This is a genomic window from Cupriavidus basilensis (genome assembly GCF_000876015.1).
Lineage (GTDB): Bacteria > Pseudomonadota > Gammaproteobacteria > Burkholderiales > Burkholderiaceae > Cupriavidus > Cupriavidus basilensis_B.
The window spans coordinates 281,034-364,390 of sequence record NZ_BBQM01000019.1; the positions used below are offsets into that span (position 1 = coordinate 281,034).

The following is an 83,357-nucleotide window of genomic DNA, read 5'->3' on the forward strand; positions in this document are numbered from 1 at the left end:
GATGCACCGCGCCCCGAGGTATCCGCAAGCAGTTTCGTGCGGTCCCCGGGGCGCCCGATTCACGCCGGCCGGGCGCATAGCAGGCGCGTTACGGCAATCCGCTACCGACCATGCCGCTCGCCCGCATCCCCTCGCGCCACGTGTTGCCGCTCGCCACCGCGCTGCTGTTGAGCGCCGCCATGCCCGCGGCGCAGGCCGCCGCCCGCCAGGTCACGCTGGACTTCGACAACGCGGACATCTCGCAGGTGGTGCAGGCCATCGCCAGCGCGGACGGCAAGACCGTGTTCGTCGATCCGCGCGTCAAGGGCACCGTCAGCCTGTCCTCGGACCAGCCGCTCGGCACCGCGGACGCCATGCGCATGCTGCAGTCGGCATTGCGGCTGCAGGGCTATGCGATGGTGGCGGACGGCAGGACCGTCAAGGTCCTGCCGGAGGCGGACGCGAAGCTGCAGGGCATGCCCATCGTCACCGGCGCCGGCGGCGGCGACGCGGAGGCGAGCGGCGGCCAGGTCATCACGCGCGTGTTCCGCCTGTCCCGCGAATCGGCCACCAGCCTCGTGCCCGTGCTGCGGCCGCTGATCTCCGCCAACAACACCATCAACGCCTACGCCAACAACAACACCATCGTCGTGACCGACTACGCCGACAACGTCAGGCGCATCGGCGGCATCATCGCGGCGGTGGACCGCGGCACGCCCGCCGGCGAGGTGGAGGTGGTGGCGCTGGAAAACGCCGTGGCCAGCGACGTGGCCGTGCTGCTGCAGCGCATGCTCGACGGCGGCAGCGGCGGCGGCACCGGTGGCAGCGCCGGGTCGGCAAGCAACTCGGGCGGCTCCGGCGGCGAAGGCGGCGCGCCACGCATTGCCGTGGTGGCGGAGCCGCGCAGCAACACGCTGCTGATCCGCGCGCCCAGCCCCGAGCGCATGCGGCAGGCGAAGGCGCTGGTGGAACGGCTGGACCGCCGCTCCACGCGGCCCGGCAACATGTACATGGTGCCGCTGAAGAACGCCAGCGCGGTCACGCTGGCGCAAACGCTGCGCGCGCTGGTGGCGGCGGACGCCACGCTCTCCATGCAGTCGTCCGGGGCCGGCGGCGGCCAGGGCGCGGCCGCGCCCGCCACGGCCCTGCAGGCGTCGTATCCGTCGATGCCGCCCCTGCCCTCCGGCACGAGCAGCTCGTCGTCCGGCCTGGGCTCGTCGGGTGGCCTCGGCACATCGGGCACATCGGGAGGATCGGGCAGCGCCAGCGGGCTCGGCAGCGGCAGCTTCAACAGCGGCGGCAACGCCAGCCAGTCCACCACGGGCGGCACCATCCAGGCCGACCCGGCCACCAACTCGCTGCTGATCACCGCGTCCGAGCCGGTGTACCGCAACCTGCGCGCGCTGATCGACGAGCTCGACACCCGCCGCGCGCAGGTCTACGTGGAATCGATGATCGTGGAGATCACCTCCGACAACGCCGCCGAGCTGGGCATCCAGTGGCAGGCGCAGAACGGCCGCGCGTTCGGCGGCACGAACTTCGGCAGCGGCGGCCAGAACATCGTCAACGTGGGCGCCGACACGGCCGCGGGCGGCGGCATCCTGGCCGGCCTGGCGTCGAGCCTGCCGGGCGCGGGCGGCCTCAACATCGGCGTGCTCAGCAGCAAGCTGGGCCTGAACGTGCTGCTGCGCGCGCTCTCGAAGCAGAGCGGCGTCAATATCCTGTCCACGCCCAACCTGATGGTGATGGACAACGAGGAGGCCCACATCATCGTCGGCCAGAACCTGCCCTTCGTCACCGGGTCCTACGCGCAGACCGGCTCGTCCGCCTCCGTCACGCCGTTCCAGACCATCGAGCGGCAGGACGTGGGCCTGACGCTGCGCGTGCGCCCGCAGATCACCGACGGCGACAGCGTCAGGATGCAGATCTACCAGGAGACCTCGGACGTGATCGATCCGGGCGGCGTCAACGGCCCCACCACCAACAAGCGCGCGCTGGAAACGGCGGTGATGGTCGATGCCGGGGACGTCATCGTGCTCGGCGGCCTGATGCAGGACAGCTACAACGAAGGCGTGCAGAAGGTGCCCGGGCTGGGCGACATCCCGCTGATCGGCGGCCTGTTCCGCTACGAGAACAAGCAGCGCAGGAAGACCAACCTGATGGTGTTCCTGCGGCCCGTGATCATGCGCTCGCCGCAGGCCGCGCGCGACGTGGTGATGACCCGCTACGACTACATGCGCGGCGAAGGCGCGCGCGCGCCCACCGACAACTGGTTCGTGCGCGACGACGACACGCCGCGGCTGCCGCAGGCCGACGGCATGCCGCCGACCTCGCCGCTGGAGCTCGGCAATAGGCGCACGCCGGTGCCCGCGCGGCCGCAGGCCACCGATTCGTCGCTGATGCTGCCGCCGCCGCGCGAGCATGAGGCACCGGCCGCGCCATCCCCGGCCGCGCCGGATGCCGCGCGCCCCGGAGACAACGGATGAACGCCACCGCCGTCGAGCCCGACCTCACCCCGCCCACCCTGCCCGCCGGCGTGTCGGCGCGCCTGGTGCCCTATGGCTGGGCGCGCGCCGCGCGGCTGCTGCTGATCGCGCGCGCGGAAGGCCCGCCCACCGCGTGGGTGTGCGAGGAAACGCCGCCCGAGGCGATCGCCGAGGCGGCCCGCACCTTCGGCGTCGAAGACTGGGTCACGGTCGCGGCCGAGCACCTGCGCCAGGCGCTGTCGCAGGCGTATGCCGGCAACGAAGGCTCCGCCGCGCAGGTGGTCGGCGAGGTCGAGGGCGAAGTGGATCTGTCGCGCCTGATGCAGGAACTGCCGGCCGTGGAAGACCTGCTGGAAGCGGAGGACGACGCGCCGGTGATCCGCATGATCAACGCGCTGCTGACCCAGGCCGCGCGCGAAGGCGCGTCGGACATCCATATCGAGGCCTTCGAGCAAAGCTCCGTCGTGCGGCTGCGCGTGGACGGCGCCATGCGCGACATCGTCAAGCCCAAGAAGGCGCTGCACGGCGCGCTGATCTCGCGCATCAAGATCATGGCGCAGCTGGACATCGCCGAAAAACGCCTGCCGCAGGATGGCCGCATCACGCTGCGCGTGGCGGGCCGCCCGGTGGACGTGCGGGTCTCCACGCTGCCCACCACGCACGGCGAGCGCGCCGTGCTGCGCCTGCTGGACAAGGAAGCGGGCCGGCTCGACCTGGCGCGCCTGGGCATGGGCGCCGCCACGCTGCAGCGCTTCGACCGCCTGATCGGCCAGCCGCACGGCATCGTGCTGGTGACGGGCCCGACCGGCTCCGGCAAGACCACCACGCTCTACGCCGCGCTGTCGCGGCTGGACGCCGGCACCACCAACATCATGACGGTGGAAGACCCGGTCGAATACGACCTCGACGGCATTGGCCAGACCCAGGTCGGCGAGCGCATCGGCATGACCTTCGGCAAGGCCTTGCGCGCGATCCTGCGCCAGGACCCGGACGTCATCATGATCGGCGAGATCCGCGACCTGGAGACCGCGCAGATCGCGGTGCAGGCGTCGCTGACCGGCCACCTGGTGCTGGCCACGCTGCACACCAACGACGCGGCGTCCGCGGTCACGCGGCTGACGGACATGGGCGTGGAGCCCTACCTGCTGTCGTCGTCATTGCTGGGCGTGCTGGCGCAGCGTCTGGTGCGGCGGCTGTGCCCGGCGTGCCGGCGGCTGGAAGACGGACGCTGGCGGCCGGTGGGCTGCGACCGCTGCGGCCCCACCGGCTTCCAGGGGCGCTCGGGCGTCTACGAATTGCTGGTGGTGGACGACGCGGTGCGCCGCCAGGTTCACCAGCAGGCCGCGGACGCCGACATCCGCGCCGCGGCCGTGGCCGGCGGCATGCTGACCATGCGCGAGGACGGCCAGCGCTGGATCGACGCCGGCGACACCACGCTCGAGGAAGTGCTGCGCGTGACCAAGGACTGACAAGGAGGGCGCCATGCCCGCTTTTCGTTACGAAGCCGTGGACTTTGGCGGCAAGCTCCATCGCGGCGTGCTGGAGGCCGAGGGATCCAAGGCCGCGCGCGGCCAGCTGCGCACGCGCGGCCTGACGCCGCTGAAAGTGCTGCCGGTGACGGCCGCGGCCAACGGGGGCGGCGTCACGCTGTTCGGCGGCAGGCTGGGCGCGCAGGAACAGGCCCTGTTCACGCGCCAGCTGTCCAGCCTGCTGAGCGCCGGCCTGCCGCTGAACGAAGCGCTGTCCGCGCTCGCGGACCAGGCCGAGCGCGCCTACGTGCGCCACCTGGTCAGCGCCATCCGCGCCGACGTGGTGTCCGGCCAGTCGCTCTCCGGCGCGCTCTCGCAGCATCCGCGCGATTTTCCCGACATCTACCGCGCGCTGGTGTCCGCCGGCGAGCACAGCGGCAAGCTGCACCTGGTGCTGACGCGGCTGGCGGACTACGTCGAGAGCCGCAACGCGCTCACGCAGAAGATCAAGCTGGCGTTCACCTACCCCGCCGTCGTCACCGTGGTGGCCTTCGGCATCGTGGTGTTCCTGCTGACCTACGTGGTGCCGCAGGTGGTGGGCGTGTTCACCACCACCAAACAGAAGCTGCCGATGATCACCGAGGTCATGCTCGCGTGCAGCGACTTCGCGCGCGCGTGGGGATGGCTGGCCGCCATCGGCCTGGTGCTGCTGGGCTGGCTGATACGGCGCATCCTGGCGCAGCCCGGTCCGCGCCATCACTGGCACAGCTGGCTGCTGACCGCGCCGCTGCTGGGCAAGCTGGTCAGCGGCTACAACACCGCGCGCTTCGCCAGCACGCTGGCCATCCTGACCAGCGCCGGGGTGCCCATCCTGCGCGCGCTGCAGGCCGCCGGCGAGACGCTCAACAACGTCGCGCTGCGCGCCACCGTGGAAGACGCCATCTCGCGCGTGCGCGAGGGCACGTCGCTGGCGCGCTCGCTGGCCTCGGCCAACCAGTTCCCGCCGGTGCTGATCCATTTGATCCGCTCGGGCGAGGCCACCGGCAGCCTGCCCGAGATGCTCGAGCGCGCGGCGCAGGGAGAGGCCAGCCAGCTGGAACGCCGGACCATGTTCATCACCGGCCTGCTGGAACCGGCGCTGATCCTGGGCATGGGGCTGATGGTGCTGATGATCGTGCTGGCGGTGCTGATGCCGATCCTGGAGATCAACCAGATGGTGCGGTAGTTGCCGCTGGCGACGCGGCAGGACACGGCCCTGCACGCGCCGCCGGCAGGTCATCGGCCGGCGCGGGGGATATTGCTCACCAATGCCGGGCCGGGCGGGACGTCGCCGCTCGTCGCCGCCGCCAGCACCGGCAGCACGCGCTGCGGCGCCATCGCCACCTCCTGCGCGACGCCGCCCCGCTTCAGCACCACCGAGCGCGCGCGCACCTCGGACAGCACCAGCCCGGGCGCCGCTTCCCGGCCCGCGTGCACGAGCCGTGGCGCGGCGCCGGCGATGGAGAGCACCGCCGCCCCGTCGTCCCGCCCGAGCGGCCGGATCACGCCACCGACCGTCACCTTCAGTCCCTGCGCCTGCGCCGGCCCGGCGCCGAACAGCTCGCCGCCCGCGCCGGCGCGCGCCGGGGCCGCGGCGACCTTTTCCGCCCCCGGCGTCATCTCCGGCGTCGCGGCGATCTGCAGTCCCCAATAGACCACGACCGCCACGCAAGCCACGCCGCCGGCCACCGTGGCCGCGGGCACGGCCAGTTCCCCCGGCGAACGCCGGCACCACTCGCCCCATCGCGCCAACCTCTGCAACGTCAGCAGCCTCGTCATCGCAACGGCCCTCCTGGCATGAACTTTCGGTGTCGGAAACCGCGCAGAAAGTGTCACCACTTTGCCCCTCGCGCTGGCCAGAATCATTTGGCCCGCCCTGGTAGCGCGACCCCGGCGACTGTGTTGTATCGCGCGATCATGACAACCCTCTTGCGGAACCTGCGATGACCCCGACACGACACCGACGCAAACGGCCGGCCAGCGGCTTCACCCTGATCGAGATCATGGTGGTCATCGTGATCCTCGGGGTGCTGGCCGCGCTGGTGGTGCCCAAGATCATGAGCCGCCCCGACGAGGCCCGCATCGTGGCCGCGCGCCAGGACATCGCCTCGATCATGCAGGCGCTCAAGCTCTACCGCCTGGACAACAGCCGCTATCCGTCGACCGACCAGGGGCTCGTCGCGCTGGTGTCCAGGCCGACCACCGAGCCGGTGCCCAACAACTGGAAAGGCGGCGGCTACCTGGAAAAACTCCCCAAGGATCCCTGGGGCCACCCGTACCAGTACCTGAACCCGGGCGTGCACGGCGAGATCGACATCTTCAGCCTGGGCGTGGACGGGCAGGCCGGCGGGAGCGGCAATGATGCCGACATCGGTTCCTGGGAATAGCGGCCCGCGCGCCGCGGCCGGCGCCGGCTTCACGCTGCTGGAGATGCTGGTGGTCATCGTGATCATCGGCATCGTCAGCGGCCTGGTCGCGGTCAACGCCCAGCCCAGCCCGCGCCAGTTGCTGGCGCAGCAGGCGCAGCGGCTGGTGTGGCTGCTGCAGGGCGCGCACGACGAGGCCCGGCTGCGCGGCGAGCTGATTGCGTGGGAGGCCACGCCGCAGGCGTTCCGCTTCGTGATCCGCGAGGGCGGCCGCTGGCTGCCGCTGCGCGACGACGTGCTGCGCCCGGGCAACTGGGGCGGCCCGCTGGCCGCGCTGAGCGTGGCCCAGCCGGACCAGCCCGCGCAGGCCGGCAATGCGCGCGTGCTGTTCGGGCGCGAGGCGGTGGAGCCCACGCTGGAAATCGTGCTGCAGCGAGACGGCGCCGCCGTGCGCATCGTCACGCTGGCACCCGGCCGCTATGTCGTGCAATAGCGCCACGCGCCGCCGCGCGGCCGGCTGCACGCACGGCTTCACGCGCGACCGCAAGCACGGCTTCACCATGATCGAGGTGCTGGTGGCGCTGGTCATCGTGGCCGTCGCGCTGGGCGCCTGCCTGCGCGCGTCCGGCATGATGGCCGACAGCAGCGACAGCCTGCGCGCGCGCACGGTGGCCGGCTGGAGCGCCGCCAACCGGCTGGCCGAGCTGCGGCTGGCCGGGCGCTGGCCCGAGCCCGGCACGCGCCGCTTTGGCTGTGACCAGGGACCGGTGGCGCTGCTGTGCGAGGAAGTGGTGTCGCAGACCGGCGACGCGCGCCTGCGGCTGGTCACGGTATCGGTCTATCGCCCCACGGACCCCGGCGCGCGCCTGGCGCAACTGGCGCAGGTGATGGCGCAATGACACGCGCGCAGCGCCGCCGCGGCGGCTTCACGCTGATCGAGATGGTGATCGCCATCGCGCTGCTGGCCATCGTCGCGCTGATGTCGTGGCGGTCCCTGACCGGCATCATCCGCGGCCAGCAGGGCGTCATCGAGACCATGACGGACCTGCGCGAGGTGGACCGGATGTTCGACCAGATGTCGATCGACCTGGCCGACGCGGTGCCCGACAACGACCTTGGCGACGGCGCCATCGCGTTCGATGGCAGCCGGCTGCGCATCGTGCGCACCGTGCTGGCGCCGGGCCAGCCGACGCGCTGGCAGGTGGTGCGCTATCGCAGCGCCGACGGCGTGCTGTGGCGCGAGCTGTCGGCCCCCCTGGCCACGCGCGCGGCCGCGCTGGCGGCGCGGACCGCCCCGCCGGCGCAGCGCCAGGCATTGATCGGGCGCGCCGGCGCGATCCGGCTGCGCGGCTGGCTCAACGCCACCGGAGCGGGCGCCATGCCCGGCGGCACCCCGGAAGGCTGGGCCCAGACCGATGGCGGCCGAAAACCGCCGCCGCTGCCGCCCGGCACGCCCCCGCCGCTGCCGCAGCACGCGGTCGGCGGCATCGAGGTCGTCGTCCTGGCCGGCTCGCCGCCTTCCGCCTACCGGCGCGTGCTGACCAGCGGCCCGTAGCACGCGGCGACTGCGCGGCGATCGCGCCCCACCTCCAGCAACGCACTCTTGCACTCTTGCCCACTTGCTCCCATGCCCACGCCAGAACTCTTTGCCAGCTGTTTCGTCCGCCTGCCGGCGCGTCCCGTGCGGCTGCCCAGGGACCGCTGGGACGCCGCGCTGCTCCAGGCATTGCCGTTTGCGCTGACCGACGGCGAGGGCGGCATCCTGCGCAGCGGCCATGCCGATGCCGGCGCGCTGCCGGCCGCGCGCGACACGGTGCTGATCGTGGATGCCCGCGACGTGCTGCTGCTGCGCGTGCCACTGCCGGCCGTCAACGGCGCGCGCCTGCGCGAGGCGCTGCCGGGCCTGCTGGAAGAGCGCCTGCTGGGGGACCCCGAACACAGCCATATCGCCGTGCTGGCCCGCCACGACGGCGGCGACGCCACGCTCGCCGCCGTGGACCGCGAATGGCTGCGCTTCGTGCTCGACGCCTTCGGCCGCCGGCGCGCGCGGCTGCTGCCCGCGGCACTGTGCGTGCCCCTGGCCAAGGACCGCGCGACCGTGGTGGTGGACGTCCTGTCCGACGGCGCGGACGCCGGCTGCTGGCGCCTGACCGTGCGCACCTCGGTCGACGTGGGCTATGGCATCGCCATCAACGCCGCGCTGGCACCGGGCTGGCTCGCCACGCGCCTGCCCGTGGCCGCCTGCCACGCGGACGACGCCGCGCGGCCGCTGCTGGGCGACGCCGCGGCGCCGGCGGGCTGGCCACTGTGGATCCGCGGCGCCCGCGCGCTTGGCGGCATGGACCTGTGTCAATTCGAACTGGCGCACGCGCGCCGCCGCGCCGCCCGCCAGGACGGCGCGGCGCGCTGGCGCTGGCCCGCCCTGCTCAGCGTCGCCGCGGCGCTGCTCGGCATGGCCGGCATCAACGCGCAATGGTGGTGGCTGGCACGCCAGCAGGCCGAGGTGCGGGCCGGCTCGGAAGCCCTGGTGCGCCGGCACTTTCCGCGCGTCGGCCCGATCGTCGATGCGCCGGTGCAGATGCGCCAGCAACTGGACGCGCTGGCGCGCGCCAAGGGGCAGCCGGCCACCGGAGACATCGCCGACCTGTCCGAGCGCCTGGCCCAGGCGCTCGGGCCCGTGGCGCCGGATGCGCTGACCGAGCTCTCTTACCGCGACCAGACGCTGCGCGCCCGCCTGGCGGATTCGGCCAAAGTGGACGCCGACGCCTTTCGCCAGCGGCTGGAGGCCGCCGGCCTCTCCGCGCGGATCGAGGATGGCCGGTGGCTGATCAGGATCCGCTCATGAACGCGCCGCTCGACGAAGCCTTGCTGGTGCCCGCGGCACCAGCCGCCGCGCCGCGCCGGAGATGGCCGCTGCCACCCGCCGTCACGCGCGGCCTGCATGCCTGGCGGGCCATGCCGCCGCGCGACCGCCGCGCGGTGAGCGCCTGCGTCGCGGCGATTGCCGTCGCCTGCGGCTGGCTGGTTGGCTGGGAACCCGCCGCCAGCGCGATACCGCGCCTGCAACGCGAGATCCCGCGCGACCGCGCGCAGTGGCTGCAATTGCAGTCGCTGGCGAAACAGGCGCAGACACTGCGGGCGCTGCCCGACATCCCCCGGCGCGCCGGCGCCGCGCTGCGCGACGAAGTGGCCAGGTCGCTGGACGCGGCCGGTATCACCGGCACAGTGGTCGAAGCCACGGACGACGGCGTGCGCGTGCGGATCGACAAGGTGTCGTTCTACACGTGGATGCAGTGGCTGGCCGGCGCGCGGCAGGCGTTCGGGCTGGGCGTGCTGGACATGGAGGCGAAGAAGGCCGAGGGCGGCGAGCGCGGCACGGTGACGGTCGGCGCGGCGCTGGGGTTGCCGGTGCCGTAGCGCCAGCGTCGAGGCGGGAGCCCGATCGCCGGGACGGCGATGACGTCCCGGCGCATCAGTCCGTGCCGCCGCGGGGCCGCTGCCAGTCGCGCAGGATTGCCGCGATGTCCTTCGCATAGCGGTCCCGCAGCACGGGTGTCTCCGAGTGATACGCGCCGACCGCTTCCCAGGTATTGCCGTACTTGTTCATCTTGCGCCGAAGATGCCAGGCGCCGACGTAGACGCTGACGCAGCCCGACTGCAGCGCCTTGCCGTCGACGCCATAGCGCTTCAGCTCCGCCAGGTGAATCGAGTTGATCTGCATGAGGCCCATGTCGACCGTGCGATTGTCGTTCCGGTGCAGCGCATCGACCCGGAAGCGCGACTCCTGCCACGCGATGGCGCGCAGGATCATCGGATGCACGGCGTGGTAGCGGCCGGCATCGTCGAAACAGTCGGCATGCGCCTGCGCGGCGACCGCCACTGTGGCGAGCCCGGCCATCACGCGCCACCTCTCCCGCCTGCGTGTCATGGCAGGTCCTCCGGGTCCTGCTCCCGCACCCAGACCACGCGCGTGCGCAGGCTTGCGCCGATGCCCTCACGGTAGATCAGCGCGCTGGTCCGGCGCAGCGAACGGCCACCGCGCACCTCACCGTGCACGATGAAGTACCGGCTGCGCGCATCGATCATCAGTCCCTGCGGCTCCGGGGCCGCCGGGGCCAGTGCCTTGAGCCGCAGGGACAGGTCCCCGAGGTCCCGCCAGTACGCCCGGTCGCGGTCGGCGATCATGGTCCTGGCCTGCGACACGGTAACGCCCGGAATGAATGCCGCCAGGACCTCGGGCCCCACTGTGTTCATGTTGACCGTGGTCGGCATCGGCAGCACCACCACGAATGGCGCCAGTTTTTCCACCGCTTCGCGCGTATAGCCGGGAACGGCCAGCAGGTCGAGCACGCGCGTGAGCGGCAGCGGGCCATTCGGCCGCAAGCTGCGCAGGACATAGGCGGCGGTAGGCGCCGCCAGCGCGCTGTCCAGCGACAGCGTGGACAACAGCCTCCTGTAGGCGGACACGCCGACATCGCTGACACCGGGCGGCTGGGTACGGTCGCCAGTGCTGACAAGGGTCATCAGGTTCAGGCGCGCCTGCGCATCCTCGATGGCGCCGCCAAGCGTCACCACATCGCCGCCCTGCGCGAATGTCGCGCCAGACGCCGCGTCCGCACCGATCCAGGCCGACAGCGGCGCCAGCTGGCGCGGCTGCGCCCAGGGCTGGCGCAGATGATCGATCGACGACCGCGCGCCGTTGTCCTGGAGCATGACGACGGCCCACGCGGTGATGACCCCCTGCAGGGATTCACCCTGCGCGCGCAGGCGCCGTGACTCCACCGCGCGCGTGGACGCCTGCTGCTGGACGAACATCGTCGTCACCAGCGTCACGCACAGCGCCACCACCAGCAACGCCGTCACCACGGCCGCGCCCCGCTGCCGGCGCCTCATGATCGCTGCACCGGCAGCCACGCCCAGCACGCCTGCACCTCGGCCGCGTCCACCCGGGGCGGCGGGCCGGACAGGAACGCCGCGTCCAGCTTCACCTCGTCCAGGTGATACAGGTGCTGCTGCTGCGGTGCGCGCGCGTCGCGCGGCCGCACGTAGTGCGCCTTGTAGAAGCGTGGCGCCGGGTCGCGCGCCGCGTGCAGGTCCGCGACGCCGCGCACCGGCGCATCGAACCAGAAGCGGATCCAGCTCCCGCCGCTGCGATACCCGCGTTCCCCCGGCAGGAAGCCGGCCAGCGCCAGCTGGATATACGGCACCAGGGCCGGGTTCAGGCCGGCATAGCCCCACAGGCCGCGCCGCGCCGCGAGCTCCGCCAGGCCCAGGAAGCGGCCTATGGTCATCGACGGCACCAGCTCTGGCCGGCGCATCAAGGTCAGGTGCCATTGCCAGCGGGCCAGGTAGGCGTCGCGCTGCGCGAGCGCCAGGCGGACATCCGTCATTTCGCCCATGACAAGCTCCTCGGGCAGGTCCCCGTGGCGCATCAACGGACAGCGCGCGCGGGCGCGCGAGCCGTGGCTGAAGCGAGGCCGTATCTGCGTGCTGCGCGCGCCGATCAGCAACAACGCGCGATGGCACAACGGACAGCGCGGTGGCGGCGCGCCGCCGTGCAACGCCGCCGCGCCAAACTCGGCCAGGTAAGCCTGGACCGTGATCAGACGAGCGTCGACCGGATGCAATGCAAGTCTCATGGCGTGGACAGGTTGAATGTTGAATGCCCACAGCCGCTCCCCAACAAGCCTTTCTCTGCGTCGACGCTCCACGCGGATGCCCGCGATGGGTGAACCACACGGCGTGAACTTTCGCGCCATCACCCGCGTCTATGTCGTCGATCGTTGCGTTCGCGACAAATTGCTCGCGACGTCCCTCAAGTTACAAAGCGGCATTTGCACGGCAGTGACCAAATCTGCGAATATCGTGCAATCAGACAGACCCGGCTTGGTCATATCGCGCGACGCTTCTCGCGCTGCAAGCCACCCTGCGGTCTTCCTCTCTGCCACATGCTCAACGCCGCGTCTTGCCGCGGCACGTCATAACAAAAGAGCATGAGCCAGATTCGCCATCTCTTCACGATTCCATCCGCTCGTTTTCACGCGCGCCGCCAAGAATCCTTTCTGCGGGCAACGACAGCACACACGCTTTCCACACGGTGCCCGCAGGAAGTGAAGTCATGCATCAAACCACATCAATGCTTTCCACCCAATCAACGGGAGTTGCACTGTGAAACTGAAGCACGCACTGATCCAGGCGGCCTGCGCGGCCGTCGCCTTCTCGGCCACCGCGGCCATGGCCCAGAACGTCGTTGGCGGCGGCGCCTCGCTGCCCGAGTTCCTGTACAAGGCCGAAATCACCGCCTTCGCACCGAACTACGCCCCCTATGCCTCCACGGGCAGCGGCGCCGGCAAGACGGCCCTGCTCACCAACGCCCCCGCCGCCTTCAACGCGGTGACCGGCCGCACCGACACCGTGGTGCACTATGCCGGCAGCGACTCGATCCTGTCGCCGTCGGAAATCTCGACGTACAACGCCAACCGTGCCGCCACGGAAGGCGCCGCGATCCAGATGCCGTCGGTCGCCACTGCCGTCGGTATCGCCTTCAAGGCCGCCCCGGCGAACATCACGCTGACCACCGACCAGCTCTGCGGCGTGTTCTCGGGCAAGATCACCGACTGGAGCGCCATCTCCGGCATCTCGGGCCCGATCCGCGTGGTCTATCGCAGCGACAGCAGCGGCACGACGGAAATCTTCACCCGTCACCTGAGCGCGGTCTGCTCGGTCGCCAGCGGCAACTCGAACGTGAACTTCACCACCACGACCACGTTCGCCAACAACTTCCCGAGCGGCGTGCCGTCGAACTTCGTGGGCGCGGCACTGAGCGCCGGCGTTCGCGACAGCATCGACGTGGGCAATTCCATCGGCTACCTGAGCCCGGACTACATCAACACGACCCTGGCTCCCGCTTCGACGGCAGCCACCAAGAGCCTGAAGGCCGCGTTCCTGCGCAACAAGAACATCACGACCGGGACGGCCACCTTCCAGCCGACCGCGGCCGCGACGACTACCGCGCTTGCCAACCTCACCATCAGCGGCACGCTGTCCGACCAGAACAGCTGGGCGCCGCTGGCGGCTGACCCGGCTGCCGGCTATCCCATCTCCGGCTTCACGTATCTCGACCATGTCCAGTGCTACAGCAACGCCACCGTCAAGACCGACGTGCTGGCATTCCTGAACAAGCACTACGACTACGCGGATACCGCTCAAGTGAACCGCATCCAGGGTAATGGCTTTGCCCTGCTGCCGAGCGCGATCGTCACGAAGATCAAGGACGAATTCCTGACCGGCACGGCAAACAACCTGAACATCGGCAACGCCGTCGCCTGCAGCGGCAAGGCCGGCCGTTAATTCGACGGCAAGGCGGTAGCGGCCAGGGAGGGCAACCATCCTGGCCGGCGGGAAGGCCCACTTTGCGTGGGCCTTCTTTTTTCCCCGGCCGGTCCGCTAGAGATCGGCGCTTTTGCGCGGGGCCATATGCACGGGGAGAGCGGCTGCGCCCCTGGCAAGACGGCGCTCGCGGCCGACTCGCCCGAAAGAACCGGGGGCCCCGCACGGGGCCCCCGGTCTTGCAGCATCGAATCAGACGCGGATGCTCAGGCGGCCAGTTCCATCGGCAGCGCCGGCGCCTGCCACGACACCATCTGCATCACCGTGGTCACCTCCACCATCACCGGCGCGGCGCCGGTCTCGATGCGCAGCATTGCCTGCCCGTCGGTCCAGCGCCACGGCGTCGCACCCTGCGTCTCCAGCGGATGGAAACCAGCCGCCAGCGCATCGCCGTCGAGCGCGAGCGGCTGGCCGTCCACCCGGATGTCGCTGACACAGACGCCCAGCAGCCGGCCGTCCTGCTGGTCCGCGTACAGGTGCGCCAGCACGCCGCTACGCGAGACCAGGCCGATCTCGGCCGCGCCGGCCGGCACCATGAACCAGCGGCGCTGGCCTTGCGCGTGCACCGCGTCGATACGCTTGCCGTTCACGACCAGGTGCGCGTCCGCGTCTTCCACGCGCCGATACCCGAGCGCCAGCGCGCGGTCGAGCAGTTGCTGACGAACCTCCAGCAACTGCGGGCCCGCCATCACGCACGGCGCGCAGGCGTTTTCCCAGCTCTGCGGGTCCAGGCGGCCATGCAGCGCCACATGCTCGCCGGCATTGGAAAAACCCTGGCGATTGCCATCGTCCAGATAGCTCTCGCACGGCAGCCCCTCGGCCAGCAGCACGTCATGGCTGTCGAGTTCGATGTGGAAGTACTGCACCGCGATCACCGGTTCCTGCACGATCGTCGCGCCGTTGAGCAGGCAGCCAGCGGGAATCAGCACGCCGGCGACAAAGACCGCATGCCCGGGGGAAACCAGCAGGTCGCGCAGCGGCAGCCCGCGGCCGAACGCATCCGCCCGGATGCGAACGGGCATGACTTCCCACGGGCGGGGATGGCTCGCGCCATGCACGCGGCTATGGCCGATCCAGCGAACGGCGCGCTGCGCGCCGGACGCCGTGACGACGAGATCGCCTTCGCGCAGGGCTTCCACGGCGACGTAGCCCGAAGACGTGGCGATCCTGGTGCCGGCGGCAAAACAGGGCGCCTGCGGGAAGGTCGGTGCCGCCGCGTTGTCTAGCAGCGGGTTGTTGAGCTGTATGCCGTCGTCGGTGGCCCCAGTGGCATCGCGATAGTTGGCGTACATGTCCTCCTTCGTGATCACGAGGTAGTCGCCCCAGGGGTCTTTCAGCACGATCGTTTCGCTATTGGTTCCCACCACGGTCCAGGGCGTCGCGGCGTCCGGCTCCAGTGTCCAGTTGGTGGTGGGGCGAGGCTCGCCCAGGTAATAGTTGCTGCCGACCCCGACGGTATAGGTACCGTTGCCGTTGTCCGTCACGAACAACTGGAACGGCTCGCTGTCTGCCCGCGCGGAGGGAATCAGCGACTGATAGCCGCTGTAGTCGCCGGGAAGCGACACCGTGCCATCCCCGTTATCGGTCACCGACCCGAAAACCCAGCCAACATTGCCGGCCCCCAGGGCGATACCGTTGTAATCATTCAGATCAATAGCCACCACCTACTCCTCGATTGGGTATGTAAGACAGGGAGCGCCCTGCCAGCGAACCATCACTGCCCGGCGTCGCCAAAGCCGAGTACCTGCACCGACACCACCGACGGCATGCGGTCCCGGGCGTTGGTCGCCTGCTGGCGCGCCAGGTCCTCCGCCGCCTGGGTGACCGCGCTGGCCGCGGCGCTGGCCGAGGTCAACGCCCCCACATTGACGCTTGCCAGCGCGGGCAGCCCGGTCGCCTTGCCCTGTACCTGGACATTGGCGGCGTTGACCACCTGCAGCGCGGCAAGGTTGACGTTGCCGGAAACGCGAATGCCCGCCTCGCCCGCGTCGATGGTCCCGAGCGGCGCGATCAGGTCGATGTCGCCGGGCGGAATCTCCGGAATCGGGTTGAGCGTTGCAATGCCCGCGCCGGTGCTGGGTACGGTGGGGGAAAGCGTGACATTGCCCACGTCGTCATAGAGCCGGCGCGGCGGCGAGAACAGCACGGTGGTCTTGGCGCCGCGGCCCGCGTTGATATCGCCGGTGGCCGACCACGCGGTGATGCCGCCGCCAAACGTGGTGAAGATCCGCGACAGCCCCAGCAGGATGCTGTCACGCGCGTACATGTTGATGTCGCCCGAGCCCTGCGTGAGCAGCCCCGACGACGGCGGCGGCACCTTCCCTTCCACGCCGATCAGCGTGCGCCCGCCCGGCGTCAGCGTCTCGATGCTGCCGCCGAAATCCGTCCTGATGCCGGAGGGCCCGAACAGCGTGATGTCGCCGCCGTAGGCAATGGCGTTGTCCTGCGCGTCGTGGTCCGGAAACAGCGTGGCGATGGCCGCGCGTCCGCGCGCATAGCTTCCGGCGCGACGGCTGCCGGGGTCGTTGAACTCCCGCCCGCTCGTGCGCAGTTCCGCAAAATAGACCTCGCGCGCAAAGATGCCCTGCTCGGCGGGGCTGAGCGCCAGGAACGCCGCCAGCGCATCGGCCGGCCCGCCGGCATAACCGTAGCGCGCGGCAAGCCATGCGACCAGCTCGTTCTCATAGGTCCTGGCGACCTTCCCCGCGTTGGCCGCGTCGTCAAGGCCCGCCGCGGGATTGGCGGCGTTGCCCGCCGAGAAATAGCGCCTGGCGAACGCGGCGTAATCCGGACCGCTGGCGCCAACGCCGGCCAGGGCCACGATCGATGCGCCGCCGGACCGATTACCCGGGTCCACATTGACAATGGCGCCCAGGCTCTCCAGCGATCCCTTGTCGCCCTGGTAAAGATTGCGTCCGGCGCTGACCTCGAGCAGGCCCGGGCCCGCCACATCGAAGCTGGACTGCAGGATGTCCCGGCCGGCGGCGACCACGGAGATGTCGCGCGGGTCGTTGTGGACGAAGAGGTTGCCGCTGGACTGCCCCTGGGCGCCGCCTCGCGCCGATGCCGTGGCGACACCCGGTGCCGTGCCCGCGCCGACGATGTCCCGCCCGGCCTGGACCCACACGGGACGGGAGCCGACATACCATGTCTGGCCCCTCAACGCGGGGGGCGCGGTCACTGCGTTGAAGTTCAGGATTTCTCCGGTGCGCAGTCCGACAATGTCGCCCTCCACGGCATAGAAGCGCGCGGGCGGCGTGGGGCCGTCGAACAAGCCGCCGGCCGCGGTATCCGCCTGATAGGTAAAGAGCCAGTTGCGTCGCTCCCCCCCCTGGGTCGCGCCGCCTTCGCCCGTGACATTGCTCAGCGATGTGTCGCCGGCCGCGGCCTCGTAGGCGGGATGGCGCGGCGTTGGCAGCGCGGCGGGATCCGCGCCGGAGATGTCGACGGGATAGCCCTGGCCGCGGATGCTGTCGGCGGCCAGGAACTCGAGCTTGCCCAGCGGCGATGGCGCCAGCACCAGGGACCTGCTGGCGGTGCCGCCGCCGTAGAAAATGCTGCCGCTTGCCGCCGTGACGGAGAGACCCGGCGGATAGACATAGCTGCCGTCGGTCGACAGGCTGTTTGTCAACAGGCCGGTAGCAGGATGGCTGCTCTGCTGCGACGGCGTCACGTTGCCGCCACTGGAGAACAGCGCGATCGCGCTGCGGTCCGTCCACAACGTGAACCAGCTATACGCGTTGCCGGCATAGTCCAGGCCCTGGTAGCGGAACGGCATGGGGCTTGCCAGGTAGGAGCGCCCCGGATCCGCCGCCGCGTCGAGCACGAGGTCCCCGCGCGTCGACAGGCTTACGCCGCCATCGCCGGGCGCGACCAGCAGGCCACCCCCGATCTGCGGCCTGCGCAGGCTGTTGTCGGCGGCACCTTGCCAGCGCGGGTCATTCGGGTCGGCCGGCTGGCTCAGCGAGGGCGCGCCCGCGAGGTAGCCGATGGCGCCCGCGGTCAACGCCGTGTCGCCGCGCAGGTTGACCAGGGATCCGAACATGTCCGGCGTGGAGGCTCCCGGACTGAGGACACCCGCGGGATTGAACGCGCCGCCCACGCGGATGTCGAGATTGCCGCCGCCGGTCTGCGCGATGGTGCCGTCGGACGATACCCGCCCGCTGCCGCCGATCGCGATGTTCAGCCCGCTGCTGCGCGGCAGCGCGCTGTTGCCGCGGTCCGAGATCACGCCCGCGTTGCCGCCCACGTCCACGGCAACATTGCCGCCCCCGAGCGCGCCGATGCCGGTGAAGCCGATGACCTGCGCGCTCGCGCCCGCCAGCACATCGCGGTAGGGCACCGCGTAGGTGCCGAAGTTGATCCACCACGCGGCCGGCTGGCCAATGCCGTCGCCGCCCTGGCGCCACAGCCAGTTGCCGATCAGGTTGCTGCCCGCCAGGCCCGCCAGCGGACTGGCGGGCGACTGGCTGCCAAAGATGTCGCCGCTGAGGTTTCCCTGCGCGGCGATGACCACGTCTCCGCCCCGTTCCGGATACCACGCCTGGTAGTTGCCGTTCCCTGTCAACGCCTCGTAGGCCGCGCCGGCACCGCTGCCCAGCACCATGCCGCTGCCGTCGTTGATGCCACGCCGCAGGTTGTACGGGTCGGCGCCATTCGGGCCGATGCCCGCGGCCTGCGTGCCGGCCGTATAGATGCCGAATGGCGTGGCTTGCGACAAGTCCCCACCCGCGAGCATGTCCAGATCGCCGGTGCCAGTCCGGATCACGCTGAAAACAGGCTGCCTGGTCGCGGCCTTGACCAGCGTGAAATGCGGGTCCGACAGGCGGATATCGCCGGCGCCGCCAAGCACGCCGGCGGCCTGCAGCGTGCGGGTATCGGCCGACTGCGTGTCGGCGCCGCCCGCCAGCCGCATGGACCACGAGTCCGAGCCGGCCGCCAGCATGGGCGCAATGGCCCAGAGACTACCCTGCCTGCCGCCGGCAACGGGGCGCAGGTCGATGCCGGCTACCGTGCCGGTGCCCGCGGCGTCGGCAAACTGCAGATTGACGCCGGGCGGCAAGCGGGTGCCCGAGGGCACGCGCACATTGGCGGCCAGCGTTGCCACGCCCGAGAAGATCGACAGGGACACGCCAGCCGGTACCGTGAATGCCGCCACCTGGAGCGTCACCGGCACGATGGAGCCGGCGTCGAATTGCGCATTGCGCGGAATGCTGGCGGCTTGCGTCAGGACCGTGCCCGCCGGATACAGGACGTTGCCCGTGGCGTCGCGCACGGCGGCGCGCAGCACCGTGCCGGCCGGCAGCGTGGCGGCGGCGTTCAACGTGATCCGCGTGGGGATCGTGACATTGGCCTTCAGCGACGTGGCCCGGACCGAAATCGGAAAGTCCAGCGCGGACGCGATGCCGCTGAAGGACGTCGCGGTACCCGTGGCCCCGCCCTTGAGCGTGATGGCGACGGGCAACACCAGTTCCCCGCGCATGGGATCGATGCCCGAGGCCAGTTTCCAGTTGGCGTCGTCCGGCGTGGCCGGCGGCGGCGCAAAGCCGTCCGAGATGCTGCCGAAGATGTCGAGGTCGCCGCCGGCGCGGATGACCAGCGCGCCGGGCTCACCGCTGCCGCGCACCGCCGTGGCATTGGGTCCGTAGCGATAGCCGGACAGGTCGATGTCTCCCTGCACGGTCAGGTTGCCGTTGGCCGTGCTGCTGACGATCTCCACGCCCGGCCGCAGGTGATAGGCATCGCCGTAGGCGCGCAGGCCCGCCAGCCTGGCCTGCAGGCTGGCATTGCCCGCCGCGCCCTGCATGAAGGCCTGGCTGTCCTGGTTCAGCGTGTCGAGCCAGGCCTGGGTAATGATCTGGTTGGTCCTGCCGTCCAGGGTCGGCTCGGGATCCGCCGGCGCGTTGTCGTAACGCCAGAAGCCCTGCACCGCGATGCTGGCGGCACCGTCGATCCGGACGGGACCCGAGACGTCGACGCGGACGTCGTTGGCCGTGGCCGAGCCGGCTCGGCCCGCGTCGAGGACCAGCCGCCCGCGCGCCACCGCGTCGGCGGAACGCATGTCGACGGCGGCCCCCGGCGCCAGCGTCAGCATGCCATTGGCGGCTGACAGCTCCACCGTGGCCCGGTTGGCCGCGTCGATCGGCTGGCCGTAGCTGTCCACCGCCAGCCGCGTACTGTGCGCGTCCAGCAGCGCCGCGCCGGCGAGTGTCAGGTTGTCGCGCGCGGCCAGGCGAATGCTGCCCGGCGCCAGCCCGCTGGCGTCCACCTTGCCGGTCACGGTGAGGCTGCCGCCGTCCACCGAGATCGTCACTGCGTGCGCGCGTACCTCGTCGCCCACCACCATGTCGCCCTGCTTGAGCACGAAACTGCGCGACCCGACCACGCCGCCCTCATTGAGCCGCTGGTTGAGCCCTGTGAAGTCATCCAGCACCCGCGCGCGGATGTCGATGCCGCCGGCCTGCGCCGGATCATCCGCGCCGCCGCCGTCGATGCGGCCCGCCAGGGCCACGCGCCCGCCGGCATCGCCGGTGGCGGTGGCCTGGACGGTGCCGCCGGCCGCGTGCGGCGCCGAGACGTCGATGCGCGAGCCGGCCGCCTGCGTGATATTGCCCGTGGTGCTTTCCAGCACGACATCGCCGCCGGGGGTGCTGCGCGTCTGTTCGAAGAACGCCTTGCCGCGACCGGCCAGGTCGAGTTGGGCCGCATCCGTGAGCGTGATGTCGCGCTGCGCATTGACCACCAGCCTGCCGCTGGGCAGCGCGACGCGCGTGGCCAGCACCACACTGTCGCCCTTGAGGTCGATCTCCGCGCCCAGCGCGCCGCTGCCCTCCGCTGGCGCCGCCTGCCCGGGCAATGGCGCGGCAACTATCGCGCCGCCCGCGACGAACTTCGTCACGGAACCGGCCTCGCCAGTCAGCAGCGGCGTATTGAGGCTCAGGTCGCCGCCGCCGTACGTGTAGCCCTGACCGGCGACGTAGGCGCCCTGGGACTGGTAAGCGGACAGCGTGCCGTGATAATTGCCCACGATACTGCCCGCCGCGGTCAGGTTGACCGTGGAGAACCCCAGCGCAAGCCGGTCCAGCACCAGGCGCGTATCGGGCGCGGCGTTGCTGGCATAGCCGAGAACGATGTCGTCCGCGACGAGGCTCAGCGTGCCACGGCCGGTTCCCGCCCCGCCCGGCAGGACCACGCCCGGCAAGGCACTCGATGCTTGCGAGCTGATGGTGTAGGCCACGCCGTCGCTAAGTCCGGTCCATACCAGCCGGCCAGCCGTCAACGTGGCTTTGTCATCGGCGCCGCCAAGCCCGTAGATCGCGGGCGTGCTGAGCACCAGTTCCCGCAGGCGGGACTTGCCCGTGGCCGGGTCCAGCGTGCTGAGGTCGACCGTGCCGAAGAAGTTGATGGAATCGCTGGCGCCGAGACGCAAGGACTCGAGAGCCGGCACGCCGGGCTCGTCGTTGCCTGTCAGCAGCCGGTTCATCAGCGCCTGGTCGAACTGCAGGCCGTCCGGCAATACGCGGTCGCGCGCCGCGGCGGCCAGCGCCGCGCCGCCGCCGATATTGATGCTCGATACCGCCAGGCTCAGTTCGCGCGCGCCGAAGCGCATGCCATCGTCCATCGTCAGGGCACCGGCGCCCTTGAGCGCGAGCACCAGCGAGCCTTCCGTGTAGAGCCGCGCGTCGCCAAGGTGGATGCCGCCGTTCGTCAGGCTGCCGCTGTTCGGCACGGTGACATCCAGCCAGTTGTTGGACACCGCCAGCAGGCTCATGCCCTGCGAACCGCCGTAGTTGCCGAGGCTGTAGAGGTAGCCGTCCGCCGAGCGATACGGTGTGGCGCTGCCTTGCCCGACGGTATCCAGGCGCGAGCCCGATTCCAGCGTGATGCCGCCTGGCCCGGCGGCAAGGAATACTTCCGGCGCCTGCAGCACCGCCCCGCCGCGGAGCACCGCGGCCGAGGTGTTCGAATTGATGACGAAGAGCCCGCCGGCCTGGCGCACCATGGTGCCGCCGATGGACAGCCGCGGCGCGTCCAGCGCGTTCAGGTCGCCGTCGCGGAACGACGCGTACCCGGCCGACGGTGCGGCGCCCGCGGCCAGAATCTCGATCGGGATGCCCGTCTGCGTGGCCCCATCGATCGACACGCTGCCAGGATTGCCGCCCTCGGCCGCGCCAAATCGCGCGTTGCCGGCGAATCCGAACGCCAGGCCCGCGCCGTCCGGCCTGGACAGCCGCAGGGTCAGCGTCTTGCCGTCCTCGGGCAACGGCGGGGCCGGGTTGCCGAACGTCGCGGCATTCTGGCGTGCGAAGTCGGCGTAGCTGGTCTCGCCATATTGCGCGTAGCGGCGCACGACGTCGCCCGACGTCAGGATTGCGCGAGTCGCCTGCGCATCGCGCGCGCCGGTGTTGGCCACGCCCTGCACCGCGGCCACGGCGAAGGAGCCGTTCTTCATCGCCACCACGCCCTGCTGCCGCAGGTCTGCCATGCCGCCCAGCTCGACCCGGAACGCACCCGGCATCAGCGCATAACGGGCCGGCATCAGCGTGTAGGTGCCGGCGGGCAGCCCTGGAACACCCGCGGGAATGGTGATCTGGCGGCCCATGCCGGGCGCCGTGCCGGCGCCCGCGTCCACCGGCGCGTAGGCCGGCTGGATGCCCGGCACGATCGCATAGACCGCGTTGCCGGCACTGCTGAACGTATTGGCCGGGCTGGCGTTGGCCAGCGCCGTCTGCAGGACGTCGACCGAACCGCCCCGGCCGCTGACGAATGCCGCGCCCAGCAGTTCGCCGCCACCGGACAGGTCCAGCGTGGCGCCGGCCTGCACGGCGCTGTGGCGGCCGTTGACGGTCACGCCGCTGGCGGCCAGGCGCTGCGCGAGGCCATTGGCGTCGGTCCCGGATACGTCAACGCCGTTGTAGCCGTAGGTGATGCCGTCCGCCGTGCCGCCGAACGGCACGCTCAGCCCGTCCGCGCTGACCGACGTCAGGCTGCCCGGCAGGAACGCCACGGTATCCGTGACGAAGGAAGTCGGCGTGGTCGGCGCATCGTCGCCCACGCCGATCGACAGCTTGCCCAGCGGCGCGCGCAGCACGGCGCCTTGCTCGATCTCGGGCGCGGCGATGGACAGACTGCCAAACACCGATTGCGGCTGCCCCGGCATGTCGGCCGTGGTACGGTGCAGCGCGATGCGCTCGCTGGCGAACAGCGATGCCACGGCCAGCGTGACCGGGTAGATCTGGGCTGCGCCCAGGGTCAGTTCACGGTGGCCGCGCAGCGCGCCCTGCAGGCGGATGTCGCCGCGGCTCTCCAGGTCGGCGGTGCCAAAACCCGCGTGGGCAACGGTGTGCGTGCCGCCGCCGTTGAAGTCGATGATGCCCGCGGCGCCGGTGAGGTCGAGCGTGCCGACATCGATCAGGTCCGCCTCGATGCGCAGGCCGGCGTCGCTGGCCAGCGGCGGCTGGACCGCGGTCTGGGGCCGCACGACAGGATAGGTCTGGAACGCGCTGGTGACAGTGGCGAGGGGCGCCGCGCCGAGCGACACGTACGGCGCGGCAAGGCGGACGTGGCTGGACGGCACGCCGTCACCGCCCGCGGCCAGATTGGCCGCGTCAAGCCAGCCCGCATTGATGCGCAGGCTTTGCCCTGTAGACAGGTCCACGTCCCCACGGAACCCGACCGCACCGACAGACACCAGCGACAGGTCGTCAAACCCGCCGGCCCGGATACGGTCCACACTGACCGCACCCGTCCCGAACGTGTAAGGGACGATGTCCAGGTCATGCTGGCTGACCCAGAGTTCGCGCGGGATGCGGATGGCATCGGGCACAGTGAACGGCCTGCCGGCCTGCGGATAGAGCGGCGCCTGCAGCTCCAGCGCCAGCAGGCCGCCACGCGCGCCGGGACCGCCGCCCGCCGCGCGCATCTCGCCTTCCAGCGTGAAACCGCTGTACGAGCGCACCGCGATGGAGCCGCCGGCGCTGGCCGCGTCATAGGTGGCACGGAACAGCGGGTCGAGCGGGCTGACCGCCGCGCCGGTCGACAGCGCCGCCGAGGCACCCGACACATCCAGCACTGCGCCGGGACGGACGATGACAAACGCGTCGGTGGAAATCGGTGAGTGCGTATCGTCGGACGTGGTCCCTCCCTCGCTGCCCAGCACGATGCTGCCGCCATCGGGCACGACCCCATAGGCGCGGCCGTACTGGTCCAGCGCAGTCACCGCGCGCGCCGCGGCGTCCAGCCGCGCGTTGCCGCCGATCAGCACGGCCAGGTCGCCCGGCGTGGCATCCGCCTTGCCCCCGCCTGGCGCGCGCGAATTGACGACGATGATCCTGCCGCCCGGCGCGGTCAGCGTGCCGTCCACCACCACCTGTTCTTTGCCATCCACCCGGATCGTCTGGCCCGGGTCGACCGTGATCGAACTGCCGCTCCCGACAGTCACGTTGCCGCCGCCGAGATACGCGCCGTTGCTGTCGTAGATCGCGGCGGAGCGCAGCGTCAGGCTGGCGCCCTCGCGTTGGCCCAGCACGGCCGTGACGGGGTTTTCCTGGTAGAGCGGCGGCAGCCAGGCCGGCATGGCGACAGCCGGGTCGGTGCCGGTAGGCACGTAGCGAGCATTGCCGTCCAACCGATAAACCGCCGGCACCACGTCGATATGCGTGCCGTCGGCTACGGTCATCGAGCGCAAGCCGTTGATGTCGTAGTTCGAGAAGCCGCTCGCGAACAGCGATTCCGGCAGCACCAGCTCGCCCGCGCCGGCCTGCCCGCCACCGATGCGCACCGTGCCGGCGGAGATGGACAGCGTGCCGCCCTGTCCGGCCCCATAGGCACGCACCTCGCCATCGAGACGCAACGTGGCGGCGGGATCGGCCACCATGCCCGGCGCGTTGGCGCCGGGGCCGTTGGCGGTCAGCGAAATCGCGCCGCCACGGCCACCGCGCAGCGAGCGGTCGGTCAACACGGCGCCGCCCGACGAGGCGTCGATGCGCGAACCCGCGGCGATCGTCACGTCATGCGTGGACTCGATGTCCACCGAGCCGCCGTCGACATAGGCCAGCGCACCCGCTTCGCTGCCGTCCAGGAAGGCATTGACCCATTTGCCGCGCACATCGAACACGGCGCCCGCGCCGATGTCGATGCGGGCCTTGCCGTCGATGCCCAGCACGGTATCGTTGAAGGTGCCGCTGGCGGCGATCGTGTTGCCAAGGCGGATGCCTCCGGCGCGTGCCGTGAGGTTCGCGTTGACAGTGATATCGGGCGCCACGAAGCGCAGACGGCCGCCATCGGCCAGCGTCAGGGCGCCGTCGACCAGGATCGACGAACCGGAATACACCTCGATGCCGCCGAACCCGAAGCCCGAGAACTTCGCGGCGTCGAACCATGCGGTGCCCGCGCGCGCGTCCGGCAGCGCGCCGTCGGCCGTCATGCCGCCGGTCACGGACGGCTGGCCGTTGCCGAAGCGCACGTCCACCGGCGGCTGCGTCGGCAGCGCGGCATCGTTCTGGTAGTGGCCGAAGGCGAACTGCGCGGCGCGCGCCACGGTGTTCTGCGTGGCCTTGTAGCCATCCGTGGCCGCGGGGTCGCGCGGCCGTCCCTGGCGCTCGCCCTGCAGCACGCCGGCGTTGACGTCGCCTTCCAGGATCGCGGTGGGTGCGTCCACGATCAGGGCGCCGCCGTCGCGGCCGGTCACGAAACCCTTCTGCCAGCGGTAGACCGGCGCCAGCGCGACGTTGTAGAAGCGGTCGGTCACGCCCCAGCGCGCGTAGTCGTTCTCGTAGCCGTTGTACACGCCGTCGTACAGCTGGTCCCCCGGCGCATTGCCGGCGGTGTAGAGCAGCCCGTCGCTGCCGCGCAGCCAGCTCGTGCGCACAAAGCCGTCGGCGGTCACGATCGAGCCGCCGGCCAGGTTGATGCTCGATCCCTTCTGCGTGACCACCTCCTTGCCGGCCAGCCGCACCGAGCCGCCCACGGCGGCCCATTCGCCGATGGTGTGTCCCGTGGTGCCCAGGTAGCCCGAGACTTCCAGCAGGCCGCCGGGCGTGTAGTAGCGGTCCGTGGCGTAGCCGCCGGTGCCGGCCGGCATCAGCACCAGGTCGCGCACGTCCACCCAGACGTCGTTGCTGTTGAGGCTGCCGCGGTCGCGGCTGCCCGGCGCGTCGCGCTGCTCGTTGCCCTGCACGCTGATCTTGAGGCTGTTGCTCTCCATCGCCACCTTGACCGCGGGCGCGCCCGCGGCGTCAAGGCGCGCGCCGTCCGCGACGAACGCGCGGCCCGCGGCGCTGACCGCGATCTGGCCGCCGGTGGCCAGCGTCAGCGACTGGTTCTCGAAGTTGACGGTGCCGCCGCTGGTGATCTCCACGCGCGACTGGTCGCGGCGGTCCGGCAGGCGGGACAGGTTGTCGAACGCGGCGGGAATGGCGTTGGCGTCCGCGCGCGCCTTGTCCTGGTCCGCGGAATCCTTCAGCAGCGCGTCGCGCTGGCTGTCCAGCGCGGTCTCGGTGCTGTCCTCGATCAGCACCGAGGTCACGCTGCCGGCGGCCAGCGTGACCTTGCCGTCCGCGTCGGTTGCCGAGTTCAGCAGGTGGATGGTGCCGCGCTGGCTGACGGACGTGGTGGCCAGCGCCACGCCTTCCTGGCGCACGTCGTGGCCGGCCAGCGTGATGTCGCCGCGCCCGGCCGTGATCACGCCGCTGTTGGAGACCAGCCCGGCGGCGCTGGCCGCCGCGCGCTGCACCGCGACCTCGTTGCCGCGCGTGGTGGAGACCTGGTTGCCGTCCGAGCTGTAGCCGGGCCGCAGGATGAAGCTGTCGCCGGCGGCCAGTTCCGCCTGGCCGCGCGGCGTGTTGATCGTGCCGCCGTTCCTCACCTCGCTGCCCAGCAGCAGCGCGTAGCCGCCGCCTTCGGTCACGGACTGCGGCGCGCGCGTGTTGATGATGGCGCCGCCCTCCACGATCAGCTTGCCGCCGGCATCCGTGAAGCTGGGCGTGAAGCCGCTGGCGCCGGCCGCGGCGCTGTAGATGCCGTTGTCGCGGAACTGCGCATCGCTCATCCGCGCCGCCGCCGCCACCAGATTGCCGGTGTCGACCTGGCTCGAGCCCGAGAACAGGACGCCGTTGCGGTTGAGCACCATGATCGTGCCCGCGCCGCTCATCCGGCCCAGGATCTGGCTCGGGCGCGAGGACGGATCGTTGACGCGGTTGAGCACGGCCCAGGTGCTTTGCTGATCGAACTGCAGCGACGTGTTGCGGCCGATGTTGAAGGTTTCCCAGTTCAGGATGGCGCGGTCCGCGGTCTGGCGGATGCCGACCAGGATCCGCCCGGTGGCGGGGTCGATGGCCTGCGTGGGCTTGTCCGCGCCGCTCCAGCCCGCCGTGGCGGGATTGGTGTCGACGCTCAGGCCGCCGGTGCCGAGGCCGTCCGGCACGCCGCCGCTGGCGAGCAGCGCGGCCTCGCGCGCCTTGCGCTGGGCTTCCATTGCCGCCGCGGCGGCCTGGGCCGCCTGGCCCAGGTTGGCGATGGACAGGCGGGTCTGCTCATTGAGCTGCTGCACCTGCTGCGCGGTCAGCGTGGCGCCGTAGGGCGTCATCGCGCCGATGCGCGCGGCGTTGGCCGTCGCCTGCTTGCCCGCCTGCTGCGCGATCCAGGCGGCGTTGGTCGCCGGCCCCGCCGCGCTCGCGGCGGCGGACCATGCGGCCAGCGCCACGGCCACCGCGCTGGCAAGCGGATGCGGCGCCAGCTTCCGCGTTGCCGCGCGCATGCGAAACCGGACCGGCGGGTTGGCCTTGGGCAGCGCGCCCGGGTGCACCTGATTCATGCTGGATCCTGTCGGCACATCACCAGTGCCGTTGCGATGGGTCATGGGAGCGCCCGTGGCCGCGCATCGGATGCGCAACGTGTTCCGGATGACGCGTGCCCTGAAGTCGCAGCAGATTGCAGACCAGAGGTGACGCGTTCGTGACCGGAACTGCGCAGATTTCCGCAAACCGTTGCCTGGCGCGGCGCGGCGGGCAACGCCCGGGTCCGCGCGGCGGCGCCAGGCGGCGGCGGGCCGCGACCGGATCTACGCAGATTTCGCCATATCCGAGACGCGAAGCGTGCCTAGCATCCGTCTTCGCCCGATCGATGACGTGCCGCGGCATCGCGTCGCCGGCACCGCATCGAGAACAACCACGCCCTGTGCCCAACCATGTCACCACGCCCATCGCCCGCGCAGGACACGCCTCCCCCGACCGCCGCCGCGCCGTCCGTGGCCGCGCCGGATGCCGGCGCCGCGCCCGACGCCGCGCCGCCGCGCCGTGGCCTGCGGCGCGTGCCCGGCGTGCTGGAGGCGCCGGACTTCGAATGGAAGGGGCCGCCACTCAGCGAGACCTGGCTAAGCCGGCCAGGCGAGCCCGCCAGCGGCTGGATCGACCGCGCGCTCGACGCCATGCCCGCACTGTCGGACGCCGACGCGTCCACCGACCCGCGCACCGGGCCGCATGCGCGCGCGCACGCGCTGGGCGAGGCCGTCGTGGCCGCGCGCATCGGCGGCGCGTTCTGGGGCAGCGACCCGGCGCTGGCGCTGGACGCGCTGGGCAGCCGCCCGTTCGCGCTGCTGCGCCCCCGCAACGCGCGGCAGGCCGGGCAGATGCTGGCGCTGGCGCGCGCGTGGCGACTGGCGCCGTGCATGGTCATGCCGGGCACCGCCCACTGGAAGACCACGCTGCGCGGCGTCGTGGAGTCCAGCGAGGGCCTGCTGTTCCACGATCCCGTCGACCCGTGGCCGCTGCTCGACCGCTGCCAGCGCGTGGCGGTGGATGGCAACGACACCGTCGGTTTCCTGGCGCTGCTGCGCGGCACGCCCGTCACGTGCGTGGCCGACGGCTACCTGTCGGGGCGCGGGCTCACGCACGACGTGGGCACGGTGGACGCCGACGCGAGCATCAAGCCCGCGCGCACGCTGGCCCAGCTGGCCGATGCCGTGCTGCTGCGGGGCGCCCGCTACGTCGACCCGTTCTCGGGCCAGGCCGCCGCATGCGAGGCCGTGGTGGAACTGCTGGTGTTCTGGCGCGAGCTCTGCCACCAGAACCGCGACGTGGCCTGCTGCACCGGCATGGCGTTGTGGAAGCGCCGGGACATCGCGCGCTTCTTCCACAGCGGCGCGCGGCAGGTCCCTTTCTTCGCCGGCGCGCGCCGGCCCGTGGCCTACGCCGCATCCCGCGGCGGCGCGGTGGCCGTGTGGGCATCGCGCGAGACCGACGAGCTGGCCGGTTATGCCAACACCGCCGGCGTGCCGCTGTACCGCGTGGAGGACGGTTTCATCCGCTCGCGCGGGCTTGGCAGCGATCTCTATCCGCCGATGTCCATCGTGGTGGACCGGCGCGGCATCTACTACGATCCGGCCAGCGGCAGCGACCTGGAGACCCTGCTGGCGAACACCGTGTTCCCGGACGCGCTCCTGCGCCGCGCGCGCAACCTGCGGGCAATGCTGGTCACGCACGGCATCACCAAGTACGGCAGCGATGCCGGCCCCGCCATTGCGCCGCTGCCGGCGGGGCGCCGCTGCGTGCTGGTGCCGGGCCAGGTCACGGACGACGCTTCGCTGCGGCTCGGCGGCGCCGGCATCGACAGCAACCTGGAGCTGCTGCGGCGCGCGCGCGCCGCGGAGCCGGACGCCTACATCGTCTTCAAGCCGCACCCCGATGTGGAAGCCGGGCACCGCCCCGGCGCGCTGGCCGACGACCTGATCCTGCGCCATGCCGACGCCATCGTGCGCGGCACGCCGCTGCCGCCCCTGCTGGACGCGGTGGACGCCGTGCACACGCTGACCTCGCTGGCCGGGTTCGAAGCGCTGCTGCGCGGGCGCGAGGTGGTGGTGCATGGCCAGCCGTTCTACGCGGGCTGGGGACTGACGCGGGATCTCGCGCCGATGGCCTGGCGCCGCCGGCAGCTCGCGCTCGACGAACTGGTGGCGGGCGTGCTGCTGCTGTATCCGCGCTACCTCGATCCGCAGACCGGCCTGCCCTGCCCACCCGAAGTGCTGGTGCGGCGCTTCACGCAGCGCCTGCGCGGGTCCGCGTCGCCGCTGACGCGCGTGCGCCGCCTGCAGGGCCAGTTCATGTGGGCATGGCACGCGCTGCGCGCCTGGCTCGGCCGCGGCCACGCGTGGTCGCGCGGCGCCCGGCCATGAGGCGCGGCACCGGCATGCCCGGCCCCGGCCCGTGCGCGCGGCGCGCCTTCCTGTTCCTGCAGGGGCCGCCGGGGCTGTTCTTCAGCCGCCTGGGCGCGGCCCTGCGCGATGCCGGCCACGCGGTGCACCGCGTCAACTTCCACGGCGGCGACGTCATGGACTGGCGCGCCGGCGGCGCGCTGGCGTTCCGCGGGCGCCCGGGACGCTGGCCCGCGTGGCTGGAGACGCGCCTGCTCGCGCTGGGCATCACCGACCTCGTGGTGTTCGGCGACTGCAGGCCAAGGCACCTGGCAGCAGCCGGCGTGGCGCGGCGCCACGGGATCCGGCTGCATGTGTTCGAGGAAGGCTACCTGCGGCCGGACTGGGTCACGCTCGAGCGCGACGGCGTCAACGGCCACTCCACGCTGCCGCGCGCGCCGCAGTGGTACCGCGAGCAGGCCGCGGCCCTGCCCGACCCGGCCCCGCACCGCGCCACACCGGGCCGCTTCGGCGAGCGCGCCCGCGCGGCGGTGCGCTACTACCTGGCCGGCAGCCTCTCATGGCCGCTGTTTCCGCACTATTGCACGCACCGGCGCTGGCATCCCGCGCGCGAAAGCGCGGGATGGATGATGCGCCTGCTGCGCCGGCGGGCCGCCGCGCGCGCCACGGCCGCCGCGGTGCGGCGGCTGGCGGCGCGCCCGTACTTCCTGTTTCCGCTGCAGCTGGATTCCGATTTCCAGCTGCGCGTGCATTCGCGCTTCGGCGGCCTCGGCCGCGCGCTGCTGCACGTGCTCGATAGCTTCGCCGCGCACGCGCCGCCCGACTGCCTGCTGGCCCTCAAGGCGCATCCGCTCGACAACGGGCTGACCGACTGGCGGCACATCGCGCTGCGCGCGGCGACGCGCCTGGCCGTGGCGGACCGCATCGTGTGGATCGACGGCGGCGACATCGCGGCGCTGTCGCGCGGCGCGCGCGGCATGGTCACGGTCAACAGCACGAGCGGCACGCTGGCGCTGGCGGCCGGCGTGCCCGTGCTGACGCTGGGCACCGCGGTCTACGACCTGCCGGGCCTGACCGACCAGCAGGGCCTGGCCGGCTTCTGGCGCGCGCCTCGCGCGCCGGACGCCACGCTGTTCGATGCCTTCCGGCGCGTGCTGGCCGACCGCTGCCTGCTGCACGGCGGCTTCCACGACGCGGCGGGCATCGACCTGCTGGTGCCGCAGGCCTGCCGGCGGCTGCTCCAGGACGAAGCGCCGGAGCGCGCCGCCGCGCCAGCCGCAACGCCGGCCGCAACGCCGGCCGCCGCGCCGCCGGTCATGGTGAGCCCATGAGCCCGCGCCTGCTGCTCGACATCACGCGGCTGATGCGCCGCAGCGGCCATGCCACGCCCACCGGCATCGACCGCGTGGAGATGGCCTACGCCCATTACCTCGCCCGCCATGCGGGCGAGCGGCTGACCTACACCGCGCTGCATCCGGGCGGCTGGCACGTGCGCCTGCCGCGCGCGGCGGCCGAATCGTTCCTGCGGGAGACCGCGCTGCAGTGGCGGGGCGAGCCCGCGCACGCGCTGCGCGCCGCCGGCCGGCTGTGGCTGCGCTTGTGCCTGTCGGCGCCGCGCCGCGCGATGGCGGCGGACCCCGCCGCCTACCTGCTGCTGTCCCACACCAACCTGGAGCGGCCCGCCGCGGTGGCGCGCGCGCTGGCCAACGAACACGCGCGGCTGGTCTGCCTGGTGCACGACCTGATTCCGCTCACCCACCCGGAATTCGCGCGCGCGGGCACCAGCCTGGCGCACCGGCAGCGGCTGCAGACGGTGGAGGCGCTGGCCGATCTCGTCGTCACCAACTCCGGCGCCACGCTGCGGTCGCTGATCGCGCTGCTGGGTCCGGGCCAGCGTCCCGCGCACATGCTGGCGGTGCCGCTGGGCGTGTCCCTGCCCGCGGCCTGCAGCGACGCGCGCGCGGCGCGCCCGCCCTACTTCGTCATGCTGGGCACCATCGAGCCGCGCAAGAACCACGTGCTGCTGCTGCAGGTCTGGCAGCGCATGCTGTCGATGGCCGGCGCCACGCCCACGCCGCAACTGGTCATCGTCGGCCGCAACGGCTGGGAGAACACGCACGTGATGACCATCCTGGAGCGCGCGCCGGGCCTGAACGGCGTGGTCTCGCTGGCAAGCGGCCGCTCCGACCGCGAGGTCGCCGCGCTGCTGCGCGGCGCGCGCGCGCTGCTGATGCCGTCGTTCGCCGAGGGCTTCGGCCTGCCCGTCGCCGAGGCGCTGGCGCTGGGCGTGCCCGTGATCGCAAGCGACCTGCCCGCGCTGCGCGAGACCGGCGGCGGCACGCCCGACTACCTCGACCCGATGGACGGACCCGCCTGGCTGCGGGCGATACGCGACTACACCCCGCCCGACTCGCCGCGCCGCGCCGCGCAGCTGGGCCGGCTGGCCGCCTGGACCGCGCCGACATGGGACGCCCATTGCGGCGGCGTGCTGGACGCCATCGACACGCTGCTCCAGGGCGGCGCGCCGCGGGCCGCGCAGGAGCCTCACCTTGCAGCCTGAATCCACTTTCCGGCGCGGCCTGCGCGCGCAGCTCCGCGTCATCGGCGCGCTGATCCTGCGCGAACTCCATACCCGCTACGGCCGGGAGAACATCGGCTACCTGTGGCTGATCGGGGAGCCGATGCTGCTGGCGGGCTCGGTCGCGCTGATCCACCTCGGCGACACCCACCATCGCGGCGCCATCCTGCCGATTCCGTTCACGCTGGGCGGCTACTGCGTGTTCATCATCTTCCGCTCGATCATCACGCGCGCGGAAGGCGCGCTCCACGCCAACCAGCCGCTGCTGTACCACCGCATGGTGACGATCTTCGACATGCTGGCCGCGCGCGCGCTGCTCGAAGGCGCGTCCAGCACGGTGGCGCTGGCGCTGCTGCTGGCCGGCGCCTGCGCGCTCGGCGTGGGCGACCCGCCGGCGCGGCCGCTGCTGCTGCTGGCGGCGCTGGCGCTGATGATGTGGTTCTCGTTCGGCCTGTCGATGCTGGTCTGCGCCGTCACCTACACCAGCAAGATGGCCAACCGCCTGATCCACCCGATCGTCTACCTGGCCATGCCGATGTCCGGCGCGTTCTTCCTGCTGCGGTGGATCCCCGAGCCCTACCGCGGCTGGCTGTCGTGGGTGCCGCTCACGCAGATCTTCGAACTGCTGCGCGTGGGGCAATTCGAGAACTTCGAGAGCCCTTACGTCGATGGCCCCTACCTCGTGGCCTGGTGCCTCGCGCTGACGCTTGCCGGCCTGGCAAGCCTGCGCCTGGTGCGCCGCCATATCCACCTGTGAACGCCCTCATCGTCCCCAACTCCTTCCACGCCGGAGCCCTCTGCCCATGACCACCGAAGTCACCGTCCCGGCGCACGACCTGCCCGAACCCGCGGCCACGCGCGCGCCGCGCGCCGTACCGGCAAGGCCGGACCTGGCCGGCCGCCTGCGCGCGTGGTGGCGGGCGCGGTGGCCGTTCCTCGCCACCGTGGTGCTGCCCACGCTGCTGGTCGCGGTCTATTTCTTCGGCGTGGCCGCCGACCAGTATGAGTCGGAGGCGCGCTTCGTGGTGCGCTCCACGCAGACGCAGTTCAGCAACGGCGGCAACGGCCTCGGCCAGATGCTGGGGCTGGCCGGCGTGCTCAACGACTCCCAGGCGCAGTCGCTGAGCGTGGGCGACTACCTGGGCTCCCACGACGCCGTGCGCGCGCTGCACGGCAAGCTGGACCTCGTGGCGCTGTTCCGCCGGCCCGAGGCCGACCTGCTCTCCCGCCTCTGGTGGCAGGATCCGAGCGCCGAGACGCTGCTGCGTTTCTACCGGCGCCAGGTCACCATCGCATTCAGCCAGGACACCGGCATCACCACGCTGCGCGTGCACGCCTTCCGGCCCGGCGACGCGCGCGCGCTGGCGCAGTGGCTGCTGACGCTGGGCGAGGCGCGCGTCAACGCCTTCAACCAGCGCGCGGTGGACGACAGCGTGCGCGTGGCGGCCGGAGAGCTGGCCGAAGCCGAGGCGCAGGTCATCGACGCCCAGCGGGCGCTGACCGCGTTCCGCGTCGACCACCGCGACCTGGACCCCGAGAAGACCGGCACCGGGCAACAGACACTGGTGGCGCAGCTCGAGCAGTCGCTGGCGCAGGCCCGCGCGCAGCTGGGCGCGATGGAGGCGCAGGTGGATCGCGACAGCCCGCAGGTGGTGGCCATGCGCGACCGGCTGGCGGGACTGGAGGCGCAGCTGGGCGCGCAGACCTCGCGCCTGGTCGACGGCCGCGGCACCGCGCCGAAGATGGCCGACTACCAGCGACTGATGATGAAGCAGGATTTTGCCGCGAAGCGTTACGCGGCGGTGGCGACCGCGCTGGAAACCGCCCGCGAGAACGCGCTCAAGCAACAACTGTACGTGGTGCACGTGGTGGAGCCGAACCTGCCCGTGCGCGCCCTTTATCCGCGCAGCGCGCTGATCGTCACGAGCGTCTTCTTCTGCCTGCTGGTGTCCTACGGCATCGGCTGGCTGATCGTGGCGGGCGTGCGCGAACACGCGGCATGACCTGGAGACCGGAGTGAACCTGTTCAGACGACTATTGCCCGGCATTGGCGCCGGCCACGATGCCGATGCGGTGCGCGCCAGCGTGGCGGCCGGCGACCAGGCGCGCGACGCGCGCGACTGGCCCGCCGCGGCCAGCCACTATCGCCGCGCGCTGGACGCGCGCGACACCCTGCCCGCCATCTGGGTCCAGTACGGCCACGCGCTCAAGGAGGGCGGCGACGTGGCGGCGGCGCGCGACGCCTACCGCCGCGCCGCGGCGCTGAAGCCTGACGTGGCGGACACCCACCTGCAGATGGGGCACGCAGCCAAGCTCGCCGGCGACCTGGACGCGGCGGCGGCCAGCTACGTGCAGGCGCTGGTGCTGCAGCCCGACTACGACGACGCGCTGCGCGAGCTGCAGGCGCTCGGCTCCCGGGGCGTGCGCATCGACGCCAGCCCGTTGCGCGATGTATGGACCGCCGCGCCCGCCGACAGCGCGGCGCCGATGGCGCGGGCAGCGGCCGCGCCCGATGCCGCGGGCCTGCTGGCGCAGACGCGCTCCACCCTGGCGGGCATGCTGGAGCAGGCCCGCGCGCTGGACGCCGCGGCGGCGCCGGACGACATCGCGGCCCGCCACGCGCGCGAGCAGCTGGCCAGCGCCGTGGAGATACTGCGCAAGCTCGACGCGCGCGACCTGGCGCCGGCCAGCGCGCACGACGGCACGAAGCCGGCACCCGCCGCCGCCGCGGAGATCATCTTCGACGCCACCGACCTGATTCACCATTTCCGCGGCTCGCGCCTGCCCACCGGCATCCAGCGCGTGCAGCTGGAAATGATCTCCGCGTTCCGGCCCGCCGGCGGCGCGCCGCCGCGCGTGTGCTATCTCGGCGAGCGCGGCTGGCTGGAAGCGCCGGGGCCGCTGTTCGCGCGGCTGTGCCAGATGTGCACGGGCCAGCCGCAGGCCACGCCCGCGGCGTGGCAGCAGGCGGTCGCGCAACTGGACCTGCTGATGCTGGGCGGCCCGGCGATGGCGTTTCCGCGCGGCGCGTGGCTGGTCAGCCTGGGCACGTCCTGGTTCCCCGACTACCTGCTGCACGTGCGCCTGGCCCAGCGCGAATCCGGCGTGCGCTACGTGCCGTTCGTGCATGACCTGATTCCCGTGGTGATGCCCGAGCATTGCGTGGACGACCTGGTCGACCGCTTCGTGGCGTGGCTGCTCGGCGCGTTCGCCCACGCGGACCGCTTCCTCGTGAACTCGGAATGCACGCGCCGCGACCTGGTGGCCGCGGCGGCGCGGCTGGGCCACCACCTTCCCCATACCCACGTCGAGGTCGTCACGCTCGACGCGGACATCCGCAAGCCCGCGCCGGCCCCGCGCGGCACGGCCAACGCCGGCATGCAGGGCTGGGACGCGAGCCGCCAGCCATTCGTGCTGATGCTGTCCACGGTGGAGCCGCGCAAGAACCACCTCGCGGCGTTCCGCGCGTGGCGCGCCCTGATCGAGCGCCACGGCGCGCGGCGCGTGCCGCAACTGCTTTGCGTCGGCGGCAAGGGCTGGAAGAACGAGGCCGTGTTCGCCGCGCTGGAGAGCGATCCGGTCCTGGCCGGGCGCGTGACCATGCTGTCCGGCCTGACCGACGCGCAGCTGGCGCTGCTGTTCGAGCGCTGCCTGTTCACGCTCTACCCGAGCCTGTACGAAGGCTGGGGCCTGCCGGTCACGGAATCGCTGTGCTACGGCAAGGTGCCGCTGGTCTCCGACGTGTCCGCGCTGCCGGAGGCGGGCGGATCGTTCGCCCACTACTTCGACCCGGCTTCCCCCGTGGCGCTGCTGCAATCGATCGAGCGCCTGACCTTCGACAACGCCTACCGGCAATCGCGCGAGGCCGCCATCCGCGCCGGCTTCCGCCCGCGCACGTGGGCCCAGCTTGGCGCGCAGATGGCCCGCGCGGTCAGCGCCTGGGAGGCCCAGCAGCAGCCCGGCGAGCGGACGGAAGGCGCGCCCCGGCTGGCGCCGGGCCGCTACTACCCGATCGCCACGCAGCGCGCGCCGGCACTGCGGCGCGGCATGATCGCCGGCGAAAGCCTGCGCGCGGGCGACGGCTGGCACAGTCCGGAAGACTGGGGCTGCTGGAGCAAGCCCGGCGAAAGCCGGCTGGCATGGCTGGCCGGCGACGATATGCGCGGCGAGCGCATACGGGTCTACCTGGGCCTGCGCGGCATGCCCGGCCTTGGCGCGCGATACCGGCTGGAAAACGGCGAGGGACTCTGCGCGGAAGGCGAACTGAAGCCCGGAGCAACGCGCTGGATTGCCGCCGACGCGCGCATGCCGGCCAGCGCCGGCCAGCCGCTCGAACTGATCCTGCACAGCAGCCGGATGGAGTCCCTGGCCGACGCCACCGATGGCGCGGACCAGCGCGTGATCGGCCCGGCGGTGCTGGGGCTCTACCTGTGCGCCGCCGGCGACATGGCGGCGAGGCTGCGGCTGGTGGAGGCGGTGGCGCTGGGCAGCCTGGACACGCTGACCGATACGCCGACCGACGCGTTGACCATATCGGCGGGCACGGACGGCCTGGCGCTGGCGGCGCACGAGACCGCGCAGCTGCTGGCCGACCTCTGACGCGCAGCCATCATGACCATCACGGAATCCCCGGCGCGGCCGCATCCGCTCCCGACGCCCGCGCCGACGCCACCCGCGGGCGACGCCCCCGCTTTCGCCACGATTGCCTCGCCGGGCCCCGGCCGGGCATCGCCCGCCGCGCCGACGCTGATCCAGCCGGTCATCCTGGCCGGCGGCAGCGGCACCCGCCTGTGGCCGATGTCGCGCGAGCAGATGCCCAAGCCGCTGATCGCCGGACTGCTCGACGCCTCGACATTGCTGTGCGCCACGGCGGCCCGGCTGGCCGGCATCGAGCAACACGCGCCGGCGCTGGCCGCCGCGCCCGAGGTGATCGTGGTCTGCGGCGAACTCCATCGGTTCGCCACCGAGCAGCAGCTGCGCGCGCAGGGCCACGCGCCGCGCCTGCTGCTGGAGCCGGCCGGCCGCAACACCGCGCCGGCGCTGACCGTGGCCGCGCTCGACATCGTCGCGGACCACCCCGGCGCGGTCATGGTGGCGATGCCGGCCGACCACGCCATCGACGACATCGCCGCGTTCCGCGCGGCCGTCGCGCACGCGGCGCTCCACGCGCGCGACGGCGCCATCGCCATGCTGGGCGTGGTCCCCACCGCGCCGGAAGCCGGCTACGGCTATATCCGCCTGGGCGCGCCGCTCGACGCGCCCGGCGCGCGCCGGCTCGACCGCTTCGTGGAAAAGCCGCCGGCGCGCGACGCCGAAGCCTACGTGGCATCGGGCGACTACTGGTGGAACAGCGGCATCTTCGTGGTCCGCGCCGATACCTGGCTGGACCTCGTCGCCGCGCTGCAGCCCGGCATGCTGGCCGCCTGCCGGCGCGCGCACGCGGGCGCGCTGTCGCTGGGCGGCAATGCGCTGCTGCTGGACGCGCACGCGTTCGCGGCAAGCCCCGCGGACTCCATCGACTACGCGATCATGGAGCGCGTGGCCGGGCAGGCCGCGCTGGCGCCCGGCGTGGTGGTGCCGCTCGATGCCGGCTGGGGCGACCTGGGCGCGTGGGACGCGATCTGGCAACGGCTGCCGCGCGACGGCAACGACAACGCCGCGCGCGGCCCGGTGGTGCTCGAAGGCGCCAGCTCCACCTTTGCCCACGCCGGCAGCCGGCTGGTGGTCTGCGTCGGCACGCGCAATATCGCGGTGGTGGAGACGCCGGACGCGGTGCTGGTGGCGGACATGGCGCGCGTGCAGGACGTCAAGGCCGCGGTCGAGCGCATCCGCGCCGAGCATCGCAGCGAGGCGCGCCTGCACCGGCGCGTGGAACGGCCCTGGGGCCGCTTCGAATCGATCGACCAGGGCGAACGCTTCCAGGTCAAGCGGCTGGTGGTCGAGCCCGGCGCGCGGCTGTCGCTGCAGATGCATCACCACCGCGCCGAACACTGGATCGTCGTGCGCGGCACCGCGCGCGTCACCCGCGGAACCGAGTCGTTCCTGATCAGCGAGAACCAGTCCACGTACATCCCGCTGGGCGTGACCCACCGGCTCGAGAACCCCGGCAAGACCCCGCTGGAGATCATCGAGGTCCAGTCCGGAAGCTATCTGAGCGAGGACGATATCGTGCGGTTCGACGATGCCTATGGCCGCGGCGGTGCCTGACCGGCACATGACCGGCGCACGGCCCGTGCATGATCGGCGCATGGCCGGATCTGCGCAGAATCTGTCGCCGGCCGGTCATGCCCGAGCCGTACTGTCTGTCGCGCGGGGTGTGGCATCGCACGCACACCCCGCGCAACATCCGCCGTATCCCAAGCGATTTCCATGACCATTCACGCTTCTCTCACCGCGCCAGGCTTGTCGAGAACCGCCCATGCCGGCGGCCCGGACGAGATCATCCTGATGCAGACCTCGGACGCATCGAGCCGATACTTCGACATGATGATGCTGACGGGCCAGACCGCGCGCGGCTATTGCGACCGCCACCAGCTGCGCTACCAGGGCTTCATCGGCCTGAAGCGCGGCAACCGCCCGTGGCACGCCACCTACAACCGCATCGACCTGCTGTGCGAGCTGATCGACCGGGGCTTTGGCGGCTGGGTGCTCTACATCGACGCCGACGCATGGGTGGTCGACCTGGACTTCGACCTGCGCGGCTGGCTGCGCGACAAGCAGCGCTACGCCATGATCGCGGCGCCGGCGGCGCATACCAGCGACTACTTCTGGAACGTGAACATCGGCGTCATGCTGTTCAATCTGGGCCACCCCTTCACGCGCCGGCTGGTACGGGAGTGGGAGGCCTTTCTTTCGCGCTACAGCCTGGAGCGCGACGCGATCGACTGGAACGGCCAGGTTCCCGACGACCAGGGCATGTTCCACCAGTTGCTGGACAAGCACGAAGACGCGAAGTCCCTGGTCCTGCACGCCGACAAGAGCCTGCTCAACTCGCCCTGGGCCAGCTTCGTGCGCCAGGCCATCCGCGCCGAGAACGCCGATATCGACGAGCGCCTGCGCCGCATTGCCGACGCCGTGTCCACCGTGATGGAAGGCAGCGCGCCGCGCATTCCGGCCTGACAACCCTTCCCCAACAACCTCCCCGATCTTCTCCGATCTTCCCGCCATGCACCAGAAGACCATTGCCGCGCCGGACCCCGCCGCGCCCTCGCTGACCGACCTTGCCAACGGCTTCCATTCGGACAAGGGCACGATCCATCCGGAGCCCCATTCGTACACGCTGGTCTACGACATGCTGCTGCAACCGCGCCGCGCGGCGGTGCGCGACATGCTGGAGATCGGCCTGTGCGCGGGAGGGCCCGAAGTGGGCAACGACGCCGGCCGGCAGCCGCCCGACGCGCCCTCGGTGCGCATGTGGCTGCAGTATTTCCCGCACGCGATGGTCCAGGGTTTCGACATCTCGGACTTCTCGTTCTTCCAGCATCCGCGCTTCCGCTTCACGCGCGGGGACGCCGGCCGCGCCGCCGACCTGCAGGCCGCCGTGGCCGGCACCGACGGCTACGACCTGATCATCGACGACGGCTCGCACGCATCGTTCCACCAGCAACTGGCGTTCCTGCACCTGTTTCCGCATCTCCGGCCCGGCGGGCTCTACATCATCGAGGACCTGCACTGGCAGTCGCCCTACTACGAGGGGCAGTTGCCGCCCACGATGCGCACCGCCGAGCTGATCGAACACTGGTTCCGCACGGGCAGGTTCCCGCGGCTCGCCGCGGCGGAACTGCAGGGCATGGAGGCGCTGGCCGCCGGCATCGACTTTGCCTTCACGCTGAACCAGCCGTTCGTGCAGGCCAGCCCGCCGAAGCTGGCCGTCATCCAGAAGCGCTGGTAGGCGGAGCGCATCATGGGCATCGACGTCTACGTTCTCGACTTCCTCCTGCGCACGCGCCGCAGCCCCCTCGGCCAGACGCTGTGGCTCGGCCGGCAGGGCTTTCACATCGGCCACGACCAGGCGCCGGCGGCGCAGCGCGTGCTGGCGCTGCACGCGCCCGGCACGCCGCTGGCCGCCATTGCCGGCACCACCGGCTACGCGGAGTCGCTGTTCGCGTGGCTCGGCGCCAGCGCGGTGACGGCGATGGACCATTCGGCCTACGAGGGGGCCGCGCTGCTGCACGACCTCAACCAGCCGGTGCCCACGTACCTGCATGGCCGCTTCGACTGCATCTTTGACGGCGGCACGATCGAGCATGTCTTCAACGTGCCGGCGGCGCTGGCGAACGTGCACGCCATGCTGCGCCCGGGCGGCCTGTTCCTGTCGGTAAACGCCGCCAACAACCAGCTGGGGCATGGCTTCTACCAGTTCAGCCCGGAGCTGATGTGGCGCGTCTTCTCGCGCGAGGCCGGCTACGAGGTCGAGGCGATGTACCTGATGGACCTGGCGGGCCTGCCGACGCCCCGCGTGCTGACCGACCCCGAGGTCCTGGGCCGCCGGGACGAGATCGGCCCGACCGCGGGCCCCACCTACCTGATGGTGGCCGCGCGCAAGACCGCGAACGCGGCGCTGGCGGCGGTCCAGCAGAGCGACTACGCGCGCACGTGGCTGGCGGCCGGCGCCGGCGGCTGACGACCGCTCGCGCCGGCACCGCCTGCCGCCCCTACCGCAGGAACTGGTGCCCCGTATACACCGGCGAGAACAGCAGGTTGAGGATCGAGACGAACTTGGTGATGCTGTTGGATTCCGCATTGGCGATGAAGACCACGTCCTTGTCGCGCATGGCAAAGCGCTGCGCCAGGAAGTAGCTGGCCGGCTTCATCAGGTCGAGCCGGTAGATCACCGGGCGGGCGGCGTCGGTCGACGGCGCCGCCTGCGCTTCCTGTGCTTCCTGCTGGTAGCGGAAGATGAAGACCGCGCTCGGGTCGGCCTGCAGGTCGCCGGGGCCGCCGACCTTGGCCACCGCCTCGGCCAGGTTCAGCTCGGCGGTATCGAACGGCACCTGCGAGACCTTGCCCGCCGCGCCGAACACCGAATACGTGCGCGGCCGATGCTCGAGCAGCAGGCGGTCCTGCGGCTGCAGCAGCAGGTTGGCGTCGCTGTCGGGCGCGATGTCGCCCAGCGGCAGCACCAGCGTCCTGCGCCCGCGCGTCAGCCGCGCCAGCACGTCCGGCAGCGGATAGGCGGCGCCGCCGGCCAGCGCCACCATGTCCAGCACGCGCTCGCCGGTGGTGCTCAGCGGCAGCCGCCCCGGCTTCCTGACCTCGCCCATCACCAGCACGCTGTTGGCCAGGTTCTCGCGCACGCTGACGATCACCTGCGGGTCCTGCGACTTGCCGCGCAGGCCCGCGCGGATCACCTCCTCGAGCTCGCGCGGCGTGCGGCCGGCGGCGCGCACGCGCCCCACGTAGGGCACCGGGATCGTGCCGTCGGAGGCCACCGTGACGGTGGGCATCGCCTGGCTCGCCGCGGTGGGCAGCGGCCCCGTGCCGAGGTTCCCGGCGGACAGCGTGCCCAGGCTCGACGACGGGCCGAACAGCGTGGTGCCGACCTCGAAGACCGAGACATTGAGCGTGTCGCCGGCGCCGATGCGCTCGACGGAGGTGTCCGCGCCGGGCTCCGGCAAGGCGACCGCGGCGCTCGTGCCGGCGGCGGCGCCCAGCTGCGTCACCAGCGGCGCGTCGAGATCGACGATGCGGAAACCCAGCGTGTTGGCGGTGCTGTCCTGCGCCTCCATGACCTCGCGCGCGGTCGGTCCGCTGCTGGGCAGGTTGCCGCAGGCGGCGAGGAGCGCCGCGCACGCCAGGGCGAGCGCGCGCGGAAGAAAGGGATGGATCGGCGTTGTCATGGTTCTTGTGGGATCGGGTCCGGCCGGCGGCCGGCGTCGGCCGGCAGCAGGCAGCCGGGAGAATGCGGGGAGCGCGGCACGCGCGCGTACATGTCGCGCAGGCGCCGCTGATAGAGCTCGGGAGCAAAACGCCGCGCCTGGCGCAGGCCGGCGGCGGCCAGCGCCGCGCGCAGCGCGTCGTCGCTGTCCAGCCGCCGGATTCCCTGCGCGATCTCGTCCACGCGGTACGGGTCCACCAGCAGCGCGGCATCGCCGGCCACCTCCGGCAGCGAGGCCGCGCGCGAGGTCAGCACCGGCGTGCCGACCGACATGGCCTCCAGCACCGGCAGGCCGAAGCCTTCGTACAGCGAGGGAAACGCCACGGCGCGCGCGCCGCGCACCAGCGTCATCAGCCAGTCGCGCGGCAGGTAGTCGTAGCGGCGGATGCGCTCGCCCACCGAGCGCAGCTGGCGACCGGCGTCGCCCTGCAGCAGGCGGACCTCCGCCTCGCTCTTCCACGCGCGCGCGCCCACGATGACCAGCGGCGTGCGCACCTGCGCCGCCAGGTATGCCTCCACCAGGCGGCCGACGTTCTTCTTGGGTTCGATCGCGCCGAAGTAGAGGAAATAGCCCTGCGGCGCGAGTTCGAACATCGAAGCCAGCCGGGCCGACAGGCGCGACGCACGGTCCTCGCTATCGGCATCGTCGCCGGCCTCGCCGTCGCCGGCCGGCATCACCGCCTGCCATGTGTTGGTCACGCATGCCGGATCCAGGCGCGGGAACATGGCCAGCAGGTCGGCCCGGCTGGCGTCCGACACCGTGCAGACATGATCGCCGCCGCGCAGGCAGGCCTTGAGCAGGCGGTAGTGATAGCGCTTGTTTTCGAGCGATGTGTAGGGCAGCCGCAGCGGCACCAGGTCGTGGATCGTGTAGATGTTGCGCGCGCCTTCCAGATGGAGCGGCAGCGGGTAGGTCCAGTGCATGATGTCCGGCGGGTCCGGCAGGCGGATGCGCAGGAAGCGGCCGTGGCGCCGGAAATGCCGCGCGGCGGCCTCGAACACGTCGGCGCTGGTGAACAGCCGCGCGCATGGCGGCACGCGGTGCCGCAGGCCCGCGGACAGCACGCGGCCGTCCAGCGGAATCTCCACCGCGCGCCGCCCGAACAGGTCGCCGATGCCGCCGCCCAGCGCCGCCAGCCGCCGCGCCGCGCCGCGCCGCGATGGCGGCTGGCGGTCGAGGCCGTCGAAAAACAGCACGTCGCGCAGCTCGGCCGGCACGCGGTGGCCGACCGGCACGCCATAGAGCAGGTCCACGTCGTGCCCCATGACGCCCAGCGACCACGCGAGCGTGCGCGCGTAGGTGGCCACGCCCGAGCCGTTTGGCATGGCGAGATTGAAGCCATCGATACCGATGCGCATGGTCGTTGCGGCTTTCCGCCAGGAGCGTGGAATGGGTTCAGTGGGGCAGCGCGGGGGCCAGTCCGGCAAGCCGGGCATACAGCCCGACCATGCGGTCCGCGTAGTCGCGCGGCGCGAACGCCGCGACCTGCTCGAAGCCCGCCGCGCGCAAGCGCCGGCAGAGCGCGTCGTCGCTGTCCAGCGCGCGAATGGCCCGGGCCATCGCGGGCGTGTCGTGCGGATCGACGAACAGCGCGCCGCCGCCGCCCACCTCGCGCAGCGCGCCGATGGTGCTGGCCATCACCGGCGTGCCCAAGGCCATCGCCTCCGCCACCGGTAGGCCAAACCCCTCCGCGAGCGACGGGAACAACATGGCGCGCGCCTGCCGGATCAGCGCCACCAGATCCGCGTGCGGCAGCAGCGGCAGCCGGATGACGCCGGGCGAGCGCGCCAGCATCGACTCCATTTCCGGCACGCCATGCGCGAGCGGCCCCGCCACCACCAGCGCGCGCTGGCTCATCGCGGTGCGATGCGCCGCCACCAGCGCCGGCAGGTTCTTGCGCGTCTCGGGCATGCCGCAGCAGATGAAGTAGCCGCCGGGGCGCAGCCCCGCGGGCAGCCGCGGATCGCGCTGCAGCGGCGCGTGCACGGCCTGCGAGGTGTTGGTGACGAAGCCCGGCGGGCAGCCGAGCATATCGATGATATGCGTGCGCGAATGGTCGGATACCGTGACCAGGTGATCAGCGCGCGACAGGATCGCGTCGAGCAGGCGCTGGTGGCGGTCGGCGCGGATGCCGGTCAGGCGCGGATGCGTGAGCGGAATCAGATCGTGCACCGTGTAGACGTTGCGCGCGCCTTCCAGGTACAGCGGCAGCGGATAGGTCCAGTGCATGACCGTGGGCGGTGCCGCGCTGGTCACGCGCAGCAGGCGCCGGTGAAGATTGAAATAAGTCTGCGCCTCGCGGAACAGGCGGCCGCCGTCATGGACGGGATGGCTGCCGTGCGGCGCGAGGCTGGCCTTGCGCGGCCCGCGCCGCAGCGCGCCGCACCAGCGCGCTATCGCCGCTTCGCGCGGCCACGCCGCCGCCGCGTGGCGCGTGCCGCCGGTCAGCCATTCGACCGGCACGCCGGCGCGCGCCAGGCTGTCGCCGAGCATGCGCGCGTAGGTGTCCACGCCCGTTCCCGCGCCGAGGCTCCAGGTGCGCGCGTCGATCGCCACGCGCAGGCCGGCCGGCGGCAGCGCGCGCATCGCCGCCTTCCACGGCAGCGCCATCGGCACCGGCGCGGGCCGATGACGCGATTGATCGGGACACGCTCTCGTGTTCATAATGCGCCAGCACGCAACGACACGACTCGGACTACCGGACGAATCCAATGATCTCTTTCCAGAACGTCAGCAAAAGCTATCTCGTGGGGCATGTTCCGACCTCCGTCCTCAACAACGTTTCCTTCGACATCGACCGCGGGACGGCGCTCGGCATCTGCGGCGCCAACGGCGCCGGCAAGTCCACGCTGATGCGGCTTGCCGCCGGCGTGGAGATGCCCACGTCGGGCCGCGTGCAGCGCACGTTTTCCGTTTCGTGGCCGCTTGGCTACAGCAGCGCGTTCCAGAGCAGCCTCACCGGCGCCGACAACACCCGTTTCATCGCGCGCGTCTATGGCAAGCCGATCGACGACACCCTCGCATTCGTCAACGACTTCGCCGAGCTCGGCCGCTATTTCCGCATGCCGGTGAAGTCGTACTCGGCCGGCATGTCGGCCAGGCTCGCGTTCGCCATCTCATTGGCGGTGGACTTCGACTGCTACCTGATCGACGAAGTCACCGCCGCCGGCGACGCGCGCTTTCGCCAGCGCTGCCATGACGCGCTGCGCGAGCGGCTGGCGCACAGCGCGCTGATCATGGTCTCGCACGACCCCGCCACCCTCATCGATTTCTGCAACGGCGGCGCCGTTCTCCACGGCGCGCGGCTGCATCGATGCGAGTCGGTGGAGGCCGCGCTGGCGATGCATCATGCGCTCCAGCAAGGGGCGCACGCGCCCTGCCCGCCTGAGACGGATGCAAGCATGCCGCTGGTTGATGACATGCCAGCGTCGTCAAATGGTTAGATTCGGTCACGGGAATTTCATGCGCCGGCGCGGCTTGCGGGAATGCCCGAAGCCGTTCCGGCGCCGGCGCGGCGGCGGCTGCACGGCCGCCGCCAAACGGATGCGGGATGCGGGATGCGGCGCGTCAGCGCCGGCAGGCGGTACAGGACGGCGCGCGGGTGCAGTGCCGGTCGGGCCTGCGCGATTGCGCGGCGGCGATGCCGTCGGGCGTCATCACGGACACGGAACGGATGACGCCCCCGCCGCGCGAGGCTAGACCGCCGACACCCCGCTCGCCGCGCCCGCGCCGTCGAGGACCGGCGGCGCGGTGACGATCGAGCGCAGCGGCGGGTCGGCCGGCCGCAGCCTGGACAGGTCCGGCAGCGGCCGGCGCAGCGCGTCGGAGGCGGCGAACGCCTGTTCCATCGCGTGCGCCGCGCCTAGCGTCTGGTGGTCGGCGCGGAAGCGGCCCACCACCTGCAGGCCGAACGGCAGGCCGGCGTGGTCCAGCCCGCACGGCAGGCTGATGGCCGGATGCGTGGTCAGCGTGACCACGTAGGTGGGCGCCAGCCAGCGGTAGTAGTTCTCCTGCTTTTCGCCGTTGATGGTCTCGGCGTACAGCTCGGTCCACGGGAACGGCGACACCGGCGTGGTCGGCGACAGGATCACGTCGTAGTCTTCGAACGCCGCCTGGAAGCGGCCCAGGATGCGGGTCTGCTCGGCCTGCGCCCAGGCCGAATCGACCAGCGACATCTTCGCGCCCATCTCGTAGTTGGCGCGCGTGTTCGGGCCCAGGCTGGCGGGGTCGCGCTGGTAGGCCTCGTGCATGCCGGCGACGAAGCTCTCGGCGCGCAGCACGTCGAAGCAGCGGTGCGCCTCGCCCAGCTCGAACTTCACTTCGTCGCAACTGCGGAACAGGTGCCGCATCGCGGCGATCTTGGCGCGGAACACCTTGCGGATGTCGTCGTCGACGGCGCACACGCCGAAGTCCTCGGTCCAGCCCACGCGCAGCGAGCCCAGGTCGACGTGGCGCGGCAGCAGGAACGAGAGCGGATCGAGCGCATAGGTGAGCGGGTCGCCGGCCGACAGGCCGGCCGAGGCGGCCAGCTGCAGGCAGGCGTCGGCCACCGTGCGGCCCATCGGCCCGACCACCGAGATCGGCGTCCAGCCCAGCAGCTTGCGCGAGCTGGGCACCACGCCCGGCGACGGCCGGAAACCCACCACGCCGCATTTGGCGGCCGGAATGCGCAGCGAGCCGCCGGTGTCCGACCCCGTGCACACGGGCAGCATGTCGGTGGCCAGCGCCGCGGCCGAGCCACCCGACGAGCCGCCCGCGTTCAGGTTGGGGTTGAACGGGTTGCCGGTGGCGCCCCACACCACGTTGCGCGAATTGGCGCCGGCGCCCATCTCGGGCACGTTGGTCTTGCCGGTGACGATGGCGCCGGCCGCGCGCAGGCGCGCCACCAGCACGTTGTCCTGCGCGGGCACGTTGCCGCGGTAGAGCGGCGAGCCGTAGGTGGTGAGCAGGCCGGCGGTGGCCTCGAGGTCCTTCACGCCCAGCGGCAGGCCGTGCAGCAGGCCGAGCGCGTCGCCGCGCATGACCGCCTGCTCGGCAGCGCGGGCTTCGCCGCGCGCGCGCTCGTAGCAGGTGGCCGTGACCGCGTTGATGAGCGGGTTGACCGCTTCGATGCGGTCGATGCAGGCGTCCAGCAGTTCGACGGGCGAGAGTTCCTTGCTGCCGATCAGGCGGCGCAGGGCAACGGCGGACTGGGACAGCAGGGCGTTGTGCTGGTTCATGGCGGAGTTCCGGGTGCTGTGAATCGGGTGATCGGATGGCGTGGGCGGATGCGTTGAAACGGAACGGGCGGGCTCAGCGGCTGAGCCCGCGCGCGGCCACCGGCCACAGGCTGGCGACGGCCTGCCCGCGGATGCCGACGATCTCATCGTACAGGTTGAGCGTGGGATCGCAATGCCCCGGCACTAGCAGCATCTGGCTGCCGAGCGCCGGCAGCGCGGCGGCGGTGGCGCCGGCGCGCGGCTCGACGATGCCGTGCTCGTCGTTGGCGGCCACGTAGTCGAGCGTGGCCGAGCGCCCTTGCGCGCCCCAGGCCAGCGGCAGGCCGGAGTCCACCGCCAGCGACTTCAGGCCGGCGTCCACCACCACGCGTGGCGCGGCGCCGTGCGCGGCGGCCACGCTCATGACCGTGCTGGCGACGAACAGGCTGTACTCGAAGCACAGCGCGCCGCCGTATTCGTTGCTGCCATAGTCGCCGTCCATGAAGACGTAGGAGCCGGGCTGGAGCTCGGTGTAGACGCCGCCGGCCAGATCGAACTCCGCGCTGCCGCTGCCGCCGCCCGTCACCGTCTCGCAGGCCACGCCGGCCTCGGCCAGCGCGGCCACCACGGCCGCGGTGCGCGCGCCGGCCGCCGCCACCGCGCGCGCGCGCTCGGCGGCGCCGCGCACGTGCTGGAGCCCGCCGTGATAGGCCTGCAGCCCGCGGAACGCGAGTTGCCCGTGCGCGCGGATGGCCTGCACCAGATGCAGCGCGGCGGGCGCGTCGGCCACGCCGCAGCGCCCCTGCCCGATGTCGATCTCGACCAGCACGCCGATGGTGCTGCCGGCCCGCGCGGCCGCGGCGGCCAGCTCCGCCACCTGGCGCGCGTCGTCCACGCAAACGCTCATGCGCGCGCGCAGGGCGAGCTGCGCCAGCAGCGCGGCCTTGGCCGGCCCGGCGATCTCGTTGCTGATGTGGATGTCGGTGACGCCGGCCCGCACGAACGGCACCGCCTCGCTGACCTTCTGGCAGCAGATGCCGACCGCGCCGCGCGCGATCTGCGCCAGCGCGATGGCCGGCGTCTTGTGGGCCTTGGCGTGCGGGCGCAGCTTCACGCCGGCCCGGTCGGCCGCCTGCTGCATGCGCGCGAGGTTGCGCTCGAACACGTCGAGGTCGAGCACCAGCGCGGGCGTGTCGATGGCGCCGGCGGGCTGGCCGACGCTTGCCGCGGGCGGAATGAGGATGGTCATGGCGTGCCTGTCTCGTGGGCGCTTGTCGTCGCGCCTGTCGTTGAAATGGTCGGGATGGTCGGAATGGCCGCGGGCCGCCGGCGGCATCGCGCGCCGCCGCGCCGGCCCGGCCTCAGTCTGCCCGGATGTTGGCGCGCTGGGCAATGGCGCGCATGGTCGGCAGTTCGCGCGTGATCAGCGCGGTCACGGCGGCGCCGTTGGCGTAGGCCGGCTCGAAGCCGTTGTCCAGCAGCTTCTTCTTGGTCTCGGGGTCGGCCATCGTCGCGGCCAGCGCCTTTTCCAGCTTCGCCTTCACGTCGGCCGGCAGGCCGCGCGGCGCCACCACGGCGATCCACGTGTCCATGTCGATGCCGGGATAACCGGCTTCGGCGGCGGTCGGCACCTCGGGCAGCAGCGTCGAGCGCCGGGCGGTGGTCACGGCGATGGCCTTGACCTTGCCCGACTTCACCTGCGGGATGGCGGCGGAGACCGTGTCCATCGAGAACGGGATCTGGCCGCCGATCAGGTCCGTCATGGCCGGCGAGCTGCCCTTGTAGGGCACGTGCAGCATCTTCACGCCCATGCCGTTGAGCAGCATCTCGCCGGCGAACTGGGCCGTGGAGCCGGTGCCGAACGAGCCATACGAATACTTGTCCGGCGCGGCCTTCAGCGCGGCGGCGAGCTGCTTGAGGTTGCTGATGGGCTGGTCGCGGTTGGCCAGCAGGATCAGGCCGGTGCGCCCGGTCAGGCCGATCGGCTCGAAGCTCTTGAGCGGGTCGTACGGCAGCCGCGCGTTGATGGCCGGGTTCACCGTGAACGTGGTGCCCGAGCTGACCAGCAGCGTGTAGCCGTCGGGCGCGGCCTTGGCCACGTAGCCCGCGCCGACGATGGTGCCGGCGCCCGGGCGGTTGTCGATCACCACCGACTGGCCCAGCTGGTCGCCCATCTTCTTCGCCAGCAGGCGGCCGACGATGTCGGTGGCGCCGCCCGGCGGGAACGGCACCACCATCTGCAGCGGATGCGACGGGAACGTGTCGGCCAGGGCATTGCCGGCGGGGGCAGCCAGGCAGGCGGCGGCCAGGATCGCGAGCTTGAAGGATCGGGTGAGCATGATGGTCATTCTCCTGCTGGGCAGAGGCCGCCGGCAATGTGGCCGGCATGCGTGCCAGGGTTGATCGGTGGATTGCGTGCGTGCTGCTGTCTCGTGTGTTTTCGGGGGTGCTGCGTGCCGGCCCGCTCAGCGCGCGAGCGCGGCCGCCCTGGCCAGGAAGCCGTCGTATTCCGCCGGCGGCACGAACAGCCCGCCGGTGGTCCAGACCAGGTGCGTGGCCTGCGGCATCCGCCCGGCCAGCCCGTGCCGCGCCAGGTAGTCGCGCCCGGCATCGCTCTCGCACAGCATGCGCGGGCCGCTGAAGCCCGCCGCGGCCGACGGCTCGATGCGCAGGCCCTCGGCCTGCAGCAGCAGCGCCAGATGCGCGAACAGCGTTTCGTCGGCGACCGTGAACACGCCCGACAGCAGCGGCGCCATCACCGCCGCGGCGAGTTCGGAGGCGCGCGGCACCGCCAGGCCGTCGGCCTCGGTGCGGTTGGTCAGGCCGAAGTCGTAGACCGACGGATTACCCTTGCCGGCCATCATCTGCACCAGGAAGCACGGCGACTGCACCGGCTCGGCAAAGAAGCAATGCACGTGCGGGCCGAACAGCTGGCGCAGGCCAAAGGTGATGCCGGCCGGCGCGCCGCCCACGCCGCACGGCAGGTAGACGAACAGCGGATGCGCGGCGTCCACCTGAATGGCCGCGGCGGACAATTGCTCGCGCAGATGCAGCGCGGCCGCGCTGTAGCCCAGCAGCAGCGACAGCGAGCGCTCGTCGTCGACGAAGTACGCGAACGCATCCTGCTGCGCCTGGCGGCGGCCGGCGGCCACCGCTTCCTCGTAGTCGCCGGCATGCTCCACCACCTCGACGCCGCGATCGCGCAGCCGCGCCTTCTTCCATTCCTTGGCGTCCGCCGACATGTGCACCGCCGCGCGGAAGCCCAGCGCCGAGGCCATCACGCCGATGCTCAGCCCGAGGTTGCCGGTGGAACCCACGGCCACCCGGTAGCGCCCGAACAGCGCGCGCGCCGCGGGTTCGCCGAGCGCCAGGTAATCCTCGGGCCGGTCCCTGCCGGGGCCGATCAGGCCGTGGCGCAGCGCCAGGCCCTCGGCGAACTCCAGCACCTCGTGGATGCCGCCGCGCGCCTTGATCGAGCCGGCCACCGGCAGACCGTGGTCGCCCTTGACGAACAGGCGGCCCAGCGCCGGATCCAGCCCCAGGCTGCGCTGCATGGCCGGCGCGGCGACGAGTTCCGATTCGATCACGCCCTGCGTTCCGGCCAGTTCCGGGAACAGCCGCGCCAGCAGCGGCGCGAAGCGGCGAAAGCGCGCCTGGGCCGACATGACGTCAGCCAGACTAATACTCCGCGCCCCGGCGGCCTGTTCCCCGGGCGGGGTCTCGACGCGGCCCGGGTTGCACCACAACAGGGGCGTGGCCGCGCCCAGGGCGGCCTGCAAGGCGGCGGACGGGCTGGCGGCGGGCGGTTGGCTGGGGATCGGCTGGCTCATTGTCTCGGGGTCGTTGTACGCGGTTTGCGGCGGAAGCCGTGGTGGCTTCCCGGATGACTCCATTGTTGGTTTCCCCCGCCCCGGCCGCAAACGGTTTATATTAGCCAGTGCATTAGTCTTGCTAATGCCTGATGCACCACGATCATGCATGCCCGCCATGCCGCCCCGCAGACCCCCATGAGCACCCTGCTTTCCTCCTCCGTCCTTAGCTGGCTGCGCTGCTTCGAAGCGTCGGCGCGCCACTGCAACTTCACGCGCGCGGCGGCCGAGCTGTGCATCACGCAAGGCGCGGTCAGCCAGCAGGTCAAGCAGCTCGAGCAATGGCTGGAGCGGCCGCTGTTCATCCGGGCCCCGCGCGCGCTGGTGCTCACGCCCGAGGGCGAGCGGCTGCGCTTCGTGCTGCGCGAGTCGTTCCAGGCCATCGAGAGCACCCTGACCCAGCTGCGCAAGCCGCGCGAAGGCGGGCCGATCGCGCTGAGCTGCGCGCCCTCGTTCGCGATGCGCTGGCTCACGCCGCGGCTGGGCGATTTCTTCCGCGACCATCCCGAGGTCGGCCTGCGGGTGTATGGCGAGTTCCACACGCTCGACAGCACCCGCATGGCGCGCGACGGCATCGACGCGGCGGTGCGCTTCGACCTCGGCGTCTATGAAGACCTCAAGGCCGGGCGGTTCCTCGACGAATGGCTGCTGCCGGTGGCCAGCCCCGCCTTCGTCGCCGCGCACCCCGAGCTGCGCGCGCCGCGGGACCTGAAAGGCGCGTGGCTGCTGCACGACGTCAGCCCGTGGGAAGGCGCGGATGCCTTCGCCGAATGGGACCACTGGCTCCGGCACGCCGGCGCCGCCGTGGACAACCTCGGCGCGGGGCAATGCTTCAACCTCTCGCAGCTGGCGGTCGGCGCGGCGCTGGCGGGACAGGGCGTGGCGCTGGGCCGCTCGGCCCTGGTGCTGGAGGACATCGCCGCCGGGCGGCTGGTCGAGCTGTTCGGCATCCGCGTGCGCTCGCAGGCTTCGTACTACTTCGTCTCGGCGCACGGGCAGACGCCGCAGATCGCCACCGTGGAGCACTGGCTGGCCGCCGAGGCCATGCGCTTCGATGCGCAGCGCGCCAAGGTGCTGGGCAAGGGCGAGGTGCGCGGCGGCGCCTGAGTCCTCCCCGGGCGCCCGGCGCCGGCCCGCTTTTCGTTTGCGCATCGCACCACAACCGTGCCGCCGTCCCCAATATCGCTTCGGCCACCGGGCTGAACGGCCCGTTCCGGCACCAACATCGGCCACCCGGCGCGCCCTGGCGCTGGCACGCATGTTGCGTCACGGCATTCAAGTAACTTGAATTTTGCGGATCATGGGAATACTTTCGTTCAAGTCACTTGAAGACCAATCCAGCCGGCCGCTGCCGGCTATCTGCCTGAGGGGATGAGGATGCGTAGGAAGAACACCGTAGTGGCCGCCGCCATGCTGGCGGCTTCGGCAGGACTGGCGCTGGCGTCGGTGCCGGCGGCCGCCAAGGACGTGGTCAAGATCGCCTTCGTGGGGCCGCTCACCGGCGGGGTCTCGGCCATCGGCCTGGGCGGGCGCAATTCCGCCGACCTGGCGGTGCGCCTGCGCAATGCGGATCCCAAGTCCAAGTACACCTACGAGCTGGTCACGCAGGACGACGAGTGCCGCCCCAACGTGGGCGTGCAGGTCGCCACCAAGATCGCCGCGGACCGCAGCATCGTGGCCGGCGTCACGCATTTCTGCTCGGCCGTGGCGATGGGCACGGTGGGCGTGTACAACCGCTTCCAGCTGCCGGTGGTGGTGTGGGGCGCGGTGCTGCCCGACGTGACCTACGGCAACGACTTCAAGGAGATCCATCGCGTCAACGGCACGATGATCAACCAGAGCGACGTGGCGGCCAAGTTCATGACCGGGCTGGGCTACAAGAAGTGGGCGATCATCCACGACACCACCGACTACGGCAAGGGCCACAACAAGTACTTCAGCGAGTTCCTCAAGAAGGACGGCGGCACCGTGGTGGGCACCTTCGGCGTGACCGCCGACCAGCAGGACTTCACCACCGAGCTGACCAAGATCCGCGAGCTCAAGCCCGACGTGGTGTATTTCGGCGGCCTGACGCCGCTGGGCGTGCGCATCCGCACGCAGATGGAAAAGCTCGGCATCAAGGCGCAGTTCGAGGGCACCTCGGGCATCAAGGCCGACGCCTACATCCAGGGCACGGGCAAGGACCTGGCCGAGGGCTCGCTGGCCTTCATCGAAGGCGCGCCGTGGGAGAAGCTGCCCGGCGGCCTGTTCTTCCAGGGCAAGTATTCGCAGCAGAAGTACAGCGATCCGCCCGAAGCCTACGGCCCGTTCGCGTTCGCCGCGGCCAACCTCATCATGGACGCCGTGGAGAAGGTCGGCCCGGACCGCAAGAAGGTGCGCGACACGCTCAACGCCACCAAGGACGTCGACACCATCGTCGGCAAGGTGACGTTCGACGACCATCGCCAGAACATCGTGCCGCTGGTGACCAAGTACGTGGTCGAGGACGGCAAGTGGGTGATCTGGGAAGACAGCGCCTACGGCAAGGGCAAGAAGAAGCTGGCCGGCCTGTAGGCGGCACGGCGGCGCCCCCGCCCTGCTACGCCGCTGCCCTGCCGCGCTGCCGCCGCAGCGCGGCAGCACGGCAGCGCCTCGCCATTCCTGTCGCGGCCGCCAGGGTCGCAAGACGCGCCATGCACTGACGCGGAGAATCCATGAGTGTGATTGCCCAATATGTGTTCAACGGCCTGATGCTCGGCATGATCTATGCCATGGTCGCCGTTGGATTCACGCTGTTCTTCGGCGTGCTCGATGTCATCAAGTTCTCCCACGGCGACACGCTGATGGTGGGCGCCTTCGCCGGCCTGGCGGCGTCCACCGGCGTGCTGATGCTCGGCATCGACACGCCGTGGATCCAGCTCCTCGCCGTGGTGGCCTGCGCGGTCAGCGTGACCGGCCTGCTGGGCGCCGGCATCGCCAAGTTCCTGATCCTGCCGCTGCGCAAGGCGCCGCCGCTGAACACGCTGCTGGCCACGCTGATGCTGGGCACGGTGATGCGCGAATGCGTGCGCCTGTTCTATCCCGACGGCTCCAACCCGAAGCCGTTCCCGCGGCTGCTGCCCTCGGCCTCGATCGAGCTGGGCAGCCTGTCGCTGCGGGCCGACAACCTGATCCTGCTGGCCACCGGCATCGCCATCATCGTGGGCGTGCACCTGCTGATCACGCGCACCCGCTTCGGCATGGCGATCCGCGCGGTGGCGCAGGACGGCGAGACCGCGCGGCTGATGGGCATCGACTTCGAGGCCGTGGTGTTGTTCACCTTCGCGCTCGGCTCGGCGATGGCGGCGCTGGCCGGCGTCATGAACGGCCTGTACTACAACGAGATCAATTTCAACGTGGGCCTGCTGCTGGGCGTGATCGGCTTCGCCGCGGCCATCCTGGGCGGGCTGGGCAACATCTACGGGGCGATCCTGGGCGGCTTCCTGTTCGCCGCGCTGCAGGTGATCGGCAGCGCCACGCTGCCGGCGCTGATCCCGGACATTCCGAGCGCGTACAAGGACGTGTTCGCCTTCGCCGTGGTGATCGTGCTGATGGCGTTCAAGCCGACCGGGCTGATCGCCGAGAAATCCAGTGAACGGGTCTGAGGCCACAGGGGAAACCAACACCATGAACCAACCATCCATCCCGATGCGCGCCCCCGCCGCGGTGCTGGCCGCGGCCGGCATCGCCATCACGCTCTACCTGTGGCTGTTCCTGCATGCGGAGTCGCAGCTGAGCGTGGCCATCCTGCTGGCGGTGGCGCTGGCCGCGGTGGTGGCCGGGCGCCGGCTCGGCGCCACGCGCCGCCTCGAGGCCGCCGGCATGAGCCGGCCCGGCCTGGCGCGCCTGTGGGCGGCGGCCGGCACGCTGGCGCTGATCGCGGCGTTCTACGACACGCACTTCGCGCTGCTGATGATCTGCACCGTGCTGCTGTACACCACCGCGTGCCTGGGGCTGACGCTGCAGTTCGGCTTCTCGGGCGTGGCCAATTTCGCCGGCGCGGCGTTCTTCGGCATCGGCAGCTACGCCACCGCGGTGCTGGCCGCGCACAGCGGCCTGCCGCACCTGCTGATCATCGTCATCGCCGGCGTGATCTCGGCGCTGGTGGGCTCGCTGCTGATCGCGCCGGTGCTGCGCACGCGCGGGCACTACGCGGCGCTGGTCACGATCGCCTTCGGCATCCTGTTCAAGACCTTCATCGAGGTCAACGACGTGCTGGGCGGCCCGCAGGGCCTGCAGGTGCCGGGCATGCGCCTGTTCGGCTACGCCCTCAACGACGGCTTCACCGTGTTCGGCGCCGACGTGTCGTTCTACGTCAGCTACGCCCTGCTGAGCCTGGGCATCTGCGGCGGCGTGTTCGCCGTGGTCAAGGCGCTGGAGCGCTCGTGGGTGGGCCTGGCGATGGACGTGGTGCGCACCGACGAAACCGCCGCGGCCACGTTCGGCCTGCATATCGCGCGCTGGAAGGTGGTGGCCTTCATGCTCGGCAACTTCTTCGCCGGCATCGCCGGCAGCGTGTACGGCATGGTCACGGGCTTCGTCGCGCCCAACAACTTCACGTTCTCGGATTCGCTGCTGATGCTGTCCATCGTGATCCTGGGCGGGCTGGGCAACGCGGTCGGCCTGGTGCCGGCCGCGATCATCGTGCTGGTGCTGCCGGAAAAGCTGCAGTTCATCCAGGAATACCGCTTCCTGTTCTACGCGGCGCTGGTGATCGCCATCCTGCTGTTCCGCCCCGCCGGGCTGATGCCGCGCAAGACGCGCCTGTTCTTTGCCGGGGAGGCTTCGCGATGAGCAGCGTGAACGATACCGGCGTCATGGTGGAAGTGCGCGGCCTGACCATGCGCTTCGGCGGCCTGACCGCGCTCGACAGCCTCGACATGCGCATCCGCGAGGGCGAGATCCTCGGGCTGCTGGGCCCCAACGGCTCGGGCAAGACCACCTTCTTCAACGTGCTGACCGGGCTCTACAAGGCCAGCGGCGGCTCGATCCGCTACCGCGGCGAGGAAGTCATCGGCAAGTCGCCGCAGGAGATCTACCGCGGCGGCGTGGCGCGCACGTTCCAGCGCTCGCGCCTGTCGCTGCCGCTGACCGTGTTCGACAACATCGTGATCGGCGATTACCAGCACATGCGCCACGGGCTGGGCTTCAACCTGTTCCGCCGCAAGGCCTTCCGCGCGGAATACGATGCCTACGTGGACAAGGTCAAGGGCCTGCTGGAGATCTTCAGCCCGCCGCTGGTGGCGCGCCTGTTCGAGCCGGTGGAGACCTTCACCATGATCGACCGGCGCCGCATCGAGGTGTGCCGCGCGCTGATGAGCCAGCCGCGCCTGCTGCTGCTCGACGAGCCCTCCGCCGGCATGACGCACGACGAGACCCACGAACTGATGAACGACATCCTGGATGTGCGCGGCAAGCTCAAGAGCCTCTCGGTGGTGCTGATCGAGCACGAGATGAACGTGATCGAGCGCATCACGGACCGCTGCGTGGTGCTGAACTACGGCAAGAAGATCGCCGAAGGCACCTACGCGCAGATCACCGCGGACCCGGATGTGCAGACCGCCTATCTTGGGGAGGAAGCGGCATGAGCACGCTGAGCGTGAAGGGCCTGAGCACGGGCTACGACAAGGTCAACGTGCTGCACGACGTGTCGATCGAGGTGGCGCCGGGCAAGATCACCTGCATCCTGGGCGCCAACGGCGCCGGCAAGAGCACGCTGATCCGCGCCATCCTGGGCCTGACGCCGCCGCGCCAGGGGCAGATCCTGTGGGACGGCCGGGACCTCGCCGGCGAGAAGACGCACAAGATCATCGCCAGGGGCATCTCGTGCATTCCCGAGGGCCGCAAGGTGTTCCCGCGCATGACGGTGGCGGAGAACCTGGCGCTGGGCGCGTTCCTCGAGAGCAACGCGCCGCTGGTGCGCGAGCGGCTCGGCAAGGTCTACGATATCTTCCCGCGCCTGAAGGAGCGCGCCGCGCAGCTGGCCGGCACCATGTCCGGCGGCGAGCAGGCGATGGTGTCGATCGGGCGCGGGCTGATGGCCGAGCCCAGGCTGCTGGTGATCGACGAGCCTTCGCTGGGGCTGTCGCCGCTGTACGTGAAGGAGAACTTCAAGGTCATCAAGCAGATCAACGCGCTCGGCATCACCGTGCTGCTGGTGGAGCAGAACGCGCGCCAGACGCTGGCGATCTCGCACTACGGCTACGTGCTGTCGCAGGGCCGCGTGGTGGCGCAAGGCACGGCCGAGGCGCTGTCCGCCAACGATGAAGTGCGCTCGGCCTATTTTGGCTAGACTCGCGGCCGGACGCGCCGGAACCACAGGAGAAAACCTGCCATGAACGATTTCCTGACTCTTCCCGTGCGCGAGCTGGCGGCGCGCATCGCGCGGCGCGAGCTGAGCGCGCAAGCGGTGGCGCGCGCCTGCATCGAGCGCATCGAGGCGACCGAGGCCGGCGTCCTGGCGTGGCAGCATTTCGATGCCGCCCAGGCGCTGGCGCAGGCCCGCGCGCTCGACGCCGCGCCCGCGGCCGGCGCGCTGCAGGGCGTGCCGCTCGGCGTCAAGGACCTGATGGACACCGCCGACATGCCCACCACCTACGGCTCGCCCATCTACGCCGGGCACCGCCCGGCGATGGACGCGGCCTGCGTGGCCGCCGCGCGCGCGGCCGGCGCGCTGGTGATGGGCAAGACCGTCACCACCGAGTTCGCCACCTTCCAGCCCGGCGCCACGCGCAACCCGCGCGCGCCGACCGACGCGCCGCGCACGCCGGGCGGCTCGTCCAGCGGCTCGGCCGCGGCGGTGGCCGCGGGCATGGTGCCGCTGGCGTTCGGCACGCAGACCGCCGGCTCGATCGTCCGCCCGGCCGCGTACTGCGGCGTGGTCGGCTACAAACCCACCTACGGCACGCTGCCGGGCGCCGGCATCAAGCCGCTGGCGCCGAGCCTGGACACCGTGGGCGTGCTGGCGCGCACGGTCGACGACGCGGCCTTCTTCATCGGCACGCTGGCGCGCCTGCCGCTCGCGCCGGCGGATGCCGCCGCGCCGGCCCGGCTGCGCGTGGGCATCTGCCGCACGCCGCACTGGGAGCGCGCCGGCGAGGACAGCCGCCGCGCGCTGGCCGATGCCGCGCGCGTGCTGCAGGCGCAGGGCGCCACCGTGGGCGAGCTGGCCATGCCGGAAGCCTTCGCGCGCCTGACCCAGGCGCAGATCGACATCATGGCCTACGAGGCCGCCGCCGCCTTCGTGCCCGAGCTGCGCGCGCGCCCGGAAGGCTTCAGCGCCGCCTTCGCCGCGCTGCTGGCCACCGGCCAGCGCATCGACGGCACGCATTATTTCGCCGCGCAGGCGCTGGCCGCCGAGGCGCGCCGCGCGTTCGAGGCGGCCTTCGGCCAGTTCGACGTCGTGCTCGCGCCCAGCGCCGAGGGCGAGGCGCCGGCCGGCCTGGGCGCCACCGGCGACCCGATCTTCAACCGCATGTGGTCGCTGCTCGGCAACCCCTGCGTGCACGTGCCGACCGGCACCGGCGCGCACGGCATGCCGGTCGGCGTGACGCTGGTCGGCCCGTGCCGCGGCGACGCGCAGGCGCTGGCCGCCGCGCACGCGCTCGAGCGCGGCGTGGCGTGAGCCGCGGCGCGGACCGGAACAACATCCCAGGAGCACCGTTTTGACCTTTCAGGAACAACAAGCCGCCGAGCGCGCCCAGGACCACGTCGACGGCGCGCGGCTGCAGGCCGCCATCGCCGAGCTCGCCGCGTTCGGCGGACGCGCCGACGGCGGCGTCTCGCGCGAGGCGCTCACCGACGTCGACCTGGCCGCGCGCCGCCACCTGATCGCGCGCGCCCGCGCGCTCGGCTGCGAGGTGAGCACCGACGACTGCGCCAACCTGTTCTTCCGCCGCGCCGGCACCGCCGACCTGCCGCCGGTGCTGACCGGCAGCCATGCCGACACCCAGCCGGTGGGCGGCAAGCTCGACGGCGCCTATGGCGTGCTGGCCGGCCTGGAAGTGATCGCCGCGCTCAACGACGCCGGCATCCGCACCCCGCGCCCGATCGAGGTGGTGGCGTGGACCAACGAGGAAGGCAGCCGCTTCGGCCCCGGCGCGATGGGTTCGAGCGCGTTCGTCGACCCGGCCTGCCTGCCGGCCTACCGCGACGCGGTCGACGGCGCCGGCGTGCGCTTCGGCGACGCGCTGGACGCGGCGCTGGCGGCCTCGCCCGACGTGCCGCGCCGCCCCATGCGGCAGCCGATGTCGGCGTGCGTGGAGCTGCATATCGAGCAAGGCCCGGTGCTGGAGCGCGCCGCGGTGCCGCTGGGCGTGGTCGGCGGCATCCAGAGCGTGCGCTGGTATCGCGTGACGTGCGCCGGCACGATGGGCCACGCCGGCACCACGCCGATGCGCGAGCGCAGCGACGCGATGGCCACCGCCGTGGACATCGCGCAGCAGCTGTACGCGTTCGCCGCGACGGAATCGGGCGCCGCCGCCGGCACCGAGCTGCGCCTCACGCTGGGCCGCTGGCAGGTGTCGCCGAACTCCGTGAACACGATTCCGGGCAAGGTAGAATTCACGGTCGATGCGCGCTGCGTGGACGAGGCGGTGCTGGAGCGCTTCGAGGCCAGGCTCGGCGAGATCGCCGCGCGGCAGCACCGCGGCAGCGTCGGCTTCGCGTGCTTTTTCCGCCGGCCGCCGACGCTGTTCCCGCCCGCGATGCTGTCGCTGGTGGGCCGGGCCTGCGAGCGCGCCAGCGCGCGCGCGGGGCTGGCCGCGCCGCTGCAGCTGACCTCGGGCGCGTTCCACGATGCCATGTACCTGGCCGGGCACTGCCCGACCGCCATGATCTTCGTGCCCAGCAAGGGCGGCATCAGCCACAACGCGGCCGAGGACACCGCGCCGCACGACCTGTTCCTCGGCGCGCAGGCGCTGGCCTACACCGTGGCCGCGCTCGCGCACCAGTGACCAACGCAGCGGGCGGCCCGCAAGCCGCCGGCTTGCCCTCATTCCTGGACGGATCGAATTGAAAGCGAAGAACGCACAGCCCGCCAAGACGGCCGCCGCGGCGCCGGCCGCCAGGGCCAAGCCGGCAGCCGGGGCGGCCCCCGCGGCCAAGGCCGCGCCGCGGGCAACGCGCCGGACCGCGCCCGGGAAGGCCGCAGGCGCGGGGTTGCCGCCCGCGCCACCCGCCGCGCCCTCGCCCACCGCCACGCTCGGCCTGCAACTGCGCCACGCCCGCCTGGTGGCCGGCTACACGCTGCTGCAGCTGTCGCACAAGGCCGGCTGCTCCGAAAGCCTGATCTCCAAGCTCGAGCGCGGCCACGCCACGCCGTCGTTCGCCATGCTGCACCGGCTGGCGGTGGCGCTCGACACCAACATCGCGGCGCTCACCAGCGACGAGGCGCCCGGCGAAAACCCGATCCTGCGGCGCGGCGAGCGCTCGGTCATCAAGGCCGGCGGAATAGCGCTCGAGCGGCTGGTGCTGCCCAAGCGCGGCGGGCTGCTGCAGGCGAACATCCATATCGTGTCGCCGGGCGAATCCAGCGACGGGCAGATCGAGCACGTGGGCGAGGAAGTCGGCTACGTGCTCGAAGGCGTGCTGGAACTGATGCTCGGCGACGTCACCTACACCATCGCCGCCGGCGACGCCTTCACCTTTCCGAGCAGCGTGCCGCACGGGTACCGCAACATCGGCACCGACGTGGCCAAGGTGCTGTGGGTGAATTCGCCGGCGACGTTCTGACTCTCGCGCCTTACTCGAACGGCTGCGGCCGCTTGGTGGCGTCGCTCGACGGCGGCAGGATCGGCAGCGTCAGGCGCGGCTGGTCGCCGGTCAGCGTCTTGAGGAAGGCCACGATGTCGGCGTTCTCCTGGGCCGTGAATTTCCGCCCGAGCTGCAGGCGCCCCATCGTGTCGACCGCCTCGCCCAGCGTGTCGGCCGCGCCGTCGTGGAAGTACGGATAGGTCAGCGCGACGTTGCGCAGCGTGGGCACCTTGAAGTTGAAGCGGTCGGCATCGCGCCCGGTGACGGCGTAGCGGCCTTCGGCCGGGTTCGAGGTCTTGTACGGCTCCACCAGCCCCATCTTCTGGAACGAGTTGCCGCCGAGATTGGGGCCGTTGTGGCAGGCGATGCAGCCCGCGCTCTTGAACAGCTGGTAGCCGCGCAGCTCCTGCGCGTCGATGGCGGTCTTGTTCCCCTTGAGCCACTTGTCGAAGCGCGCGTTGGGCGTGACCAGCGTGCCCTCGAATGCCGCGATCGCCGCCGTCACCTCTTCGATGGTGAGCTTGTCGTTGCCGAAGACCTGGCGGAATTCCGTCACGTATTGCGGGATGGAATTGAGCATGTCCACGGCCAGCTCGTGCGAGAACGCCATCTCGCCGGGATTGGCGATCGGGCCGCCGGCCTGGGCCTGCAGGTCCTTGGCGCGGCCGTCCCAGAACTGGGCGAGGTTCAGGCTCGAATTGAGCACCGTGGGCGAATTGATCGGGCCCTTCTGCCACTTGTCGCCGATCGAGGTCTTGAGGTTGTCCGAGCCGCCCATGCTCAGGTTGTGGCACGAGTTGCAGGAGATGAAGCCCGAGCGCGACAGCCGCGGATCGAACCAGAGCTTCTCGCCGAGCCGGACCTTGGCCGGCTCCGTGACCTTGGCGGCGGAAATGGGCTGCACGGGCTCCTGCGCCGCCGAGTGCGCGGCGCCCGACAGCAGCACGAAAGCCAGACCTGACATACCCCGGACGAACGAATTCTGGAAAAGCCGTTTCATGGAGGACTCCGTTTCTTGTTTTTGAACAGGAGGCACCATCGGGATGAAACGAAGCGGTCGCGTCGCCGGGACCCGCCCGATGGCGCCTCTTATCGACATGCGCCAGAAAAGCGTATCGATTAGGCGCCGGCGGCCATCGGCGGGCCTTGATGCCAGTCAAGAAAGCCTGCGGGTTCGCCGCGACTGTCTCCATGCGGGCACGCGCGGCCCGCCCCGAGCGGCAATGTTGCTAATGTCTTGGCCGCAACGCCGCGTGGATGGCCTCGTCGCGCATCCGGCGACGCGGCCCGTCAGCCAACGGCCGGCTCCTGCGACGCGGTTTCGGCGACGATCCGGTCGCGCCCGCCCTGCTTGGCCTGGTACAGCAGCAGGTCGGCGCGCCGCATCAGCCCGTCCGCGTCGCGAGTCTTGCCGGGCACGGCGAAGGCCGTGCCGAAGCTCGCCCGCAGGCTGAACCGCTCGCCGCTGTCGGCCACGAGCATCGTGGCCGACAGGCGCTCGCGCAGGCGCTGCGCCATGTCCACGGCATCGCTGCCCGCCGGCACGCAGGCCAGCACCGCGAATTCCTCGCCGCCGATGCGCGCCACGATGTCCTCCTCGCGCCAGACCTCCCGGCTCAGCGTGGCGACGCGGCGCAGCGCGCGGTCGCCGGAGGCATGGCCGTAGCGGTCGTTGATGCGCTTGAAGTGGTCGATGTCGAATATGGTCAGCGACAGCAGCCGCCCGTCGGCGCGCCGCCCCGCCCCCGAGCAGGCATCCTTCAGCCTGCGGTCGAAGGCGCCGCGGTTGAGCAGGCCGGTGAGCGCGTCGGTCTCCGCCATCTTCGAGAGCTTGGCGATCAGGTGGCGGCGCTCGTTCTCCAGCCGGGCCCGCTCGATGCTGTTGCCCTGCAGGACCTGCACGGCATCGAACAGCTCGCCGATCTCCCCGCGGTATGGCCTGGGCGACAGCGGCGCGGCGAGGTCGCCGGCCGCGATGGCGCGGATGGCGCTGGCGGCCTCGGCGAAAGGCTGGACCACCTGCCGGCGAAACAGCCAGACGCCGAGGAACAGGCAGGCGACCACCACCGAGAGAATGGCGACGATGCCGCCCAGCCACGCCAGCCGGACGTCGCGCCGCGCGCCCACCTGCTGCTGGACCAGTTCGAGGACCTCGTCCCGGAAATTGGTGATGGAGCCCATCAGCGGCACATAGTGCCGGGCGAACTCGGCGGTCGAGACGCCCGCGTCGCCGGGCAGGCTCGCCAGCGCGCGCACGCGGGAGAAATAATCCAGGCCCACGCGGAAATACTGCATCTCCACCAGCTGAAACGCGCCGCGCGGCAGCGCCTGATCGTTCAGCACGCGCGGCTGGAGCAGCGCCCGCAGTTGCGCGATGGTGCCCAGCGTGCGCTCGATGGCGAACTGCTCGGCGTCGGTCAGCGGCCGGCCGGTGCCCAGCGCCGGCGTGAGCTGCGAGCCGAGCAGGCCGGCCTGTTCCCGCAGCAAGGCCGCCAGCCGGGCCGCCAGCAGGCGGCTGAGCGCGCCGGGCGCGCCCCGGTCGACCTTGGCGGCGCTGACGTCGGCGATGGCCGTGAAGTGCGGGACCACCTGGATCATGCCGGCCACCGCGCGATGCAGCGCTTCGCCCGTGCGGGCGCCGCGCGGCTGGTCCAGCAGGCCGTCGATGAAGGCCCGCGCCCGAACCAGGTCCGCGCGTGCCCGCAGCACCGCGTCGCGTTCGTCGAGGCAATCGCGGCACGCCGGCGCCTCGAGCTGGCTCAGCAGGTCGGCGATGCGCCGGTCGCTTTCCGCGCGCGCCTCCCGCAGCGCGCGCTCGCGCGCCGGTGGCGGCGGCGACGCATCGCCCAAGGCGGCGTTGCTGGGGCCGCGCTCCACCGAGACCTTCTCCATCGCGAGCAGGATCGAGTGGAAGACGCGCAGGTCGGCGAGCGCGCGATCGGCATTCGCGTAGGCGGCCCACTGGTACGAGAACAGCCAGGCCGACAGTGCCAGCAGGACCACGGCCAGGGTTGCGGCGATCAGGGCAAAGCGGCGTTCCAGCGGCGAGGTTGGCAAGGGAATCTTTAGCATCGTGAGCGGGCACTACCGGGGCCGGGGCCGATGCGTGTCGCCGCATCCGGCCCGGGCTTCAGGGTGTGTCGAGGCCGCGCGAAGGACTCCAGGCGGGACCTTGCCGCCTGAGCGGCCGCAAGGTCGAAAATCCTCGGAACAAGGAGCGTATTTTAGCGGCGGCGGATTCGGCGGTGTTGCAGGGTCGACTTGACCCATGCCGGCGGGGCATGGTATAGCGGCGGCCTGCCCGGGCCCCGCCGGCGCCGGCGGCGGCGACGGATTCGCCCTATTTCCCCGCCGGCTGCCCGGGGGACGCCACGGGGGGCGCGAGATAGGGCTCGACGCGCGCGGCCTGCATGGCGTAGCCGGCATATCCCATCATGGTTTCCGCGTGCTCCACGCGCATGACGCCGCTGATCCAGACCGTGTCCATCGTGCGCAGCCCGGGCAGCGGCTGGTCGGTGCGCACGTGGATGACCTGGTTGGCGGGCGGCGGCGGCACGTGGATGCAGGCGCCGAAATACGGCACCAGCAGGAATTCGCGCATGGCCTCGCCTTCCGCGTCGAGCGACACCACGAACCCGGGCAGCCGCACCGGCGCGCCGTCCAGGCCGCGCTCGACCGGCGCGTTCTTCCAGTATTGCCGCGCCTTGTACAGCGCGACCTGCGCGCGCGGGTCGCCGTCCTCCATCTGGTCGAGCTTGAGTCCCTTGAACGGCGCCATCGGGTCCCAGCCCCTGGGCAGCAGGGCCTGCCAGTCGATCTCCCGGAAGGCGGGGTCCGGCGGCCGGGCGGCGGCGGGCGCCGGCGGCAGCGGCTGCCCCACCGCGTACTCCGCGCGGGCGGCGGATGCGGGATTGCCGGCCGGCTCGCCTTGCGCCAGCGGGCGGAACGCGCGCACCCCCACGATGGTGAGCGCGGCGAGCACAATCGCGATCGCGATCGCGACCGTGGCCGCGACGGCGGCGCGCGTTCGTCCTGACATGGGTGCGGGCTGCGCCGTTCTTCGCATCTGCGCGCCTACCTGCCGCCCGGCCTCTCCACGTAGGGCTCGACGAGGCTGCCGCGCATCGCGTAGCCGGCGTCGCCCATCACCGAGGAAAAGCGTTCGATCCGGAGCGTGCCGCTGACCCAGACCGAGCTCATCGTCCTCAGCCTGTTCCTCAGCGGCTTTTCCATCAGCACGTGGACGACCTGGTTGGCCGGCGGCGGCGGCACATGGATGCAGGCGCCGAAATACGGCACCAGCAGGAATTCGCGCACGATGCCGGCGTCGCCCGACATCGGCACGACGTAGCCGCGCAGGCGCGCGCGGGCGCCCTGGAGGGACGGCTCGACCGGCGCGCTTTTCCAGTAGTCGCGCGCCTTGAACAGCGCCTCCTGCGCGCGCGGGTCGCCGTCCTCCAGCTCATCGAGCTTGAGGCCCTTGAAGGGCGCCTTCGGGTCCCAGCCCCGGGGCAGCAGCGCCGACCACGGCAGGGTCGGAAACTCGTCGCCGCCCTCGGCGCGCGCCTGCGGCAACAGCACCGCGCCGGCGCCGGCCACCGCGGCGCGCAACATCGTTCGTCTGGTCGGCATGGGATGCACCTCAGGTATTGGGCGTCAGGCCGTCGGCCAGGCTCAGCCGGTAGGCGCGCCACCCCGGCAGCAGCGACGCGGCGGCCCCGGTGGCGACGATCGCGGCCAGCAGCGGCAGCTCGCTCGCCTGCGGCCAGGCCACGGGCAAGGCCAGGCCGAGGCTCGCCTCCAGCCACGGCGCGACCGCCACCGACAGCACGGTCAGCAGCAGGTAGCCCGCCAGCGTGCCGGCCAGCATCAGCACCAGCCCCTCGGCCGCCAGCAGCATCAGCAGGTCCAGCGGGCGCGCGCCCACCGCGCGCAGGATGGCCAGTTCCCGCCGCCGCTCGCCCAGCGCGGCGAGGATCGAGGAGACCAGCCCGGCCAGGCCGACCGCGACCACCAGCGCCGACATCAGCAGCAGGCCCTTCTCGCCGATGCTGACGATGTCCCACAGGTCATCGAGCGCCACGCCCGGCAGCACGGCCATCAGCGGCTCATGCGGGTCGTCGGCGATCTCACGCTGCAATGCGAACACGCGCGAGCGCAGCTTCAGGCCGACCAGCACGCCGGTGATGCTCTTGGGCGTGAGGTCGAACTTGCGCACCAGCCCGGGCGGGATCGACAGGCCGGGGATCGGGGTGCCCGCCTGCCAGTCGAGGTGTATCGCTTCCATCGCCTCCAGGCCGATGTGCACGGTCCGGTCCACCGGCGTTCCGGTGGGCGCCAGAATCCCGGTGACGACGAACGGCTTGTCCGCGTGCTGGAGCTGCCCCGCCATCGGCCCGGTGGCGTCGCCGTGGCTCAGGACGATGCGGTCGCCGAGCCGGTAATTGAGCCGGCGCGCCACCTCCGCGCCCAGCACGGCGTCGAACAGGCCCTGGAACGGCTGCCCCTGCGCGAGCACCAGCGGGCGCCGGTCGCCGTAGCGGAAATGGCGGAAGTAGTCCTGCGAAGTCGCCAGCACCGGAAAGCCGCGATGGGAATCGCCCAGCGAGATCGGGATGGTCCAGGCCACCAGCGGATGCCGCGCGATGCGCAGGGCGCTGTCCCAGCCCATGTTGTTGGTCGCGCCGCCGAGGCGGAACACGGTGTAGAGGATCAACTGCGTCGGGCTCGAGCGCGCGCCGACCACGAGATCCGTTCCCGAGACCGACTGCGAGAATCCGGCCCGGACCTGATGGCGGATGCGCTCGACGCCGAGCAGCAGCGCGGTCGACAAGGCAATCGCCAGCACCATCAGCAGCAGGTTGTAGCGGCGGTTCCAGGCGCTGCGCGCGGCCAGCCCGAGCAGCGGCATCAGGCGGCCTCCGCGGCGCCGGCCGCCGGCATGGCGAAGCGGCTGCCGAAGCGCGCCGCCAGCCGTTCGTCATGGCTGACGAAGACCAGGCTGGCGCCGACCGCGCGGCACTCGCGCTGCAGCAGGTCCATGAACGCGGCCTGGCGGCCCGCGTCCAGCGCCGAGGTCGGCTCGTCGGCCAGCACCAGTTCCGGGCGCCCCAGCAGCGCCCGGGCCGCCGCGACGCGCTGCTGCTGCCCGACCGAGAGCCGCGCCGCCGGCCGCCGCCACAGCGGCTCCGGCAGGTCCAGCCGCGTCAGCAGCATGCCCGCGGCCGCCGCGGGGCTCGCGCCCTGCTGCGCCGAGCGCCGCCGGCGCAGCGCGGAGAACTTGCAGGCCAGCAGCACGTTGTCCAGCACGGACAGATAAGGCAGCAGGTTCAACTGCTGGAAGATGATGCCGATGTGGTCGGCGCGGAAGCGGTCGCGCTGCGCGCCGCTCAGGTCCCGCAATGCCGTGCCTTTGAGCAGGAGCTGGCCCTGCCCCGGCACCAGGACCCCGGCCAGCAGGCCCAGCAGCGTGCTCTTGCCGCTGCCGCTGGCCCCCGAGACGAAGACATGCTCGCCGGCCGCCACGCGGAAGCGGTCCAGGGTCAGGCACGCCGCCTGCTGGCCGGGCCAGGCGAAGACCACATCCGTCAGGTCGACGACCGGTTCGCTCACCATGCGGTGCTCACCACGGCGCTCACCATGCCAGCCGGTAGCCGGCGCGCGTCAGCGTGGCCCCGGCCTGCTTCGCCGGCGTGACCAGTTGCACCGCGGCGCGCTGCAGCGCCGGAAACGCGTCGAACAGTTTCACGTCGATCTGGCGCAGCGCGGACGCCGCCTTGCAGCGAAACACATAGTCGGCATCGAGGTCGGCATGCGCGTCCCGGGCCGCCGCCTGCGGAGCAACCGCAGCCACCGCGGCGCCGTCGCCGGCGGGCATGAAGGCGCGGTTCAGCGGGCCGAAGTCGAACCGCACTGATTCCAGCCGGCAGCCCGCGGCGGGCGAGGCGACGAACAATTTCTCGCCATCGCGCAGCCGCGCCATGCCTTGCTGCGCGGCAGCCTGCTCGGCCGCGCCATGCGGAGCGTGCTCGAAGCCGAACAGGTTCATCAAGGGCGACGCCAGATGCACCGTGAGCACGGCCCCGTCCTGCACCACGTCCAGCTTCGCCGCGCCGTGCACATGCGCCTCGTGCGCGCCCGCGCCGGCCATCATCAGCAAAGCGGCGAGCGCCGCGCCTGTCCGTCCCAGATTCATTGCGTCCACCAAGAAGAGAAAGCCGAGAGCGCCAGGGCAGCCGCTTTCACCCCGCAATCGCGGTACCCAGATGCGTTTCCGCGGCCCGTGGGATCCGATGCCCAGGCGATGCCCCGGAAGATGCCGGCACTCTCGCGCAAGCGGGCTCGGCAGAACCGTCGCTTGCGCGAAAGCGCGGCCGCCTCGCGGTGGCCGCCGGTGTGCAGTCACGATTGGTACTCACGACTGGCACTCACGATCCGCGGCCATGATTTGCAACCGAGTTGCACGGCAATCATAAATGCAACAAAGTTGCATGGCAAGGGTGGGGGTGAAGAAAGCGTGTGGTTTCGGCGAGGCCGTGCCGATCGCGAAGCGGCAGCCGCGCGCGACAATGCGGGGCAGGATGCGCCTGCCGACACCGGCGCGCCCTGCCCCGCATGACGTGGCCGGCGCGGCCGGCCGGACCGGAGAAGCCGGACTGGAAGGCTAGAGGTCCAGCTCCAGGCGCGGCGACCGGCTGCCCGAGCAGCAGATCATCATGGTGCCGCGGCGCTCGTGTTCCGCCGCCGCGCGCACCGCGTCCCGATGCAGCGGCTGGCCGCCGAGCACGCGCGTTTCGCACGCGCCGCAGACGCCCTCCTCGCACGAATAGGACACGTCGATGCGCTCGCGCATCAGCGCCCCGAGGATCGACTCGCCCTCGCGCACCTGCACGTCGACGCCCGAGCGCCGCAGCGTGACGACGAAGGTGCGGGCGCCGGCCGCCGCGCCGGCTTCCGCGGAGGAAGATGGGGCGGCGGCGGCAAAGCGCTCCACGTGGTTGCGCTCCGGCGGCCGCTGCGCGGTGAGGCGCGCGAAGTCGTCCAGCATGCGCGCCGGCCCGCAGCAATAGACCTCGGTGTCGTCGGACACGCCGTCCAGGACCGCCGCGAGCGAACCGCCGGCGCGATCCGGCGCGCCGGAATAATGCAGCGTCACGCCGGGCCGCCCCTCCAGTTCCGCGCGGAACAGCACGTGCCCGGCCGAGCGGCACCAGTAGTGCAGTTCGACCGCGCGGCCGAGCGCCCGCAGGCGCGCGAACATCGAATAGACCGGCGTGATGCCGATGCCGCCCGCGATCAGCAGCGTGCGGCCCGCGCGCTCGTCCAGCGCGAAATGGTTGCGCGGCCCGCCGATCGTGAAGGTCGCGCCCACCCGGCATTCGTCGTGCAGGCGCCGCGAGCCGCCGCGCCCGTCCGCCTCGCGGCGAACCGCCACGACGTAGGACGAGCGCGTCGACAGCGGCGTGACCAGCGAGTACTGCCGCACCAGGCCGGGGCCGATGCGCACGTCGATGTGCGCGCCCGGCTCCGGCTCGGGCAGCGGCGCCGCATCCAGCGCCGCGAACTCGAACAGCGAGACGTCCGGCCCGGCGTAGCGGATGCTGGCCAGGCGAGTGGCGTAGCCCACTTCAGCAGAAGGTGCCATAGGTGACGCCCATGTTGCGCAGCCAGCTGCGGTACTTCTGCCCAAGCAGGTCGCTGCGATGATGCAGTTCGTAGCGCAGGTCCACCGGAATGCGTTCCGGGCGCTGCGTATCGACGATCTCGCTGTCCTGCGCGTAGACCAGGTCCTGCCGCTTGCGCACTTCCTCCGGGGTCGGCGCCGGCGAGAAATTCATCGCGCAGCAGATGCGCACGATGCTGTGGGTCTCGTCGATCTGCTGCGCGGTCAGGAACGTGCAGAAGCGGTCGTTCGGGTTGCCCTCCGCCGCGCGCGCCGGATCGGAAATCTCCACGCGCTTGCGGAAATAGGCCACGAGCGGGCGCAGGCAGCGGTAGGCGTAGTAGGCGATCACCGGCACGTTGCGCGGATCGCCATACGGCTGCGTCACGCGGACTTCGTTGGTCGACAGGCCGTCCTCGGTTTCGTCGACCTCATAGGGCGCGATCACGTCGGGGTTGTCGATGAGGCCGTTCACGCCCGCGTGCACGAACGGGAAATGCGTGGTGTCGATGAAGTTCTCGATCGCCCGGTATCCCGAGCGGAAATGGTACGGCCCGCACAGCACCTTGGTGTACGACGGATCGTCCCATTCGGGGAACGCCGGGATGTCGTTCGACGGCGTGCCGAGGCACACCCAGATGAAGCCGTAGCGCTCCACGACCTGGTGCGCGATGGCGCGCGCCTTCTTCATCGGGGTCTCGGTGGGCGCCGCCGGCATCAGCACGCATTGCGAGGTGCCGTCGTAGTTCCAGCCGTGGTACGGGCACACGACGCGGTCCTCGCAGATGAAGCCCTTGGACAGCCGCGCGCCGCGATGCACGCAAAGATCCTCCCAGACATGCAGGCTGCCGTCCGCCTGCCGCCACATCACCAGGTCGCGCTCGAGCAGCGTCACCGGCACCAGCTTGCCCGGCACGACGTCCTCCGACACGCCCGTCACATGCCAGTCGTTCAGCAGGACGGTGTCCTGGCATCCTTGCAGTTCCTTCGCCAATACGCTCACTCTGTTCACTTGCATTCTCCTGTCTACGTGGGGGTGGTTTGATGTGCCTGCCCGGGGCCATTGCGGCGCGGCACCGCGTTGCGGCGCGCAGTCGCGCGCCGGCGCGCCGGCCGCTCAGCGCGCGTCCGGCTGCACCGCGGCAAGCGCGAGCCGATGCAGCGTGATGTGGCGGATCGCGATGCGCGACGCGCCGATGTGGGCCTTGACCAGCATCTCCGCGCGATCGGCCTTCCTGGTCATCAGGCAGCGCAATATCGCCCTGTGCTCGTCGAACGCCGCCGAGATCCGCGCCGCGTCGGTGAAGTCGAGGCGCCGGATGATGCGGATGCGCTCGGTCAGCCGCGCGGACGTGCGCGCCATCTCCCGGTTGCCAGCCAGCTCGACCAGCGCCTGGTGGAATCGCTCGTCCTCCTGCGCGACCCGCTTGCCGTCGAGGTTCCTTTCCGCCTCCGGCACCATCCAGAATCTGCACAACGCCGACAGGTCGGGCGGCGAGTCCATCGCGCACAGGCGGCGCACGGCAATCACCTCGATGCTGGTGCGAAAGTCATAGAGATCGTCGTAGTGCGCCAGGTCGAACGGCTTGACCTGCCAGCTCGAATGGCCGTCGAGGCGCTGCAGATACCCTTCGTGCGCGAGCAGATGGAGAGCAAGACGCAGCGGCGTGCGCGAGATGCCCAGCGCATTGGCGAACTCCTGCTCCGAATAGCGTTGCCCCGGCGGCATGCGGAGTTCGAAGATGTCCTCCTTGATCCGTTCGTAGGCATCGTTGACCATCGAGTTCTTGCCTCGGGTCGCCGACGCCTGGTCCTGCACGATTTCCAGCCTCTGCGCACCATCCCGGTTCATCGTCATCTCGCTCACGCACATGTTTTGGACATCAATTCGGATTTCTATTTGGATCCAAATAGAAATCCACTTATGGATTCGGAATTACGCGGGAGTTATGCAAGATGCTTGCCAGCGCGGGCGGCGCCGGCCCTGGGGAGCCGCGCGGACAACCGGCGCGGACAACCGGGACGCTTGATGCGGGGCTGGTGGACTGGCGGCGCGCCGTCTGCGCCCCACCCTCACTGATAGCTCAGCGTGAACGCGGCAATGCCGACGACGTCGCCCGCCTGCACGGCGCCGGTGGCGACGTAGCGCACGGTCAGCGGAATGCTGGCCAGGCCGGCCGACGATCCCACCAGCCACTGGCCGGGATTGCCGGGCGCGATCGACGGCGCGCCGTAGTTGACCGGCACATTGCCCGCGCGCAGGATGCGCAGCCGCACGCCGCGGGCCGCGGACGCGGTGGTCAGGTTCAGCAGGTCGCTCCGGTTGGCCGGATCGGTAAGGTCGGTCAGGGTCACGTAGACCCTGGCGCCGGCGGCACAGGTCAGGCCGATGCTGAACGGGGTGTCGCCGGTGCCGCTGGTGCCGGCCGCGCTCAGGACGCCGGCATTGACCGGCGGCATGGGGACGTTGACCGGAGTCGCATTCACCGTGCAGGTCCGGGCCATCAGCCTGCCCTGTGAGGTGCCCGACCATCTGCTGACCCAGGCGAGCGGGCTTGGCCCGGCGAAGTCGCCAAGCGGGTTTGCGCTGTCGTTGAAGCGGAACTGGTCGAAGTTGCTGAAGTTGAAGCTGCAGACACTCGACGCGGGGCCGCAATAGATCACGTTGCCCCCGGGCTGCGGGTTGTCATAGAGGACGTCGCTGACCTTCACCAGTTCATAGGTGATTGCCACCGACCCCGAGCAAGGCGGCACGCAGGGTGCCGTCCATGACCTGTCGTACCATGTCTTGGTGTTGTTAAAGGGGATGTTGGAAATCAGCTGGCCGTTGACGTATATACGCACGCCCAGCGTGGCGGCCTGGTTGCGGACCCTGACGCCAGGCACGGCCGTGCTGTTCACCCAGACCGGCGCATATTGCGGGGTGTAGGTGCGGGGCGTGGATGCCTTTGGGCAGTTGTACTGGTAATGGACAGTCTTCGAGGCGAGAACCGTGCCGTTGGGTGCCTGCGCCTTGGGCGGCAGCAGGAACAGCGGCCAGATGGCGATGTCCTGGCAGCCTGGCGAGCAACTCGTGTTCAGCGGCGGCGTCATCGAGCACAAGACAAGCTCGGCGTGGGCCGCGGCGTGCAGGCCGAGCCAGAGAACCAGGGCGGCCAGGCAACGGCGGCAGTATTGCATCGGGTTCATGGGAAATTCGCTCCTGCCGGCGCGCCGGATTCGTCGGGGATGGGGAACAGGGTTCGGGAATCGCTGGCCGGCGCCAGCGCGAGCGGCACATCGCCGCTGTCGCACACCGCCGCGAGGCTCGCATGGGCATTCCCGCCCGCGGCGGGCAGGCGGTACGCGAACGTGCAGCGCTCGCCCGGGCGCGCGCCCCAGGTGGCGCTCAGCCGGCCGGCCTCCGGCAGGCCTCGCGCGAACAGGCGGCCGCCGTGGCCGGCGATGCCGACCCTGTTGCCCTGCTCGTCGAGCACGTCGGCGCCGAACGGCAGCGCGGCGCCGTCGGCCAGGCGCGCGCGGATGAGCACGGCGCGGCCGCTGACGGTGGCGAAGCGCACCTTCACCACCGCGTTGGCGCGCGGCGCCACCTGTTCGCTGGTGGTCCGCAGCTCGATGTCCAGCGGCGTGCCCTTGGGGTCGATGCTGACGGTGTTCACGGCATAGGGCGTCAGATAAGGCACCACCGCGTAGCCGCGCGCGTCGATGCGCAGCCCCGAGATGCCGTTGACGCGCGCGCCTTCGGCGCCCCTGGCCTCGACCACCGCCACGGTCTCGCCCAGCGCGTTGCTCAGGGTCACGCCGCCGGCGTGGGCCACCACGGCACCCGAGATGCCCAGCGACTGCTGGGTGTAGCCGCGGCCGCCGGCGACGCCGGCCGAGAGCGTGGCGGCGGCGCCGCGGTACTGCATGCTGGCGCCGCCGTTGCCGTTACCGGCGGCGCGCCCCGCGCCGACGCTGTAGTTCAGTGCGCTGTCTTCGCCGAGGCCGCCGCCCAGGCTGACCTGCTGCGAGCCGCCGCCGTTGTTGCTGTGCCCGTAGCTGCCCGTCAGCAGCGGCGCCGGCCGGCCGCGTCCGAGCGGCAGCGAGACGCTGGAGAACACCTGGTTTTCCAGCCTGCCGGAGAAACCATCGCGCTGGCGCGACAGCGAGAGATTGACGCTCAGATCCAGTCCGCCCACGCGGAAATGGCCGTTGTAGCCGATCTGGAACTGGGTCATGGTCCCGCGCTGGCGCCAGTAGTCGGTGGTGGAACCCACCGCGTAGAGGTTGCCCCAGCGCACGCCCAGGTTCTGATTGAGGGTCAGCTGCAGCTGGTTGCGCTGGCGGTAGGCGAGCGCCGGGTCCTGGCCGCCGCCGCGCCCGCCGCGGCCTTCGCGCGCGCCCAGGGCATCGCGCACGCTCCGGTAGCCGCTCGAGGAATAGCGGTAGGCGGCCACGGTGATGCCGGTGCCGGTCTGCTCCAGAAGCTGGCTGTAGCTCAGGCGCACGCTTTGCCCGCTGGCCCGGCCGGCGCGGGCGATGCTGGCGCGGGCCTGGGTGACGTCCAGCGCCACCGCGCCGGCCAGCGTGTTGAAGGCCGCGCCCAGCAACCCCGCCATATAGCCGTTGGCAGCCAGGACGCCGGCGTAGCCGGTGAACAGGTTGGTGAAGCCATGCTGCGCCGTGGCCTGGACGATGGTGGCGCGGCGGCCGACCAGCCGCTCGCGCAGCCTGCCCGCGCTGACGTTGAAGCGGCTCGTGCCCGGGCGCAGCGATTGCGCCACCGCGGCATAAGGCACGCCGAAGCTGCGCTGGCTGCCGTCCGCCTCGGTGATCGTCACCAGCAGGTCGCCGCCGTAGCCGGTGGGGTTGAGGTCGTCGATGCGGAACTCGCCCGGCGCCACGTTGATTTCATAGAGGGTATTGCCGTTCTGCGTGACCTTGACGTGCGCGTTGCTGTTGGCCACGCCGCGGATCAGCGGCGCGTAGCCGCGCACGGACTCGGGCAGCATGCGCTCGTCGCTGGCCAGCGTGGCGCCGCGGATGCCGAGGCTGTCGAACATCGCGCCGTCGGTGAAGACGTCGCCCAGGGTCAGCTGGCTGCGCAGCGCGGGCAGGTCGCGCTGCAGGTAGGTGGCGACGCTCTGATAGGTACCGCGCCCGCGCGATTGCAGGCTCGCACTGCCGTGGTGGCGCAGATGCCAGCCGCCGGCGTTGAGGCCGCCATTGAGCCCCAGGTACGACGAGGTGGAGGTGGAGGCGCCGCCGCTGCCGGACATCCGGAAGGCGCTGAAGTTGTATCCCAGCGTGGCCGAGGGGATGCCCGCATCCCAGAACTCGGGACTCACGTAGCCGCGCGGATTGCGCAGCAGCACGGCCTGCGGCAGGCTCAGGTCCAGGCGCAGCTTGCCCAGGTCGAAGGCATAGGAAGCGGCCGCGGCGATGCGCGCGAAATTGCCGCACTCGCCGCCGCGCATGCGTGCCAGTTCGTCGCGCCCGGCCGCGTCGAGAGCCGCGGCGTCCAGGCCCAGGCGCTCGATCAGCGACGGCGCGAAACACGGCGCCGCGCTGTGGTCGGCCGGCGCGGCGGCGAAGCGCACGCTGGTGTTGCCCAGCCAGTTGCCGTTGAGGTACAGGTCGAGCCGGTAGTCGCCGGGCGGCACCGGGCTGCCGCGCGCGAAGCGCGAAACGTCGATGCGCTCGCCCTTGCGGTTCATCAGGAAATCGTTGTCGAAGTGCACGGCGGCGATCGCGGGCGCGTCCGGGGCGACGGCCTCGGCCAGCGCGGCCGCCTTCCAGCCACCGAGCATCGCCAGGGCGAGCGCATGGCGCCCGCGCATCGTTGCGGTACCGCGTGGCGAACGTCTGCGGCGGGCGCGGGGCATGCCGGCGCTCAGCGCGGCGGCGCCTGGTAGGCGCCGTCCTGGCTGCCGCCGAAATCGTCGAGATAGCGGTACTCCACCGAAAACGGCCCGGCTGGCGGCGCCGCCAGCAGGCCCAGCGGAAAATCGGCGCTGGCGCCCGGATCGACCATGCCGCCCTCGTCGTTGCTCCAGGTCTCGCCGCCGGCCCTGGCCACGATCCGGCTGAAGGTCACGTGGTAAGCGCTCGGGTTGCTGGCCCGCAGGACGTAACCGGTGCCGCCGCGCGCGAACCGCCAGGTCACGCTGCCCGGCGCATCGCGCGCCGCGCCGGCGAGCGCGGCCGGACGGAAGAACAGCTTGATGCGCGTGCGGAACGCCAGGCGCAGGGCATTGCGGCGGTCGTTGCCGGCGGCCTTGGGCGGCACTTCCAGTACGTTGAGCTAGAACAGCGACTCCCTGTCCTGCGGCTGCGCCTCGCGGGTATGGAACAGGCGCAGGCTCTGCCCCTTGCCGGGGTCCAGGCGAAACAGGGGCGGCGTCAGCGTGAACGGCGCGGTGGATTCGTCCGGCGTGGCGGTCAGGTCGCCGCCGTCGATCCAGGCCTGCACCAGGGCCGGGGAGCGGCCGTTGTTGTCGAGCTTGACCGTGACTTCGCTCTCGCGCTCGGGATACACCACACGCGTGGCGTTGATGACGATGGAGGCCGCGGCGCTGCCCGGACCGAGCGCGGCGCAGGCCATCAGCGCGGCCAGCGCCGCGCCCGGCCGGGCTCTGTGCTTGACTGGCATATGCGTTTCCATCCCGGCGCCGCCCGCGCGCCCTTCGGCCAGGGCGGCGGCCGTTGCCGCGTTATGCAGGTGTGCGGGTTACGGGTAGACGATCATGTACGGCACCGAGGTTTCCACCGTGCCGTTGGTGACCGGGAAGGACGCCGCGTAATAGCGCGCCTTGTAGGTGAGGTCCGCCGCGCCGCCGGTCAGCGCGACCGGCTTCGAGTTCTGCGCACCGTCCGGCTTGCCGACGAGGATCGCGGTGTCGTCGCCGTTGACGATCTGGATGTCGGCGTTGCTGCCGCCGGTGGCGGCATTGTTCAGGCGATTGGTCACGACGTTGGTGTTGGCGCCCGGCATGAAGCGCGTGTGCACGTTGCCGGTGCTCGGCGAGCAGCCGGTCAGCCTGATAGTGAACGGCTTGGCACCGGCGAAAGTATTGATGCCGGAGAACGCGGATGCCGGCACATTGTCCAGGTAGACGTAGACATCCTCGTTGTTGGTGCCGGTGATGGTGCAGGTGGATGCCGTTACCTGGCCGGTGATGTAGATGGTGCCGTCATTGGTCTGGGCCCGGGCGGAAGACGCGGCCGCCGCCACGCCGGCCAGCACGAAAAAAAACGAGAGAAGTTTCTTGGACATGGCAGTGCTCGCTGTATCGGTTGGCCGTTCGCCTCGAACGGTGAGGAAGCCCGCCACCGCGCCGGCCATTCGGCCGCAGGACGGATTTCGAGGGCGAGTGTCGATCAGAAAATGCGCGCCGGTTTGCGGACACATCTGCAATTGCATAGAGAAAAATCGGATTAATTCGAGAGAATTTTCTGATGACTCATTGGGCGCATTTGTGACGCGGGTGGTGGTGTCCTTGTGTTTGCGGCGACGCCGCCATTGAGATCCGGACGCCAGCAGCCCGCCCCAGGCATCGCGCGCGGATGACCGGCGCGCCGGGCAAGAACGAGACAACGCAAACGTCGGCAAGCAAACGCAATTCGCATGGCAAATGCGCCGATCGTGACGGTGCGCAAACGCCAACCTCGCCGCGACAAATACCCGAAACAGGGTATGCGCCATTCGGCAGCGCTTCTTAGAGTGCGGGCTTGAGCCCCAGTTTGAAACGCAACCCTGCCGGCAGGACCGCCCAGCCGGCGCATGCGTTCACGCACCCTCAGGAAGCCACCGTGAATCGACGCCTACCTTTCTCTTTGCCCCTTTGCCGGGCTGGCTGTTCCCTGATGGGCGCTCCCCTCGCCCTCCTCGCCCTCACCGGCCTGGCGCACGCCCAGGTGCCGACCGACGCCGGCCATCTCCAGCGCCAGCTGGAACAGACCCTGACTCCGCCCGCCGCCGCCGCGCCGACGCCCGCCGCGCCCGCCGCCCCGGAAGACCGCAGCGGGCCCAGCGTGGTCATCCGGCACGTCGTCATCGAGGGCGCCACGCTGATTCCGGCCGAGGAACTGGCCCGCCAGCTCGACGCCAGCCTTGGCCGGCCGCAGACCCTCGGCGAACTGCACGCCGCCGCCCAGGCCCTGGTCGGCTACTACCGCACGCGCGGCTGGTTCGTGCGGGTGCTGCTGCCGCAGCAGGACGTGACCGGCGGCACCCTGCGCATCCAGGTCGTCGAAGGCCGCTTCGGCAGCCTGCTCATGGCGCCGGGCCAGACCCGCGCCCGCCAGGACTTCGTGGCGCGCATCGTCGGCCGCCGCCTGGACGCGGGACAGCCCTATTCGCAGGCCGATCTCGAACGTGGCCTGCTGCTCGCCAACGACCTGCCCGGCATCGCCGCCGACGGCGTGCTGCAGGCCGGCGCCGCGCCGGGCAGCACCGACCTGGCGCTGAGCGTGCGCGACGGCCCGTGGGTCTCCGGACAACTCGGCCTGGGCAACCTCGGCAGCCGCACCACCGGCGCCTTGCAGGGCTACGGCATGGTCGCGCTGAACAACCCGAGCGGCTATGGCGACCAGCTCAGCCTGAGCGCCGCCGCCGCCGGCCACCTCGACTACCAGACCCTGGGCTACGGCGTGCCGCTGGGCCATGACGGCCTGCGCCTGTCGCTCGGCTACAGCCAGCTGCATTACCGCCTGGGCAAGGAGTTCGAAGCCCTCGATGCCAGTGGCCAGGCCCGCGCCGCCACCGCCGGGCTGGCCTACCCGCTGCTGCGCGGCGCCGAGCGCAACCTGTGGCTCGCACTGAACCTCGGCCAGCGCCGCAACCGCGACGACAGCCTGGGCTTCACCCTGCGCGAACGGCGCCTCAACACCCTGGGCCTGTCCCTGTACGGTGACAGCCGCGATGCCTTCGGCCGCGGCGGCCAGACCGCCTGGCGCGCCGAACTGACCCAGGGCAACGCCGCCCTGCGCCTGGCCGACGACCGCCGGCAGGATGCCGCCGGCCCGCGCGTCGCCGGCGGCTTCACCCGTCTCAACGCCGATCTGCGCCGCGACCAGGTGCTGGGCGCCGCCAGCTACCTGCGCGTGCGCGCCGCCGGGCAATGGTCGGCCGACAACCTCGATTCCTCGCAGCAGTTCGGCCTCGGCGGCCCCTACGGGGTACGCGGCTATCCGGCCAGCGAAGGCTACGGCGACAGCGGCGCGCTGGCGCAGGTGGAACTGCATGCCTTGCCGGCCCCGGCGCTGCCAGGCCTGGACGCCTACCTGTTCGCCGACGCCGGCGTGGTGCGCCAGCACCGCGCGCGCTGGCCGGGCTGGGACATGCAAGGCACGAACCGCAACACCTATGCCCTGTATGCCACCGGCCTCGGCCTGCGCTGGAGCCTCCCGCGCGGCTTCGCGCTGGATGCGGTGTTCGCCGTGCCGCTGGGCCACAACCCGGCCAGCGCCAACCCCGGCCGCAACCAGGACGGCAGCCGGCGCGGCGCGCGCCTGTGGATCAGCGCCAGCCTGGCGTTCTGAACGGACAAATCGAGAAAAGGAATCCGACCATGTGGAAGCACGCCAGCATCAACCGCGCCTATCGGCTGGTTTGGAATCGCGTCCAGCAGGCCTTCGTGCCGGCCCCGGAAACCGCGCGCGGTCACCACGCGGGCGGGGCGACCCGCGCCCGGACTCGCCGCGGTGACGCTGTCGTTCCGAGTGACCGGCGGCCCCTTTGGCGGGTCTTGAACGTGGCGCTGGCGCTGGCCGGCCTGCTCGTCAGCCCGCTGGCACTCGCGCTTGACGCGGGTGCCCTGCCCCAAGGTAGCAGCATCGCCGCTGGCGTGATGGGCAGCATCACCATCCAAGGCAACAACGCGCTGACCCTCACCCAGCTCAGCGACCGCGCCATCGTCAACTGGCAGTCGTTCGACATCGGCCAAAGCGCCAGCGTGCGTTTCGTGCAGCCCTCCACCACCGCGGCCACCTTGAACCGCGTCACCGGCAGCAGCGCCAGCCAGATCCTCGGCACCCTGAGCGCCAACGGCCAGGTCTACCTGGTCAACCCCGCCGGGGTGCTGTTCGGCGCCAACGCGCGAGTCAACGTGGGCAGCCTGGTAGCGTCCACCCTGCGCATCGCCGATACCGACTTCCTTGCCGGCCACGACCGCTTCACCCTCGACGGCGCCACCGGCGAGGTCAGCAACCAGGGCCGCATCACGGCGGCCCAAGGCGGCCGCGTGGCCCTGCTCGGGGCGCGCGTCACCAACACCGGCACCCTTCATGCCCCGCTGGGCAACGTGGCTCTGGCTGCCGGCCGGCAGATCACCCTGTCGGCCGGCGCCAACGGCCACCTCCAGATCGCAGTGGATCCCGCCGATCTCGCCACCCAGGTCCATAACGGTGGCCTGATCCAGGCCGAGGGCGGCCAGGTGATCCTCACCGCCCAGGGCGCCGACGCGCTGGCCTCGTCGGTGGTCAGTCACACCGGCACCGTGCAAGCGCAGACCGTGGCGACGCGCGAAGGGCGCATCCTGCTGCTGGCCGACCCGGACCGCGGCACCACCAAGGTGGCCGGCACGCTGGACGCCAGCGCGCCGCACGGCGGCAACGGCGGCTTTATCGAAACCAGCGCCGCGCGCGTGACGGTCGCCGACAGCGCCACAGTGACCACCCGCGCCGGCAACGGCACGACCGGCACCTGGCTGATCGATCCGAACGATTTCACCATCGCCGCTACCGGCGGCGACATGACTGGCGCGGCGGTCAGCACGGCGCTGCAGAACACCGACTTCCAGATTCAGAGCGTCAGGGGGAGCACGTCCGGCAAGGGCGACATCTTCGTCAACGACACGGTGAGCTGGAGTGCCAACACGCTCACCCTCACCGCCGAGCGCGATATCCAGATCAACGCCGCCCTGAACGGCTCGAACACGGCAGGGCTGGCGTTGAAGTATGGCCAAGGCGCGCTAGCCGCAAACAATACCGCCACCTACCAGGTCCGTGCGCCGGTCAACCTGGCCTCGACCGGCCGCTTCAGCACCACGCTGGGCAGCGATGGCGCCACGCTCAACTACACCATCCTCACCCGCCTGGGGGAGCAAGGCAGCACTTCGCGTAACGACCTGCAGGGCATCAACGGCAATATGAGCGGTCGTTACGTGCTGGGCAGCGATATCGATGCCAGTGCCACCCGGGAGTGGTACGGCGGTGCAGGATTTTCTCCGATCGGCTATGCCGAGAACACCCCGTTCAGGGGGACCTTTGACGGCCTTGGCCATGCTATCGCCGGACTGACCATTAACCGGCCCGGCCAGAACCATGTGGGGCTGTTTGGTTTCGCGACAAATGCCACGATTCGCCACGTCGGGCTGGATAGGGGCAGCGTCTCAGGAAACGCATACGTCGGTGGGCTGGTCGGATACAACCTTGCCCGCGACGGCACGGCCTCTCTCGACCATGTTTGGTCGAGCGCAAACGTGACGGGCCAGGGCAACTACGTCGGCGGCCTGGTCGGAAGGAACTACGGTTTCACTGGCGGCACGGCCCGCATTAGCAACGCCTATGCCACAGGCGCCGTAGAGGGTGGTGACAGCCTTGTCGGCGGCCTGGTTGGAGAAAACTCTGTCGGTCGCGGCACGGCCAGCATCAACAACGTTTACGCCACAGGCGCCGTGAAGGGTAAGTACAACGTCGGCGGCCTGGTCGGACACAATGCTAGTAGCGCGGCCAGCATCAGCAAGGCCTATGCCACAGGCGCGGTGACGGCTAATGGCAACGCCGGCGGCCTGGTTGGACAAAGCTCCGGCTCCATCACCAACAGCTACTGGGACCGCTTTTCCACCAAGCAAAATGATGGCGTCGGGGCCGGCGGGAGCTGGAACCTCCATTGGGTCACCAGTGACCCCGCCCAGTCCGGCGCCGCCAACTACGCCTTCAAGGTCAGCGCCTACACCAACAACCTGGGCGAGGACGCCGTTGCCACAAGCAAGAACGCCGGAGCCAGCTGGTACATGATCAACGGCCAGACCCGGCCCTTCCTGGCCTCGGAATACAGCACCACCGTCACCAATGCCCATCAGTTGCAGTTGATGGCCATGGACCTTGGGGCCAACTACACCCTGGCGCGCAACATCGACGCCGGTGCAACCGGCCTCAACGATGGCACGGCGGAGGTCTCGGGTGGCATGTGGACTATGGCTGGATTCTCGCCCATCGGCGGCGGCGCGGCCGCCCCCTTCAAGGGCACCTTCGATGGCCAGGGCCACGTGATCAGCGGGCTGACCGTCAACCGGCCCAGCCAGGACTATGTGGGGCTATTTGGCCGGGCACAGAATGCCACGATCCGTAACGTCGGGCTGGACCGCGTCAGCGTCTCAGGAGGCTCACAGGTCGGCGGACTGGTTGGACACAACTATGCCAACAGCGGCGCAGTCTATCTCGACAACGTCTGGATGACCGGAAAGGTGGCGGGCCGAGGTAACGAGGTAGGAGGACTGGTCGGAACGAACGAAGCCAGCTTCGGCGCGATCAACATCAGCAACGCCTATGCCACGGGCACCGTAAAGGGCAACGACAAGGTCGGCGGCCTGGTCGGATGGAGCCTTGGCAACGGCGGCCACACGGCCCGCATCAGCGACGCCTATGCCACAGGCGCTGTAACGAGTAGTGGCTTTTTTGCCGGCGGCTTGGTCGGACTGAACGACACCAACTCCATCATCAACAACAGCTACTGGGATATCGGCACCACCGGACGAACCGCTGGCGTAGGCGGCGGGAACAGCGCAGGCGTGATCGGCAAGACCAGCGAGCAACTGAGGGACCTGGGCACCTATGCCGGCTGGAGCATCGACAGCCAGGGCGGCACCGACCGCGTCTGGCGCATCTACGACGGCGACACCATGCCGCTGCTGCGCAGCTTCCTCAAGCCCGTCACCGTCACCGCGAACAACGCCGACAAGACGTACGACGGCCTCGCCTGGTCGGGTGGCAACGGCGTCACGCAAAGCGACCCGAACGCCTCGCTGGCCGGTACGCTGCGCTACACCGGCAACGCCCAAGGCGCGATCAATGCCAATGCTGATGACGCCAGCTACGCCATCACACCGGGGGGCCAGTATTCGTCGCAGCAGGGCTACGACATCACCTTCGTCGACGGTCACCTGACGATCGGCAAGGCACCGCTCACCATCACCGCCCTCGACAAGGGCAAGACCTACGATGGGTTGACCTACACCGGCAGCTACGGCGTCACGTACGACGGCTTCGTCAACAACGAAACGTCGACCGATCTCACCGGCACGCTGACCTACGGCGGCAGCGCCCAGGATGCGGTCAACGCCGGCAGGTACACGATCACTGCTAGCGGCCACGGTGCCACCAACTACGACATCGCCTACGTCAACGGCACGCTGACGGTCGACAAGGCACCGATCACCGTCACCGCCACCAGCGGGCGCTCCACCTACGGCGACGCCCCGAGCAATCCCGGCTTCACCGCCACCGGCCTGGTCAATGGGCAAGACGTCAGCGTGCTGAGT

59 protein-coding genes and 1 pseudogene are annotated in these 83,357 nt (G+C 71.2%); 32 read left to right on the forward strand and 28 right to left on the reverse strand.

Annotated features, from left to right (window positions below; genetic code table 11):
* Positions 1-110: 110 nt before the first annotated feature.
* The 3 genes from gspD to gspF are packed head-to-tail and all read left to right on the forward strand — an operon-like array spanning position 111 to position 5,159.
* Positions 111-2,465, forward strand: coding sequence for a type II secretion system secretin GspD (gspD, locus tag KF708C_RS21565; protein WP_059413207.1), 2,355 nt, complete (start codon positions 111-113; stop codon positions 2,463-2,465).
* The gene (gene gspE / locus KF708C_RS21570) at positions 2,462-3,934 is read left to right on the forward strand and encodes a type II secretion system ATPase GspE (protein WP_059413208.1); all 1,473 of its coding nucleotides are present in this window, start codon (positions 2,462-2,464) and stop codon (positions 3,932-3,934) included. The genes gspD and gspE overlap by 4 nt, the downstream gene beginning before the upstream one ends.
* 13 nt (positions 3,935-3,947) lie before the next feature.
* A complete protein-coding gene (gene gspF / locus KF708C_RS21575; RefSeq protein WP_059413209.1) occupies positions 3,948-5,159 on the forward strand; it encodes a type II secretion system inner membrane protein GspF in 1,212 nt (403 codons plus the stop codon).
* A 50-nt stretch (positions 5,160-5,209) separates the two neighbouring features.
* Here the strand turns inward: gspF and KF708C_RS21580 are convergent, their stop codons facing one another.
* On the reverse strand, positions 5,210-5,752 hold the full coding sequence (locus KF708C_RS21580) for a hypothetical protein (RefSeq protein ID WP_156173904.1): 543 nt from the start codon (positions 5,750-5,752) through the stop codon (positions 5,210-5,212).
* A 164-nt stretch (positions 5,753-5,916) separates the two neighbouring features.
* Between KF708C_RS21580 and gspG the strand changes: the two genes are divergently transcribed.
* The 6 genes from gspG (at position 5,917) to gspM (ending at position 9,756) form a co-directional block, all read left to right on the forward strand.
* A complete protein-coding gene (gene gspG, locus KF708C_RS21585) occupies positions 5,917-6,360 on the forward strand; it encodes a type II secretion system major pseudopilin GspG (RefSeq protein WP_059413211.1) in 444 nt (147 codons plus the stop codon).
* Positions 6,332-6,832 (forward strand): GspH/FimT family pseudopilin, encoded by a 501-nt coding sequence (locus KF708C_RS21590; protein ID WP_082079672.1) that lies wholly within the window; start codon positions 6,332-6,334, stop codon positions 6,830-6,832. Before gspG ends, KF708C_RS21590 begins: the two co-directional genes overlap by 29 nt.
* Positions 6,819-7,238 (forward strand): type II secretion system minor pseudopilin GspI, encoded by a 420-nt coding sequence (gene gspI / locus KF708C_RS21595; protein ID WP_059413213.1) that lies wholly within the window; start codon positions 6,819-6,821, stop codon positions 7,236-7,238. The genes KF708C_RS21590 and gspI overlap by 14 nt, the downstream gene beginning before the upstream one ends.
* Entirely contained in the window at positions 7,235-7,894 is a 660-nt protein-coding gene (locus KF708C_RS21600) for a PulJ/GspJ family protein (RefSeq protein ID WP_059413214.1), read from the forward strand. The genes gspI and KF708C_RS21600 overlap by 4 nt, the downstream gene beginning before the upstream one ends.
* A 126-nt stretch (positions 7,895-8,020) precedes the next feature.
* Positions 8,021-9,184 carry a type II secretion system protein GspL gene (gene gspL / locus KF708C_RS21605; RefSeq protein WP_197090395.1) on the forward strand — a complete coding sequence of 388 codons (1,164 nt, stop codon included), beginning with the start codon at positions 8,021-8,023 and terminating at the stop codon, positions 9,182-9,184.
* Positions 9,181-9,756, forward strand: coding sequence for a type II secretion system protein GspM (gene gspM, locus KF708C_RS21610; RefSeq protein ID WP_059413216.1), 576 nt, complete (start codon positions 9,181-9,183; stop codon positions 9,754-9,756). The genes gspL and gspM overlap by 4 nt, the downstream gene beginning before the upstream one ends.
* A gap of 55 nt (positions 9,757-9,811) precedes the next feature.
* On the opposite strand, the gene KF708C_RS21615 is transcribed toward gspM, so the two are convergent.
* From KF708C_RS21615 to KF708C_RS36490, 3 genes are read right to left on the reverse strand one after another with little or no spacing between them, the layout of a single operon-like run.
* Positions 9,812-10,237: a lytic transglycosylase domain-containing protein gene (locus KF708C_RS21615; RefSeq protein WP_156173905.1), complete on the reverse strand. Its 426-nt coding sequence runs from the start codon at positions 10,235-10,237 to the stop codon at positions 9,812-9,814.
* A gap of 26 nt (positions 10,238-10,263) precedes the next feature.
* Positions 10,264-11,262 carry a type II secretion system minor pseudopilin GspK gene (gene gspK / locus KF708C_RS21620; protein WP_197090396.1) on the reverse strand — a complete coding sequence of 333 codons (999 nt, stop codon included), beginning with the start codon at positions 11,260-11,262 and terminating at the stop codon, positions 10,264-10,266.
* Entirely contained in the window at positions 11,229-11,966 is a 738-nt protein-coding gene (locus KF708C_RS36490; protein ID WP_197090397.1) for a hypothetical protein, read from the reverse strand. Before KF708C_RS36490 ends, gspK begins: the two co-directional genes overlap by 34 nt.
* Before the next feature lie 541 nt (positions 11,967-12,507).
* On the opposite strand from KF708C_RS36490, the gene KF708C_RS21630 reads away from it, so the two are divergent.
* Entirely contained in the window at positions 12,508-13,689 is a 1,182-nt protein-coding gene (locus tag KF708C_RS21630; protein WP_059413220.1) for a substrate-binding domain-containing protein, read from the forward strand.
* A 245-nt stretch (positions 13,690-13,934) separates the two neighbouring features.
* On the opposite strand, the gene KF708C_RS21635 is transcribed toward KF708C_RS21630, so the two are convergent.
* Positions 13,935-15,389, reverse strand: a complete 1,455-nt coding sequence (locus KF708C_RS21635) for a Hint domain-containing protein (protein WP_197090398.1) — start codon at positions 15,387-15,389, stop codon at positions 13,935-13,937.
* A 53-nt stretch (positions 15,390-15,442) separates the two neighbouring features.
* Positions 15,443-27,541: a filamentous haemagglutinin family protein gene (locus KF708C_RS21640; protein WP_059413222.1), complete on the reverse strand. Its 12,099-nt coding sequence runs from the start codon at positions 27,539-27,541 to the stop codon at positions 15,443-15,445.
* Between the two features lie 372 nt (positions 27,542-27,913).
* Between KF708C_RS21640 and KF708C_RS21645 the strand changes: the two genes are divergently transcribed.
* From KF708C_RS21645 to KF708C_RS21690, 10 genes are all read left to right on the forward strand, one after another.
* On the forward strand, positions 27,914-29,896 hold the full coding sequence (locus KF708C_RS21645) for a capsular polysaccharide export protein, LipB/KpsS family (RefSeq protein ID WP_197090399.1): 1,983 nt from the start codon (positions 27,914-27,916) through the stop codon (positions 29,894-29,896).
* On the forward strand, positions 29,893-31,206 hold the full coding sequence (locus KF708C_RS21650) for a capsule biosynthesis protein (protein WP_059413276.1): 1,314 nt from the start codon (positions 29,893-29,895) through the stop codon (positions 31,204-31,206). The genes KF708C_RS21645 and KF708C_RS21650 overlap by 4 nt, the downstream gene beginning before the upstream one ends.
* Complete coding sequence (locus tag KF708C_RS21655; protein ID WP_059413224.1) at positions 31,203-32,435, forward strand: glycosyltransferase family 4 protein; 1,233 nt, start codon at positions 31,203-31,205, stop codon at positions 32,433-32,435. The genes KF708C_RS21650 and KF708C_RS21655 overlap by 4 nt, the downstream gene beginning before the upstream one ends.
* Positions 32,425-33,210, forward strand: coding sequence for an ABC transporter permease (locus tag KF708C_RS21660; RefSeq protein WP_059413225.1), 786 nt, complete (start codon positions 32,425-32,427; stop codon positions 33,208-33,210). Before KF708C_RS21655 ends, KF708C_RS21660 begins: the two co-directional genes overlap by 11 nt.
* 46 nt (positions 33,211-33,256) lie before the next feature.
* Positions 33,257-34,456: a hypothetical protein gene (locus KF708C_RS21665; protein WP_059413226.1), complete on the forward strand. Its 1,200-nt coding sequence runs from the start codon at positions 33,257-33,259 to the stop codon at positions 34,454-34,456.
* Between the two features lie 13 nt (positions 34,457-34,469).
* On the forward strand, positions 34,470-37,052 hold the full coding sequence (locus tag KF708C_RS21670) for a glycosyltransferase family 4 protein (RefSeq protein ID WP_156173906.1): 2,583 nt from the start codon (positions 34,470-34,472) through the stop codon (positions 37,050-37,052).
* A gap of 12 nt (positions 37,053-37,064) precedes the next feature.
* Positions 37,065-38,660 carry a mannose-1-phosphate guanylyltransferase/mannose-6-phosphate isomerase gene (locus KF708C_RS21675; RefSeq protein WP_082079675.1) on the forward strand — a complete coding sequence of 532 codons (1,596 nt, stop codon included), beginning with the start codon at positions 37,065-37,067 and terminating at the stop codon, positions 38,658-38,660.
* Positions 38,661-38,822: 162 nt separating this feature from the next.
* Positions 38,823-39,572: a hypothetical protein gene (locus tag KF708C_RS21680; protein ID WP_156173907.1), complete on the forward strand. Its 750-nt coding sequence runs from the start codon at positions 38,823-38,825 to the stop codon at positions 39,570-39,572.
* Between the two features lie 46 nt (positions 39,573-39,618).
* Entirely contained in the window at positions 39,619-40,344 is a 726-nt protein-coding gene (locus KF708C_RS21685; RefSeq protein WP_059413229.1) for a hypothetical protein, read from the forward strand.
* A gap of 12 nt (positions 40,345-40,356) precedes the next feature.
* On the forward strand, positions 40,357-41,076 hold the full coding sequence (locus KF708C_RS21690) for a methyltransferase domain-containing protein (RefSeq protein ID WP_059413230.1): 720 nt from the start codon (positions 40,357-40,359) through the stop codon (positions 41,074-41,076).
* Positions 41,077-41,107: 31 nt separating this feature from the next.
* On the opposite strand, the gene KF708C_RS21695 is transcribed toward KF708C_RS21690, so the two are convergent.
* Genes KF708C_RS21695 through KF708C_RS21705 form a run of 3 tightly spaced genes read right to left on the reverse strand, consistent with a single transcriptional unit; the run spans position 41,108 to position 44,941 of the window.
* Positions 41,108-42,292, reverse strand: coding sequence for a polysaccharide biosynthesis/export family protein (locus tag KF708C_RS21695; protein WP_059413231.1), 1,185 nt, complete (start codon positions 42,290-42,292; stop codon positions 41,108-41,110).
* Positions 42,289-43,689, reverse strand: a complete 1,401-nt coding sequence (locus tag KF708C_RS21700; protein WP_059413232.1) for a glycosyltransferase family 4 protein — start codon at positions 43,687-43,689, stop codon at positions 42,289-42,291. Before KF708C_RS21700 ends, KF708C_RS21695 begins: the two co-directional genes overlap by 4 nt.
* A 37-nt stretch (positions 43,690-43,726) precedes the next feature.
* Positions 43,727-44,941, reverse strand: a complete 1,215-nt coding sequence (locus KF708C_RS21705) for a glycosyltransferase family 4 protein (RefSeq protein WP_059413233.1) — start codon at positions 44,939-44,941, stop codon at positions 43,727-43,729.
* A gap of 101 nt (positions 44,942-45,042) precedes the next feature.
* On the opposite strand from KF708C_RS21705, the gene KF708C_RS21710 reads away from it, so the two are divergent.
* The gene (locus KF708C_RS21710; RefSeq protein ID WP_059413234.1) at positions 45,043-45,774 is read left to right on the forward strand and encodes an ABC transporter ATP-binding protein; all 732 of its coding nucleotides are present in this window, start codon (positions 45,043-45,045) and stop codon (positions 45,772-45,774) included.
* A 252-nt stretch (positions 45,775-46,026) separates the two neighbouring features.
* On the opposite strand, the gene KF708C_RS21715 is transcribed toward KF708C_RS21710, so the two are convergent.
* The 4 genes from KF708C_RS21715 to KF708C_RS21730 form a co-directional block, all read right to left on the reverse strand.
* Positions 46,027-47,550: an amidase gene (locus KF708C_RS21715; protein ID WP_059413235.1), complete on the reverse strand. Its 1,524-nt coding sequence runs from the start codon at positions 47,548-47,550 to the stop codon at positions 46,027-46,029.
* Positions 47,551-47,623: 73 nt separating this feature from the next.
* Positions 47,624-48,778 (reverse strand): DSD1 family PLP-dependent enzyme, encoded by a 1,155-nt coding sequence (locus KF708C_RS21720; protein WP_059413278.1) that lies wholly within the window; start codon positions 48,776-48,778, stop codon positions 47,624-47,626.
* A 112-nt stretch (positions 48,779-48,890) separates the two neighbouring features.
* Positions 48,891-49,877, reverse strand: a complete 987-nt coding sequence (locus tag KF708C_RS21725; RefSeq protein ID WP_082079677.1) for a Bug family tripartite tricarboxylate transporter substrate binding protein — start codon at positions 49,875-49,877, stop codon at positions 48,891-48,893.
* A gap of 117 nt (positions 49,878-49,994) precedes the next feature.
* Positions 49,995-51,359 carry a D-serine ammonia-lyase gene (locus tag KF708C_RS21730; protein WP_059413236.1) on the reverse strand — a complete coding sequence of 455 codons (1,365 nt, stop codon included), beginning with the start codon at positions 51,357-51,359 and terminating at the stop codon, positions 49,995-49,997.
* A gap of 177 nt (positions 51,360-51,536) precedes the next feature.
* Between KF708C_RS21730 and KF708C_RS21735 the strand changes: the two genes are divergently transcribed.
* From KF708C_RS21735 to KF708C_RS21775, 9 genes are all read left to right on the forward strand, one after another.
* Positions 51,537-52,505, forward strand: coding sequence for a LysR family transcriptional regulator (locus tag KF708C_RS21735; protein WP_059413237.1), 969 nt, complete (start codon positions 51,537-51,539; stop codon positions 52,503-52,505).
* 270 nt (positions 52,506-52,775) lie between these two features.
* Positions 52,776-53,951, forward strand: coding sequence for a branched-chain amino acid ABC transporter substrate-binding protein (locus tag KF708C_RS21740; RefSeq protein ID WP_082079678.1), 1,176 nt, complete (start codon positions 52,776-52,778; stop codon positions 53,949-53,951).
* 140 nt (positions 53,952-54,091) lie between these two features.
* Complete coding sequence (locus KF708C_RS21745; RefSeq protein ID WP_059413238.1) at positions 54,092-55,021, forward strand: branched-chain amino acid ABC transporter permease; 930 nt, start codon at positions 54,092-54,094, stop codon at positions 55,019-55,021.
* 22 nt (positions 55,022-55,043) lie between these two features.
* Positions 55,044-56,210 carry a branched-chain amino acid ABC transporter permease gene (locus tag KF708C_RS21750; RefSeq protein ID WP_059413239.1) on the forward strand — a complete coding sequence of 389 codons (1,167 nt, stop codon included), beginning with the start codon at positions 55,044-55,046 and terminating at the stop codon, positions 56,208-56,210.
* A complete protein-coding gene (locus tag KF708C_RS21755; protein WP_059413240.1) occupies positions 56,207-57,004 on the forward strand; it encodes an ABC transporter ATP-binding protein in 798 nt (265 codons plus the stop codon). Before KF708C_RS21750 ends, KF708C_RS21755 begins: the two co-directional genes overlap by 4 nt.
* Complete coding sequence (locus tag KF708C_RS21760; protein ID WP_059413241.1) at positions 57,001-57,708, forward strand: ABC transporter ATP-binding protein; 708 nt, start codon at positions 57,001-57,003, stop codon at positions 57,706-57,708. The genes KF708C_RS21755 and KF708C_RS21760 overlap by 4 nt, the downstream gene beginning before the upstream one ends.
* 42 nt (positions 57,709-57,750) lie before the next feature.
* Positions 57,751-59,040, forward strand: coding sequence for an amidase (locus tag KF708C_RS21765; protein ID WP_059413242.1), 1,290 nt, complete (start codon positions 57,751-57,753; stop codon positions 59,038-59,040).
* Between the two features lie 40 nt (positions 59,041-59,080).
* Positions 59,081-60,370, forward strand: coding sequence for a M20 family metallo-hydrolase (locus KF708C_RS21770; RefSeq protein WP_059413243.1), 1,290 nt, complete (start codon positions 59,081-59,083; stop codon positions 60,368-60,370).
* 205 nt (positions 60,371-60,575) lie between these two features.
* Positions 60,576-61,148, forward strand: a complete 573-nt coding sequence (locus KF708C_RS21775) for a helix-turn-helix domain-containing protein (RefSeq protein ID WP_059413244.1) — start codon at positions 60,576-60,578, stop codon at positions 61,146-61,148.
* 10 nt (positions 61,149-61,158) lie between these two features.
* Here the strand turns inward: KF708C_RS21775 and KF708C_RS21780 are convergent, their stop codons facing one another.
* From KF708C_RS21780 to KF708C_RS36495, 15 genes and pseudogenes are all read right to left on the reverse strand, one after another.
* A complete protein-coding gene (locus KF708C_RS21780; protein ID WP_197090406.1) occupies positions 61,159-62,133 on the reverse strand; it encodes a cytochrome-c peroxidase in 975 nt (324 codons plus the stop codon).
* A gap of 326 nt (positions 62,134-62,459) precedes the next feature.
* Positions 62,460-64,226, reverse strand: a complete 1,767-nt coding sequence (locus KF708C_RS21785) for a GGDEF domain-containing protein (RefSeq protein ID WP_059413246.1) — start codon at positions 64,224-64,226, stop codon at positions 62,460-62,462.
* A gap of 283 nt (positions 64,227-64,509) precedes the next feature.
* On the reverse strand, positions 64,510-65,208 hold the full coding sequence (locus KF708C_RS21790) for a DUF3299 domain-containing protein (RefSeq protein WP_063923045.1): 699 nt from the start codon (positions 65,206-65,208) through the stop codon (positions 64,510-64,512).
* 35 nt (positions 65,209-65,243) lie between these two features.
* A complete protein-coding gene (locus KF708C_RS21795; RefSeq protein WP_082079687.1) occupies positions 65,244-65,801 on the reverse strand; it encodes a DUF3299 domain-containing protein in 558 nt (185 codons plus the stop codon).
* A 10-nt stretch (positions 65,802-65,811) separates the two neighbouring features.
* Positions 65,812-67,080 carry an ABC transporter permease gene (locus KF708C_RS21800; protein ID WP_059413249.1) on the reverse strand — a complete coding sequence of 423 codons (1,269 nt, stop codon included), beginning with the start codon at positions 67,078-67,080 and terminating at the stop codon, positions 65,812-65,814.
* Positions 67,080-67,784 carry an ATP-binding cassette domain-containing protein gene (locus KF708C_RS21805; RefSeq protein WP_197090400.1) on the reverse strand — a complete coding sequence of 235 codons (705 nt, stop codon included), beginning with the start codon at positions 67,782-67,784 and terminating at the stop codon, positions 67,080-67,082. Before KF708C_RS21805 ends, KF708C_RS21800 begins: the two co-directional genes overlap by 1 nt.
* Positions 67,785-67,803: 19 nt before the next feature.
* Positions 67,804-68,322, reverse strand: coding sequence for a DUF2796 domain-containing protein (locus KF708C_RS21810; RefSeq protein WP_197090401.1), 519 nt, complete (start codon positions 68,320-68,322; stop codon positions 67,804-67,806).
* A 510-nt stretch (positions 68,323-68,832) separates the two neighbouring features.
* On the reverse strand, positions 68,833-69,813 hold the full coding sequence (locus KF708C_RS21815; protein ID WP_063923047.1) for a PDR/VanB family oxidoreductase: 981 nt from the start codon (positions 69,811-69,813) through the stop codon (positions 68,833-68,835).
* Entirely contained in the window at positions 69,797-70,843 is a 1,047-nt protein-coding gene (locus KF708C_RS21820) for an aromatic ring-hydroxylating oxygenase subunit alpha (protein WP_197090402.1), read from the reverse strand. The genes KF708C_RS21815 and KF708C_RS21820 overlap by 17 nt, the downstream gene beginning before the upstream one ends.
* A 105-nt stretch (positions 70,844-70,948) precedes the next feature.
* A complete protein-coding gene (locus KF708C_RS21825; RefSeq protein WP_231586555.1) occupies positions 70,949-71,689 on the reverse strand; it encodes a GntR family transcriptional regulator in 741 nt (246 codons plus the stop codon).
* A 215-nt stretch (positions 71,690-71,904) separates the two neighbouring features.
* Entirely contained in the window at positions 71,905-73,020 is a 1,116-nt protein-coding gene (locus KF708C_RS21830) for a fimbrial protein (protein ID WP_059413253.1), read from the reverse strand.
* Entirely contained in the window at positions 73,017-75,653 is a 2,637-nt protein-coding gene (locus tag KF708C_RS21835) for a fimbria/pilus outer membrane usher protein (protein ID WP_059413254.1), read from the reverse strand. The genes KF708C_RS21830 and KF708C_RS21835 overlap by 4 nt, the downstream gene beginning before the upstream one ends.
* A gap of 53 nt (positions 75,654-75,706) precedes the next feature.
* Positions 75,707-75,979 (reverse strand): fimbrial biogenesis chaperone, encoded by a 273-nt coding sequence (locus KF708C_RS37050; protein ID WP_370552850.1) that lies wholly within the window; start codon positions 75,977-75,979, stop codon positions 75,707-75,709.
* Between the two features lie 42 nt (positions 75,980-76,021).
* Positions 76,022-76,477 (reverse strand): annotated as a pseudogene (locus KF708C_RS37055) (fimbrial biogenesis chaperone); the annotation flags it as partial.
* Positions 76,478-76,543: 66 nt separating this feature from the next.
* Positions 76,544-77,089 (reverse strand): fimbrial protein, encoded by a 546-nt coding sequence (locus KF708C_RS36495; RefSeq protein WP_059413255.1) that lies wholly within the window; start codon positions 77,087-77,089, stop codon positions 76,544-76,546.
* A 590-nt stretch (positions 77,090-77,679) separates the two neighbouring features.
* Here KF708C_RS36495 and KF708C_RS21850 point away from each other — a divergent pair.
* Both KF708C_RS21850 and KF708C_RS21855 read left to right on the forward strand, forming a co-directional pair.
* Positions 77,680-79,356, forward strand: a complete 1,677-nt coding sequence (locus KF708C_RS21850; protein ID WP_059413256.1) for a ShlB/FhaC/HecB family hemolysin secretion/activation protein — start codon at positions 77,680-77,682, stop codon at positions 79,354-79,356.
* Between the two features lie 29 nt (positions 79,357-79,385).
* Positions 79,386-83,357: two-partner secretion domain-containing protein (locus KF708C_RS21855; protein WP_156173910.1), on the forward strand; the 3,972-nt coding region annotated here is incomplete at its 3' end.

Bases quoted from the DNA above. Each gene is read 5' to 3' on its own strand.
- KF708C_RS21800 (WP_059413249.1), bottom strand. From the start codon at position 67,080: ATGCCGCTGCTCGGGCTGGCCGCGCGCAGCGCCTGGAACCGCCGCTAC.
- KF708C_RS21750 (WP_059413239.1), top strand. From the start codon at position 55,044: ATGAACCAACCATCCATCCCGATGCGCGCCCCCGCCGCGGTGCTGGCC.
- KF708C_RS21745 (WP_059413238.1), top strand. From the start codon at position 54,092: ATGAGTGTGATTGCCCAATATGTGTTCAACGGCCTGATGCTCGGCATG.
- KF708C_RS21700 (WP_059413232.1), bottom strand. From the start codon at position 43,689: ATGCGCATCGGTATCGATGGCTTCAATCTCGCCATGCCAAACGGCTCG.
- gspG (WP_059413211.1), top strand. From the start codon at position 5,917: ATGACCCCGACACGACACCGACGCAAACGGCCGGCCAGCGGCTTCACC.
- KF708C_RS21810 (WP_197090401.1), bottom strand. From the start codon at position 68,322: ATGATGGCCGGCGCGGGCGCGCACGAGGCGCATGTGCACGGCGCGGCG.
- KF708C_RS21710 (WP_059413234.1), top strand. From the start codon at position 45,043: ATGATCTCTTTCCAGAACGTCAGCAAAAGCTATCTCGTGGGGCATGTT.
- KF708C_RS21715 (WP_059413235.1), bottom strand. From the start codon at position 47,550: ATGAACCAGCACAACGCCCTGCTGTCCCAGTCCGCCGTTGCCCTGCGC.
- KF708C_RS21790 (WP_063923045.1), bottom strand. From the start codon at position 65,208: ATGTCAGGACGAACGCGCGCCGCCGTCGCGGCCACGGTCGCGATCGCG.
- KF708C_RS21650 (WP_059413276.1), top strand. From the start codon at position 29,893: ATGAGGCGCGGCACCGGCATGCCCGGCCCCGGCCCGTGCGCGCGGCGC.
- KF708C_RS21705 (WP_059413233.1), bottom strand. From the start codon at position 44,941: ATGGCGCTGCCGTGGAAGGCGGCGATGCGCGCGCTGCCGCCGGCCGGC.
- gspI (WP_059413213.1), top strand. From the start codon at position 6,819: ATGTCGTGCAATAGCGCCACGCGCCGCCGCGCGGCCGGCTGCACGCAC.
- KF708C_RS21735 (WP_059413237.1), top strand. From the start codon at position 51,537: ATGAGCACCCTGCTTTCCTCCTCCGTCCTTAGCTGGCTGCGCTGCTTC.
- KF708C_RS21780 (WP_197090406.1), bottom strand. From the start codon at position 62,133: ATGTCAGGTCTGGCTTTCGTGCTGCTGTCGGGCGCCGCGCACTCGGCG.
- KF708C_RS21695 (WP_059413231.1), bottom strand. From the start codon at position 42,292: ATGACAACGCCGATCCATCCCTTTCTTCCGCGCGCGCTCGCCCTGGCG.
- KF708C_RS21690 (WP_059413230.1), top strand. From the start codon at position 40,357: ATGGGCATCGACGTCTACGTTCTCGACTTCCTCCTGCGCACGCGCCGC.
- gspM (WP_059413216.1), top strand. From the start codon at position 9,181: ATGAACGCGCCGCTCGACGAAGCCTTGCTGGTGCCCGCGGCACCAGCC.
- KF708C_RS21830 (WP_059413253.1), bottom strand. From the start codon at position 73,020: ATGAACCCGATGCAATACTGCCGCCGTTGCCTGGCCGCCCTGGTTCTC.
- KF708C_RS21685 (WP_059413229.1), top strand. From the start codon at position 39,619: ATGCACCAGAAGACCATTGCCGCGCCGGACCCCGCCGCGCCCTCGCTG.
- KF708C_RS21675 (WP_082079675.1), top strand. From the start codon at position 37,065: ATGACCATCACGGAATCCCCGGCGCGGCCGCATCCGCTCCCGACGCCC.
- KF708C_RS21835 (WP_059413254.1), bottom strand. From the start codon at position 75,653: ATGCGCGGGCGCCATGCGCTCGCCCTGGCGATGCTCGGTGGCTGGAAG.
- KF708C_RS21765 (WP_059413242.1), top strand. From the start codon at position 57,751: ATGAACGATTTCCTGACTCTTCCCGTGCGCGAGCTGGCGGCGCGCATC.
- KF708C_RS21665 (WP_059413226.1), top strand. From the start codon at position 33,257: ATGACCACCGAAGTCACCGTCCCGGCGCACGACCTGCCCGAACCCGCG.
- KF708C_RS21580 (WP_156173904.1), bottom strand. From the start codon at position 5,752: ATGACGAGGCTGCTGACGTTGCAGAGGTTGGCGCGATGGGGCGAGTGG.
- KF708C_RS21720 (WP_059413278.1), bottom strand. From the start codon at position 48,778: ATGACCATCCTCATTCCGCCCGCGGCAAGCGTCGGCCAGCCCGCCGGC.
- KF708C_RS21805 (WP_197090400.1), bottom strand. From the start codon at position 67,784: ATGGTGAGCGAACCGGTCGTCGACCTGACGGATGTGGTCTTCGCCTGG.
- KF708C_RS21655 (WP_059413224.1), top strand. From the start codon at position 31,203: ATGAGCCCGCGCCTGCTGCTCGACATCACGCGGCTGATGCGCCGCAGC.
- gspE (WP_059413208.1), top strand. From the start codon at position 2,462: ATGAACGCCACCGCCGTCGAGCCCGACCTCACCCCGCCCACCCTGCCC.
- KF708C_RS21755 (WP_059413240.1), top strand. From the start codon at position 56,207: ATGAGCAGCGTGAACGATACCGGCGTCATGGTGGAAGTGCGCGGCCTG.
- KF708C_RS21825 (WP_231586555.1), bottom strand. From the start codon at position 71,689: ATGACGATGAACCGGGATGGTGCGCAGAGGCTGGAAATCGTGCAGGAC.
- KF708C_RS21725 (WP_082079677.1), bottom strand. From the start codon at position 49,877: ATGACCATCATGCTCACCCGATCCTTCAAGCTCGCGATCCTGGCCGCC.
- KF708C_RS21600 (WP_059413214.1), top strand. From the start codon at position 7,235: ATGACACGCGCGCAGCGCCGCCGCGGCGGCTTCACGCTGATCGAGATG.
- KF708C_RS21645 (WP_197090399.1), top strand. From the start codon at position 27,914: ATGTCACCACGCCCATCGCCCGCGCAGGACACGCCTCCCCCGACCGCC.
- KF708C_RS21740 (WP_082079678.1), top strand. From the start codon at position 52,776: ATGCGTAGGAAGAACACCGTAGTGGCCGCCGCCATGCTGGCGGCTTCG.
- KF708C_RS21590 (WP_082079672.1), top strand. From the start codon at position 6,332: ATGATGCCGACATCGGTTCCTGGGAATAGCGGCCCGCGCGCCGCGGCC.
- gspD (WP_059413207.1), top strand. From the start codon at position 111: ATGCCGCTCGCCCGCATCCCCTCGCGCCACGTGTTGCCGCTCGCCACC.
- KF708C_RS21795 (WP_082079687.1), bottom strand. From the start codon at position 65,801: ATGCCGACCAGACGAACGATGTTGCGCGCCGCGGTGGCCGGCGCCGGC.
- KF708C_RS21615 (WP_156173905.1), bottom strand. From the start codon at position 10,237: ATGGCCGGGCTCGCCACAGTGGCGGTCGCCGCGCAGGCGCATGCCGAC.
- KF708C_RS36495 (WP_059413255.1), bottom strand. From the start codon at position 77,089: ATGTCCAAGAAACTTCTCTCGTTTTTTTTCGTGCTGGCCGGCGTGGCG.
- KF708C_RS21730 (WP_059413236.1), bottom strand. From the start codon at position 51,359: ATGAGCCAGCCGATCCCCAGCCAACCGCCCGCCGCCAGCCCGTCCGCC.
- KF708C_RS21640 (WP_059413222.1), bottom strand. From the start codon at position 27,541: ATGAATCAGGTGCACCCGGGCGCGCTGCCCAAGGCCAACCCGCCGGTC.
- KF708C_RS21680 (WP_156173907.1), top strand. From the start codon at position 38,823: ATGACCATTCACGCTTCTCTCACCGCGCCAGGCTTGTCGAGAACCGCC.
- gspF (WP_059413209.1), top strand. From the start codon at position 3,948: ATGCCCGCTTTTCGTTACGAAGCCGTGGACTTTGGCGGCAAGCTCCAT.
- KF708C_RS21815 (WP_063923047.1), bottom strand. From the start codon at position 69,813: ATGGCACCTTCTGCTGAAGTGGGCTACGCCACTCGCCTGGCCAGCATC.
- KF708C_RS21760 (WP_059413241.1), top strand. From the start codon at position 57,001: ATGAGCACGCTGAGCGTGAAGGGCCTGAGCACGGGCTACGACAAGGTC.
- KF708C_RS21850 (WP_059413256.1), top strand. From the start codon at position 77,680: ATGGGCGCTCCCCTCGCCCTCCTCGCCCTCACCGGCCTGGCGCACGCC.